Origin of the sequence: Serratia ficaria (assembly GCF_900187015.1) — a bacterium.
Classification (GTDB): domain Bacteria; phylum Pseudomonadota; class Gammaproteobacteria; order Enterobacterales; family Enterobacteriaceae; genus Serratia; species Serratia ficaria.
Genome location: NZ_LT906479.1, coordinates 1873622 through 1988964, shown reverse-complemented (window position 1 = coordinate 1988964; position 115343 = coordinate 1873622). Strand labels below are relative to the sequence as shown.

Sequence of the window (115343 nt, the reverse complement as noted above, 5' to 3'; positions counted from 1 at the left end):
TCGGTGGCGCAAATCGAGCGTTACTGCAAGCGCATCTTCCATCTCACGCCGCGCCAAATGATCCATAAGGTGCGGCTGGAGAAAGCCACCGAGCTGCTGGCCGGCGATCTGCCGATCACCGATATCGCCCTGCAGTGCGGCTACACCGATCACAGCGCCTTCAGCCGTCAGTTCAAAGCGCTGACCGGCTCCACGCCGCGCGACTTCCGCCTGACGCTTTCGACTTAATGATCTGATTTACCTGATGAATGCTCCCGCCTCTGGCGCTCCCGGCGCCAGGCTTTCCCACGCGCGTTTTACCCGGTTACTGTGCCAATTTCGTCATGGCAATCGGCGAAAACCGTCAAGCCCCGGCGCGCAATACCGGTCAATCTGTTAGTGAAGTTCACCAATAATTCACCATTCATTAACAACATTGGACGACAGGATAAACACTATGAGCCATAAAGCCATCAGCTGGAGCGGCGTGTTCCCGGCGGTCAGCACCCAGTTTCGCAGCGATTTCTCACTGGATCTCGACGCCACCCATACGGTGATCAAAAATCTGGTCCGCGACGGCGTGTCCGGCCTGGTGGTTTGCGGCACCGTCGGCGAAAACACCTCGATGACGGTGCAGGAAAAACTGGCGGTGATCGAAGTGGCGAAAGACGCCGCCGACGGCAAAGTGCCGGTGATCGCCGGCATCGCCGAGTTCACCACCGCTTTCGCGCAGAACATGGCGCGTGAAGCGCAAAAGGTCGGCGTCGACGGCATCATGGTGATGCCGGCGCTGGTTTACTCCGCCAAACCGCATGAAACCGCCGCGCACTTCCGCAGCGTCGCCGGGGCGACCGATTTGCCGATCATGGTCTACAACAACCCGCCGATTTACAAAAACGACGTCACGCCCGATATCCTGACCTCGCTGGTCGACTGCGACAACATCGTGTGTTTCAAGGACTCCTCCGGCGATACCCGCCGCTTTATCGACCTGCGCAACGAAGTTGGCGATCGCTTCGTGCTGTTCGCCGGCCTCGACGACGTGGTGCTGGAAAGCATCGCCGTCGGCGCTCAGGGCTGGATCTCCGGCATGTCCAACGCTTTCCCGCGCGAAGGGGAAACCCTGTTCCGCCTGGCGAAAGACAAGCGCTTCGAGGAAGCGCTGGCGCTGTACAGCTGGTTTATGCCGTTGCTGCACCTGGATGCGCGGCCGGATCTGGTGCAATGCATCAAGCTGTGCGAGCAGTTGGTGGGCCGCGGCAGCGCCGTCACCCGCCCACCGCGCCTGGCGCTGCAGGGCGACGCCCTGGCCGAGGTCACCGCGGCGGTTGAAAAAGCGCTGGCCACGCGCCCAGCGCTGCCGAACGTCGGCCTGTAATCCCACTCAGCGCCCGGCCTTGCCGGGCCTCGCCATTTCGCTATCGGGGGGACCCATGCCCAACGACCACCACGCCGCCATTCGCGGCCAACAGTTTATCGGCGGTCAGCGCTGCGCCAGCGGGGCGGCAGAGCTGATTAGCCTGCGCGCCGACAACGGCCAGCCGACCGGCTACCGCTTTCATCCGGCCACGCCGGCCGAAGCCGCCGCGGCAGCAGAGAGCGCCGCACGGGCCTTTGCCGGCTACGCCCAGCTCAGCGCCGATCGCCGCGCCGATTTCCTCGACGCCATCGCCGACCAACTGGACGCGCTGGGCGATGATTTCTTCACCTTCGCCACGCAGGAAACCGCCCTGCCTTTGGCGCGCCTGAACGGCGAACGTACCCGCACCAGCGGCCAGATGCGGCTGTTCGCCGGGCTGCTGCGGCGCGGTGACGTGCACGGCGCGCGCATCGACTGCGCCTTGCCGGATCGCACGCCGCTGCCGCGCCCGGATCTGCGGCAATATCGCACCGCGCTCGGCCCGGTCGCGGTGTTTGGCGCCAGCAACTTTCCGCTGGCGTTTTCCACCGCAGGCGGCGACACCGCCGCCGCGTTGGCCGCCGGCTGCCCGGTGGTGTTCAAGGCGCACAGCGGCCACATGATCACCGCAGAGCTGACCGCGCAGGCCATAGAGCGCGCCAGGGTGCAACAAGGCATTCCCGCCGGGACATTCAACATGATTTTCGGCGAACGCGCAGGCGCCGAGCTGGTGCAGCATCCGGCGATTCAGGCGGTGGGGTTTACCGGTTCGCTGCGCGGCGGGCGGGCGCTGTTCGATATGGCGATGCGTCGCCCGCAGCCAATCCCGGTATTTGCCGAGATGTCGAGCATCAACCCGGTGGTGATTTTGCCGCAGGCGTTGGCGCGGCGCGGCCGGCAGATAGCGCAGGAGCTGGTGGGATCCTTCACCCTGGGCTGCGGCCAGTTTTGCACCAAACCGGGGCTGATTATCGGCCAACGCGGCCCGGCATTCAGCCGGCTGATTGACGAACTCGTCGCCAGGGTCAACGCCGCCGCCCCGCAGCCGATGCTGAATGCCGGCACGCTGGAACATTATCACCACGGGCTGCGGGCGCTGGACGCCCATCAAAGCCTCCGCCACCTGGCCGGCCAACGCCAGGCCGCGCCTTATCTGGCGAACGCCCAGCTGTATCAGGCCGACGCCGCCCTGCTGCTGCAGGCCGATCCGCTGCTGAAGCAGGAAGTCTTCGGCCCCGTCGCCGTTCTGGTGGCGGTCGATAGCCCCGAACAGCTGCAAACGGCGCTGGAAGCCCTGCAGGGCCAGCTGACCGCCACGCTGCTGGCGGACGACGATGACCAGGCCGCCGCCGGGCTGGCCCAGCTGCTGACCCGCAAGGCCGGCCGCGTGCTGTTCAACGGCTATCCGACCGGCGTCGAGGTCTGCGACGCGATGGTGCATGGCGGCCCTTACCCGGCCACGACCGATGCGCGCGGCACCTCGGTGGGCTCCCTGGCCATTGAACGTTTCCTGCGGCCGGTATGCCTGCAAAATTATCCCGCCGCGCTGCTGCCGCCGCCGCTGCAGGACGCCAACCCGCTCAACCTGCTGCGGCAGGTTAACGGCGTGTACACCAGAGACCCGATAGATTCATCAGCCAAAAACTAGCCCGGCCGCATCTGCATGCCATCCAATAACAAAAGGGTCATACCATGACAACCCAAGGCAAATTCAAGAAGCAGCTTACGCTCACCGATTTGACGTTTATCGGCCTGGGCGCAATTTTCGGTTCCGGCTGGCTGTTCGCCGCCAGCCACGTCTCTTCCATCGCCGGCCCCGCCGGCATTTACTCCTGGCTGATAGGCGGCCTGGCGGTGCTGTTGCTCGGCATCGTTTACTGCGAGCTGGGCGCGGCGCTGCCGCGCGCCGGCGGCATCATTCGCTATCCGGTGTTTTCGCACGGCGAGTTGATGGGTTACCTGCTGGGCTTTATCACGCTGATCGCCTTCTCCAGCCTGATCGCCATCGAGGTGGTGGCGGCGCGCCAATACGCCGCCGCCTGGTTCCCTTTCCTCAGCCAACCCGGCTCCGGCGACCCGACGCCGATCGGCTGGCTGGTGCAGTTGGCGCTGCTGTGTTTTTTCTTCGCGCTGAATTACTACAGCGTGAAAACCTTCGCCAAATCCAACAACCTGATCAGCGTGCTGAAATTTCTGGTGCCGTTGCTGGTGATCGTGGTGCTGTTCAGCTTCTTCAAGCCGGAAAATCTGCACAGCCAGGGGTTTGCGCCCTTCGGCTCCGCCGGGGTTGAGGCCGCCATATCCGCCGGCGGCATTATCTTCGCCTACCTGGGCCTGACGCCGATCATCTCGGTCGCCAGCGAGGTGCAAAATCCGCAGCGTACCATTCCGATTGCGCTGATCCTGTCGGTGGTATTGTCCACCGTCATCTATGTGCTGCTGCAAATCGCCTTCCTCGGCAGCATCCCCAGCGACATGCTGAACGGCGGCTGGGCCCACATCAGCCAGCAGTTCTCCCTGCCGTTCCGCGACATCGCCATCACTCTGGGCATGGGCTGGCTGGCGTTTCTGGTGGTCAGCGATGCGATCGTTTCGCCGAGCGGCACCGGCAATATCTACATGAACGCCACGCCGCGCGTGATTTACGGCTGGGCGCGCGCCGGCACCTTCTTTAAAATTTTTACCCGCGTCGACGGCGAGTCCGGCATTCCGCGCCCGGCGCTGTGGCTGACCTTCGCCCTGTCGGTGTTCTGGACGCTGCCTTTCCCTTCCTGGGAGAAACTGATCGGCGTAGTGTCCGCCGCGCTGGTGCTGAGCTACGCCATTGCGCCGGTGACCGCCGCCGGCCTGCGGCGCAACGCTCCCGACCTGCCTCGCCCGTTCCGGGTGCGCGGGTTCTGCGTGCTTGGCCCGCTGTCGTTTATCATCTCGGCGCTGATCGTCTTCTGGTCGGGTTGGGACACCGTTTCCTGGCTGCTCGGGCTGCAAATCCTGATGTTTGCGGTCTATATATTGTTCAAAAATCAGGTGCCGACGCACGCCGTCGGCCTGAAGCAGCAGATTTGGTCCTCTCTGTGGCTGATCGCCTTCTATGCGCTGGTGATCGTCGTCTCCTATCTCAGCAGCTTCGGCGGCATCGGCGCCATCAGCCATCCCTGGGACACTCTCACCATCGCGGCGATTGCGCTGGTGATTTACTACTGGGGCGCCTATACCTGTTTACCTCAGGCGAATTTCGTCGGAGATGAAGAAGAGTGATTGAAAAGGAGGAAACGGAGATGACGCAAACCCATAACCTGTCGTTGGATCAGGCCTACCAGCTGGCGCTGCGCGCCCTGCTCAGCAATGGCTTCAGCCAGGCGCACGCCGAAGCGGTGGCGCAAAATGTCACCCGGGGCGAACGCGACGGCTGCGCCTCGCACGGCCTTTACCGCCTGCTGGGCTGCGTCCGTTCATTGCACGCCGGCAAAGTTTCCGCCGACGCGCAGCCCAGGCTTCTCGACAGTGCGCCGGCGATCCTGCGGGTGGACGCCGGCGGCGCCTTCTCGCTGCTGGCCTATCGCCACGCGCTGCCGGCCTTTATCGACAAGGTGCGCGCCAACGGCATCGCCGCGCTGGCGATTAACCGCTGCGTGCATTTTTCCGCCCTGTGGGCCGATATCGAACCCCTGACCGAGCAGGGCCTGGTGGCGCTGGCCTGCACGCCGAGCCATGCCTGGGTGACGCCGGCCGGAGGCAGCCGCCCGCTGTTCGGCACCAATCCCATCGCCTTCGGTTGGCCACGGCCCGGGCTGCCGCCGTTTTTATTCGATATGGCGACCAGCGCGGCGGCGCGCGGCGAAATTGAGCTGCACCGCCGCGCCGGCACTCCGCTGCCCGAGGGCTGGGGCATCGACAGCGCCGGCAATCCCAGCACCGACGCCGCCAGCGTGCTGGAGGGCGCGATGCTGACCTTTGGCGGGCATAAGGGATCGGCGCTGGCGGCAATGGTGGAACTGCTGGCCGGGCCGCTGATTGGCGATCTGACCAGCAAGGAGTCGCTGGCCTACGACGAACGGACCGGCTCTTCGCCCTACGGCGGTGAACTGATTATCGCCCTGGATCCCGAACGCTTTCTCGGCGCGGATAAGGCGAAGTATTTCGCCCGGGCGGAAGCGATGTTTGCCGATATGCGGGATCAAGGCGCGCGCATCCCCGGAGAACGGCGCTATCAGCGGCGACAACAGAGCGAGCGCCTGGGGGTAGAGATCCCGACGGGGCTGTACGACGAGATTGTGGCGCTGTGCCGTTAACGGAGGCAGGCCGCGGGAACGGCGGCCTGCCTTGCGCGAATTAACGGACCACCATCACCGATATATTGGCGTGGCGAACGATAGCGGCGGCGTTGGAGCCCAGCAGGTAGGTTTTCACGCTCGGGCGGCGCGAGCCAATGACGATCAGGTCGGCGTCGATCTCTTCGGCCAGTTCCAGCGCCTGATCGCGCGGCGAGCCAAAGCTGATGGTGTAATTCAGGCGATCCAGCGGAATGTCGATTTCGGACATGATTTTCTTCAGCTTATCGACCGCTTTCACTTCCGCCTGGTTCTCGAATTCCTTGATGCCAAACGAATAAGCGGTAACAAATGCCGAGGCATCCGGCAGCGCATGGAAGAAATGCACCCGGGCGCCGGACATTTTCGCCAGATACTCCACGTGCTGAAGCGCATGCTCGGTCAACAAATCCTCTTCAATGTCTATCGGCACTAAAATGGTCTTGTACATATCACGTCCTTTCTATGTAAACCGGGGAGCTTATAGGGTACTGCCGGGCATGCGCGGGGTGAACCGCTTTATCGCGCTTTTGTGATCGGCGGTAAATACTGGGACAGGCAATTGATATTTTAACAAAATATAAACATAGCGCGGTTAACGGATAGTCAATTAATTATTATTTTCTCGCGATTAAATAAGCTGCAAATAAACCGCCTTGGCGGTGGCCGCGGTTTTATTGGCGACCGAGAGCTTTCTAATGGCGTTGCCGATATGAAAATTAACCGTACGTTCCGCAAGGCTCATGATAATAGCGATCTCCTGCGCCGTTTTCCCTTCGCTGCACCAGCGTAAAACGTCTTTTTCTCGCGGCGTCAGCACGTCTTTAATCGCCTCGTCGCTTTCCGGGAGCAAGGCTTCGCGCAATGTTTGATGCGCCGCCTGCGCCAGCCCAAGAAACTGGTGCTGCCTCGGCATATCGGCGGCGCTCTCCAGCGGCGGAGCCTGGCTTCCCGCCAACGTCAGAATGCCCACCCGCCCATGGCAATCCTTCACTGACTGCGTCCAGCCGGCGGCCAGCCCCTGTTCGGCCATGCGTTGCCACAGCGCGAGGTTGCCCTGATAGAAGCCATGGTCCCAGGCGAACCTCAGGGTGGAACGCTGCGCCTGTTCAATGACCGGATCGCGCAAATAATCGCGACCATGACGATAATCCTCGATAAATTCCAGCGGATAATTGCTCTCCATCGCCATTTTGGGGTGGCGAAGCGGGTAACCGGAGAAAACAATATAACAAAAGCGCTCAAATCCCAGCGCGCGCGTCTGCACTTCAAGCTGCGCCAGGAAATTATCGGCCTGAGCGTTTAACGCCTGTCGGTGGTCAATAATCATCACTGCCTCTTCGATAACCTGAATATTCCGCAGCTAACTGTATAACAGCCAGGCATTTTATCGACAGCCGTTTTATATAACGAAATGGACGGTCATAAAACCCATCGCCACCGTCGCCGGCCTAGCACAGGCGGAGGGCCGGATGAAGCTGTCAGTTTTGCCACTTAGCCGGGATCGGTAAACCGATTATTCTGCCTGCGAACATCACCGTTTTTAACCAGAGAGTTAACATGCTTAAACGCAGTGACGACGGGTACTTGATCGCCTCAGGTCTGATGGCGCTCGGCACCTTTGCCATCGGCACCGACGCCTTTATTGTCGCCGGCATGCTCAGCCCCCTCGCCGCTACCCTGGCGGTCGCTCCCGCTCAGGCGGGGTGGCTGATTTCAATCTTCGCCCTGGCCTACGCGCTGTTCGCTCCACTGAGCGCCTGGCTGCTGGGCCATCTTAACCGCAGGCGCATTCTGCAGTTGGCGCTGGCGTTGTTTATCGTCGGCAATCTGACGTGCGCATTTGCCGCCGGCTATCTGCAGCTTTCGCTTGGCCGCATATTGGCCGCGCTGGGCGCGGCCTGTTACACCCCGCAAGCGGCGGCGGCCGCCGCCGAGCTGGCGCCCGAAAAACGCCGGGGCCGGGCCATTTCCATCGTCTATGGCGGCATGACGCTGGCTATCGCCCTCGGCGTCCCCTTCGGCACCTTCTTCACCCAGCTCATCGGCTGGCGGGAGGTGTTTGCGCTTATCACCCTGCTGGGCGCCGCGGCGCTGCTGGGGCTTTCGCTGGCGCTGCGCCCGCTGGCGGCGCCGGGCAGCTACGGCCTGAAAGCACGGCTTGCCCCGCTGCGGCAAAAAGCGGTGCTGACCACCTTGCTGATCGCTTTCTTCGCCGTCTGTTCCGAACACCTGGTATACAGCTATGTCAGCGTGCTGCTGCGGCATACCCGGCTTGGCTCGGAACGGATCCTGCCCTTCGCGTTGCTGGCGTTCGGCATCGGCGCGGTCATCGGCAATGCCGTTTCCGGCAAGCTGACCGATACGCTCGGCAGCAGGCTTACCCTGTTGCTTTCGATCACGGCCCAGACGCTTACACTGCTGTTGCTCGGTTTCTCCCTGGCCTCGCCCTGGCGGGTGTTGACCCTTTTTCTGGTTTGGGGCATTGCCGGTTGGATGTATCTTGTGCCCCTCCAGCATCACCTGCTGGCACTGTCAAAACGCGCCGGCCCGTTAACCGTCGCACTGAACGGCTCGGCGCTGTACGCCGGCATCGCCGCAGGCGGCATGCTGGGCAGCTTCGCGTTAGCCGGCCAGCCCGCTGACCGGTTGCCGCTGTTCGCGCTGCCGTTCGGTGCCATCGCCCTGCTGCTGACGCTCATCGGCTTCAAGAAAGAGGAAAATACGGGGGGGTAAATCGACCGCCGCGCCAACGTTCGGTAAACTTGGCGCATCAGAGCGATATTTCAGGGAAAGATAACATGGGACTGCTGGACAAGTATTTGCATGAATACCAATTCTCGGAGCGCCACGCTATCGAGATCCTAGCCCCGTCCTCCCGGGTGATCGCGGCCGTTGCGGCCTACGATCCGCAGCATGACCGTTTCTTTCGCGCCATGATAACCATACGGGAGCTGCCATCCCGGCTGATGGCGCGCCAGGCGCCCCCAGCGTCGTTTGGCCTGCATGACTTTTGCCTGCTGGAACAAAACGACGTGGCGCTGGTTTATGGCCTGATTGGCCGCTTCTGGCAGGCCGGCTACGGCCTGGTCAAGATAAACGATGGCGCGGCATTCCTCACCTTTCGGCAGCCGGGAGTGGCCAAGCTGGCATTGGGTTATGCCGTACACCCCGGGCGAAACGGCCGCTGTCGCCTGGTGACGGAGACCCGCATTTTCTGCCCCGATCGCGCCAGCCGCCGGCGATTTACCCCTTATTGGCTCGCCATCCGGTTGGTCAGCGGCCTGATCCGTCGCCGGATGTTGCACGCTATCAAAGCCGCCAGCGAGGCCGCTCCGGCTGCGTCCCGCCCATGATTCACCGCATCAATGTTCGTTTAGGAGCATTCTTAGTGAATGACAATCATTATCAGCCTATTTTTTAATCACTATAAGATATGTTAGAGAAGCCATTGACCCCGCTCCCCTGCGGGGCTTTTTTTGTCTATTCATCGCCCGCATCCGGGAAAGGCTGCATAAACAGAAAGGCGCAGGGCTGGCGCTGATGCAGGTTAATCTGGGGCACCAGGCGCTTGAAATGCTCGCTTTGGCAGTGCGCGTCCAGCGCGGCGCGATCGGGCCAGCTCTCGACAAAGATAAAGTGCCCGGGGTCCTGATGATCGATACACAGCTCATAGGAGATGCACAGCGGTTCCCGCCGGGTTTTCTCCACCAGCTCGCGATACAGCGGCATGACCTTGTCGATATGCTCCGGCTTGATAAAATCTTCTGCTATGACCTTCAACATAATCCTTCCCCTCGTGAGTTTTGCGTTTGTATGGCGTCACCCTAACCTAAAGAGGCGGACGCGCGCCCAGCTGATTGAGCTCTTATTGATGTTATAAATGGGACACTGGTCACCAAACGACAATTATCCGAGGTGGCCGATGGCTCCGCTCACGCAGATGATCGCCAAATACAGCCCGGAACCTGAATTCCTGCTGCTGCTTATCTTTCTGTTCTCGCTGGGGAAGTCGGTTATTTTTGTTTCATCCGTGCTGCCTCCGGCTTCCGTCACGCTGTTGTTGGCGATCCTGGCGGGCAAACATGCGCTGCCGCTCGGCGCTGTCTGGAGCGCCATCACGCTGGGGGCCGCTCTGGGTTCGATCCTGTCATTCCACTGCGGCGCGCTGCTGTGCCGCCGCGGGCCGATGACCTGGCTGCCGGCGCGGTTTGATGCTCCGCTGCGCAAGGCGCGGCTGGCGCTGCAGGAACAAGGCATGCCGCTGCTGTTCGCTTCGCGCTTTTTGGCGGTGATGCGTTACACGGTTCCGCTGATGGCCGGGATGCTTTCGCTGCCGCTGAAGCCGGTATACCTGACTTCGGCGTTTTCTGCCGCCGCCTGGGCGCTGGCGCTGATGTCGGTCGCTCACCTGTTTCCGCCCATTTTGACCTGAAAGATTCTTGGGTGAACCGCGACGCCAGCGCGTGGCCGCACAAAAAATCAGGGGGACGATTGGCCGCCAAAGCCGCCGATAACACCACAATTTGCGCCAGATCACCTTTCTGAACATCGGTCAAAAAACTCGGATTTATTGTTGAACGGCGAGCGGAAAAAACCGCCGAAGAAGCGAAGCGAGAGAAAACGTCGGGCGTAACGCCCTGATTTGGTTGGTGGGTGCTCCAGGATCCGCGCCTGCGCCCCATTGAGTCACCGCCAACGGAGCTGCCCGCTGAGCTCACGGCCCCGCAGGTTAGATTCATCGTCTCCGCATCGTCGGTGTCAAACGCTTACACTCATTACTTTTTTTCATGCGAAATTATCAACCCTCTGTTTTATCAACGAGATAAGCCGCATAAGGTCTGTTAATCCGGCGTTTTGAAGAGTAATCTTCCGCCCCCTGAACGTCCGATTTGCCTCCGCAGTGTAAAGAACAATCGACTTTTATCCCTCGCATAAATGTTGTAAACATGTTGCACAAAGGTGGCGTTATTGCACTACCTTACTGAAACCGGACCAACCGGATAAACGTATAAAAAAGAGCCACTTCAGAGCTCACTATTTCACCAATGACAGGTAAAACAGGACATCATCAGATGGTAGATCACTCTAAAATAGCGACGGATGCGACGCCCGCATCAGAAGATCATCTACGGCGAAACCTAACCAACCGACATATTCAACTGATCGCCATCGGCGGTGCCATCGGTACGGGTCTGTTTATGGGTTCAGGCAAAACCATCAGCCTGGCCGGTCCTTCCATCATCTTCGTGTACATGATCATCGGCTTTATGCTGTTCTTCGTGATGCGCGCCATGGGCGAGCTGCTGCTGTCCAACCTGGAATACAAATCCTTCAGCGACTTCGCGGCGGACCTGCTCGGCCCCTGGGCCGGCTTCTTCACCGGCTGGACCTATTGGTTTTGCTGGGTGGTGACCGGCATCGCCGACGTGGTGGCGATCACCGCCTACGCCCAATTCTGGTTCCCCGGGCTGTCGCAATGGATCGCCTCGCTGTTGTGCGTGCTGTTGTTGCTCGGTCTGAACCTGGCGACGGTGAAGATGTTCGGCGAGATGGAATTCTGGTTCGCGATGATCAAGATCGTCGCCATCGTCGGGCTGATCGTCGCCGGGCTGGTGATGATCGCCATGCAGTTCCAGTCCCCGTCGGGCAGCGTGGCCTCATTCTCGCACCTGTGGAATGACGGCGGCATGTTCCCGAAAGGCATCAGCGGCTTCTTCGCCGGCTTCCAGATTGCGGTGTTCGCCTTCGTCGGCATCGAGCTGGTGGGCACTACCGCGGCGGAAACCAAAGATCCGGAAAAAGTGCTGCCGCGCGCCATCAATTCCATCCCGCTGCGCATCATCATGTTTTACGTGTTCGCGCTGATCGTTATCATGTCGGTCACGCCCTGGAGCTCGGTCGTCGCTGACAAAAGCCCGTTCGTCGAGCTGTTCGTGCTGATCGGCCTGCCGGCCGCGGCCAGCGTCATCAACTTCGTGGTGCTGACCTCGGCCGCCTCTTCCGCCAACAGCGGGGTGTTCTCCACCAGCCGCATGCTGTTCGGCCTGGCGCAGGAAGGCGACGCGCCAAAATCGTTCGCCAACTTGTCAAAGCGCGCGGTGCCGGCCAACGGCCTGACCTTCTCCTGCATCTGCCTGTTGGGCGGCGTGGTGCTGATTTACCTGATCCCGAACGTCATGACGGTATTTACCCTGGTCACCACCGTATCGGCGATCCTGTTCATGTTCGTCTGGACCATCATCCTGTGTTCGTATCTGGTTTACCGTAAACAGCGCCCGGCGCTGCATCGGAAATCGATCTACAAGATGCCGGCCGGCAAGCTGATGTGCTGGGTGTGCATGGCGTTCTTCGCCTTCGTGCTGGTGCTGCTGACGCTGCGCGAAGATACCCGCCAGGCGCTGATCGTCACGCCGCTGTGGTTTGTGGTGCTCGGCCTGTCCTACCTGTTCCTGCGCAAGAAGAAAACCGCTTGATGTGGCAAGGGGACGGGCAACCCGTCCCCAGGCTTCTCCGGCGGCTCAGCGCGGCCGGATCCCATCGATAATCACCCGCTGCACATTCTCTACCGTTTGCCGGAAAAAGGCGTCGTCGTCCAGCGTCTTGCCGGTCACCGCTTCCACCTGCACCCAAAAATCCGCGTAGTGCTGGGTGGTGGCCCACAGCATGAAAATCAGATGGTGCGGCTCCACCGCCGCAATGTGGCCTGCGGCCACCCAGCGTTCGATCATCGCCGACTTTTCGTCCACCAGCGTCTTCAGCCCCCCTTCCAGCTCGCGCTTCAGCAGCGGCGCCCCCTGGATCATTTCCAGGCAAAACAACCGCGAAGCCTGCGGATGATGGCGCGAAACCTCCAGCTTCAGGCGAATGTAATCGCGGATCGCCTGCAGCGGCTCCTGATCGGCGCGCAGCGCCTTCAGCGGCGCCAGCCAGACGTCAAGAATGCCTTTCAGGACCGCAACGTACAGATCCTCTTTCGACGGGAAGTAGTACAGCAGATTGGTTTTGGAGACGTCGGCGCGCTCCGCCACCTGATCGAGGCTGGTGCCATGAATGCCGTACAGCGAGAAAAACTCCAGCGCCGCATCCATGATGGTGCTGCGTTTGGCGGCCACCGCGCGTGAACGGCGCGTAGACGGTTTGACGGTGGGTGACTTCACTGCGGCTCCCTGGGGTTAGCGAACTCGGCAGCCAGCATAGCAAAGCCTTCGGGTGAAACCCACGCTTTTGCCTACCTCCTTCAGGGGATAACCTGCACCTTTTACGAGCAAGGCCGCCTGTTTATCGTGCAGTTATTTTTGACCAAATGGTCTGTTTTGGACCATTCGCTCCGACCGGAAACCGCAAACCACAGACAACAAACTGATAAATAACCCGTTTTAAAAACTGGCACCGGGTTTGCAAAACCTCTTCAGCGCCGCGCAATTCGGAACCCGCAGGAAGCACTCAAGCAGCGCCTGAAACCGTCCCTTAGCAGACCGAGGTGTTTACATGAAAATTGGCGTATTTATCCCGATCGGCAACAACGGCTGGCTGATTTCCAGCGCCGCGCCGCAGTACCAACCGACGTTCGAATTGAACAAGACCATCGTGCAGCAGGCGGAACGCTATAACTTCGACTTCGCCCTGTCGATGATCAAGCTGCGCGGCTTCGGCGGCAAAACCGAATTCTGGGACCACAATCTGGAGTCGTTCACTCTGATGGCCGGGCTGGCGGCGGTCACCACCAGGATCAAGATCTACGCCACCGCCGCCACGCTGACCATGCCGCCGGCGATAGTCGCGCGCATGGCGTCCACTATCGACTCCATTTCCAACGGGCGCTTCGGTCTGAACGTGGTGACCGGCTGGCAAAAGCCGGAATACGAGCAGATGGGCATGTGGCCGGGCGATGATTACTTCAGCCGCCGTTACGACTATTTGGCGGAGTATGTCAGGGTGCTGCGCGACCTGTGGGGCAGCGGAAAATCCGACTTCAAGGGCGAGTTCTTCCAGATGGACGACTGCCGCGTCAGCCCGCAGCCGCAGGCGGACATCAAGGTGATCTGCGCCGGTCAAAGCGATGCCGGCATGGCGTTCTCGGCCAAATACGCCGACTACAACTTCTGCTTCGGCAAGGGCGTCAACACGCCGGCCGCCTTCGCGCCGACCGCCGCACGGCTGAAAACCGCCGCCGACGCCGCGGGCCGCAGCGTCGCCTGTTACGTGTTGTTCATGATCATCGCCGACGAAACCGACGAAGCCGCCCGCGCCAAATGGGAAAGCTACAAGGCGGGCGCCGATACCGAAGCGCTGGCCTGGCTGACCGAGCAAAGCGGCAAGGACACCCGCTCCGGCGCCGACGCCAACGTGCGCCAGATGGCCGATCCGACCTCGGCGGTGAACATCAATATGGGCACGCTGGTCGGCTCTTACGCCAGCGTGGCGCGCATGATGGATGAAATCGCCGCCGTGCCCGGCACCGAAGGCGTGTTGCTGACCTTCGATGACTTTATCAAAGGGGTGGCCGACTTTGGCGAACGCATCCAGCCGCTGATGAAAAGCCGCGCCGACGTCTGCCCGCAGACCGCCGAAAAACGCGAGGTGGCCTGATGGAACGCACGAATAGTCAGCCGGTGGTTCATCGCGGTTCGCCGGACGCCGGCCCGGCAGTCACCCTGCCCGCCCGTCCGGAGGCCATTGCGTTTTCGCCGCAGGAAACGGCGCTGATCGTGGTCGACATGCAAAATGCCTATGCCTCGCAGGGCGGCTATCTCGATCTGGCCGGCTTCGACGTTTCGGCCACCGCGCCGGTGATCGCCAATATCAAGCGCGCCATCGCCGCCGCGCGCGCCGCCGGCATCCGGGTGATCTTTTTCCAGAACGGCTGGGACAATCGGTACCTCGAGGCCGGCGGGCCGGGTTCGCCCAACTGGCATAAATCCAACGCGCTGAAAACCATGCGCCGGCGCCCGGAGCTGCTGGGCAAGCTGCTGGCCAAGGGGGAGTGGGACTACGCCCTGGTGGATGAACTGCAGCCGCAGCCGGGCGACATCGTGCTGCCGAAACCGCGTTACAGCGGCTTCTTCAACACCCAGCTCGACAGCCTGCTGCGCTCCTACGGCATTCACCACCTGGTGTTTACCGGCATCGCCACCAACGTCTGCGTCGAATCCACGCTGCGCGACGGCTTTTTCCTCGAATATTTCGGCGTCGTGCTGGCGGACGCCACGCATCAGGCCGGGCCGGCGTTCGCTCAGCAGGCGGCGCTGTACAACATCGAAACCTTCTTCGGCTGGGTATCGGACGTCGACAGCTTCTGCGAGGCGTTGAGCGCCCCGCTCCGCCAGTCGGCGTAACCGCGACCTTCAGCCTGCATCAGGAGCAACGCTATGCCAAAAACACCCATTACGCCGCCGGGCAGCGGCACGCCGCTGGCCCCCTTCGTTCCCGGCACGCTGGCCGACGGCGTGGTTTACGTCTCGGGCACGCTGGCGTTCGACCGGCACAATAACGTGCTGCACGTCGGCGACGCCGCGGCGCAAACCCGCCACGTGCTGGAGACCATCAAGCGCGTGATCGAAACCGCCGGCGGCACGATGGACGACGTCACCTTCAATTCGATATTCCTGACCGACTGGCAAAACTACGCCGCCGTCAATCAGGTCTATGCGGAGTATTTCCCCGGCGACAAACCGGCGCGCTACTGCATTCAGTGCGGGCTGGTCAAGCCGGACGCACTGATAGAAATCGCCACCATTGCCCATATCGGACGCTGAGGAACCCTCGATGTATTTTGAAATTACGGGAAAAGACACCCCGCTGGCGCCTACGCTGGTGCTCTCCGCCGGCCTCGGCGGCGCCGGCAGTTTCTGGCAGCCGCAGCTCGCCGCGCTGGGAGAGCATTTTCGCGTGGTGGCGTACGACCACCGCGGCACCGCCCGCAGCCCGGCGAGCCTGCCGGACGGCTACAGCATGGCCGATATGGCGGAGGAGGTGCTGCAGCTGCTGAATTCGCTCGATATTGAACGCTGCCATTTCGTTGGCCATGCGCTCGGCGGCATGATCGGTCTGCAGCTGGCGCTCAGCCACCCGCAACGGGTGGAAAAACTGGCGGTGGTCAACGGCTGGCCGGCGCTGGACAGCCAGACCCGGCGCTGCTTCAGCGTTCGGCAGGATTTGTTGCTCAACAGCGGCGTCGCGGCCTACGTGCGCGCCCAGCCGCTGTTTCTGTTCCCCGCCGACTGGCTTTCCCGCCATGACGCGCTGCTGGCGGAGGAGCTGGCGCATCAGGTGGCGCACTTTCAGGGCACGGAGAATCTGCTGCGGCGCCTGCAGGCGCTGATGAATGCCGACTTTCGCCCCCACCTGGCGGACATCGCCACGCCGACGCTGGCGCTGTGCTCGCGCGACGACCTGCTGGTGCCCCATCACTGCTCCCGCACGTTGGCGGACCTGCTGCCGAACGGCGAACTGGCGCAGATGAGCTATGGCGGCCATGCGATGAGCGTCACCGACCCGGAAAACTTTAACCGCATCCTGCTCGACTGGCTGTTGCAGCCGCGACGGATTTAGGCCACAGGAGACATCTTATTATGCCTGGCACCCCTTTGATCTCCGGCGCGCCGTCGCGGCCGCCGCAGGTGGAAAAACAGGAGTTTCGCGACGCCATGGCCCGCCTGGGCTCGGCGGTGAACATCATCACCACCGACGGCCCCGCCGGCCGCGCCGGATTTACCGCTTCGGCGGTTTGCAGCGTGACCGACTCGCCGCCGACGCTGCTGGTGTGTCTGAACCGCGCCGCGTCGGTGTACGCGGCGTTCAAGCAAAATCAGGCGCTGTGCGTCAATACGCTGGCGGCCGAACATGAGTCGCTGTCCAACCTGTTCGGCGGCAAAACGCCGATGGAGCTGCGCTTTTCCGCCGCTCGCTGGTCAACGCTGGCCACCGGCGCGCCGCTGCTGCATGGCGCGCTGGCCTCGTTCGACTGCCGGATCGAGCAAATCGTCAGCGTCGGCACCCATGACATTCTGTTCTGTCGGGTGGTTGCGCTGACGTGCAGCGAAGACGGCCACGGCCTGGCCTATTTCGATCGCCGCTACCACCCGCTCCCGCGGGCGGCCGCGCAGTAACGTTCGACGTTCCCCCACACTCTGGAGATGACGATGGCGAATACCTGGTTTCCCCAATGGCGCATCAAACAAGGCAGCCTGGACGGCGCGGTAGTCGCCCCCGATGAGCGGCTGCCGCTGGGTCAGACCCTGATCATGGGGTTGCAGCACGCGGTGGCGATGTTTGGCGCCACCGTGCTGATGCCGTTGCTGATGGGGTTCGACGCCAACCTGGCGATATTGATGTCCGGCATCGGTACCCTGCTGTTCTTTCTGGTGGTGGGCGGCCGGGTGCCGAGCTACCTCGGATCCAGCGCCGCCTTCGTCGGATTGGTGATCGCCCTGACCGGCTACGGCGGCCAGGGCGCCAACCCCAACATCGCGCTGGCGCTGGGCGGCATTATCGCCTGCGGCATGGCGTATCTGTTGATTGGCCTGGTGGTGATGAGGATCGGCACCCGCTGGATCGAGCGGCTGATGCCGCCGGTGGTCACCGGCGCGGTGGTGATGGCCATCGGGCTCAATCTGGCGCCGATTGCGGTGCGCAGCGTTTCCGCCACCGCATTCGACAGCTGGATGGCGGTGGTGACCATCCTGTGCATCGGCACGGTAGCGGTGTTTACCCGCGGCCTGATGCAGCGGCTGTTGCTGCTGGCCGGGTTGATCGCCGCCTACCTGATTTATGTGGCGGCGACCAACGGCCTCGGGCTGGGCAAACCGGTGGATTACCGCGCGTTGAGCCAGGCGGCCTGGTTCGGCCTGCCGCAGTTCACCGCGCCGGTGTTCAACCTGCACGCCATGCTCTTGATCGCCCCGGTGGCGATCATTCTGGTGGCGGAAAATCTCGGCCACGTCAAGGCGGTGGCCAGCATGACCGGCCAGAATCTCGATCGTTATATCGGCCGCGCCTTCGTCGGCGACGGGCTGGCGACCATGCTGTCCGGATCGGCGGGCGGAACCGGCGTCACCACCTATGCCGAGAATATCGGCGTAATGGCGGTCACCAAGGTGTACTCCACGCTGGTGTTCGTCGCCGCTGCGGCGGTGGCCATCGCCCTGGGCTTTTCGCCGAAGTTCGGCGCGTTGATCCACACCATCCCCGGGCCGGTGCTCGGCGGCGCGTCGGTGGTGGTGTTCGGCCTGATCGCCGTCGCCGGCGCGCGCATCTGGGTGCAAAACAAGGTGGATCTGGCGGACAACGGCAATCTGATTATGGTGGCGGTCACCCTGGTGCTGGGCGCCGGCGATTTCGCGCTGTCGCTCGGCAGCTTCACGATGGGCGGCATCGGCACCGCAACCTTCGGCGCCATCTTCCTCAATGCGCTGCTGCGCAACCGCAGGATTTTACCGCTGGCGGAGAAGCAAGCGCCCTGAAACCGGTGCGGCCCGGTACGCCGGGCCCTATTCCGCCACTGCGGCGGGCTTTCCCTTGCGGCGCAGGCGCAGCTCGCTCACCAGCACCCCGATCACGATCATCGCCCCGCCCAACAGCGCGACGCCCGGCAGACGTTCCCCGGCGATGCGCCCCACCACCCCGGCCCATACCGGTTCACCGGCATAAATCACCGTTGCGCGCGTCGGCGACATGCTGCGCTGCGCCCAGTTCATGGTCAGCTGGATCATCGCGCTGGCGAGCCCCAGACCGATGGCGCTGTATAACAGATAGTCCGAATACGGCGGCGTCGATTCACCGGTCGGCGCCATCATCAGGAACGAGGCCAGCGAAGCGGTCGCCAGCTGTACGATGGTTACCCGGCGGATATTCACCTTGCCGGCGTAGGCGCCGATCAGGACTATCTCCGCGGCCATGCCCAGGGTGCCGACCAGCGTCAGGATCTCGCCGATGCTCAGCGTCATGTCGGCGCTGCTCGGCGCCGCCAGCAGCATCAGCCCGGTGAAGGCCAGTAAAATGCCGATCCAGGACATGATGCCGGGGAACCGCCCCAACACCAGCCACTGCAGCAACGGGACAATCGGCACGTACAGGGCGGTGATAAACGCCGACTGGCTGCTGCTGATGGTTTGCAGCCCGACGGTTTGCAACCCGTAGCCGAACATGATCGACACGCCGATCAGCATGCCGGCCTTGAGTTCGTACCAGGTCAGGCCGCGCAGCGCCCGCAGGGAAAACAGCGTCAGCACCAGCGTGGCGGTGGCGAAACGCAGCCCGACGAAAAAGAATGGCCCGCTGACCTGCATCGCATGCTGCACCGCCAGGAAGGTTCCGCCCCAGATCATGGTGATGAAGATCAACACCGCCTCCTGCAATCTAATCTGCGGAATAACGGCGGAAATAAAGGATTTTTTTACTGCTGACACCGGCTTGCCCTTCCTGCTGGGTGCAATATAATGCACAGATCCTGCCAGTATGAGACAAAGCCTTGTTATGAGCAATACGCCGCACAACGCGAAAAACCCCCCGCCCAAGGTGCTGCAATATCTGAGCAGCAACCTGCGCGGTTACCGCCAGCAGGCGGGTCTCAGCCAGATGGCGCTGGCCGAACTTTCGGGCGTCAGCCGCCGCATGCTGGCGGGGATCGAGGCCGGCGATCGCAACGTCAGCCTGGCGGTGTTGGACAAGCTCGCCGCCGCGCTGGGCACCTCGTTCACCGACCTGATCCAGGCGCCGGAAGCGCGCGGCAGCCATCTGGTCGGCGAGCTGGCCTGGCAAGGCGCGCAGCCGGCCAGCCAGGCGCTGTTCGCCGCCAGCGTGCCGGCGCACCAACGGGTGGAGCTGTGGGAATGGACGCTGATGCCGGGTGAACATTACGACTCGGTGCCGGACGCCGAAGGCTGGAACGAGATCATCTATGTGCTCGCCGGCACCCTGACGCTGTTGCTGGAGCGGCAAACCCTGACCCTGGCGGCCGGTGAAACCCAGGTGTTCAACAGCGACCAAAAATACGCCTACGCCAACCGCGGCGAGCAGCCGCTGCGCTTCATCCGCAACGTCGCCTTTTGATTTTCACGTTCAGGCGTCTGCCGCAAGCTGCAGCCATGCCGCCAGCCGGGCCAGCGCGCTGCCCGGCGCGATGGCCTGCCGCGTCAGCAAATAGTAGCCGCTGCCGTCCGGCGTGAAGCCGAAGGGGGCGCTCAGCAGCCCGGCTGCCAAGTCGTCCCGCACCTGCTGCCACGGGCCTATCGCCACGCCGAGCCCCGCCGCCGCGGCCTGCAAACTGAAATAGAAATGGTCGAAGCGCTGCTCGGGATGGCCTTCCAGCGAGACTCCCTGTTGCTGCGCCCAGCGCCGCCAGGCGCCCGGCCGGGTCGCGGCATGCAACAGCAGGGCATCGTCCCGCAGCCGCTGCAGACCGCCAACCGCAGACACCACCCGCGGCAACGCCTGCGGCTGGCACACCGGCCCCACTTTTTCGTTGAACAGCGCCACGCTGTGCGTCTGATCGCCCCAGTCAAAATCATTGCGCCTGATCGCCGCCGTAATGCCGTCGTGAAACGAAAACGCCCCGCCGCCGGCCACCAGCTGCAGAGTGATATCCGGATGCGCCCGTTGAAAGGCCGACAGACGCGGGATCAGCCAGCGCATCAGCAGCGTCGGCTCGCAGGACAATACCAGCGGCGCGTCCTGCGCCTGTTGCCGCAGCTCTTGAGCCGTGTGCTGCAGGATGCCAAACGCCTGCTGCGCCGCCTGAAACAGCCGGCGCCCCGCCGCGGTGAGGTATACCCGCCGGTGGCGGCGCTCGAACAGCGCAATGCCCAGTTCCTGTTCCAACCCCCGCACCGCGCGGCTGACGGCGCCGTGCGTCAGGCTCAGACTATGCGCCGCCTGGGTGAAGCTTTCCAGCCGCGCGGCGGCTTCGAAGCAGCGCAGGCCGCCCAGCGACAGCGGCCTATCGATCTTGCGTGAGTTTTTCTCACCGATATCGTCAGTTTTCATCGTTTGTCACCCTCGGTGATACCCCTTATAAATCAGTCACTCTCTGCTGATTTATCGATAGGATAACTATGACCGAACTCATCGCCGTCGTCACCATCACTTTACTCGCTGTGATCAGCCCCGGCCCGGACTTCGCGATGGTGTCGCGCAACGGCCTGCTGCTTTCCCGCCGCGCCGGCATGCTGACCGCCTGCGGCATCGGCGCCGGCGTGCTGGTTCACGTCAGCTACACGCTGGTCGGCGTCGGCGTGCTGATCCAGCAATCGTTATGGCTGTTCAACCTGCTCAAGGGGATCGGCGCCGCCTATTTGATTTATCTCGGCATCAAACTGCTGCGTAACGCGGCCCGGCACGCCGACGCCGCAGAGGCCCCTGCAGCCGCGATCGGCGATTTCGCCGCGCTGAAAACCGGTTTCCTGACCAACGTGCTGAACCCCAAGACCACCATTTTCATCGTCAGCCTGTTTATGCAGGTGGTGGATCCGCATACCTCGCTCGGGGTGCAAATCGGCTATGGGCTGTTTATCGCCGCAGCCCACGTGCTGTGGTTCAGCGCCGTGGCGCTGCTGTTCTCCGCGCCGGGGATCAACGCCCGTTTCCTGCGGCTGCGCACCGGCATCGACCGCGCCTTCGGCGGGCTATTGATCGCCTTCGGCGCGCTGCTGGCGATAGCCGGCATAAAATGACGCGGCAGGCCAAGTTCGCCATTCGCTTCTATGCTTAGCAAGGCATCTCTGTTAATCATCCTAAGCGGGAGTACGGAACATGGCGAAGGTCCTGGTGCTTTATTACTCAATGTACGGACATATCGAAACCCTGGCGCAGGCGGTGGCCGAAGGCGCGCGCCGGGTGAGCGGCGTGGAGGTCAGCGTGAAGCGGGTGCCGGAAACCATGCCGGCGGAGGCGTTCGCCAAGGCCGGCGGCAAAAGCGATCAGCCCGCGCCGATCGCCACCCCGCAGGAGCTGGCCGACTACGACGGCATCATTTTCGGCACCCCGACGCGCTTCGGCAACATGTCCGGGCAGATGCGCACCTTCCTCGATCAAACCGGCGGGCTGTGGGCCTCGGGGGCGCTGTACGGCAAGGTGGGCAGCGTGTTCTCTTCCACCGGCACCGGCGGCGGCCAGGAGCACACCATCACCTCCACCTGGACCACGCTGGCGCATCACGGCTTTATCATCGTGCCGATCGGCTACGCCACGCCGGAGCTGTTTGACGTCTCTCATACCCGCGGCGGCACGCCCTACGGCGCCACCACCATCGCCGGCGCCGACGGTTCGCGCCAGCCGAGCGCCGAAGAGCTGACCATCGCCCGTTATCAGGGCGAACATGTGGCAAAAATCACCGCCAAGCTGAAAAGTTAAGCTATTCCTGCCAGTTAGCCGCCTAATGGGGCCGGGCATACGCCGGCCCCATCTTGTTGCCGACCCGCCGCAGGGTTAAAATGCCGCTCTCCCGCCCTTCACTGCCTGAAGGGCGGGATCCAATTCGTTCTGCCCGTCACTCAGCGGCGCTTGCCCCGAGGACGGGCGTTCTGTTGAGCGGTTAAAAAACGTGCCAACAGTGCCAGGCGATATCAATTTTTACGCCTTTTTTATATCGCCTGCCTTATTCTTTATACACTTAACATTACTGACTCATCATTGGCAGGCAATTCGGGCAACAGCATGGTTAAAACCAAACAGATTCTGGTCGTTATTCATCTTTGCAGTTTTTTGGTCCTTCTTTATAGCCTTTCAATGATCCCCCCGCTGGCAGTGGCGCTGTTGTATAAAGAAAAGAGCGTGTTTTCTTTTTTCTATACGCTGGCGATCGCCGGCACCTTCGGTGCGCTGGGATGGTTCAGTACCCGGCAAGCGAAAGTACAGTTGCGCACTCAGGACGGATTTCTGATTATCGTGCTGTTTTGGCTGCTGTTTTCCGTCATCAGCGCCCTGCCGCTGTGGATCGACGACACGTTGAATATCGGCCTCGCCGACGCGATGTTTGAAGGGGTGTCCGGCATCACCACCACCGGCGCTTCGGTACTGAACGATGTCTCGGGCGTGCCGAAGTCCTTCCTCTATTATCGCTCCCAGCTCAATTTTATCGGCGGCCTCGGCGTTATTGTGTTGGCGGTAGCGGTATTGCCGCTGCTGGGCATCGGCGGCGCAAAGCTCTACCAGTCGGAAATGCCCGGCCCATTCAAGGAAGAACGCCTGACGCCGCGGCTGGCCGACACCTCCAAAAACCTGTGGCTCATTTATCTTGGCCTGGGATTGGCCTGCACGCTCGCCTTCCGACTGGCCGGCATGCCCTGGTTTGACGCGCTCTGTCACGGGATCTCCACCGTTTCGCTGGGCGGCTTTTCCACTCGCAACGAAAGTCTGGGCTATTTCGACAGCGCGGCGGTGGAAATGGTCGGCGGTATTTTCTCCATCCTGGCGGCGGTTAATTTTACCCTGTATTTCGTCGCTGTCGGACGCCGCAGCCTGAAACCCTTGTATCGCAACCCAGAACTGCGCTTCTTCCTGCTGGTGCTGGCGATTATCGTCGCTATCGTCTGCATCGAGCTGTACCGCTCCGGCATGTACGGGGCGGAAGATGCCTTCGTGCACGGTTTTTTCCTCACCAGCTCGATGATGACCGACAACGGCCTGGCCATCGCCGACTACGCCAAAATACCCTCGCACACCATCATGCTGTTGTTGGCGGCCAGTTTTTTCGGCGGCTGCGTCGGTTCGACCTGCGGCGGCATCAAGGCACTGCGTTTTCTGATCATGTACAAGCAGAGCCGGCATGAAATCAACCAGCTGGTGCACCCCAACGCTATTTTCACCATTAAGGTCGGCAACGCGCCGATCCAGGATCGGGTGTTGCGCTCGGTATGGAGTTTCTTCTTTCTCTATGTCTTGTTCAGCTGCCTTTTCATCTGGCTGCTTAACCTGATGGGCTATGACATGGTCACCGCTTTCGCCACCGTCGCCGCCTGCATCAACAACATGGGGCTGGGGTATGGCGAAACCGCCGCCGGATTCGGCACGCTGAGCGATGCGGCCAAATGGCTGATGTGCGCCGCGATGCTGCTTGGCCGCCTGGAGATCTACCCCATGCTCATCCTCTGCTCGCGCGCTTTCTGGCGCTTTTGACCGACGGCGCGCCGCCATCGGTGCTTTTCTGCGCCGCTCCCGCCCTGCCAAGCTCGACACATTAATAATATGAATGTGTTGCATTGTTGTATTCACATCACTGCGGTAAGTTCAATTTACTGTAAATACATACAGTATTTTTAAACTTATTGAGGATATGAATATGCGCTTAAACAAGATGTTAGCCCTGGCCACCCTGCTGCTCGCCGCACAGGCTTCAGCCGAAACGCTCGAATCCATCGACAACTGCGCGGTGGGGTGCCCGACCGGCGGCAGCAGCAATATGTCCCTCGTGCGCCATGCCTACACGCTGAACAACAACAGCACCACCAAGTTCGCCAACTGGGTGGCCTATCACATCACCAAGGAGACCCCGGCCAGCGGCAAGACCCGCAACTGGAAAACCGATCCGGCGCTCAACCCGGCGGATACCCTGGCGCCGGCGGACTATACCGGCGCCAACGCGGCGCTGAAGGTTGACCGGGGTCATCAGGCGCCGCTGGCCTCGCTGGCCGGCGTGTCCGACTGGGAATCGCTGAATTACCTGTCCAACATTACGCCGCAGAAATCCGACCTGAACCAGGGCTCCTGGGCGCGGCTGGAGGATCAGGAACGCAGGCTGATCGAGCGGGCCGACGTCAGCTCGGTGTATACCGTCACCGGTCCGCTGTTCGAACGCGATATGGGCAAACTGCCGGGAACCCAGAAGGCGCATACCATTCCCAGCGCCTACTGGAAGGTGATTTTCATCAACAACAGCCCGGCGGTGAACCACTATGCGGCCTTCCTGTTCGATCAGGATACGCCGAAGAACGCCGACTTCTGCCAGTATCGCGTGACGGTGGATGAAATCGAGAAACGCAGCGGCCTGATCATTTGGGCCGGCCTGCCGGAAGACGTGCAGGCCTCGCTGAAAAGCAAGCCCGGCGTGCTGCCGGAACTGATGGGCTGTAAGAACTAGCAGAAAGAAAAACCCGCCGCGGCGGGTTTATTTTTGACTATGGCCTCATATCAATTGGCAAAAACGCTTTACGTTCAATTTTCGCATGGCGTTCATCTTATGCTGGCTGACGGTTTTTTCCGAGATGCCCAGCTTCCTGGCAACGCCGGTATTCGGCGAACCTTTCAGCAACAAAGCCAAAACCAACAGCTCTCTGGGCGACAAATGCTGACCATGATTGCTGGCCATCAACCGCTGCATTTCGTCGAGAAACGCCTTTGGGCTAATATTTTTCTTCACGCAGTTGAAGTTGATCAGCCTGGCGGCCTTGACATCGGATAACACCATCACCTTATGCCTATCATCAGCCATCGTTGACAATAAGCTCATCGCATTAAACAGGGATGAAAATGAGACGATCGTGAGGTCCGCGTTACAATACACGAGCGAGTTAAGGCTGCCGGCAGGCATATAAACCTCTATAATCTCCAGACCGCCAACGTTTCTCAGCGTTAACACCGTGCCGTAGAGAAAGTAATAATCATCAGAGAAAATAGCTACGCGCATAAACCTATTCCTTGGGTGCCCTAAAAATCCAAAAATTACCGATGAGGATGCCCGATGCCGACGCGGCCATCCCTTTAACTGACGTTAATAAACTCATCTCACCGATCGGTATAAGGAGAGCAGCAAATCAGAAAGCCGGCAAACGGACTTCTCATCCAGTTGCATGATATCGTTTTCATTGTACTCCGCGTTTTTCAGCAGAATATCGTAGGCGCCTTCGGCAGCCAGCACCGCATCATGCCAGACCACGCTGTGTTCGAACTGAGAGGCGTTAAGGTATTGTCCGCCCTGACGAAAGCTGATGATAAAATCGTGAATGATATCCCTGACAATCAGCGCCTCGCCTCTTCTGATCCCCTGCTTAAGATTTATTTTATCTAAAAATACGCTCAACGTGCTGCGCAATGAAAATATGCTTTTAAACAGTTCCCCAGCGATATCCTTTGGCGTTTTGACACTTGTTGATATTATAAAAGGGAGTTCACGATGCTGTAAAATATATTGATACAGCCCATTTATCGCCGTGGTCGGCTTGATATCCAAGCCGCGTAAAATAACGTCAACTTCATCTTTTAACGATTTCTCCACTTTGACGCCGATCTGGATTTGTTCCGTCATACAATTCATCCTCAACATAGAAATCCGGATTACACATAATATTATGCAGGTAATAATATTCGCCATCATTTATCATGTTAAGATTTTTCGTATCAGTCACAACTTATTTTGTATTATACAAGGCAAAATTATTGATTACTTGTATATAATATTCAGCGTCGCTGATGAATTAATCGCACCGCTGGTCGCGCCGCCCAGGTTATAAGGGTAGTAATACGCCGCCATGCCAATAGCAAAGCGATTATTCAAGGCGCCTCCTGCCGGTACGTTGAATAATGAGGTGGCGCTACCGCGATCGACATTTGACAGCGACATCATCACCGGCGAATTTGACGTATCCATCTTAACCAGCCGAATGCCGATGCCTTTGGCCGCGTCGGCGCTGTTGTCAATCAGCACCGTATGGTCAGATGACAGCAGATTATTGCTGGAGAGAAACATATCGATCGCCCGATCGGAAGTGCCGTTGGCTCGCATGTTCTGGCAGCTCAAATTCAGCGTGAAAGGCGTAAGGCCGCTGCGGCTGTTTTTCCCCACCTGCGCCAGCCCCACCGTCGGCAGTTTTACCGCCAACCCCGCGTTGTCAAACGAGCAGGTCGTCATCTTGGGGGCATACTTGATGTTCATCGGCTGCCCATACATATCGCGCTGATCGTAAGGCCAATGAAAACCGTTGAATAACCAGGTTAGAATTTTCCCCAGTTGCTTTAACGGCCAGGCTATTATTTCTAAAAAAGACAGGCCGCTCAGATCGGTAACGAACATCACATCATCAATAGGGTAGGTGTCCCCCGCGATCACCGCCGAGCCGGTTTTGCTCACCAGGGAAAAACGGATGGTCATCGGTACGTTCAACTCGGAGGCGGTATGCGATCCCCAGCCGCTCAATTCCTTGTTCGTGACATCGTTGGTGATTTCCGCCCGCACCCAGTACTTGCCGTCGCTGAATCCCAGAATGGTGGCTTTGGAACTGTCGGTGGAGAGTATACGCGTGTAGCCGAAGGTGCTGCTGCCGGTGGTGCAGCTGAACGTCCCGCTGTATTGCGTGTAAAAACTCCCCTGCCAGACCGGGTTTTGCTCGGTCAGCTTGTCGGAAAGATCGACAAATATCGGTGCCCCATATTGAATGCCGTTGCCGTAGCAGCTTGCATAGCCGTAGCCGCTGAACAATCCGCACAACAGCAGCAGAGAAAATATCCTGATCATGGCGTTTCGTTATCCTTTTACTTACTGGCACACATTAGAGGTGGCATTCATCGCCATCTGCGGGCGCGCTATCCTGCAACTGCCGCTATTCAACCGCACCAGCAGCGACGTCGGCGCCTGATCCGCCCGGAGATACAGCATGCTGGCCTGGCCGACAAAACCGATGGATTTGCCCGTTTGATCCGTCACCTCAGCGCCAAACGGCAGCGGTTCGCCATTAGGTTTAAAGGCGCGCAAGGTGTAGGACTGGCGCCGATCGGTTTCGAATTTCAGGTAATTAACCGCCCCGGCATAGGGGACGCTGTTGGCGATATTGCCGACGATCTCGGCGCCGGAACTGTTGCCGGTGTCCGACAGCGTGACCGAGTTTTGGCGGTACGGCGTGGCGTAGGGCACCAACGCCAGCCCTTCCGCGTTGGTGACGATGCTCTCATCGCCGTTTACCATCAGCCCCCCGGCCTTTGGTGCGTCAACCACCATCATGGTGCTGCCGATTTCGTTTGACGCCAGCAGATGCCAGGGGATCGCCACCAGGCTGCCGCGGCCGCTTAAGCCCGTCTGCCGGTAATCGGAAGATTCGCTGTAAGAAGCGCCCAGCGTTGAAACCCGGGTGCGGTATGCGGCATTGACGCTCGCCATAGTGTCGCCGCCGGTTTGATTGCTGCCTGCAATCGCATAGCTCAGGCGGTTCGACTCAAGCGCATTGCCGCTCAGGCTCACCGTGCTTTGCTGATAATGCGCGCGGGTGGCCGATAAGCTTGCGCTGAGATACGCGTTGCTATCGAACATCGACAGCGGCACGCTCAGCGACAGGTAAAAGCGCGTCTCTTCCTGATGATTGGCGTTTCTGACCCGGCTGGCGGAAATGTTGTAGTTAATGCGTTCAAACGCGTTCGAATAACCCAGTTGGTATTCCTGACTTTTATTATTGTCCGACCAGTAATCACGCTGGGTACCGGAGAAGTACAGGGTGCCCCACCCCTCGCCGAGACGCTGGTTAAGGTTCAGATTGAACGTATTGCGCGGGCGCGCGGCCCGCACGGCATCCCAGGTATTCATATCGAGCGGGTTCTGGCCGGCGTCATCCGCCTCGCGCCCTTCGCGCAGCCGTTCGTCGAGCTGGCGGTATCCTTCATGGGCATAGATGGCGTCGTTAAAGCTGTAGTAACCCTTGGTCGAATAGCGGTAGGCGGCCAGCGTAAAGTTGGTGTCGGTGGCGTCGAGAAACTTGCTGTAGGAAATACGGAAACTCTGGCCGTTTTCACGACGATCTTTTAACTGCGTGCTGGCCTGGGTCACATCGACCGACACGGCGCCGATCGGCAAGTTCCAGCCGCTGCCGAGCAGGTAAGAGCGATAGTCGTCGCTGTAAATGGTGCCGAGGTAGCCGGTCACCAGGTTGTTGAACCCGTATTGCAGGGTTCCCTGCACAAACGAAGGCGTATAGTCGGTGTTTGCCTGATGCACCTTGCCGGCTACCACGCTGTATTTATTGACGCCCTGTTTCAACATGTTGGGCACCGAGGAGAACGGCACGGTGAAAGACTGTTCACGGCCGTCGGCTTCCTTCACCACCACCAGCAGGTCACCGGCAGAACCGGTAGGCAAAATGCTGTCGAGGGTGAAAGCGCCCGGCGGCACGTTTTCCTGATAAATGACGTTGCCGTTCTGCAGGACTTTAACCAGCGCATTGCTCTGGGCAACGCCGCGCACTACCGGCGAGAAGCCTTGCTGGGAATTCGGCAGCATGTTGACATCCGAAGCCAGCGCCCCGCCGCGCACCCTGATCGAATCGAAGAGATCGCCGGGCGAATAGAAATCCCCCGCCGTCAGATTGGATTTGATGGCAGCAAACCCGCGCTGCAGATAACGCGTATTGTTCTGCCAATCGCTGCCTTGCCGCGAACTTTTTCTGAACGAACTGCTGTCGCGGAACTGCCAGCCGGCCAGGTTGGCGCCAGACTCCAGGCCGGCGTAAAAGTCGTCGGTCGACTCTTTATTGCCGTTTCGCGCTTTGACGTTGTAGTAGGTCGCATTGTAGGCCAATAAAAATGCCGGCACGCCCCGGTCCCAAAAGCGGGGGTCGACATAGCCGGCTTCGGCGCGGATCACCTGCGACTGCGGCACGGTTAATCGCAGGCTCAGCGTGGCGACCTCGAAATCGAAGCTTCCCCCCTGCACCAGTTGACGCATCGGCATATAGCCTGCGCCGGCCGCGTTGGGCAGTGCGGACATATCGATACCCAACGCCGCAGCGTCGCGGCGCTCGATACCGATATCGTCTCGATCTTCGCCAAACAACAGGGTGAACCGGCCTTTCCACGCGTTATTGACATAAATGTCCACCGTCTGTTTTCCCGCAGGCACATCATTATTGATATAAAAGCGCGACAGGTCTGACTCACGGGAAGTTCCGGCCAATAGCGAGGTGTCGAAATTCGTTGCCGATGCTTTATCAAGCAACAAGAATGAAGAAACAGTCAGTAACGAAAGCACTTTTATTTTTAGCTTCATTTTTGTTTTTCACGTTAATGCGAAGTAACGGCTTTGGATTTATAAGCCCCCAGATCGTCGATATACCTTAGTGTGTATGCCGTGTTCTTACTGACCGCGGTTTTACTGGCGGCGAAGGCGCTGGAGAAAGGCGCAACCATGACGGAATCGACCAGCAGATGCTTTTTCGTTCCCTGATCCACATTCGCCAGGGTGAAAAAATAAGGGCTTTTATTCACCACCCTAAATCCCTTATTTTCAACCTGCAGCACAATGGCGTCGGTAATGGCGTTTACGCCGCCTTTAAGCGAAGCGGGGCGATAAAACAGCTTGATGCGCGATTTGATCGCCAACTGCAGAGTATTGACCCCCTGTAAATTTTCCGGCGTAGGCGGGATATCCAACACATTTAAATAAAATACCGACTCCCTATCGGCGGGCAGCGCCGCCCCCACCTTCTGGATCCGCAGCTGCTGGCCATTATTGCCGGATACTTTCACCACCGGGGGAGAAAGCAGAAAGGGGACATTTGCCGTCTCGGGGGTTGAATTTATATCGCCATCGTCAATCCAGGCCTGCACCAGGGAGGGGTCGCTGCCATTATTCACCAGCTGAACGATAACATCGCGGTTTTTTTCCGGATAAATAACACGAGTTCCGTTGATGACAATGTTGGCATAAGCGCATGCACTGCCGAGAAATAGCCCAGCAAAAATTAAATACTGTCTCATAATCACCCCTAAGGCCAGGCCCTAAAACAGGCCTGGCGCGTTATTGCAATTACAGGTAGGAAATGGTGTACGTCACGTTGGAACTCAGTTCGCCAACCTTTGCAGCAGAGACATTGGTTTTGTAATAGTAGGCGTCCAGCGTCAACGTTTCAGAATCAGGGGCGGTTTGATCCCCTTTGATTTTGGTGAGGTAAGGCACGTTCAGCGGGATTGGCGTGGAGGAACCCGGCTCCGCCAGGGAGAAGCCGACGTTTTTCGCCACTGCCGCATCGCTTTCGTTGACCGAGCTGTTCAGCAGATATTTGCCGTCGGTGGAAATGTTGTTCGCCGAGGAGAAATAGATCTTCAGTGGGGTACCCGCCGTACCCGCCGCCGGCGTACAGCCGGAAAACGTCAGCGAGAACGATTTTTTATTCTTGGTGATCGGCCCGACCACCACGCCGGCGTCGGTGACTGAAATAGGGCTCAATGCGACGGTGAAATCTGCGCTTTTTCCGCCGTTGATGGTACAGGTGGTATCTGTGACGGCTCCGGTAAATGAAATAACGCCACCGGCAGAGTTATCCGCCGCCATTGCGCTTGCAGAACCTAAAGCCGCAGTTAATACCGCCAGAGTGATACCTTGCTTAATCATAATAAACTCCATTACTTTCTTCGCTAAGATTGCATATATATCTTTGTATATATCAATAAACCAGGCTGGATATGCGGAGGCGTAGACAATAACAAGGTATTGACAGCATCCTGCTATCTGAATGTTTATATATGATGATATATACTTTTATATATAATTGAGTGTGTATTAAAACAGATCAAACGGTGGAAAACTCCTAGTCGCCGTCTGATTCCCCATATTAATTCCAAACTTAAAAAAATTGCAACAGCGGAATGGAATAATTTTCATTAATGGCTATGCAATTTAGTTTCATCGCACACAGATGTTAATAACGCTGCATCAAGAGAATGAATCGGTGAAATAGCGCAATACCAATGGAGTGGTAGCCGCCCGGCCGCCGCGCTCAACTGACTGGCAGTCTAAAAATCACACCAATGATATATTTAATATGAAACCTTATATCTTCATATGGCGGTAATTTTGAAAATTATTTTTCACTGCGCGGGCATGGATATATCCATTGAATTAGATTTTAATTTATATTTTTTAATCGTAATATTTATATATTTTTGGATATACACTCAAATCCGTTGTGCCGTTGGCGAGGATGACCAATAAAAAACCCCGGGCTCAGAAAGCGCGGGGTTATCGGGGTGGCATCTTGTCAGGCGCCGTATCAGGGCTGTTTTTCTACCCGGGTGATCCCATGTTTTTTCATGACTTCATCCATGGTCAGCTTTTCGTCATAGGGCGTTTCGTCAACCTCTACCCCTTCCGGGCGAACATAGGGCTTGGTCGCACGTTTGAACATCCACCACCAAACGAAAACCAAAAATGCACCGGACTTCAGAAAGATCATGGTCCACAGTGCCACTTGATACCAGTTCATCTCTATCTCCATGAAAGCGTTAAGCGCAGACGATAAGATCGGCGTCCGTCCTGTCTCAGGCGATGATACTCTAAATATTCCGCTGAGAGCCCCTCTTCTCGCCCGCAAAATGCGAAAAAAGCGGCGGGCTCCCATCGCCCGGAACGCGTTTTACGAGGACGTCGCCTGCGGCGTTTCGGCCGGCTCTGGCTCCTCATGCAGCGATGGGGCGCCCATCACCGCCTTACGCAGCGGCCCGACGCACAAGGCGATGCCCACCCCGCACAGCGCCGCCACGCCGCCAAACGCCAGCACGCTCAACGCCGGCGTCAACATGCGCCCCAGCACGCCGAGCCCCAGGGCGCCGATCGAATCGCCGGTGACGTCCTGCGTCGTCCACACGCTGTTAACCCGCCCCAGCAGGCGATCCGGCGTGTGGCTTTGCACCAGCGTATATTGCAGCAGCGAAGCCATGGCGCTCAGATAGCCGTAACAGGCCAGCGCGATCAGGGCCAGCGGCAACCAGCCGACCACGCCCAGCGCGGCAATCGCCAGAAAAGCGCCGATCGCGCAACCCAACAGCAGCATGCCCGGGCGGGCGACATGCGTCACCCACCCGCTGGTGAAGGCGCCGATCATCGCGCCCAGCGGGACCGCCGAATACATCAGGCCGATGGCCGCCGGGCCGGCATGGTAGGCCGTTTCTGCCAGCGCCGGAAACAGCACGCGCACCGCGCTTATCACGCTGATCAGCGCGCCGACGATCACCACCGAACAGACGATTTTATGGCTGAAGACAAAGTGAATGCCGGTAGCCAGAGAACGCAGAGGATGCTCCGGCTCTTGCGGTTCCGGGCGCATGCCGGGCAGGCTGAACAACGGGATCAGGGTAATCAGGGTGCCGATCGCCGCAATCGCATAGTTCCATTCGACGCCGTAAGCCACGATCACCACGCCGCCCACCGCAGGCGAAACAATCGCGCCCAGACGCACCGTCAACATGCTCAGCGCCCCGGCGGTCGCCAGATTTTCACGGCCGACCAACGCCGGGATCGCCGCCATTAACGCCGTCATGCCCAGCGCGCCAAAGAAGCCGTCCCAGACCGCCAGAATATACAGCGCCGCCAACGAAGGGGCCGCCAGAAACGCGTTATAGCTGAGCGCGGCAAAGCCCAGGCCGCAGGTGGTGCGGGCGAACAGGATCAAACGGCGGCGATCCAGACGATCGGCCAATACGCCGCCCAACAGCAGGCCGACAAACATGCCGGCGCCGTCCAGCGCAACCGCAATCCCCACCTGCAGGGTGGAGCCGGTCATCGCCTGGATCTGCACCGGCACGCCCACCGCCAGCATGCCCAGCGCCAAAACCGACAGCAGGCGCGCGATAAAAATGGCGCGAAAATTCGCATTACGCTTCAGCAAGCCGAAGTTTACAAAGATTGAGGGTTTAGCCATGTTCATTCCAAACTGCATCAAAAATACGGGCGTGCGGCGACGCATTCCTGCGCCGCCGCACGCGGTTCACGGTCCCGGCGAGCTGCGCCGGGTTTCGGTCAGCGCCCCAACGCGTCGCACCCCGCCAGTATCCGCCGCAGCAAAGGCCCCAATACCGTCATGGTTTCCGGCGACATCATGGTGATGTGCGAGCAGTCCAAAACGTGGGTTTCCAACTGGCTGACATAAGGCGCCCAAACCGCCTGCGGGTCGGCATCCAGCGTCTGCGAGGCGGCAAACAGCGTGATCTTGCCGTCGTAGCGCGGCGTTTTGGCGGCGGACAGCAGGCCGACCGAATCGTCATAGTTGGCCTGGATCTGATCGAACATCGCGCGTTTCTCCGCTTCGTCGTCGCCGGCGGACGCCATAAACAGGGCGCGCTCTCGCTCGACCTCCTCAAGCGCTTCGGCGGAAATCGGCGCATGCCAGTCCTGCGTTTCCGGCGGATAGGTGTCGAGCAGCCCAAGGAAGGCCACCTCTTCGCCCTGCTCGCGCAGCTTGACCGCGATGGCTTGCGCCACGGTGCCGCCCAGCGAATAGCCCATCAGGTGATACGGCCCGCTCGGCTGCAGCCGCCGCAGGGTGGCCAGATGCTGCTCGCACAGCGCATCCATATCGCGGTTGGCGGCAATCGCCCCGTGCGGCCGCGGCGACTGCAGGCCGACGATGGGGATCTGCCCCGGCAAATAGCGCGGCAACAGGCTGAACTGCCAGGCGAATCCCGATGCCGGATGCACGCAAAACAGCGGGCGCCCTTCGCCGGCGCGCAGCGGCAGCGCTTCGTCGAAGCCCACGCCGTCGGCCGCCGCCTCCGACGCCAACGCCGCCGCCAACGCCGCCACGCTGGAGGCTACCATCACCTGCCCGACGGCCACCGGGCGCATCAGCTCGCGCTTAAGCTCGGCGGCCAGGCGCATCGCCAGCAGCGAATGCCCGCCAAGGGCGAAGAAATCGTCTTCGGCATCGACCCGCTCCACCCCCAGCAAGCGGCAGAACAGCGCGGCAATCTGCCGCTCCAGGCCGGCGGCCGGCGCCCGGCCCTGGCCGGTTTTGCCCGTCGGCGCCGGCAACGCCTTGCGATCCAGCTTGCCGTTGGCGCTAAGCGGGAAGGCGTCCATGGCGACCAGGGCCACCGGCACCATATGCGCCGGCAGGCGTGAAGCCAGCTGGGCGCGCAGCGCGTCGACATCCAACCGGGCGCCGCTCGTCGGGATCACATAGCCCACCAGCTGCCGCTCATCGGCGCCGGCCATGCGCCCCTTGCCCTCGCCCGGCAGGCGCGCATGCACCACCGCCTGCCCTACCTGCGGCAGCTCCAGCAATGCCGCTTCAATCTCCCCCAGCTCAATGCGCTGGCCGCGGATCTTCAGCTGATCGTCACTGCGCCCGAGGTATTCCACCGTGCCGTCCGGCAGCCAGCGCGCCACGTCTCCGGTGCGGTACATGCGCTGCCCCGCGTGAAGCGGGTTGGCGACGAAGCGGGCGGCGTTTAAATCCGGCCGCGCATGATAGCCCTGCGCCAGCTGCACGCCGCCGAGGTACAGTTCCCCCGCCACGCCCAGCGGCACCGGCCGCAACAGGTGATCGAGGATGATCAGCTGCGTGTTCCACACCGGTTTGCCGATCGGCACGCTGACGCCGCTGACCTGCGCCAGGCTGGCGCCAAACGCCGGCTGATAGCTGACATCCACCGCAGCCTCCGTTGGGCCATACAGGTTATGCAGCGGCGCGGCGGACAGCCGCTGCCAGGATTCGCAGAGTTCGCGCTGCAGGGCTTCGCCGCTGCAGAACACCTGACGCAGCGTCGGGCAAGCGCCGCGCCGTTGGTCGAGCGAAGCGACAAAAGCGGCCAGCATCGAAGGAACGAAGTGCAGCGTGGTCACGCCGCGGCTTTCAATCAGCCCGCGCAGAGTTTCCGGTTCACGATGCGCTTCCGGTGGCGCCATAAACAGCCGGGCGCCGACCATCAGCGGCCAGAAGAATTCCCACACCGAGACGTCGAAACTGCACGGCGTCTTTTGCAGCACAACGTCTGCCGGCGTGAGCGGATACTGCGCCTGCATCCAGCGCAGGCGGTTGACGATGGCGCCATGCGACACCACCACCCCTTTCGGCCGCCCGGTCGATCCTGAGGTATAGATCAGATAAGCGGGATGCTGCCGGGTAATGCGCACCGGCCGGAAGCTCGCCTCAGGCAACGGCTCGTCGGTCAGCAGCAGCGGCGCCAGATCATTGAAACGCTCGGCCTGCCGGCTTTCGGTTATCAGCAAACGCGGCTGGGCGTCTTGCAGCATATAGGCCAGGCGTTGATCGGGATATCCGGTATCCAGCGGCAGATAGGCGGCGCCGGCCTGCAGGATGGCCATCAACGCCAGGCTGAGTTCGGCCGAGCGAGGCAAGGCCACCGCCACGCGGTCTCCCGGGCGCACGCCCTGCAGCTGAAGCTGGGCGGCCAGCGCGTTAACCCGCTGCCGCACCTGCCGATAGGTCAACTCGCCGTGAATATCCGCCAGCGCGGTCGCCTGCGGCGTCGCCTCGGCCTGGCGCGCCAGCGCATCGCACAGCGTCTCGGCGGGCAGCGCCATCTGGGTGGCGTTCACCCGCTGCTGCAAGGCCATTTCCTCCGGCGTGCGCAGGTCCATCGCCGCCAGCGGCTGCGCCGGGTTTTCAACCAGCGCGGTCAGGATCGTCAGCAACCGCTGGGCCAGCGGCCGCGCATCGCCGACCGCCGCGCGGTATTCCAGCTGCAGACGCAGCCTTTCGCCGGGCAGCGCCAGCAGGGTCAACGGATAGTGGGTATAACCGTGGTTATCCATCGCCGGGCAGCGCAGCCCCTGGAATCGCCGCTGGTGCAGCCCCTCGTCTTCCGGGTAGTTCTCCACCACCAGCATGGTGTCGAACAGCGTGCCGCTGCCGGCCAGGCGCTGAATTTCGCCCAGCCCCAGCCCGTCGTGCTCGAGCATTGGGATCTGTTGCTGCTGTTGCGCCTGCAGTTGGGCCAGCAAGGGCCGCTCAGGCTGCAGGCGGAAACGAACCGGCAGCGTATTGCTGAACAGGCCGACATGCTGTTCGATGCCGCTGATTTCGCTGTAGCGGCCGGATACCGGGGTGCCGAACACCACATCGTCGCGGCCGGCCAGCGCCCCCAGCAAGGTGGCCCAAACGCCCTGCAGCAGGGTGCTGAGCGTAATGCCCTGCTCGCGCAGCAACGCTTTCAGCGCCTGTTCCAACCGCGCCGGGATCGACACCTCCAGCTCATGGACTTCCCCGGCGATGTCCGCATCCGGGTACAGCAGCGTCGGCACAACGCCGAGCAGCCTTTCCCGCCATGCATCGCGCTGCGCGTTGCGATCGCGCTGCGCCATCTCGCCGATCAACGCCGCATAGTCGACCTTAAGCGCCGGCAGCGTTTCGCCCCCGTACAGGTGCAGCAGGTCGTGCAGCAAGATGGCCGATGACCAGCCGTCGCCCACCAGATGATGCGCCGCGATCAGCAGCGTATGGCGCTGCTCGCCAAGGCGCAGCAACACCGCCGACAGCAACGGCTGCGGGCTGGCCGCCATCAGGTCCTGCGCCAACAGTTCCTTCTCCAGCCGCCCGAGCGCCTCTCGCTGCTGCGGTTCCGCCATGGCGGACAGATCGAGGGTCCGCCATGGCCAGGCCGCGGCGCCGGGCTGCGGCAACACCTGCAGCGGCTCGTCGTGCAGGTCGCTGTCAAAAATGGCGGCCAGCTGAGGATAGCGCACCAGCAATTGCGCCAGCGTATCGCGCAACCGCGCGGCGTCCAGCGGGCCTTCCAGATCGAAACGGCTGATGGCGTTGTAATTGTTGGCCTGGCTGCCCAGCTGGGCGTGGAACAACAGGCCCTGCTGCAACGGCAGCACCGGCAATACGGCATGCATCGCGCCGTATTTATCCCGGGCGCGCTTCAGGACGGCGTCCGGCAACCGCAGCGCCGCCGCCGGGCGCCGGGTCTGCGCCAGCGCTTGCAGCGCCAACGCCATGCGCGCCGGCGTGCGTTGCGAGAACACCTCTTTCGGCCGCAGCTGATAGCCTTCGCGGCGCAGCAGGGTGCCGAGCCCCATGGCGGAAATGCTGTCGCCGCCCAGGGTAAAGAAGTCGTCGTCCGCCCCCACCCGCGCCAGCCCCAGCAGGCCGGCCATCGCCCGGCAGATCAGGATTTCCTGCGGCGTCTGCGGCGCGCGGCTGGCCTGTTGAACCGGCCGCTCCGGCGCCGGCAGCGCCCGCCGGTCGATTTTCCCGTTCACCGTTAAAGGCAGCTCATCGAGCACCACCAATACGGCGGGCACCATATAATCCGGCAGGCTGAGCGCCAGCTGCTCCAGCAAATTCGATGACAGCGCCGGGTTGGCGCGCAGCGCGGCGTCCGGCACCGAGCAGTAGCCGATCAACCGGTGCGTCGCGCCGATCGCCTCGGCGATCGCCACCGCGGTACTGACCTGCGGCAGAGCGACCAACGCATTCTCCACCTCGCCCAGCTCTACGCGGAAGCCGCGCACTTTAATCTGGTGATCGGTCCGCCCGACGAAATCGAGCTGGCCGTCGCAGCGCCAGCGCATCAGGTCGCCGCTGCGGTACATCACGCCGCCCGGCCGGAAGGGGTTGGCCACAAAGCGCGCCGCCGTCAAATCCGGCCGCCGCAGGTAACCGCGCGCCAGCCCGGCGCCGGCGATATACAGCTCGCCCACCACGCCCACCGGCACCTGCCGCAGCTGCCCGTCGAGCAGATACACTTCGGTGTTGGCGACCGGCCGGCCAATCACCGGCTGTTCGGCCACCCGCGCGCTGGCGCCCAGGGTATCGATGGTGTATTCCGACGGACCATAATAGTTGTGCACGTTCAATTCAGGATGCTGCCGGAGCAAGTTCCACAGCCGCGGCGTGGCCGCCTCGCCGCCGATCATGATAAAGGCCGGGCGGTGCCTGCCGGCCTCCAGCAGGCCGCCGTCGATCATTTGCGTGAAGAACGACGGCGTAATGTCCATCGCATCGATCGGGATCCGATCCATGGTCTGCACCAGCGCATAGGCGTCGCGCCGCAGCTCTTCGTCGAAGATGTACAGCTCGCAGCCGATCATCATCCAGAACAGGGGTTCCCATGAGGAGTCGAAGGAGAAGGAGGCGGTGTGGCCGGCGCGCATGCGGCGCGTATTGTGCCGCTGGAACTCGGCCATCGCCGGGCCATAAAGATGGCTGGCATGGGCGTGCAGCAAATTCAACAGGCCCTGGTGGGTGCTCATCACCCCCTTCGGCCGCCCGGTGGAACCCGAGGTGTAGATCATGTAGGCCAGGTGCGCGCCGTGCAGCGGCATCCGCCGCTCGGCGTCGCTGACCGGCCACGCCGAATGCCGGGCGCAGGCGGCGAGGAAGTCGGCATCGTCCAGCAGCAGGATCTCCGGCAAAGGCGGCAGCTGCGCCTGGGTGGCGGCATGCGCCAGCAGCAGCCGGGGCCGGGCGTCGTCGCACATCAGCGTCAGACGGTCGCGCGGGTAGTCGAGATCGAGCGGCATGTAGGCCGCGCCGCTCGCCAGCACGCCAAGGATCGCCACCAGCGAATCCACCGAACGCGGAATGCCGATCGCCACCACGTCTTCGGCGCCGACGCCGCGCGCGATCAGCTCGCGCGCCAGCTGCGCCACCCGGCCCGCCAATGCCTGATAGCTCAGCTGCGCATCGCCGCAGGCCACGGCGATATCCTGCGGCTGCGCCATGACCCGCTGCCGGAAGATATCCAGAACCGAAACGGCCCCGGCGGGCATCGCCAGCGCCGGGCCCTTGGCCCACTGTTCCATCATGGCCAGTTCGGCATCCGCCGCCAGCGCCAACGCCCCCAACGGGGTTTCGGGCCGCGCGATCAGCTGCCGCAGCAGGAACAGGAGCCGTTCGCCGTGCAGGCGCAGGCTGGCGTCGTCATAGCGGGATGGGTTGGCCGCCAGCTCAATCGTCAGCTCGCCCTGCTGGAGATAAATTTCAAACTCCAGATCGTCCACCGGACCGGTCGCCAGCGCATGGGTGCTGCCCGTAACGCCGCCCAAATCCAGGGCGTAGTCAAACATTTTGAAGTTGAACACCGGGCCATACAGCTCGCGCTGCTGGCCGACCAGCCCCAGATCGCGGCGCAGTTGTTCCGCCTCATAGCGCTGGTGCTTGCGCGCCCGTTTGATTTCCGCCGCCAACGCCTGCGCCACGTCCGCCAGGCGCTGTTCATCCCCCAGTTGCAGCTGCAGCGGCAAGATATTGACCACCGGCCCCAGCGCGTTCAGGGCTGCGGACCCCATTCGGCGCATAAACGGACAACCGATGGAAAGGTGGCTCTCGCCGCTCATGCGATACAGATACACCGCCAGCGCCGCCATCAGCGTTTCCGGCACCGCAACCTGAGCGCCCTGGGCGATGGCCAACAGCCCTTCGACCCCGGCGGCGTCCAGGCTGGCGCGATAGCGCCGCACGCGCAGATCGCCGGCATCCGCCTCGCCGCCGCTCGCCAATGAAACTGCCGCCGGCAGCGCGGCGCAGTGTTGCTGCCAAAATGCCGCGTCGCGCCGTGCGGCTTCGCTCTGCCGATAGCGTTGATACTCCTCGACCACCGCGGCGAACGGCGTAAACGGAGAGTCGCCGATCGGTTTACCCAGCGTTAGCGCGCGGTAAATGTCGACGATGCGCCGGGTCAGCGCGGCGAAGCTGAAACCGTCGATAGTCAGATGATGGAAACGCTGGAACCAGAACCAGCAAGGCGTGGCGCCGCCGTCCGCTGCGGGCACCCGCGCCAGCAGCTGGCGATAAAGCGGCGCATCGCCGTCCGCGGGCAGCTCGGCGGCGAGATCGGCCTGCATCAACGCCAGCGCGGCGGCGCGGCCATCCTGGCGCCCGCTGAAATCCAGCAGCTCCAGCGGCTGCACCTGCGCGGGCGTGCAGCGCTGCGGAATGCGTTGCAAGGGGCCCTGCTCGCCCTGCAGGAAGGTGGCGTGCAGGGTATCGGCCTCCGCCAGGCCATGACGCACGGCGACATCGAGCCGCGCGGGATCGATGTCGCCCTGCAGCTCGATATAGTGAGCGACGGCGAAAATATTACGACGGTCGGCGATTTGTTCGGCCAACCAGATACCGGGTTGCGCGGCAACCAGCGGCAATTCATGATAGCCCGCCGCAAGGGCGGGAGTAACGAGAGCTTCTGACACGATGGCAATTCCTTTGTCCGTTGACGACGTCTGGTTTAGCGGCCGGCGTTTTGCAGCCTGAGCGGGCGCATATCTTGCCAGTGGGCCTCGATATAGCCGACACAGGCCGGGCGCGCTTCGGGGCCGAACACCGCCCGCCAACCGGCGGGCAAAGCGGCGAACGCCGGCCACAGGCTGTATTGCGCTTCGTCATTGACCAGAACGTAAAACGGATGGTTTTCATCGTCGAAGGGATTCGCTTGCATTTGACTCATTTTCCTTACCTTTAAAGTAACGTTGTTCTGCGGCGCCTTTCCGGCTGCCTTATGGGGTAATGCTTTCCTTTAGGAATTTAAGAGGATCTTCAGGCCGTCGATCAGGCCGCCGCGCCAGCAAACGGCGTCATGCCCGCCGGCCACGGCGCGGTAATGCACCCGATGGCCGGCAGCCGACAACGCCCGGTTCATTTGCCGATTCACGTGCGCGATCTCTTCTTCCCGATCGCCGGCCTCTTGAAACACGGTCAGCGGCGCCGCTGCCCCAACGCCCTGCGCCACCTGCTCCGTCAACCAGCCGACGCTGGCGGGTTGGCCGGCGCGGGCTTCAATGACGAATTCCAGATGCGGCCACCAAAAGGAGCCAGACTGCGTCAATACCCGGCCGAACCGCTGCGGCCAATGCAGACCGGCGTACAACGCCGCCAGGCCGCCGTAGCTCTGGCCCGCCACGACGGTGCGCTGCGGATCCGCGCTATAGCGCGTGCGCGCGCTGACCAGAGGCAACAATTCCGCCTGCACCGCCTGCCAGAAAAGCGGGTTGCACGGCAACTCTTCCGCGCGCTGCGTCATGTCGATGGCGTCAATCAGCAAATAGACCGCCGGCGGCAACGCGCCGGCCTGCGTTTGTGCGTCCAGCGCGCTAAATGCCGGAATGCCCTCAGCCCAGAACTGGCCGTCCAGCAACAGCACCAACGGCCGTTCATCGGCCTGGGCCTCGCCGCCGGTGGTGTAAAGCCAGATGCGCCGTTGGTTCGCCAGGCGATCGCTGTGCCAGTGAAAATGCTGCAGCCGGCGCGGATCGGCGCTGGCGCTTCCGGCGTCGAGCGCCAGCCAGGCGGATTGGTCCGGCGCGGCGGGCAGATGAATGGCGGAAAGCGGGAAACCGCGGCTGCTTCGATGGGGGGCGATCCGATTGAGCGGATCGTGGCGCATCAGCGGAAATAATGAGCACCACCAGCGGCGTTGCCGGCGATTTTGCTCTTCCGGCGTGCCGGAAAATACCGGCGGAAGCTGCTCGCGTTCGATGGGGATAAAACTGTAGCTGCCGCGCCAGTCGTGCTGAATAACCACCTGCCAGTACCACACGTCGGTACCGGGGCAGCGCGCCAGGCTTTGCGGGGAAAAGCTGTGGTGGTCGGTGACGCAATTGACGTCGGCATACACCCTTTCAATCCGTGAATGCCGCTCATCACCCTGCTCATCGCGCCAGATGAACGTCACGCAGACCTGATTAGCGGGTAACGCATCGATCAGCGGCGCGCCAGTCGTCGCCAGCCGTTGCCACCAGGCTTCACTGCCGATATCGGCGGCTTGCAGCCACTGCCGGGCGGTCGACGCTGCCTCTCCATTAGCGCTATCGATAACATATCCATTTGACTTTAAAGACATAAATTAAATCTTTTTTTGCTGCCATTCTCCATGATTGAATGCAAATACTATTGATAATCATTATTGTTTGCAATAACATGTAACACATTCTCAAAAAAAAACCTTATTTTGCCGACGCTTCCCACACGAAAACCGGCAGAAGAAATCGGTGCGCCTGTCGGTTCGCCGCCGTTACCGACGGCGGGCCGAGGCTCCGGGAGCAGGCAAGGCTCGCGGCATGCCCGCCACGGCGGGGCGCATTTACCCCATCAATAACAACCTATTGATAACAAGTTCTTATTTAGAGAATGATTTTTAAGGGATGATATATGTCTGATACATCAAAGAAAGGAACCGGTTTGCTGTTCGCCTCTACGCTGTTCATGGTGCCGAACCTGTACGCGACGGCGGCGGATAACGCCACGGAAAAAGACATTACCGTGGTCGCCGGCAGGCAGGAAAGCGTCGCCGCGCCGCTGAAGGGCATTGTGGCGAAGCAGAGCGCCGCCGGCACCAAAACGGAAACGCCGCTGGTGAAAACCCCTCAGGCGATTTCGGTGGTGACGCGCGATCAAATGGATGCCCAGGGCGCCACCTCCATTCAGGAAGCGTTGCGCTACACCAGCGGCGTGGTCGCCGAGTATCGCGGCTCCTCCAACCGTTTTGACGAAGTGCTGATCCGCGGTTTCCGTTACGCGCCCAAGTATCTGGATGGCCTCAGCTTCGGCGACAGCAGCAAAATGAACGCCTGGCTGTTGGAACGGGCGGAAGTGATACATGGCCCGGCCTCCGTGGTCTACGGCCAGGCCAAACCCGGCGGGCTGGTGATGATGACCAGCAAGCGCCCGACGGCGGAAAATATCCGCAAGGTGCAATTCAGCGCCGGCAATCAACGCTACGGCGAAGCGGCGTTCGACTTCGGCGGTGCGGTAAACGATGACGCCAACCTGCTGTTCCGCCTGAACGGCGTGGCCAGCACCAAAAACAGCTTCGTCAAAGACTACAAGGAGCAGGCATTCGCCATCGCGCCGGCGCTGACCTTTATCCCCAATGAAGACACCACCTTTACCCTGCTGACCAGCTATCAAAAAGAACCCAAGGCCGGATACCGCAATTTCCTGCCGGCTATCGGCACGCGCGTCGCCTCTTCCGCCGGCTATATTCCGCAGGATTTTAACGTCAGCGATCCCAACTTTAACCAGTCCTGGCGCGAGCAGGCGGCTATCGGCTACAGCCTGAGTCACTACATCAACGAGGTGTTTTCCTTCCAGCAAAACCTGCGCTTCGCCAGCACGGAAGAGCGTTACAAATATCTGGTGTTTATGAAGTCTACGACGCCGGATACGCTGCTGAGCCGGCGCCCGCAGCGCGAACAGGTGAAATCGAAAGATCTGGGCATCGATAACCAGCTGAAGGCGGAATTCGCCACCGGGGAGATCGACCACAGCATGGTCGCCGGCCTGGATTACCGCTGGCGCGACGTGGACAGCAAACTGTGGCGCGGCAGCACCAGCGGCTACGACATTGACTGGACGCACCCGGTCTACGGGCTGAACATCGACGCCGGCGCCCTGCCGCTCGCCACCAGCACCCGCAAAAAGCTCGATCAGCTGGGGCTGTACCTGCAAGATCAGCTGAGCTACGGCGGCTGGAATATGACGCTGTCCGGCCGTTATGACTGGAGCGAAACCCGCACCCAGGACCGCGTCGAATCCACCCTGTCGCAGCAAAACGACACGGCCTTCACCGGCCGCGCCGGGTTGCTGTACGCCTTCGATTCGGGCATTTCGCCTTATGTCAGCTACAGCACCTCGTTCGAACCCAATCTGGACACCGGCGCGCCGGGTTCCGACCCCTTCAAACCGACCAAGGGGGAGCAAACCGAAGTTGGGGTAAAATATCAGCCGAAAGGCACGGAGATGATGATGTCGCTGGCGCTGTTCGACCTGACGCAAAAAAACGTCACCAGCTTCAACAGCACCACCAAATATAACGAGCAAATCGGCAAGATCCGCTCAAAGGGCCTGGAGGCTGAAGTGCACGCGCAGGTCACGCCGGCTTTCAACCTGATCGCCAGCTACACCTATACCGATATCATCAATAAGGAAACCAACAGCGCCGACGAGTTGGACAAGACGCCGCCGGCCATTCCGACCCATGCGGCTTCGCTGTGGGGCAGCTACAGCTTCCGGGACAGTCTGTTGCAAGGCTTCACCACCGGCGTGGGCGTGCGCTATACCGGCACCTCTTACGCCAACAGCACCAATACCGCCAAAGTGCCCGCGTTCACCCTGTATGACTGGATGGCGCGCTATGAGCTTGGCGAAGTTTCCCCTGCGTTGAAAGGCGCCGCCGTGCAGGTGAACGTGAATAACCTCAGCAACAAGAAATACATCGCCTCTTGCTCCAACGATTGCTTCTACGGCAACGGCCGCACGGCCTTCGCCACGGTGAGCTACAGCTGGTAACGCCCTCTTTACCGCAGCCGCCTAAACCGGCTGCGGTAAAAAATGCCCAAACAAAAAACCCCGCGCTCATCAGAGCGCGGGGTCAGGGTCAGTATTATTCTTTTTTATTTGTTGATATTACTTTCCATATCAGTGATACGATCCATTTCGGGCTGGACCAGTCGCGCATATCGGGCAATCAATTGCTTCAGATGCATCTCCAGTTGAGCCTTGGCAGCGGCAGGTAAAGGTTCTCCAGCAGGGTTTTCTGACAATGCTCGCAGTTGCTCTTCAGCCGGTATGGATTGATTAAATGACTGCATGGTGGAAAATACCACTGATTTCAGTTCACTGACCGTCATGTATTTACCCTTCTGCTCGTCCAGCCCGCTCAGCCGGTCACTCAGTTGCTGTAGCTTCGTCATTCCCTGATGCCAGCCATTCAGGTTTTCTGTCGGTATGCTGGCGGCGTTCAACTGCCGCAGCCACTGCTGTGCCAGTGGTTTAGCCTGTTCAGGCCACAGCATCCGAGCCTGTTCTATCAGTTGATTACCGTAGTCAAGAGCCCAATCCGGCGGTAACTGACTCAGGCGAGCAAGCTGCCGCTGTGTCTCTGTGATAAGCGTTTCCGGTAAGGGAGATTGCTGACGCAGCGTATCCCGCTGTTCGGGTGAGAGTACTGCAGGTAAAGGCGCCAGGGAGGCAGCGAACCGAGTCTGCAACGGGTCAGGTCGGTGCGAGACATGCCAGCCCCACCCCGTTGCTGCACTTATCACCAGCATGGTACACATTCCGGCGGTGAAGGATTTCCAGTTTTTTGCCGGAACCGGTACCGCCGCCAACACGGCCACATTCGGCTGATGTGCCGGCTGTGCTGCATCCACCGATTGCACCGCGTTAGCCGATTCGTTGTTCTCTGCGACCGGAATACCAGCCAGAGCATTAACGGATGTTCCTGGATTATTGATTACCGTTACGGGCAGCGCGACACCGGGGCAAGTGACCGCGCCTGGAGCGGACGCGCAATCACTGTTTTCCAGCCGAACCGCACTGTTATGCATCAGGGTGCGCAGCGTATCGAACTGGCTAAGATGCTTGAGCTCCAGGCGCTGCAGCACCGCCCCCAGGCTGGCAAGTTGCTGTTCCGCTCGATAAAGCTGGCTGAGGTCACTGTAATTCAGGGGGAGCGTGCGCATCAGCTGCTGTATCCGCTGGCTCAGACCGCTGAGGATTTCCATCCGGGCATGTACCGGCTGCGGCCAGAGTACGCCCCACCGATGGCTCATCAACGCGTCCAGTATCGCCAGCCCTTCATTCAGGCCGAGCAACCCGGCCAGTTGCGTACGGGCCAATGTGTACCAGGCCGCCGTCTGCAACTCCACGCCGTTTTGTTCAAACAAGGAGAGACAGAGCTTTTCGGCATAACGCCAGTTCACATCCGGACGCGCCGGATGCGTCAGTTTGCTCAGCTCATCGCGCAGGGCGGCATAATCCGATAGCGTACGCGGGTCGCTGCCGGTTTTAATTTTACGGGAGGGAATGTCATTCATAACCAGATATCCATTTGGCCGCATACAGCATTGGAGAGTTATTATTTAGGCCGCTTCACTCTCTGCATACTCCTTGCTCTGCAGATACTGTAATGCAGCCGGATCGGCAATTTTGTAAACATCTAAAATAAGAAAGGTAAAATAATTGCCTTTCAATACCTTGCTGCTATCGCTCAGGGGATAACCAGTTCTCTTCCCGTGCTTCTGTCCAGGCAGCGCCTGGTAACCGCTTCCCAATAGGCATTGAAATTTTTGCTGTTGATACATTGCACCTGAACATCAGGTGGTGGAGCGACGGGATCTGGCCTGGAGTCGCCAAGGCCTTTATCTCTCCTGACCGAGCCCGTTTTAGCTTTACTCATCCCAATCTCTTTTTTCGTCGAATACGGCTTTGTTTTTTTGGCCAGGGCTGCCGTCGTTTTATTATCCGATTGCTTATCCTGACCATAATAATCAACGCGCCGGCTTTTGCTGCCGTGGCAATGATATTCACCGGTTTTACGGTTGGTATGGCAGCCATCCGCGTTGGTTCGTCCGGGGTGTGCCATGACAGGCGTGGCGATTATGATGCAGAGCAGCAGCGACAATTTAATGCCGGTTTGCAGTTTCATTTGGAATATCCCTATAAGTTAAACGGTGCTGACCTCGCCTGTTTTCTTAAGTTTACGCTGAATTATCAAGATACTGCTGTTGCTTCAGATGCCTCAACAGCACTCTCCCTTCCGGCATAAACTCGGTGCCGTAGCGCACCAACCCCACGCCTTTCAGCTCGGCGTCAATGGCATAGCGCAGCTCGCCGGGGACGTTCTGTTCCAGCAGGACAACGGTTATTTTTTTCAGGCGCGGCTCATATTTGAGCAGAACCGCCGACAGGGTGCCCATCAGTTCATGGGCCGTACCCGGCATTCCCTGAAGGATTTTGGTCATATCCGGCAGGCCGTAATCGGGTAAATGGGCCAGCGTGCCGGCGCGACAGTTGAGGATGCGCTGCATGTTGTCCAGTACCGACAGGATAACCTGATTTTCTTCACTGACCTGGCGGAGGCTCAGGCCACCGGAGAAATTACCACTCAGCGTTTCATACAGCGATGGCGTGTTGTGTCCCTGTGGCATCAGTCATCCTTCAGCGGTTGTAACCTCAGGTGGTTATTCCCGGCTTCCAGAATACGGGGCTTATCCGGATCGAGATCTTCACGTTTGAGAACCCGCTTCCAGCTGTTGTCGAGCATATCCGGATGGCGAAACAGCCCTGCCACCGCGACAAACCGTGCGTTTTCTTCCATTGGCATATCAAGATTCGCATCCCCGCCCGGTTTTACCACCACGTCGCGGGTCGCCAGCAGGTCGGCTTTCAGGATCGTTTCGCCGTCCTTGAGCAACTGCTGGTACAGCGTTTTGTCGAAGGTTTTGCGGTCTTTCAACTGGTAAACGCGAACCACAACCGGCTCAGACAGCGAATGGCTCTCTCGGGCATCGGTATTCAGCGCCTCGCGCGCGGTGAAATCCAGACGCAGGACTTTAATCTTCTTGTAAAAAACGGCGGTGAAGGCCGATTTTGTGCCGTCCGTGACGCTCTGCGCCACCCCGCAGCCGGTCAGGCTGAACGCCAGCAGTGCAGGTAGCCAGCACACGGGTTTAATCAAACTTGTACGTGACACGTCGGTTTCCTTGTTGTGGTGTGGCGGGCTGCAGGCCGTGGTAATCGCCCAGTTCCGTCGTAAAGGTCTGCGGGATATCGCCCGGCAGAGGTTCCTCTTCTGCCCCCAGTACGCCATTCATCCCCAACCAGAACGCCCCTTCGCCCAACGGTGGAGCGGCCAGCAACCGGGTTTGGGTCGTCAGCGTAATTTTGGCTTTAAAGCGCCAGCCCAGATAAACCCTCAGCATGACGAGAAAATCCTGATACAGCAGGCCATCCGGTTTCCAGCCCAGTGACTCCTGTTGATTGTCCGTCGCCAGAGCGATGAGGAGTTGGCTGCCGGCATCCATCGCTTCATCTCCCAGCGGCGCGTTGCCATCCAGCAGAAAATCTTCATCGTCGTAAAAGCCCAAAGGCCGGCTGACCGCCACGGGACGCAGGCAGTACGGGCTGACTTTCACCCGGGTATCCGGGGCCAACAGGCTGACCAGCGCCTGTATTCCCTCCTCGGTTTTACCCGGCTGACGCAGCACCCCCAGCAATGCCAGAAAGCGCGACACCGGCGTGGCGATATGCTCTGCCGCACCGGGGATACCCAGCCCCACCAACCCCAGCAGCGACTGCGAAATATTGTCGCTCCCGCCGGGCTCAAACGTGGCCGGGTAAGAGTATTTACGCCAGATGCGGTAAAACTGCGTCAGGATGCGATGGCTGAAGATATCGAGAAAGCCCTGCAGCGCCTCGTGTCCTTCCCGTCGCTGGGTAATGTCATCAAGGTACGCAGTGGGTAGCGGCGAGTCGACGCCGTATAACCCCATAAAGGTCGTGCGGATAACCGGTGGCCTGCCGCCGTCATCCTCGTCATATTCGATATCCTTCAGTTCGCTGGCCGGAAACCCCATCCCCGGATAGGGCGCAAACCGCACCGGGTCGTCGGCGGGATGACTGGTCGAGCCCATCAGCGGCCCGCCCGGATTACGCTTCTCCAGCAGTTGGCAGAAGCGATAAAAGTTAATCCGGTTAAGGTCAGCTTCCAGGCGCGGGGTCAGCCGGGAATACGGCGGTTGTGCTTCTCTTCCCATTCCAGGCGTTCTCCGGTCGGTTGCAGAATGATAATCAGGCGGTTAAACAGATAAATATCGGTGTAGAGCGCAAAGAAACGGCTCAACATCTCGCCGAACAGGCAGATGTCGCCACGTCCGGCAAAGCCGTGACCGTCGAGCGTCACTTCAATCTGCACGCCACGGACCAGATAGCCCTGCTCGAAGCGCTCCGTTTCACTGTGTTTCACCTCGAGGATGGCTTCCAGGCGACGGCGGTTCATCTCGCTGTCGGTCCATTCATATAGCGCCAGGGTACCGCGCAGCACGTCGGCGTTATCCATCATCGACAGGAACCCGCTGCCAAGGTGGCTCAGCACGCGCCAATGAAAACGATCCTGTGCCGGCGGGTAACAGGGCAGCGTCGGTGCGCACAGGTTACGTACGGCGATACTGGCCGAGGTGGTTTTCATCACCGTATCGAGCACGGTACTCTGCAACGCGCGCCGGGGAAGCAGGCCATTGGTGCCGGTGAGCGTCAGCGACAGGCTTTCCTCTGCCGGGACGGTGTGATTGTCAAAGGCTTCACCGCCGAGGATAAGCCAGGTATTGTGCAGCCCGGACGGGCCGCGACGCACGCGGGTGTGGTAGTAATATTCCGGCGCTTCATGACGCATCATTCCCCCCTTATGGCGGAAGCTCGAAAACGGCACGTAGGTATGCTGGCTCGATGACATCACCGAATCCACAGCGTATATCTCGGTATGGCCATCCTGCACGCGCATCGGGCGCAGCATGTATTCGGTTTGCAGAGAATTGAGCGCCAGCGGGTCAGACTCCAGCGGGAACAGGTTAATCACCGGCACGCAGTTCAGGCGCAGATGCTTTTCGGTAAAGCTGAAGTCATGTTCCCAGCGTTCTGCCAGCACCACGTCGATTTCGAACCAGGGAAGCTCAGCCGGAAAGGCCACGGTCTCCAGCCCACGCAAACCGGTGAACATGAATTTCTCGCGGAAGGTGAAATACTCCAGCAGCAGCTGATAGCCGCTAAAGCTGCTGCTTCCCTTCGGCCACAGCCCGTCATCATCACCAAACCCCAGCGCGGTGAAATACCCGTCCAGCGGCCTTCTGTCCACGTCACCCGGCATCCGCAGCCACAGACGCGCGGTATTCACGGTAAAGGCTTCATGCATGGCGCAGGCCAGCGGCGCGTCAGCGTTGAAGTAGAACGGGAGCTGGCCGAGATCGACACGGCTCCAGTCGGCAAGATGGCTGCAGTTGAAGCGCAGCGTGACAACCGAACGACCATCCGCATCGGTAGCCAGTCTGGCCCGCTCCAGTGACAGTGGCTGAAGGCTGATCTCTTGGGTGGTGGTGTAACGGCAGCGCGTCCCTTTTTCGCCGATCGGACGCGACAACACCTCGAAGCCTTTGGCGATACGCATCTGCTCTTTCATCTCACGCCAGTCCGGCGTGAATTCGACCACGGACATGGACGGAATGGTGCGCAGGTAATGCGGCCACAGCAGGCTGACCAGCCCTTCGGTCAGCTCCGGCAAATCGTCGTCGAGCTTTTCGCGAAGCCGCCCCATCAGGAAGGCAAAGCCTTCGAACAGGCGCTCCACGTACGGGTCGCGTGCGCCCGCTTTATCGAGATTCAGCATCGCCGCCTGCTCAGGATGAGCACGGGCAAACTCTTCGCCGGCTTCCAGCAGGTAGCGCATTTCGGCGTCGTAATAACGCAGGGTTAAGTCGTCCATAGGGTTATCGTCTTTTGGTTCGGTAAGTTAACCGCACAGCACTGCGGCGCGTGCCGGATCGAGAGAGATAAGCCCGGAAAGCAGTGATTCCATCTCAGGCTGCAGACGGGTTTTATCCGCCTCACTGCGCCCGGCCTTGCCACGCAGCAGTTTGAGTCTGCGGGCTTTGACCTCAAACATCAGCTTTGGCACCCATTGTTCAAGCGTCAGTTCTCGGGCACTGCCGTCGAGTTCACCCAGCAGGTGCAGCGCCATTTCGTTTTTACCGTACTGCTCGCTCACCCGGGCCATCAGTAAGCGCATCAGCCATCGATCGCGGGAAGAGGTGTAACCCGGCTGAACCTGCAACCAGCTGAGCGCGGCTTCAAAGCCTTCACTGTCTGCTTTCGCCAGGACCTCCGGCTCCAGCATCAGTACGTCATCACTGTTGCTCGCCGTTGCCGTCACCGGCTCATCCTTCCAGCCCGGCATATCGTCAAGCACGTTCTCTTTAATCCAGTTCAGGGTCACTTCATCGGCGAAAGGCGTGCCGTCATTGAAGGCCAGCGCTTCCAATCCCGGAAGGCGGGCCAGCAGTCCTTCCAGGTCACGGCAGAGGATGTCGGCACGCACGCTGTCGTTATCCAGCTTCACCAGCGCCAGCCAGGCATACCACTGCACATCCAGCCACAGATGGTTAACCCCCTGCGCCAACAAAGTGTCCGTATGCTCTAGCAGCTCAGACCAGCTTTTTTGCAGGTACAGACGTTTGAGATGCGCCCTGCTATCTGGCTTGGGCGCAACCAGCCGGGTGCGCCCGGAGGCGTCCAGCGGCGGCAACTCCGTCAGCGTGTCCCAGCGCACGCTTTTCAGCAGATGATGCCCGGCCAGCCAACCGCCGGGCCGATCACGCAGGTATTTCGCCAACATTTTGGCCTGATCGAGCAGATCGCGCCCAGACGTGACGGCGTCCATTACCGGCGTTGACGATACTGACACCGGAGCGGCGTTTTCTTCACGACTGGTTTGCGGCACCAGACTGTTGGCACCACCGCTCTGCACCAGCCGGTTATCCAGCGCCTGATACAGCCCTGCCAAATCCGGACGAGCGTCCTCAGCAAACGTTTGGAGTGTCTGCTCTGCCAGTAACAGCGCCGCCGTGATGCGTTGCATGGTGGACATATCCACTTCCGGGTACAAAGACAGGCTGTCTGTCACACGGTTACTGCCAAGCCACTCCAGGGCAGATTTACGGCTGCGCTCACGCTGAGGATGCAATCGGGTTCCGAACCGCACCAGCATTGCCGCCAGCAGCTCGATCCCCTGAGCCAGCCCGGACTCGCCATCCTGATGCAGACGCGCCCAAACGTAGAAGGTGATGACACGCAGATCCTTGCAGGTGCCGGTCAACAGCTTTTCCGCCAGTTGGCAAATCAGCCCGGTATCAATCCCCGAAAGCTTGTTGACCTCTTCGCGAATACGCTGGAAATCATCGTCATAGCCCGGGTCTTCCCCGGTCGGTTCATGGCCATTTATGGGTGCCAGCCAGTGCGCCCAATCAGCACTGCGGGCCCGGGCCTGAGCCAGTAAGGCATTTTCATCTGCCCCACAGACCCGAAGCAGATTTTGTAATGTGGCCATTATTCCATCCCATCCATGGCTAGGTTATCAGAGCGGGTCAGCGCCTGAGCCGTCGCCGCGGCATCCACGCTGAATATGTTTTCCGGCAGACTGAAACCGCGCAAATCCAGCAACGCCAGCGGCCCTTTGCCCAGTTGGGAGCGCAGCACCCACTGCAGCGTACGACCGTCCTGGGCGGTAAAGCTCATCATCCACTGGCTGCGGTCAAGCTGTTTCCGCTTGCCCTGCTCCAGCCAGCGGATAAAGCCCCAGGTTCCGCTGTAATCTCCGAACAGACGTGTACCGGCGTTGGTTGAGGTCCAGGTCAGCATGGCGCCGGGTTTGAAGGTATCCCCCGGCCAGCGGAAAGACTGCCAGTCGGCCATCTGGTTGAAGTAATGCAACTGTTGCCCGTCGATGGTCAGTTGCGTTTCCACTACCTGCGGTACCGGACGGGCCTGCAGCTCGAAGCTGATGCCCTGACTGCCGTCGGTAAACAGAATGTCGGATAGCTGGCTCAACTGATTTAACGCTTTCAGAAACGCCGGGTTAAACGTCAACCCCTGGCTGTTGGTACGGTTTGGCGCCCACCGGCTGCCTTCTTTATGCAACACGCCGCTGAGTTCGGCGGTCAGGAAGCGGTCGATGCGCCCGGTGTCCTGGCGGATAAACTCCGCCAGCATCGGCAGGGAAGCGTCGCTTTTGCTCGCCGCAAACGGGAAACGGCCCTCAAAGGCGGTATGCCAGTTCGCCACCACCGAGCGGCTCCAGCGGTCGTTGAGGCTGGCTGCCGACGGCTGAAGCACGGTTTCCCAGGCCTGGGTCAGCGGCTGCACAAACAGGGTGTTGCCAAAGCCGCTCCATTCCTCACCCAGACTGGCCGCCACCAGGCTGCCGTACTGCCGGGTATCGGTCAGATCCACGCTTTTGCCCTGAAACACCGTCTGCGCCAGGGTCTGCATCATCTCCTGCGGATCGTTAGCACTCGCCACCTGTTGCAGACGCAGGCGCACGCGGGTGATGCGGGTCAGGTAAGTCTGCAGGCTCAGCGTGCTGTCGGCCGACATTAGGTTGCTGGCCTGGTTTTTCCCCATCAGGGTCAGCAGCGGCCCGAAGGTGTCATCCAGCGGCCCCTGCGGTCCCGCCGCTTTTTGGTCGATAACCGGCCGATCGTTGTTGCCGATAAGATCTTTTGCCGACTTGATAATGGAATCCGACAACCCTTCGCGCAGCTCGCCGGTTTGTCCCTGCCAGGCCAACGTGTTCATCAGCGCAATCATCGGCGACTGGCGAACATCGCTCATCAGCGTCAGTTGGTCCGTCACATCAGCGATATTGCGCGCCGGATTCAGCCGCAGGCTGTTGAGGAAGCTCAGCCAACTGCCGGCAAAGTCGGTGAAGTAACGTTGCGTCAGACGCGCTTTCAGCGCTTCCGGCGACAGCTCTGAGGAGACGATTTTTCGGCTGTCGCTCAGTACCCAGTCAATCTCATCCCGGCGCGAGTTCGCCGCTTTCTCGATGGCCTGCTGAATCCCCCCTTCCCATGCCTGACGGGTGAACATACCCGGCACCACCTCATCGGTGGTGAACAGGCGGCGGGCATCGGTGCCGCCGGTCATGTCTTCCAGCGACACATCGGCAAAGTTACGCCGTACCGATTTGAGCATGTTTTCGTAGAGGGTTCCTTCCGCATTACGGCGGCCAATCTGCTGCAACAGCACCTGACGGCTCTGGCTGACCAGCGCCGCATCCGGGGTGATCTTCCACTGGGGCCGTTCCGACAACCCGGATATAGAGAACGCCCACAAGTCTGGCGAAAGGCTCTGCCACAATCCGGTAGAAATCCCCTGCCGGGTCGGTTGCACCTTTTGCATGGTTTGGGCGTAAAACGCCTCATCCACTTTGTCTGGGCGGGCCATCATTAACCAGGCTTTCAGCTGGTCATAGCCCGGCTTCGCCAGCTGTGCGCGCTGGTCGCTGTTGGGTGCCGAGTTTGTCAGAGCAGTCAGTTTCTGCATCAGGGCAGCATTGGCCGGGTCGCGGATCAGGCGATCATTCGCCACGCCATACCACGGGAGCATCGCGCTCAGCAGGTGCGGGTTATGATCGAGGCCAAAACGTTGATACCACGGTGAACCGCCCTGAACATGATGTTGCAAGCGGCCGGCATCGTTACGCAGGTCGTGCAGGGCCGTCAGTTGAGCGTCAGAAACGGAGGGATGCTCGACCAAGTGACGGGCTTTTGCCGCCACAGAAGAAATTTGCCCGTAGTTCAGCGCAAAAGAGAGCAACATCCCCATCCCCCAGACACCGGTAATGCCCATCAGTGTCCAGGCGAAAGTCCGCTCCCACGCCATACCGACACGGCGGCCACGCACCCGGGTACAGTCATCGACGATGCCCCGCCAGGTTACCGGCAGGGTCAGGGCATGCGAGTGAGAACGGCAAGCTTCTATTTCAATGGTCTCGATTGGCGGTTTTTCTTCGCCATTCGGGCTGAACATCAGCCCTCGCAGCGGGACTTGCTGCTGGGAACTGTAGAGCCAGGGAACCAAACGCGTTTCCCAGCGTTCGCTTTCCCCTTGTTCAAACTGTTGCGCCAGACGCAGCAGAAAATCGTATTGGCGCTGTTCAGCAATCTGCGACATGCCCTGTTCACGCAGCTGCGGCAATAGCCTGTTAAGTTGTTCGACCACATTTTCCGGCACTGCCTGCGGCGGGAACGTCACCCCAATCGACTGAGATTTACGCCCTTCCTGCGGCCAGGCGCTGCCACAAAGCTGCCACAGATAAACCGGGGCAGAATAGCGTAGCGCCTCGCCGATTTTCTCCAGCCCCCGCAGATCGCTATCGCTCATCTGTGGGGTAAGATTCTGGCCTGCAGCCAGCACCCGCACGACGCCGTCCAGCGGGCGTCCCCGACGCAGTTTGCGCAATGCGGCATATTTTTCTGTATCTACTTCAGCCGTCAGACGGCCGCCATAGATCAAAACTGTACGCTCACCTTCAAGCCACTGATTTTCTTTTAAGCCAGGCACAAGGGATGCCAGCACCGCGTCCTCACCGGTGATGAGCAACAGACGGACTTTGCGTCGCCAGAAGAGGTTATAACGACGGTACAGATAATCTTTTAATGGTGAATAGTCACCTGAAGTAGGTTGCCCCGAGGGGTCGTTCTTCTTTTTAGTAATATCAGCGTTTTCAGGTGTAACAGGTGTTTCATTTTTCTGAAATGGGATGATAAAAAAAACAACAGTGCATAACAGGCAGGCCAGAAAAATAAACCCCAGCAAAGAAAGCCAAGATGAGTTATCACCGACCTCTGGAGACCATTGCTTTATCTGAGAAAACAAAAGAAGGATAAGGAGTAAAATAATAAAAACCAATAACCCCATCCCCACTAAACGCAGGATTCCTTTCATGCCGGTTATTCCTTTCCGAACTGCCTGGCAGCCTTAATAAACTTTGGGCGTTGCAAATAAGCGATAAAATTACGCAATATAAAAACCATGCCGGGTAATACCACGACTAACGACAGTAATAAGGACACCGTACCTCCCCAGGAAAATAACCAAGATGGATAACCTTGTGCGATTGCGCCAAATATTCCCATGATAAGTAATAGAGCTAACATAATACTGCCTGCCGGGTAAGGGGCTGGCGGTCGTATAGCAGATTCGGTATGAGCGGCAGGCAGACGATTACCCAGCACGACTGCCCAAGCCTCTTTATCATTCTCACAGAGTAACCAATGACTTTCGGGGCCATAGCTGACCATTTCTACCGCCGCAGTCATCATCAACCCTCCGGCAAGATTACCGTAGTCACCGAAGACTTTATCAAAATCAATGAGCCCCCCAGTACCAATATCGTCATGCAAGGGCAACGCCAATTCAGTTAACACGCGTCCCAGCCCTTGTCGAGGGGCCGTCGTCAGCCCATAGTGCCAGACGACATATTTATTACCAGCTGGCTGCTGCGCCATATCGCGTAATTCTTTTAATTCTTGCATCAGTACACCACTGTTTAGCGGCATGGCGCGGAACAATCGAACCGTCGTTTGTCGCTCAGTCGCGGTCAGCGACGTTGCCGGAGCCAGCAATAACGCACTGGCAAACTCGGGTAATGCTTCCCCCGGTTGTCGATAATGCAAAGCTAGAATCAAAACAGGATGATGCGTCGTGGATAGGTGATGATTCCAGTCGCCGAACGGCAACGCATCTGACAAGGTGTGTATCGCGGGTATCCCGGGTAATTTGTTATCTGACCAGAGCCGGGTAACGGATTGTAATTCTCTTTCTTTTTCTGATGAAGAGGTCTGGATGATGATCGTCAACGTCCCCGCAATGCCGCACTGGAGCAGTGCATCTTTCATCTGGTCAATCAGTAACTGGCAAAGTTGTTCAAACCGTGAAATGCCGGGAGTGAAAGGTTCATCGGGTAATAAAATAAGAGGTGGTTTCTCATCACTACTGTCGGACGCTGCACCGGCAAGTCGGGTGAATAATTGAGGATCCGCCGTCAACGTCACATGCCGGACAACACAAAGATGCTGATGTGCTTCCCTCCTCCATGCCAGATGCATGTTCTGCCGCCACCCATTCCAATTCCAGACACCAAAAGATTGGGTTTCCCACCATAGCAGGTATAGCGTTATACCGATGGTAATGCCGGTGAGCGTATTCACGGTCAGCGTTAGCCAATACCCGCTGGCTAGCGACGGTGAGCCACCGGGCGGTGAGTGCAACACAATCAACATCAACGCAATAAATACGCCGATAAATATAATCAACAAACATACCCAAGGAGACCAGGGACGAGCTTCATTTTTAGCGGGAACATTCGGTAATGACCATCCCATTAACCGATCTCCATATCCGGCAGACTGGCAATAACCACTGCACCACATTCGGTTTTACAGCCATGTAGGACGATACCTCGCCCACCTTCCTCGTAGGCGTCAATATCACATTCAACGATTTTGTTATTGCTATGCTCCGGGCAAGTCACTGTATCGTTCAACAGCGCGGCATATTTCCCTTCAATCTCAAAACTGGATGAGGCGGATGAAACTTTACCGCCGTGCGAGGTGGCATCGCCCAGTACTACTGCGTATTTTCCCATATCAATATCCGTATTCTTTGGTTTTATTGCGGATCATCTCGCCCAGCATTGTTTCCCTGCTTATCAGGGCTGGCTCTTCCACTTTATTGGGGGTTCCGGTTGTCAGATACGGATCCAACCCCTGAGTCCAATCTGCCAGACGACGTAGTTCATCCATGAAGTTTTTATCCCAGGTGGCATCGCAATACCCCACCGGCAGATCATAAGCCACAACCCGCGACATAAATGCAGCATTCCCTGGTAAAGTACTGTGATCTGTAGGCTGTGAAACATAGGACCTCAAACGCAGATCTTTTTCCTCAAAGGTTTCCTTGCGGGTGATCGGAATACGATCATAATCGCCACGCGGACCTTGTTTAAATCCAATCACCACATCCTGATTTGGGTAGAGATTTATATAATTGTCATAGGTATTGTCGTTTTTATACCCATCCACATTAAATTCCCCCCATCCATCCTTTTGCTCTGCATCATGTTCAGAACCAACTCTTGTTTTGTCAAAGTCAATTAATTCTGTGGCTTTTATTGGTTCAAGCACCTGTTCAGCGTTAATAAAAACGCTCTGCCAGGCAGGTGGTTCAGGATAGGTTGTACTACTACTCTGATACTTATCACCTTTATCGTCCCAGAAAGGTTTTTCATCTGGCAGATTGGCAAACGGTGTCCTGGGGTTTGGTGCATCACCGCATGATATACTGCGAGCCAGCATGCGCTGAAATAAATGCCCCTGATGTTGATTTAGTAATTTATGCGGATTTCCCTGCTTATCATTTGGCAGTCCCTGCCAGCCTACTGAACGCAGCGGTAGCGATCCCATAACCCGGTCATGTGGACAAAAATAAATCCAGGTACGACCATGATTATCGCGCTCGGGAATAACCGTGCTTTGGCCTTCACTTGCTGCGGTATGTTGTATATCCGGCCGCCAGTTCTTTTTATCCTGACTCTGCCCGACGCATAGCCCCTCATATCCAAGGTCGGCGAGATGTGTCGCCCGCTGAGCAACTTTGTTAACAATCGCAGATAAAGTGCTTTCACGACCTGCAACCGAAATATTCTCCTCTGCGGGCAATAAATAAACACCATGTAATTGGGGATTATCCATTGCAAAAGGCGAGTTGAGGATAAATAGCGTATCAGGCGCTTGTTTAGCTAGAGCCGTTGCTGCCATAGCCACCATGGTTCCCTGGCTATGTGAGATAATACTCACGGTGTCACGGGGATATTTTTCTCGGATCAAGTCCAGCAGATCCGCCAGGCGTTTAGCCGCATGCGCGTAGTACTTTCTCGGTGGGGCATGGGTTAATAATCTGTCTTCATCTTCATTGACCCACTGTGTTTTAACCCCCGAAATACCCATAATATTTTCATCAAAGCCTTTTTCACTCCATAGAGCATGAAGATTATTGGTGCCGTTCTGAAAAGGCCCACCGCCCCAAAAAAATGGCCCCTGCTTCATAATATCTTCATGTGACAATCCTTGACGTTTTAACTGGTGATAATCCACGCCGTCTTGATTAGCCAATGGGATAACATATTTATCTTCTTCGCCCTTGAGTGAGGAATACCCCCAGTAGAAACGAATGACCGGAGATTTTTCTGATTGTTGATCTTTTTTAGGTTTTGGCAATACCCTGCGTATTAATTGATTTTTTTGTTCTATACGAAGCTGACCATTTTTATCAACGCTGACTACCCCATCATTACTGTAAATATTTTCTTTTAGTTCAAATGATGTTCCCATTAGCCCTAAACGTTTATTTAACCCAGAGCACAAACTAACTTCCGCATTTTGATACCATTCTCCTGTGGAATTAACGCCATGAACAAAAATAACGATCCCCGGCAAATGAGGTGGTAAATCACAGGCTCCTCTGACCTGAACATTTTTATGTGATGGAAAAGAACACCAGGAAGGGTTTCCATTATCATCAAACTGACAGTCCAATTCACGTACAGGCTCTGTTCTATTGGTCATTTTTCACCACCTCCGCTCTGCCATTTTTACTAATATAGGTTATCGTTTTTGCTTTAATTGCTTTATCACAACTATATTTATTAGCTATACTTTGCATTGGTAGGCTAGGGAATGTTATTTTATCTTTATATACCCTCTTTGTTATCACTGATGCAATGTCACTGTACTCATCTGCCATTGCATTTATTTCCTCATTAGTCTTAGGAGGGGTTATTTTCCTAGCGTAGTCGAAGAAATCAAAATCAGGACCATATTTGTCTGCATACGGAATATTTTTCCTTATTAACTCTTCTTTTATAAGGAGTTCAATCTTCTCATCCCAATCACCATACACATTAATCAACATGTCATTATCAAATCGGTACTTAGTAACTCTAAAAATATAGTCATATCTTCTTATGTTATTATAATCCGGCTCTGGCTCAGACTCATCACGTAGATAAACACCATCATTTGCCACCATCACCTTTAGTTTACTGAACCGCACCGGGGTGTTGTATTCTTTAGCAATAATTCTGTAAATAAACGTCTTCCCATAATCAGCCGAAAAGAAAATGAACACTGGGCAACCTGTAGAAGAGTTTCCACTGCCACAATATTGCGCAGTCACAGCCCCCGGGAATGCCAGATAGCCATTATCAGCGCCGTTAATTATTACCCCCTGATAGGCAGAAACATTATTACCCCGTCTATAAGAGAAGTCATTGAAGTCGATATCCCATCCCAGTAAAGTTTTCACTCCACGCTGAATGTCATTGTAGTAAACCTGCCCCCCTTTATCGCAGGCGATATAATTTTCCAGCGTAAGAAAACGATGTTCATCAATATGATAAATTACCTGCGTCGGTGCATCGGTTTCTACCTTGCGGGACTCCGTCAACCGCTGAGAGCCACTCATGCCCCCCAGTCCGACACCAAGGCTCCCCCCCACAGTGAGCCCGGCCATGGTCTGTAATAATTTGAATAACCCATACAGCACGATCCCAATGACGCCCAGAATAATATAGATTTTTCGGTTTGATTGATTCCCTTTCATCTTATCCCTCATCACCAGACTGATTACCATATCATCAATAACATCTGAAGAATTTAGTGATGATTAGATGAAAATGTTTTCCAATTCGGATGACCATTATCATCACACTCAACTCCAAGATCTCTTGTTGGTTCATTTTTCTTGCCACTTCTCACATCCAAGATTAAACAATCCATTATAAAAAACAAATCATCTTACTACCGGAACCCCCACAACCTGCATCGCAGTTAGAACTACAAATGAAACAAAAACACTTACACCAAAAATAAGAATGAACGTACTAAATTTATTAACCTTCCCTGACAGCATCCAAATAAACATGGAACCAACCACACCTATTACTAACGAGTACAATATAAAGACAACATAGGTTAATCCCAGCATAATGTTCTTCTTATCATTGTATTTATGATCCTTTTACAAGAGTGATAAACATGTCATCAACAACATCCGATGCATTGAGTGAGGTTGCGCCTGATGCATCAGTGATACCAGCCGTTACTGAACCATCTGGCATAGTGATCTTATAGGCCTTGCCGGGTAATGGTTCTTTTGTCAATGCATTTCTGATAACAAACTTCTCATCAAAACTCTCCGGCTCAAATGACTTCATCACCCCCTGCATACTGGCCGAACCGGCCTTCTTGATGCCCGTATTCTTGATGAGTAATTTGCCCGGCCCGCCAATTTCAACATTTCCGCCTTTGATTTTGATGTAGCCGCCTCCGCATATCAGTATCAGCTCGTCCTGTGCCGTAACGACTAGTCTCTTGCCACTCGAAATATGCGTGTCCTGTGTGGACCAAGTGGTGATATTTCCGCCCTGAGCCTGAATATCAATATCGTTATGCGAGCTAAACAATTTTGCACCTTCACGGCTGTACAGGCTGAGTTGCTTACCCGCAGCCAGCGTGAAATCTTTCTGCGCTCCGACATCCAGTTGTTTGCCTGCCGTCAGCGTCAGATTATCACTGGCTGATAACTGCATATCTTCACCACTTACCAACGCCATGCCCTTTGGCGCACTGCCCAAGATCACCTCTTCATGCAATTGTTCGATTTTTTGCTTCAGGAGTTTTTGCTGACGGCCAACATCGGCAGCCAGTGCCTGAGCCTGCTGTGCGCTGACAGCAAGAGATTCCATTTCCACTAATGCTGCTGAAAGCCGTGCGAGCGCAGGCTCCATATCAAGGACCTGGCCCTGCGCCTTTGCCTGGCCGTCTGCACTGATGAATATCCCTTTCTGCGCCCGGATGGCACCCCAGCTGTCGGTTCTGAGTTCAAACCCCTCGCCCCGTTTTTGCTTTTCACCGTCGACGAGATGGCCGAGGTTCAGCTGGCTCTTGCCGCCGTACTCGGTGCTGACCTTGATGTGCTCTTTCCCTCGTTCATCGTCGAGGCGGATTTTGTTGTTAGCCGGGGTGCGCAGCACGTTGCGCTTGTAGTTGCGGATGGTGACGTGGTCGCCGTGCGCGGAGTCGTGCAGCGCCCCGGAGATGTACGGCCTGTCCGGATTGCCGTCTTCAAAGCCAATCGCCACTTCGGTACCCGCCAGCAGCGGCAGGTGCAGACCATAGGTCTCGCCGGCATAGGGGCGAGACTGACGCACCCACAGGCTCTCGAATCCGGTTTCCCAGTTATCGCGGTCAAACAGCATGTTGACGCGATAGCGGCCGTCTTTATCGATATGGCCGTAGGTGTCGTTTTCCGTGGTGCTGGTCACCCGTGCCGGTAATGTGCCGGCCATCACCGGGCGTTCACCGGGTTTCGGGCGGAAGCCAAAATCGGTGCTGTCCGGGATACCGCTGAAATGCACCTCAAAATCTTTATCACGGCGGGCCGCGCTTTTCATCCCGGTGATGAGCGCGCCCTGGCTGAACGCCTCCGCCACTTCATAGCCGCCGGTGACTTTCAGCACCTGTCCGGGCGCCAGTGTCGGGCAACTGGTGATGGCGCTGAGTCGGGTCTGGCCGTTCAGGTAGCGCTCATGACGCACGCGGGCATAAAACGCGCCGGACTCCGGAGCCGGGTTACGGTCATAAGTGCTGCCCGGCGTCAGGTAGTTGTCGGCATAGTGGTAAGCCTCGCCGTAGGTGGTGCTGTCGCCGCGGGTCGCATCGATCTGGGTGTTCATGTCGTCGGTGGCCTGGCGGTAGTTGTAATCGCGGGTGCTGACCTGCTTTTGCACCACGTTGTGATGGCTCTCCATGCCCCAGACCGAGTCCATGCCTTGCGAGTGCTGGCCCGACGGCGGAACCGACGGCAGCGTCAGGCCTTTTTCATAACCCTGCCGACCGTCGTAAAACTCCACCACGTCGATATTCAGGCGCGTATCGGTGGTAAAACGGAACCAGATGCCGACTTCACCCAACAGGCGAGCAATAAAGTGCAGGTCATCCTCGCCGTACTGCATCACCTGCTCACGGCGCGGGTATTCTTTTGAGAGCGAAAACAGAAAGTCCTGGCCGCGCATGCTGTGGCGCTCGCGCAGGATTTTTTCCACAATCTGCGGCACCGACATGTCCTGATAAACCGCGTTCTGGTGCGAACGGTCAAGCAGCGCCAGGCGTGGCTGGAGCGTCAGGGCGTAATGGGTTTCATCCTTAGAGGTGTTGAGGCGTTCAAAACCGCTCACTATCCCTTGAAGAGTGCGCACGGCCCGCTGCATTTTAATGCCGTAACCCTGGTCCAGCGGGGCCTGCAACGTCAGGGAGGCCGCTTTCATCAGCATCATTTCCTTGCTGATGGCATGGTCGCTACTGGTGAACTCAATACGGTAGCTGAACGGCTTGCTCAGGGCCTCTTCGCCTTCAAACGCCAGCACATCGAGCTCTGCTTCACACCCTTTTATCGCCAGCAGGTGGTGGTTATGGCTGAATTTAATCGGGAGACTGGTGCTCATACGCTCTCTCCTTGCATATGGCCAAACTCCAGCCCGATGCCCTCTTCCTCACGCCAGCCAAGCCGTAACGACTGTGGTTTCTGTTTCGCGGCCATGTGGGTCAGCAGCTGCTGACTCAGCACCGGCAGAATTTGTTGATTCAGCAGACTGTCGACGTTGCGCGCGCCGGTATCCGGCAGCAGGCAGGCGGACGTGAGCGCGTCATACAGACTCTCATCAATATGCGTGGTCAAGCCGTAGTGACGGTGCAGGCGTTTGCTCACCTGCCCGAGTTTCATTTCAACAACGATGCGCATCGCGGGCTCGCTCAGCGGGCGGTAAATCACCGCCTGGAAGCGGGCCAGCAGCGCGGGCTGGAAGTGGTCGCGCAATATTGGGCGCAGCAGCGCGTGCAGGTCGCCTTCGGTGGCTTCCGGTTGTTGATCCAGCAGTTGCATGATGGGGTCGCTGCCGAGGTTGGAGGTCATCAGGATCACGGTGTTACGGAAGTCGATTTCGCGCCCTTCGCCGTCGCGCATAAAGCCCCGGTCAAACACCTGATAGAACAAATTCATTACGTCGCGGTGCGCTTTCTCCACCTCGTCGAGCAGCACCACGCTGTACGGCCGCTTACGCACCGCCTCGGTCAGGATACCGCCCTGGCCGTACCCGACGTAGCCCGGTGGCGAGCCTTTCAGCTGAGAAACCGTGTGCGGCTCCTGGTACTCCGACAGGTTGATGGTGATAAGCGACTTTTCGCCGCCGTACAGCACATCGGCCAGCGCCAGCGCGGTTTCGGTTTTACCGGTGCCGCTCGGGCCGACCAGCAGGAACACGCCCTGCGGGCCGTTTTCGGACGTGAGCCCGGTTTTGGCGGCGCGCAGGCGCTGGGCGATGGCGTTGAGCGCTGCATCCTGGCCCACAACGCGTTTGCCGATTTCCTCTTCCAGGTTCAGCAGTTCGGCCTGCTCGTCTTTCATCAATGATGAAAACGGCACTCCGGTCCAGTCGGCAATCACGTTAGCCAGGGTGCGAGTGTCCACATCCACCTGAATCAGGGCCTCGCCCTTTTGTTCATTTTCCAGCCGTTGCTGCAGCGCCACGATTTCTGCCTGCTGGCTGATGTCTTTCCGGCTGGCCATCAGCTGCTGTGCCAGCGATTTTTCGTCGATAAAACGGGATTCAAGCTGCGCCAGAGCATCGGTTTTTGCCTGCCGCTGTTGTTCAATCATGCTCAGACGGTCGCGCTGTGCAGTGCCCCCGACCGCGATATCGTCCAGCAGGGCCTGCTCTTCCAGCGCCAGCGCAGTCAGTTGCGCCTTCAGGCGCACTATCGCTTCCGGCACGGTATCAAGACTCATGCGCACACGGGCGCTTGCGGTATCGAGCAGGTCAACCGCTTTGTCCGGCAACTGACGGCCGGTCAGATAGCGGCGAGAAAGCGTGACTGCGGCACGCACCGCGTCGTCGGTGATGTGCACGTTATGGTGTTCGGCATAGCGGGATTTCAGGCCGCGCAGCATCAGACATGCCGTGTCATCATCAGGTTCGTCCACCTTGACCATCTGGAAGCGGCGCTCCAGGGCGGCATCGCGCTCGAAGTACTGCTTGTATTCGGACCAGGTCGTCGCGGCAATGGTGCGCAGTTCACCCCGCGCCAGCGCCGGTTTCAGCAGGTTGGCCGCATCCGCGCCGCCCGCCTGATTGCCGGCGCCGATAAGGGTATGCGCCTCGTCGATAAACAGCAGAATGGGCTTCGGTGATTGCTGCACCGCCTCAATCACGTTTTTCAGACGCTGTTCAAATTCGCCCTTTACGCCCGCCCCCGCCTGCAGCAGACCGAGGTCGAGGGCACGCAGAACAACAGGTTTGAGCGACTCAGGCACATTGCCTTCGGCGATGCGCAGCGCCAGGCCTTCGACCAGTGCGGTTTTCCCCACGCCCGGTTCACCGACCAGGATCGGGTTGTTTTTACGACGGCGGGAGAGAATATCCACCATCAGGCGGATTTCGGTGTCACGGCCGAACACCGGGTCAATCTTGCCCTCCTTCGCCTTCGCGGTGACATCAAGGGTGAATTTATCCAGCGCATTCTGCAGGACCGGATTCAGTTCACCTTCTTTCGGTTCTGCGCCGACCGGGCGGCCGACAAACTCCACTTCACTGCCGTGACGTTGCGCCAGGACCTCGGCCTGCTGGGCATCCGGGCGTTCGTCGGACTGCGCATCCAGCAACGGACGCAGGCGCTCCAGCTGGCTCTGGCCCAGTGTCAGCAGCGGCCACAGACCATCACAGCGTGCCAGTTTCGGTTTATCCAGCAGTGCCATCAGCAGATGGGCACTGCGAATGTGTTCTTCACCTGCCAGTGACGCCCGCATCCAGGCGTCCTGCATCAGGGTCTGGATGTTGTCAGATAACTGGGGCCGGTGGCGCGCAGAGCGCGGTTGTTTATCCAGCCAGCCGAGTAAATCCTGCCACAGGGTATCCATATCCCATTCATAGCGACGCGCCAGCACCGTGAGGTCACCTTCGCCCTGCTCCAGCAATTTCAGCAGCCAGTGCTCCGGCAGAATTTCCGCATGCGCACGGGTCTGGCAGAGTGAAGCCGCCCCTTCCATCGCACGGGCGCAGTAGGGGTTGAGACGACGCAGGAGAATTGCCGTTTTTTCCATGTTCTTGAACTCGCTGTTTGGGGACCTTCAGGCACGCTACCGCCCATCGCTGTTTCCTTGTCATAAGGAGCCTAAAGCGCATCAGGTCAGGCGGGCAGATTGTGTTTTCCTTTGCGGACAGGTATTCCCCGTCCGCTTAAGAACGAGGATTACGCGAAATATGACGCGTAATCAGGCGGTGGCGCGCTCATTCCATGAATCGGAATGAATGATGTTGCCGTCTTTGTAGGTCCAGGTGATTTTTTCGTAACGCAGTTCAAGCTGTTCGAGGTGATTGTGTTTCTCGTAAGCCGGGTCTTTCACGTCATGCATGACCGGGTTCACCTTCACCACCTTCACGTTTTCCAGCCTGGTGTTGAAGTACTCAACTTCCTGACCGGCGTCGTTGATTTTGTACCACTTGAATTCGGCGGATTTCAGGGTCTGACCGGTGGTCACTGCCTTGTACAGATAGGGGCTGGAGGAGTCGATTTCCTTGGTAAACAGGAACGGGGTATGGATACGGGTGCCGGTCAGCTTGCCGGTGTTGTTATCGGTCGGGATATACAGGTTGTGTTGCTGCGCCACCACTTCAATGCTGCCTTCGCGGTCTTTAACATCTACAGACCCTTTAATGTCCGCGCCGCCGTCGTCTTTCAGCCAAAGATAAACTGGAATTGCCATGTTAATTACTCTCCATTAATTGTCGGTAACGCCATCATCCTGTGATGACGTCGGGGTGTTGCCCGGTATCCGGCAGGCATCTGCCTGCGGTACCAGACTGATGTCGACACGTCGGTTAAGCGCACGGCCTTCCGGGGTGTCGTTGGTTGCGACAGGGCGGCTTTCGCCATGGCCCTGCACCGCAAAACAACTTTCCGGCACATCGCCGGTATCGCGCATCCAGTCACGTACCGCTGCGGCACGTTTCCGGGAAAGTGCCTGATTGAGTGCTGGATTCCCGGTGTTATCCGTGTGGCCTGCTACCACAATCAGCCAGCCCGGCTTGGCTTTGATGCCCACCAGGGAGTTAATGAGCATTTTGGTGGAGCCCGCCTTCAGCACGTATTTGCCGGAATCGAACAGCGACATGCTGTCGAGCCGCACAATTTTCGGGGCCGGCTTCGGTTGCGGTTTGGACGGCGGTGGCGGCGGAACATACGAGCGGATCGCATCCAGCACCGGCATACGCAGACGCTCGCCCTGATACAGGCCGAGGCTCATCCGGGCCGGTACGCCATTACGCGCCTGGCCATCCAACTGCGCGGCGTCCTCTCGCAGCACCGCGACGGCGTCGGCTTTCGGACCGTAATCATCCATCGGGATACGGTCATAGCGGGCAATATCGAAGCTCACGCGGTGCAGCAGCTGGCGATTGTTCCAGCCACTGCCGAGCAGTGCCGCAATGGCCGCCAGAGTGAAGATCCCGAGTGCACAGCGCCAGGCACGCCCCCGCGAGGTTAATCCCCGCCCTTCCGGCAGCAGCGGCAGGATGAAATCCGGGAACGGCGATATCACCGTACTGTCCGTCCCCACCGGCTGCCAGCCAGTCACCTGCTGCATGGCGGTGTGACGGGACAACCACGCCGTCCAGGCCGATGACGCCAGGCTCCCGGCAAGGATAGGCCCCATTCCCCACAGCACCGCTGCAGGTGCGATGGCCGGAACATCGGGGTTCTCATCCAAAAAGACGGCTTCGACGTGCTGATGGAACCAGCTCATCAGGCTGTTCATCAGCACCTGTTGCTGCATCGCTGGCGTTCCGCCGGTGGTGACCCATGCGGCGATAGAGCTCGGTGCTGAAGACTCACGCCAGACCCTCATCCCTTCTCCCGGGATCGCCGCCTGCCAGAGCAGGTCATTCGTCATCGCGCTCCCGACCTGACCATTCAGTACCAGCGGCACGGAATGCCCGGTATCCTTGCGCAACTGGCTGATCTGCCAGCGCAGGGCCAGCAGGCGACTGGTCAGTGCTTCGCAGTCGGCGAGCTTCTGCGGGCAGACGCTGACCATCACCGACAGCTGGCGCCCCCAGTCAGGGCGCTGCCACAGTACCTGACGGGCTGCCTGCTCCAGATCCTGAAAACCCTCCACGCGGATCCAGCACCCCTGCGTAACAGTGAGCACCGGTGACTGATGCCGCCAGGCCAGCGGCAGATCGCCGCAGACCAGCACCACCGGCTGACGGTACGTGGCTTCCGGGAGGTCATCCAGATGCAGGGCGACGTCGTGCTGAACACGACGGCTGGCGATGTACCAGGACGCCGCAATCAGCCCCAGAACAACCAGAAAAACAAGAACGGACACCCGCCGGGATGCAGGCAGAAAAACCAGGCAGACCACTGCACTCAGCAGGACGGCCCACAGCGCAAGCCCGCGCTGTTGTGCGGGACTCATTTCACGGCTCCCGGCAACAGGGTCAGCAGCATTTGATCGAGCCAGTTGCTCAGCCCCCACCATAGGGCGGCGACCGCCACCACGCTCAGGCCAATACGCACGGGCCATGACGCCAGCCATCCCCCCATTCCCCGCCCGGCACTGCTTCCCGCCAGTACAGGATGGGTTTGCGGATAGCTGAAGGTCGGGACATGTTCACTGAGTGCGCTGACGAGTTTCTGGCGCTCCGGGTCGTTCACTGAGCGGAAACTGCCGAGGAACCCCAGCATCATGACCCGCTGAAAGCAGGTCACGACAGCCTGGTCAGGAGCCGGTTCACGCAGCACATCGCGCATCCGATCGCACAGGGTGTCACCGGCATCCATGGTGCCGAGGAAATGCCCCTGCAGGGGAATGTCATACCACTGCACGCAGGCGTCATCCTCCACGCCGCGGCCTTTGACCGCCTCATCGAGCAGCGCACACTGCGCAGTGAGAATATGCTGACAGCTGGCCTCATCGAGCTCGCTCGCTTTCAGCTCACGCTGCACACGCTCGACATCAGCAATGCAGCGTTCCCACAGCATCCGGCCTTCCCCGTCCTGGAATGTCGGGCCGTGGCGCAGGCTAATCGCCTGTAGCCAGGTGTCTTGCAGCAGGGCATCGATATCAATGGACGCGGCGGTCCCGCGTTGACGTTCGCTCATGTTCTCAGCACCGCAAAGAGTTCAAGCTCCGGCTCACCAAGCATACCCGGGACATAAAACATGCAGTTGCCGCTGTCGAGCATGTCAGTTGCCAGGGGATGGGAAATATCGAGGCTGAAATACTGGTTCTCCAGACGTAGTGGAATGGCCGCCGGCACATGGCGCAGCGGTGTCAACGGAACCCCGACGCGTGAGGAGTTCACGATGCCCCTGACATGATCCGGGCTTCCCACCTTGCACTGGCGCGGGAACTGCTCCTGCAGCTGCGCCACCGGCATCGGGGAGCGCACCGACAGGTAGTAGTCGGCACCTTCACGCAGACGGGGATCGTGCAGACGTGCCTGCCAAAAGTGCAGCCGCTTATCGTGCTCAAGCTCAATTGACACCACCCGAGACGGCAGGCTCGCCTCCAGCAAGTCGCTCAGTAAATCAAACAGCGGTGGGAAAACGGCATTCAGTCGCTCGTGCTGATAGGCCGGTATCACACTCACCTGATGTTCCAGGGAGAAGGTCAGCAGACTGCCGGCCAGGCGGGACAGTTCGGTATGAAGGCGTTCTGCCGGGCTCTGCAGATTGCGCTGGAACTGGCCCAGTACCGGCTCGGCACTGTTCAGGGCATTGAGCAGCCAGAAGAGAGACACGTCGGCCACCGCAAAATCCGCCATCCGCTCATTGCTTTCGCGGCGCATAGCCATCAAACGGGTCAGACGGGCGCGCAGCTGTGTCATCAGCTGTTCGAGTTGGGTCGCCAGCCAGCGGCTGCTCTGTACGGTCAGCAGCGGCGGGAGAAATCCGTCATCAAGCCGCCAGACGCCCTGCAAGTCCTGCTGCAGACGGGCCACCGGGCAGGTCAGATAATCGCTGTTGTTTTGATGGGCAAAGCGCAGCGTCAGTTCCGGCTGCATCACCGCAATCTGGCGGAGGTCTTCACCAAACTGGTTACGCACGTCTCGCCAACGCTGACGGAAACGCACCGGACGATCGGCCACCTCATCAGGTTTCAGGCAGTTGCCGCCATTCGCCCGCAGCAGGGGCAGCGCCAGTAACACCACCACGTCACGCGATTCGCTGTCCAGTGACAGAACCGGGGGCAGCGCATCGGCATTATCTGTATCGATAAGCGTCCCGTCCGGGAAACGGACATGCAGCTTACGGGCCTGCAGACGGCCGAGCTTCAGTGCGTCCGGTTCAAAGACAGACTCAATCATCCCCCAGGGATGATTGAGTCCCATTCGGGCAATGCATTCCGCGGACCAGGCCGCATACGCGGCCTGTTGCTGGAAATGCTGGGGAGAGATCATGATGCCCCTGCCCCATAACGGTTGTTCCGTTTTCATCGGCTTCCTGCCTTATTAGGCTTTTGCTTTCGGCATCTGGGAAACCAGCGACAGGTTCACGTCCATACCTTCCACCTGGAAATGCGGTACCGCATACAGCTTCACGCGGAAGAAACCCGGGTTGTCCTCGATATCTTCCACGATGACTTGCGCATCGCGCAGCGGGTGAGACGCCTGCAGGTCGTCGCCCGGATCGGTCATTTCCGTCACCAGACCGCGAACCCAGGCGTTAAGCTCCAGCTCCAGGAGACGACGGTCCTTGGTGGTACCGATGTTTTCACGCTGAATAAGCTTCAGGTAATGCGCAATACGAGACAGCAGGAAGATGTACGGCAGACGCGCGTTGATGCGGCTGTTGGCCGTCGCATCGACGGTGTCGTACAGTGCCGGTTTCTGGGTGGAGTTTGCCGAGAAGAAGCAGCTGTAGTCGCGATTTTTGTAGTAGGACAGCGGAATGAAGCCGAGGTTGGCGAATTCAAACTCGCGGGTTTCCGGGATCATCACCTCACTCGGGATCTTCACCTGATTGCCGGTGCCCAGATCGTACAGATGGATAGGCAGGTCCTGAACGGCGCCACCGGCCTGCGGGCCACGGATTTGCACGCACCAGCCGTTGTTGATGAAGCTGCGCACCATGTTGGCGGCAAACGCAAAGGAAGCGTTGGTCCACAGATATTTGTCGTGATCCGGGCCTTTCACTTCTTCGACGTAGTTGAAGCTGCGCACCGGCACGGTGTCCGGACCGTACGGCAGGCGGCCCAGTACGCGCGGCATCACCAGACCGATATAGCGGGAGTCGTCCGTCTCGCGGAAGGATTTCCATTTGATGTATTCGGCGCGGTCAAAGTAGTTACCGATATCTTTGATGGCCGCCACGTCCTCCATATTGTCTTTGAGGAAGAACTTAGGTCCAGCCGAACCGATAAACGGCATATGCGCCGCAGCGGAGACTTTGGAGATATTGCGCAGTAACGCCACGTCCTGCGCTGACGCATCAAATTCATAGGCGGAAATCAGTGCGCCAATAGGTTCGCCACCCGGGGTATCGTACTCATCGATATAGGTGTGTTTATACAGTCCACTCTGAATAATCTCCGGCGCGTCTTCGAAGTCCTGACGAAGATCGTCTTTCGACAGGTCAAGCAGCTCGATTTTAACGTTCTGACGGAAATCGGTTTTATCGACCAGTGACTTGGCGCCGCGCCACAGTGACTCAACGGACTGGAATGCCTCATGGTGCATTACCGCGTCCAGTTGGCGGCTAATTTGGTAATCCAACTCTGCGATATGGTGGTCAATCAGGGTCTTATCCAGTTTCTCGACTTTTGAGCCCGCTTTAGTCAGGCATTCCAGAAACACTTGCATACCGGCTGTCAGGCGCTCGTCGGCGGTCGCATCCGACATCGCCTGCGCATCCTGCCAGATATCCAGCGCACTCAGCTCGGAAACCGGGTTTAAGTTGATCTTTTCAAACAGGGAGGCGTATACCCCCCCGGCTTCCGGACGCTCCAGTACCACGTTCCCAGCGCCGGCGGTATTCTCATTTTTTACAGACATCAGCATTTCCTTCATTAATCCGTTAAATATCGCGGCCGTTATGGTTGTTTCGGCGCCAGAGCAGACAGCTCACTGCGCAGTTCAGCGCTAAGCGCAGGGTCGAGCAGGATTTTTTCCAACTCTTTGCGGAAGGTCGCGTTGTCCAGCAGGTTAGCCTTCAAGTCGCGCAGCAGATTGCGCATGGCGAGCATGGCCTTCAACTGAGGTATCTGGGCGGCTACCTGCTCGGGTTCGAAATCTTTCATTTCGTGGAAGGAAAGGCTGACGTTTTCTTCGCTGCCGTCACCGGCCAGGGTGTTCTCTACGGAAAGACACACTGAAGGGGAAAACTCAGCCAGCACTTTGTCGAAGTTGTTTTTATTTATGCCGACCGTCTCACGCTCCGACACCGGACGTTGTTCGGCACCGTGGCTGTAATCCCCTACCACCATCAACTTGAGGGGCAATTCGACTTTTTTCTGCGCACCGCCCGTATGCAGGCTTAACTGAATATTAACGCGGGCCTTGGGGATCTCGGACTGATAGGAGTTAGACATGGCTGTCCCTGTTCTATAGAGAATAGAAATGGTCAATGCCACTGAGAAATAATAAGAAAAGCTAACCCTGAAAAAACAACCCTCCGGCTTGCGTTATCCAACGCAAATCAAAATCCGGAAGAAAAAGCGGGTATATTCCATTCACCAGCAAGCATGACACGTGTTTTAAGCATTTGTCTGAAACTGAAAAATTTCGGACAAAAACCTATAGGCGGAGTGTAGAAACGTTATCGAGGTGATTAAAATTCATTAATTGTAACCAATTATTACGGTTGGTTGTTTTGCCAAAAAAAGATCACCCTGATGATTTATAAGAACTTTCTTACGAAAACTCATTCAGGCCCTATGGAGCAAGGTATTCAAAAAACGACCGTGCCAGATCGGACCTTCAGGTGGCGCGAAATATAATCAATGGCGAGAAATATCTGATTTTGGCGTTTTTACGAAAAATACAACGTTGATGTCGCCATTTTTCATCTCGGATATAATGAATTGAAAAAACATTCATCAAGCTAATATTTTTTACCGATTCTATTAAGTGAAACGTTTATCGCTCCCCCAAGGCAAACTTGTATTTGCGATGAAGCTATTTACACCGCAACTTAGAGATGCAACGGCCAGTCCGTTGGAAAAGATTTCCCTGACCTGCAATTTAAGGGGGTGAACCGTCGGAGATTAACGAGGGCAATATTCTGGCAACTTTCCAGCGAATGCATCAGAGCAAGGGAGGATCTTGGAGCGTTGAGTAATTAACGCTTTCAATAAATTGCCGGGGTTTGACGTCGGACCGTTACGGTAAAGGGTACGCCCATTTAGTAGGCAGGGAGCAGCAGGAGGTAAAGCACAGCAAATGAAATCAATGACTCATGGCATGCTGCAAAGTTCATAAAGCAAAAAACCCCGCGCTCATCAGAGCGCGGGGTCAGAATGTATGGCGGAGGAGCAGAGATTCGAACTCTGGAACGGTTTCCCGTCGACGGTTTTCAAGACCGTTGCCTTCAGCCACTCGGCCACCCCTCCGCAACGAGCCGAACTATAAACAGAGCGGATCCGCTTGTAAAGCCCAGGGCCGTTCAACCGCGTGAAAAACCAGCAACCGGCATTCGGCCGCTGAAGAAACGCCCGGCCGGCGCTCACTGTTGCAGCAATGATAACTAAGGGTAAAGATTGGTAAACAAACTTTAATCAAATGCTTGCGCTGCCTATCATCGTGATTAATTTTGTGATGACCTGATAAGAGAGATCATTATGGACCGCATTGTCGTCTCATCCTCCGCGCGCGACTCGCTGCTCAGCACGCATAAAGTCCTGCGCAATACCTATTTCCTGCTGTCTTTGACGCTGGCCTTTTCCGCCCTGACCGCCACCGCCAGCACCATGCTGGGCCTGCCGGCCCCGGGCCTGCTGCTGATGCTGGTCGGCTTCTATGGGCTGATGTTCCTGACCCATAAGCTGGCCAACAGCCCGGCGGGGATTCTGGCCGCCTTCGCGCTCACCGGTTTCATGGGGTATGCGCTGGGGCCGATCCTCAGCTCGTTCCTGAATGCCGGCGCCGGCGACCTGATCATGCTGGCGCTGGGCGGCACCGCGGCGGTGTTCTTCTGCTGCTCGGCCTACGTGCTGACCACCCGCAAGGACATGTCGTTCCTCTCCGGCATGATGATGGCGGGCTTCGTGGTGCTGCTGGTGGCGGTTATCGCCAACCTGTTCCTGCAGATCCCGGCCCTGCACCTGGCGATCAGCGCGCTGTTCATCCTGTTCTCCGCCGGCGCTATCCTGTGGGAAACCAGCAACATCATTCACGGCGGCGAGACCAACTATATTCGCGCCACCGTCAGCCTGTACGTTTCGCTCTACAACATGTTCATCAGCCTGTTGAGCATCCTGGGCTTCGCCCGCAGCAACTGATTCGCATCAACGCAGCGTCCAAAGCCCCGCCTACGCGGGGCTTTATTTTTGGCTGCGCCAAAAGTTTGCTAAACTGGCCGCCGTTCCGAATTATCCATTACCGAGGCAGTATGTTGGAGTTTGAAGGTCAGGTTATCGAGACCGACGCGCAGGGCTACCTGAAAAACAGCGCGGACTGGCACGAAGGATTGGCGCCGCTGCTGGCCGCCGAAGAGGAGATCGCGCTCACCGAGGCGCACTGGGAGGTAGTGCGTTTTGTCCGCGACTTCTACCAGGAATTCAATACCTCGCCGGCGATCCGCATGTTGGTCAAGGCGATGGCGCAAAAATACGGCGAAGAAAAAGGCAATAGCCGCTACCTCTACCGTTTATTCCCGAAAGGCCCAGCCAAGCAGGCGACCAAAATCGCCGGCCTGCCGAAACCGGTAAAGTGCATCTGATCCGCTAATAGCGAATGTCGAACCTCGGGTAGTCCGCAACCCCCCGCGGCTCCACCAGCACGCGGTCGACGCGCGCGCTGCGCGGGCCGCCCTGCTTCAGCCACTCCATCAGCCTGTCCACCTGCGCCGGCTCACCGCAGGCCACCACCTCGACGCTGCCGTCATCGAGGTTGCGCGCGTAGCCGGTTAACCCCAGCGCCGTGGCCTGATGCTGGGTGGAATAGCGGAAGCCCACCCCCTGCACCACGCCATACACATACGCAGCAATGCAAACCTGTGTCATAATCAGCTCCTTATCGATTTCGTTATGGCATTTCCGTGCGCCTGCACGGCGGTGTCACCCTTTTTTATCTAGCTGGCAGCATTGTTAATTATGACCGTACGCTTAATTCTCGCCAAAGGACGTGAAAAGTCCTTGCTCCGTCGCCATCCGTGGGTATTCTCCGGCGCCGTTCAACGCGTTGAGGGCAAAGCCCTTTCCGGTGAAACCATCGATATCCATGACAGCCAGGGCAAATGGCTGGCGCGCGGCGCCTACTCCCCCGAGTCGCAGATCCGCGCACGCGTCTGGACCTTCCAGCAGGATGAAGAGGTTAACATCGACTTCTTTATTCGCCGTTTACAGCAGGCGCAAAGCTGGCGCGACTGGGTGGCGCAGCGCGACGGCCTGGACGGTTACCGCCTGATCGCCGGCGAATCCGACGGCATGCCGGGCGTCACCATCGATCGTTTCCAGAACTTCCTGGTGCTGCAGTTGCTGTCCGCCGGCGCCGAGTATCAACGCGCCGCCCTGCTTTCCGCCCTGCAGCATTGCTACCCGGAGTGCTCTATTTATGACCGCTCCGACGTTGCGGTGCGCAAAAAAGAAGGTTTGCCGCTGACGCAGGGCCAGGTGTTGGGCGATCTGCCGCCTGCGCTGTTGCCGATTACCGAACACGGCATGAAGCTGCTGGTGGATATTCAGCAAGGACATAAAACCGGTTTTTACCTCGATCAGCGCGACAGCCGCCTGGCGGCGCGCAATTATTCCGCCGGCCGACGGGTGCTGAACTGTTTCTCCTACACCGGCGCCTTCGCCGTCGCGGCCCTGATGGGCGACTGTGAGCAGGTGATCAGCGTAGATACCTCGCAGGCGGCGCTGGATATCGCCAAACAGAACGTCGAGCTGAACCGGCTGGATTTGAGCAAGGCGGAGTTTGTGCGTGATGACGTGTTCCAGCTGCTGCGCCGCTACCGCACCCAGGGCGAAAAATTCGATCTGATCATCATGGATCCGCCGAAGTTCGTCGAAAACAAAAACCAGCTGGCCAGCGCCTGCCGCGGTTACAAAGATATCAACATGTTGGCGCTGCAGCTGCTGAACCCGGGCGGCATTTTGCTCAGCTTCTCCTGCTCCGGGCTGATGCCGACCGATCTGTTCCAGAAAATTTTGGCCGACGCCGCTGTGGATGCCGGGCGTGATGTACAATTTATAGAGCAGTTCCGACAGGCTGCCGATCACCCGGTTATCGCGACTTATCCTGAAGGGCTGTATTTGAAAGGCTTTGCGTGTCGGGTGATGTAACTTGAAATACGCTGTTTTGCCCTCATATAGAGAGCAAGGCACTGTTTCTCAGGAGGTCATCATGATTGCCAGCAAATTCGGTATCGGACAACAGGTTCGGCATAAACTGCTGGGGTATTTGGGGGTGGTGATTGATATCGACCCTGAATACTCTTTGGAACAACCAAAAGCTGACGAGATAGCGGCAAACGACGATCTGCGCTTTGCCCCTTGGTATCACGTGGTGATGGAGGACGAGGAAGGCCAACCGGTACATACCTATCTGGCGGAAGCGCAGCTGGATGGCGAGGCCCAGGAGGCTCATCCCGAACAACCCTCGCTGGATGAACTGGCGGAGTCCATCCGCCACCAGCTGCAGGCGCCGCGGCTGCGCAACTGAGCGCGCCAGACCTGAGAAACCCCATGAGGGCCCGGCATCGCGCCGGGCCCTTTTCATTTAACGCTCCAGCCCCAGGCGCGGGATCTCGATTTTCGGGCAGCGATCCATCACCACCTTCAGCCCGGCTTGCGCAGCCAGCGCTGCCGCCTGCTCGTTAATCACGCCTATCTGCAGCCACAGCGCCCTGGCACCGATGGCTATCGCCTCTTGCGCGACGGCATAGGCCGCCTCTGAATTGCGAAAAACGTCCACCATATCCACCGGATGGGGAATGTCCGCCAGCCTGGCGTAAGCCGGCTGCCCCAACAGGCTCTGCCCCGCCAGCTTGGGGCTGACCGGCGTAACCTGATAGCCCTGGGCCAATAAATAGGCCATGACGCCATAGCTGGGCCGCGCCGGATTATCGCTGGCGCCGACCAGGGCGATGGTTTTCACCTGTTGCAACAGCTCTGCGATCTCATGGTCCTGCATACTCAGCTCCCGGCCATCAACGAAATTGTCTGTTCTGAGTGTAACCGATAGCGCCAAATTCAGCTAAACGCCGCGCGGCTGAAACTCCAGGCCAATTCCATGGTCTGAGGCTGTCACGGTGGGAGACAACGTCGGCATGTCCAAATGCATTTAAATGTGTAAAAATGTAAACTCACTGGCCATATTGAAAAATTTTGACACAACCTGTGGCGTGTCCAACACTATAGCTATGTCACTTTATAAGGAGATAATGATGAAATTTGGTCTGGTGGTTGCGGCGCTACTCAGCATCAGCATGCCGGCCGCGGCTACGACCCTGAAACTCTCCCCGGACATCGACCTGCTGGCGGTCGACGGCAAGAAAATGACAGGTTCGTTGTTAAAAGGCGCCGACAGCCTCGAGCTGGACGGCGGGCAACATCAGCTGCTGTTTAAGGTCACCAAATCCGTGCGTTCCGGCCAACAGGATCAGATCGCCTACACGTCCCTGCCGCTGATCGCCACCTTCAACACGCAAAACGTCAGCGCCGTGGCGATTGAGCTGCCGCGGATAGAAAACGATCGTGACGCGCAGCGCTTCGACAAAACGCTGAATTACCAGGTGATTGATCCGAAAGGCAACGATCTGCCCATGCGGCACGACGTGTTGCACCCCGACAGCGTGACCTTCAATACCGACCTGGAGAAGGTGATGTCGGACTACAATCGCCAACATCGCCCGGCCTCGGTGCCAGCCTTCGCTCAGGCGCACTCCGCCGCCGCGCTTTCTCCGCAGTCGGCCGCGACGCTGAATTCACCGACCGTCACGCTGAAAGGCGAAAACGTCTCCGAGCAAATGCTGCAGTATTGGTTCCAACAGGCGGACAAGGAAACGCAGAAGCGCTTTCTGCGCTGGGCCAACAAGCAGCCCGTTCGCTAAACAATTCGCGCCTTGCCGGGGTAAAGGCGCGTTTTCTTCGCATTTTCAGGCGCAAACGCTAGGCAGTGAAAAACAGTTTCAGTAATCTGTCGCACATCACCCGATTAGCGAAGGACACCGAGATGGAATTGACCACCCGCACTATCGCCGCGCGCAAACACATTGCGCTGGTGGCGCACGATCACCGCAAACAGGCCCTGTTGGAGTGGGTTGAAAGCCATAAGGCCATACTGGCGGAGCATCAGCTGTACGCCACCGGCACCACCGGCAACCTGATCCAGCGGGCCAGCGGCCTCCCGGTGCAGAGCATGCTCAGCGGCCCGATGGGTGGCGACCAGCAGGTTGGCGCGCTGATCTCCGAAGGTAAAATCGACATGTTGATCTTCTTCTGGGATCCGCTGAACGCCGTGCCGCACGATCCGGACGTGAAGGCGCTGCTGCGGTTGGCGACGGTGTGGAATATCCCGGTCGCCACCAACCGCTCCACCGCGGATTTCCTGATCGACTCGCCGCTGTTCAAAAGCGCGGTGGAAATCGCCATACCCGACTATCAGCGCTATTTGCAGGAACGCCTGCAGTAATGCCGCGGGTCTGGCTGCCCGCCAGGCCCGGTTTAGGGTTTTTTCTGCAGCGGCACGCCAAGATCCTGCAGCTGTTCGACAAACACCGAGGGGCGTTCGCGATCCTGCAGCAGCCAGACCTGGTGTTTGGCGCGGGTCAGCGCCACGTACAGCAAGCGCCGCTCTTCGGCGTCCGGGAAATCTTCCGGCTGCGGCAGTAAAACATCCTCCAGCACCGACTCGCGCGCCACCGCCGGAAAACCGTCGCCGCCCTCGTGCAAACCGGCAATAATCACATATTCCGCCTGCTGCCCCTTGCTGGCGTGAATGGTCATGAACTCGATATTCAGCTTCGGCCAGCGGGTCGCCGCTTTGGCCAGCGCCTGCGGTTTCAGGTGATGATAGCGCGCCAGCACCAGGATGCTTTCTTCCGGCTTGGCATAGCCGCTCAGCTTGTCCAGCAGCGCTTCCAGCTGTTCGTGCGGCAAAATCGCCACCGATTTTTTGTTGCCCTTGCTCAGGCTGTTCAGCGGTTTTTTCAACTGGTGCGGGTTCTGCAGCACAAAGCGGTTGGCCACTTCGCCGATGCGCTCGTTGAAGCGGTAGGTGGTGTCCAGCGCGCACTGCGCCCCTTCGCCGAAGTTGGCGGCGAACGCCGTGGTCAGCGCCAGCTCGGCGCCGCTAAAGCGATAGATCGCCTGCCAGTCATCCCCCACCGCGAACAGGCAGGTCTGCTTGTTCTGCTTGCGCAGCGCCGCCAGCAGCTGGGCGCGCTGCGGCGAGATATCCTGAAACTCATCCACCAGGATGTGTTTCCACGGGCTGACAAAGCGGCCTTTTTCCAGAATATTGACCGCCTGATGGATCAAGCCGGAGAAGTCCACCGCCCCTTCGTCTTTCAAGGCGCTTTTCCAGGCCTTCAACAGCGGCGCCATCAGCCGGATGCGTTTTGAGAACAGGTCGCGGATTTCGTCGTCCGCCTGTTCGATCATTTCCGCCTGGCTGCCGCCGTGCATGCGCATCAACCCCAGCCAGCGTTCGAGCCGCCCGGCCAGCCGCTCCGCCAGCCGCTTATCCTGCCAGAAATCCCCTTCCGGCACTTCCCACTCGAGTTCTTCGGTCAGCCATTGACGCCACCCTTTGGCCTGCGCCTTTTTCTCCGCGCATTGCTGCTGCCAGTTGGCGATCAACAGCGCTTTCCGCGCTTTGCCGTCGGTTTCCAGCTTGCTGATAGCCGGCACTTTTCGATTGCCCTGCTGAATGATCTGCAGCGCCAGAGCATGGAAGGTTTTCGCCTGGATGCCGACGTCGCCCAGCCGTTCCTTGATGCGCTCATTCATTTCGCCGGCCGCCTGGCGGCCGAACGCCAACAGCAAAATTTGCCCGGGTTCGGCTTCCTGACGGCGCAGCAGCCAGCCGGCGCGCGCCACCAGCACCGAGGTTTTACCGCTGCCGGCGCCGGCCAGCACCAGCACCGAGTCTTCGCCGTTCGCCACCGCGCGGCTCTGCGAATCATTCAGCGGCGAACTTTCGACCGTCTGGAAAAAGTCGTGATGGGTTTCCAGCATGCGTTCGGTCCACTGCCGGTTGCGCTGTTCGATGCTGTGCAGGCCATGCTGCAGCCACTGCAGGCAGCGTTGATAATCGTCACGGCAGTTGTCGAACTCATCCAGCCGCACCACCGGCATCGGCAACGCGTCGAAGGACTGGCGGATCTGCTGCTGCAGCTTGCCCAGCTCGGATTTTTTAAACCATTTATCCTGCTGTTCGATGCGTTGGATCTGCTCGACCTGCTGCTGCAGCACCCCGGCGCTGACCTCGCTCATCTCCGCGCTCCACTGCTGCCAGGCCTGCTGCAAGTAGTGATAAAAACGCTGGGTCTCCTGCCACTCGGTGCCGTGCAGCCGCACCACTTTCTCGTCGGGCAGTTCAAACTCCAGTTCGCCCCAGACGATGCCGCGCTTGCACCTGACCTGTATCAGCTGGTTGAACGGGATAAGGTATTCATGCTTCTCGCCGCTGACCTCAACGCCGGCGTGCAGCAGCCGCACGCGGTTGTAAGGGTGCTGAGCCAGGTGTTTCCCCAGCGATGTCGCTTTAAGTTCCATATCGTCGCGCCATGACTATGTTGAGATTAAATAACGGATATCTGCCAGTTTACCTGCGATAAGCAGTGGCACTCTAGCGCTAAAAAAAGGGTAGAATAGATTTTGCGTTTTGATAGCGAACGCAACCGCGTCGCGGTTTGACCATCATTAGAGCAGAATGACGACTATGCGTACTGTACTGAATATTCTTAATTTCGTGTTGGGCGGTTTTTTCACCACCCTGGGCTGGCTGATCGCCACGGTGTTCAGCGTCCTGCTGATCTTCACCCTGCCGTTAACCCGCTCCTGCTGGGAAATCACCAAATTGTCGTTTTTGCCTTTCGGCAATGAGGCGATCCACGTCAATGAACTTTACCCGGAAAAAAGCAATGCGCTGCTTTCCGCCGGCGGCTCGCTGCTGAATATCGTTTGGCTGGTGCTGTTCGGCTGGTGGCTGTGCCTGTCACACATCGCGGCCGGCATCGTGCAGTGCGTTTCGATCATCGGCATTCCGGTCGGCATCGCCAATTTCAAAATCGCCGCCATCGCCCTGTGGCCGGTGGGCCGCCGCGTGGTTTCGGTTGAAATGGCTCAGCAGGCCCGTACCGAAAATGCCCGTCGCCAGTATCAACAGCGTTAATTTTTTCTCCGTTTGAGGAGTTTTTCGTGCTCTCTTTTGCACCCGCGCTACGCCGTTACGCCTACAACAGCAATGTGCTTTACCATCTGCGCATCTTCATTGCGCTGACCGGCGCAGCCGCCGTTCCCTGGTGGCTGGGCATTCCCAAGCTGACCATTCCTCTGACGCTGGGCGTGGTCGCCGCGGCCTTGACCGATCTGGACGACAGGCTGACCGGCAGGTTGCGCAACCTGCTGATCACCCTGGTGTGTTTTTTTATCGCCGCCGCCTCGATTGAGCTGCTGTTTCCTTACCCTTGGCTGTTCGCGCTCGGTCTGATGCTCTCCACCTGCGGCTTTATTCTCTTGGGCGCCCTGGGGCAGCGTTACGCCACCATCGCCTTCGGCGCGCTGCTGATCGCGGTTTACACCATGCTCGGCACCTCGATGTATGGCGCCTGGTATCAACAGCCGATGCTGCTGGTCATCGGCGCGCTGTGGTACAACCTGCTGACGCTGACCGGCCATGTGATCTTCCCCATCCGCCCGCTGCAGGAAAATCTGGCCCGCTGCTATGAGCAGCTGGCTAACTATCTGGACGCCAAAGCCAACCTGTTCGACCCCGATGCCGAACACGACGCAGACCTGCCGTGGATGGATGTCGCCATGGCCAACAGCGCGCTGGTGACGCTGCTCAACCAGACCAAGGCCTCTTTGCTGACGCGCTTGAAAGGCGATCGCGGCCAGCGCGGCACCCGCCGTACGCTGCATTATTATTTTGTCGCGCAGGATATCCACGAGCGGGCCAGCTCTTCTCACGTTCAGTATCAGGCGCTGAGCCGGCAGTTCCGCCACAGCGATATTCTGTTTCGCTTCCAGCGCCTGCTGAGCATGCAGGCGCGTGCCTGCCGGCAACTGGCGCAGTCGATCCTGCTGAGGCAAAAATATCAGCACAATCCGCGATTTGAGCCGGTGTTTAACCGCATCGAAGAAGCGCTGGCGCGCAGCGCCGCCACGCGGGAAAATGCCGAACTGACCAAAGCGCTCGCGCACCTGCTGAAAAATTTACGCGCCATCGACGCCCAACTGGCCAATATCGAATCCGAACAGGCGCTCGCCAATGGGCAAACGGAAGAGAATAGCCTGGCAGACGATCGCCTGACCGGCTGGAGCGACATCAGGCTGCGCATCAGCCGCCACCTGACGCCGCAGTCCGCCCTGTTCCGCCACGCAATCCGCATGTCGGTGGTGCTGTGCGTCGGTTACGCGTTTATTCAGCTTACCGGCATGCAGCACGGTTACTGGATCCTGCTCACCAGCCTGTTTGTGTGCCAACCCAATTACAATGCGACTCGGCGCCGGCTGGCGCTGCGCATCATTGGCACGCTGGCCGGCATATTGATCGGCCTGCCGATCCTTTACTTCGTTCCGTCGCTCGAAGGCCAGATGGTGCTGATCGTCATCACCGGCGTGCTGTTCTTCGCATTCCGCACCGTGCAATACGCCCACGCCACCATGTTTATTACCCTGCTGGTGTTGCTGTGCTTTAACCTGCTGGGCGAGGGTTTTGAAGTGGCGGCGCCGCGCGTTTACGACACCTTGCTGGGCTGCGCCATCGCCTGGGCGGCGGTCAGTTTCATCTGGCCGGACTGGAAGTTCCGCCAATTGCCGGCGGTGGTGGACAAGACGCTGAACGCCAACTGCCGCTACCTGGACGCCATTCTGGTGCAGTACCATCAGGGCAAAGATAACGGCCTGCCCTATCGCATCGCGCGACGGGATGCGCACAACAGCGATGCCGAACTGGCGTCGGTCATCTCCAACATGTCCGCCGATCCCAAGACCGATCGGGCGCTGCAGGAGGCGGCTTTCCGGCTGCTGTGCCTGAATCATACCCTGCTGAGCTACATCTCCGCGCTCGGCGCGCACCGTGAACGCCTGAGCAACCCCGCGACGCTGGATTTACTGAATGATGCCGTGTGCTACGTTGACGGCGCCCTGCATCAGGAAGAGCAGGACGGCTCGCGCATTGCGCAGGCATTGGAAAACCTCGCTGAGCGCATCCGGCACACCGTCCCGGAGCCGGAAAGCAAAGATCAATTGGTCTTGCAACAGATTGGGCTGGTGCTTGAACTGCTGCCGGAGCTGACTGCGCTGCACGCGCGTATCAATAAGGCCAATTAATCATTCAGGGCCGCCCGTTGGCGCTGAATGACCGGCTCATGGCCATGGCTGCGCATCGCCATCGTATGCTCGAACCACTGGATCAGCTCGCCGCGCAGTTCGGCGGGCAAAGCGGCATGGTGATAGCCGGCGATCGCGCCCGCCAACGACAGCAGCATCCGCACCCCAAGAGGGTTTTGCTGTTGCAACAGCCGCAGGTAGCTGCGCCTGGCGCCGTACAGCCGCAGGTCGTAGACGTTGCGAATGCCGGCCCGCCACAGCAGCCGCTCCATATTGATATCGATATTGGGCAACGTCCTCAGCCGCCCGTGGCTGCCGGTTTTGCTCTGCTGTTCCCTGCGCGCCTCCCTGACCGCCTGCCACGCCAGACCAATCAGCTCGTTGCGTTCGCGCCAGAGCGCCTCATCGACCCAATAATAACGCATGGTGATCGGCACGCCGCGCTTGGAGTAAATCATATTGACCATGCCGCGGGCGCGAAACGTCGGCTCCAGACCATGAGTCGCCCGCAGATACAGTTCGCCTTCCGCTATCACCGCGAACATGACGCCCTCGGCCAGCAGCCCATAACCGCCGAACTGCGAGCGGATGGTGATGCAGCCCAATACCGAGAAGCAGGCTTTCGCCTGTGCAATCCTTGCCGTCGATATCCCTTTCATGACGAGACTCCCTTGTAGGTTATATGCGTAATATTTCTCACATCAATGAAATAAAGGTAACGTGAACAACTAATTAGAAAAATACGCACTAACGGTAGCCATGCCAATCACAAAAAACGGCAGTATAAAAAATAATCGCGGTTATGCGAGGCGCTACTAAAATTTGGGTTGATCTTATCTCCCACCGGGTATACTGTATATACATACAGTGACACTACGGGCGGGATACTTTATGCGTACTCAATCACTTTACCAACCCCATTTCAGCCGCAACGCTATCGCGGCGCCCCATGCTGCCAAGACCACCGACGCCGGCAACGAAAATGGCCTTATCAGTGAACTTGTTTACAATGAGCATCAGCCCGCGGTCGCACAGTTGTTACTGCCGCTGCTGCAACAGCTTGGCAAACAGTCGCGCTGGCTGCTGTGGCTTACGCCGCAGCAAAAACTCAGCAAACTGTGGCTGCAGCAATCCGGCCTGCCGGTCGAGAAAATGGTGCAGCTGAGCCAAATCAGCCCGCTGGCGACGGTGGAGGCGATGGAAAAAGCGCTGCTGACGGGGAATTACAGCGTGGTTCTCGGCTGGTTGCCCGAGCTTACAGAGGAAGATCGTCTAAAATTAAGGCGTGCGGCAGAATTGGGTAATGCATACGGCTTCATCATGCGTCCGCAACGTGACATTAACCCGACTCACGGACACTGTTCCACCCTAAAAATTCACTCTTCTTTGTATCATTAAGTAAATTTAGGAATTTTCCCATCATTTTTATCCCCCGCGAAGGGAACCTTTGCCGGATCATGCAGAAAGCGAGTCCGGCTGCGGTTCCGCGAGAGAAAACGCTCAGAAATTCGCCCTGTTTTTTGCCGATTAGTGTTAGCAAATATGTACGATTCCGCGTTTTTTTTTAGAGCTTTATCACATCACACTTGTAACTTTCGCGCCACGTTGTAGACTTTACATCGCCAAGGTTGCTCTATAACGCCAGGAAAACTGGCCGAGTAACAAACGAGGGCTCAAACCTTGGCGAAGGAATTTAACCAAGGGCTTAAAACAGCTTTAAAGCTCATTGCCTATTTGGATGATAACGAGGCGCAAAATGAAAAAGACAGCTATCGCATTAGCAGTGGCACTGGCTGGTTTCGCTACCGTAGCGCAAGCCGCCCCAAAAGATAACACCTGGTACACCGGTGCTAAACTGGGCTGGTCCCAGTACCATGACACTGGTTTCTACGGCAACGGTTACCAGAATGGTATCGGCAATGGTCCGACCCATAAAGATCAACTGGGTGCTGGCGCGTTCCTGGGTTACCAGGCGAACCAATACCTGGGCTTCGAGCTGGGCTATGACTGGCTTGGCCGTATGCCTTACAAAGGCAGCGTGAACAACGGTGCTTTCAAAGCACAAGGCGTTCAGCTGGCAGCTAAACTGAGCTACCCAATTGCTGACGATCTGGACATCTACACTCGTCTGGGTGGTATGGTATGGCGTGCAGACTCCAAAGCTAACTACGGCAACGGCACTCGTCTGAGCGACCACGACACCGGCGTTTCTCCGCTGGCTGCTGTTGGTGTTGAATACGCACTGACCAAAAACTGGGCTACTCGCCTGGACTACCAATTCGTAAGCAACATCGGTGATGCAGGTACTGTCGGCGCACGTCCAGACAACACCATGCTGAGCCTGGGTGTTTCTTACCGTTTCGGTCAGGATGATGTTGTTGCTCCAGCACCAGCTCCGGCTCCGGCTCCAGTTGTTGAAACCAAGCGTTTCACTCTGAAGTCTGACGTGCTGTTCAACTTCAACAAATCCACTCTGAAAGCAGAAGGCCAACAGGCTCTGGACCAGCTGTACAGCCAGCTGAGCTCCATGGATCCTAAAGACGGTTCTGTAGTGGTTCTGGGTTACACCGACGCCGTTGGTTCTGACCAGTACAACCAGAAACTGTCCGAAAAACGCGCACAAAGCGTTGTTGACTACCTGGTTTCTAAAGGCATCCCGTCAGACAAAATCTCTGCACGTGGTATGGGCGAAGCTGATTCCGTCACTGGCAACACCTGTGGCTACAAATCTGGCCGCGCTACCAAAGCTCAGATCGCTTGCCTGGCACCAGATCGTCGCGTAGAGATCGAAGTTAAAGGTATCAAAGACGTTGTAACTCAGCCACAGGCTTAAGTTACCACTGCTTAGTAAAAAACCCCGCAATGCGGGGTTTTTTTTCGCCCTTTTCTCGCCGGGCCGGCAAAAGTAGCACCGTGCAATATGCAGTAAGAGGTTATTCCTGATCCTTGCCGAGGATAGCCTTGAGGTCTTCTTTCAACAGCGACATTTGGCTGGCGTACTTCTCTTTACGCTCGGCATCTTCTATCAGCTGCACTATGGTTTCCGACAGCGTAACGCCGCGGCGACGGGCCAGGGCAGCCAGACGTTGCCAAACCAGAAACTCCAGATCGATAGATTTTTTTCGCGTGTGTTGATGTTCTGCGTTAAAATGACGCTTGCGTCTGGCGCGGATAGTTTGCTTCATCCGGTTATCCAGTTCCGGATTCATATGAGCGGCAATCCATGCGAGGACTTTTACCGGTTCATTTTCCAGCTTCAGCAGCTCGTTGACAGCTTCCTGAGCAACGCTGTTTTCAATGTAGCGGGTAATGAGTTCCCCTTCCCGGTGCTTTTTCACCAGGTATTTCCATTTCCAACCGCTCTCCAGATTTTCCAGTTGCTGATATTTCATCTTGAGCTCTTCAGTGACCGCGTAACTTTATTAAGCATAACAGCTTTGCGCCAAATTTCCCCGGCAATTAAACCGTCTTTTAGACTGTTTTTTGCACAGTCGCGGTGCGATGTCAAACTCCCTGACGCCAACTGCCACTCTGCATGTATCAAGCTGGCGTTATTCTTGTATAATCGCCCTTTCCCTTTTTGACGATTGCATCTAACACTTTGACCAATAACCGACTTGAATGGCAATCTCTGTTGCCGGACGTAACGCCTTATCAGGCGATATTTGATACCGCCGCTCAGTTGGCACCCGTGCCCTTTGCCGCCATTCAGCCCCGGCTGGAAAACGCGCTGACGCTCTTTTGCCACCCGCAGTCGCCCCCGCGCTTCATGCTGTTGAAAGCGCAAGAGACGCGCGAGTATCTGGCGCTGCTCGCAGACGCCGTGCAGCAGTTGCAGCCGCAGAACACCGCCTTCAAAGGCAGTCATTATGTGATTCAGGGCAGCAAAGTCAGCGTGGAGGCCGCCAGCCGTGGCGACGAACCTTTCGCCGCCGGCGGCGCCTGCGTGTTCCAGGAATGGATCGAGCCGGAGCAGCTGTTTGGCTGCGTGCGCATTCACAATGGCGAAATCACCCTGCAACCGGGCCTGGTGCATCAGGCCAACGGCGGCGTGCTGCTCCTGTCGGCGCGCGCTCTGTTGGCTCAGCCGCTGCTGTGGCTGCGGTTGAAACAGATGATCACCCAACGCCAGTTCCACTGGGTTTCTCCGGATGAAACGCGCCCGCTGCCGGTCACCCTTCCGCCGATGCCGCTGGAGCTGCGCCTGATTGTGGTGGGCGACCGTCACGGCCTGGCCGATTTCCACGACATTGAACCCGAACTCTGTGAACAGGCCGTCTACGGGGAATACGAAGACGATCTGCAGCTCACCGAAGCCGAAGATATGGCGCAGTGGTGCGGCTACGTCAACAGCGTCATCGAACAGCAGCAACTGCCTGCGTTGGCCGCCGATGCATGGCTGCCACTGATGATTCAGGCGGTGCGTTACAGCGGCGATCAGGGCATTCTGCCGCTCTCGCCGCTGTGGATTGGTCAGCAGCTGGCCGAAGCCGCGCTGTATGCCGAAGAAGACCATATCACGGCCAAAGCCTTCGAAGCCGCGCTGAATGCGCGTGAATGGCGAGAAAGCTACCTCGCCGAACGCATGCAGGATGAAATTGAGCTGGGCCAAATCCTGATCGAGACCGAAGGCGAAGTGGTTGGCCAGATTAACGGGCTTTCCGTTCTGGATTACCCCGGCCACCCGCGCAGCTTCGGCGAACCATCACGCATCAGCTGCGTCGTGCACCTCGGCGACGGCGAATTCACCGACGTTGAGCGCAAAGCCGAACTGGGCGGTAATTTGCACGCCAAAGGCATGATGATTATGCAGGCGTTCCTGATCTCCGAACTGGAGCTGGACCAACAGCTGCCCTTCTCCGCCTCGATTGTCTTCGAACAGTCCTACGGTGAAGTGGACGGCGACAGCGCCTCGCTGGCGGAGCTGTGCGCATTGATCAGCGCATTGTCGCAGCAGCCTATCACCCAACAGATTGCCGTCACCGGCTCCGTCGACCAATTCGGCAACGTGCAGCCCATCGGCGGCGTTAACGAAAAGGTCGAAGGCTTCTTCGAGGTTTGCCTGCGCCGCGGCCTGACCGGCAAACAGGGCGTTATACTGCCCGCCACCAACGTGCGCCATCTGTGCCTGCGTCAAGACGTGGTCGAGGCCGTGCGCGAAGGGCAATTCCATCTGTGGGCGGTAAACAGCGCCGCAGAGGCCTTGCCATTACTGACCGGTTACCCCTACTCTGACGAACGGCAGCCGAATCTGTTGGCTGCCATTCAGGAACGAATTGCGCAGGTGAATCCACAGGAACGCCGTCGCTGGCCGTGGCCGCTCCGTTGGCTCAACTGGTTCAACCACGGCTGATCGGACTTGTTCAGCGTACACGTGTTAGCTAATCTGCGTCCTTCATTAAAATAAGGCTTACTGAGAACATGGTAGATAAACGCGACTCCTATACGAAAGAAGACCTCGAAGCATCCGGCCGTGGCGAGCTGTTCGGCGCCGGCGGCCCGCCGTTGCCGGCAGGTAACATGTTGATGATGGACCGCGTGGTCAAGATGACCGAAGACGGTGGTACCCACAACAAAGGCTATGTGGAAGCGGAGCTGGATATCAATCCGGACCTATGGTTCTTCGGTTGCCACTTTATCGGCGACCCTGTGATGCCGGGCTGTCTGGGCCTGGACGCAATGTGGCAGCTGGTGGGTTTCTACCTCGGCTGGCTGGGCGGCGAAGGCAAAGGCCGCGCGCTGGGCGTGGGTGAAGTGAAATTCACCGGCCAGGTGCTGCCGACCGCGAAAAAGGTCACCTATCGCATCAACTTCAAGCGCGTCATTACCCGTAAACTGATCATGGGCGTGGCCGATGGCGAAGTGCTGGTCGACGGTCAGGTCATTTATACCGCCAGCGATCTGAAAGTGGGCCTGTTCAAGGACACTGCCGCATTCTAAGCGGCTATGGCGGCCTGCTACGGCCGCCGTTTTATTCTCCCATCGTTATTTTTTGCTTCGGGGCGATGCTCATGCCCATAACGGCCAACCAGTAACTACAATTATTGTAGTAACATTGAGGTGCAGCATGCAAAAAACCCGTTTTGACCAGGCACCCTGCCCGGTCGCTCGTTCACTGGATCGGGTCGGCGAATGGTGGAGCATTCTGATACTGCGCGACGCCTTCCACGGCCTGTCGAAATTTGATGAATTCCAGCAAAGCCTGGGGCTGTCGCCCACCATACTGACACGCCGCCTGAAAGACCTGGTGGCCGGCGGTATCTTGCACAAGCAGCGCTATCAAACGCGCCCGGTGCGCTATCAATATCTGCTTACCGAACGCGGCTACGACTTTTTCCCGGTGTTGGCGGCGCTGTTTCATTGGGGCAATACCCATCTGACGGATGACGGCATCAGCGCGCAGCTGGTCGACCGCCGCAGCGGCCGGCCGATCCAGGTGCAGCTGATCGACAGCCAGACCCGACAACCCATCGAACAACGCCACATCACATTGGCGCCAGGGCCGGCGGCCAGCGAAGGCATGCGCCGGCGCGCCGCCCTGATGCAGCAGAATCACTCTGCCACTTTCCCTGAATCATCCAAGGAGTCACTATGAACAGTCGTCGTATCGTCATTACAGGCATGGGCGTCGTTTCGCCGTTGGGGTGCGGCGTTGAAGCCGTCTGGCAACGCCTGCTGAACGGTCAGTCAGGCATCCGCCCTCTGCCGGAAGCGATCGTCGCCGACCTGCAGGTCAAAGTCGGCGGCCAGGTGCCCTCGCAGGAACAGGATGCCGAAGCCGGCTTTAACCCCGACCTGTCCGTCGCCCCCAAAGACCAGAAAAAAATGGATCGCTTTATCCTGTTCGCCATGGCGGCGGCCGATGAGGCGATCCGCCAGGCCGGCTGGGTCGCCGATACCGAAGAGAAGCAGGAGCGCACCGCGACCGTGATAGCCTCCGGCATCGGCGGTTTTCCAGCCATCGCTCACGCGGTGCGCACCACCGACAGCCGCGGCGCCAAGCGTCTGTCGCCGTTCACCATTCCTTCATTCCTGGTTAACCTGGCCGCCGGCCACGTATCTATCAAGCATGGGTTCAAAGGGCCGATCGGCGCGCCGGTCACCGCCTGCGCGGCCGGCGTTCAGGCCATTGGCGATGCGGTGCGCATGATCCGTAACGATGAGGCCGATATCGCCCTGTGCGGCGGCACCGAGGCCGCTATCGATACCGTCAGCCTGGGGGGCTTTGCCGCCGCGCGCGCCATGTCTACCGCATCGGCGGACGAGGCGGCGCAGGCCTCGCGGCCTTTCGACAGCGCACGCGACGGTTTCGTGATGGGCGAAGGCGCCGGCATGCTGGTCATCGAAACCCTCGAACACGCACTGGCGCGCGGAGCGGCGCCGCTGGCGGAAATTGTCGGCTACGGCACCAGCGCCGATGCCTACCACATGACCTCCGGCGCCGAAGACGGCGACGGCGCCTACCGCGCCATGAAGATTGCGCTGAAGCAGGCGGGCGTTACGCCGGGCGAAGTCCAGCATCTGAACGCACACGCCACCTCGACGCCGGTGGGCGATCTGGGGGAAATTAACGCCATCAGGCACCTGTTCGGCGCAGACGGCGGCGTAGCGGTGACCTCGACCAAATCGGCGACCGGCCATTTGCTGGGGGCGGCCGGCGGGCTGGAAACCATCTTCACCGCGCTGGCGCTGCGCGACCAAATCGCCCCCGCCACGTTGAATCTGGATAACCCCGATCCGGCGGCGGAAGGATTGCATCTGGTGGCGAAGCAGGCGGAACCGATGAGCATCACCTACGCCTTGTCCAACGGCTTCGGCTTTGGCGGCGTGAACGCGAGTATTTTACTGAAACGCTGGCAGGGGTAATCGGCAGCTGAAACAAAAACCTCCGCGCGCGGCGGAGGTTGTTCCTTTTTTTGACAGGGAGCCGCTTAAGCGGTCACAGCCCTGTCCTCCATGGCTTCTCGCCAACCTCCCAGCCATTGAGACCGGGCGTCCACCGATGATTGGTAGGGACAATGTTCCCTGGAACGCCCTAAAATGCCTGCCTGATACCCTCTCGAATGCGCCCTTTCCAGACGATCGCGTTTCTGTCTCTTCATGCCTCGTTTCCCTCATTTTTGGTCTGGTGGAAAGAAAACAATGGCTGCTTTTTGCGCAGCCACGATTAAGCAATAGCGCTAAATGACGCGAAGATCAATGCGCAAAATTCACGCCAATGTCATATTTGTGAGCTACGCCCGCGGAAAAAGCTAAGTGGCTGATATGCAGGGAAAGAGGTTAATTCGTTGATATAAATAAAAAATCCCTGCCGACAAGAAAAAGTGATATTTCTCACCGACAGGGATTAGATCATTTTAGTCCAAATTATGTCTAAAAGCCGCCGACCTGCGAAGCGATCGTCTGAGCCTCCTGCTGCCACCCCTGCGCCAGGGTGCGCACCAGCGCATCGTAGCCGTCTTCACCCTGCTTCAGCTCCAGGTTAAACGGCCGCTTAATCAGCCGCCCCTGATGATTCAGCACCCATTCGCCGCGAATGACGGCCTTGCCGTCGAAACGGCCGTGGAAGCCGCTGACGGTGACGTTAAGCACATCCTGATCGCTGTTCATCGGCTGCGAAGACACCACCCAACCCGGCAGCGCGCCGCTCAGGTTGGTGACCAGCGTCTGCTGCAGCTGTTGATCCAGCGGGCTGGCCCACAGGTTGTTCTGGGCGATGACGTACTGCACGTCGTTGGTCTGATAAACCACGCCGTTTTGCGCCAGATAATCGGCGACGCCAACGTGCTCCAGCCACAGCTGGCGCGTAGAGGCGGCACCGCCGCTCACCTGCGCCGACGCCCCCAGCGCCGGCAGCTGATAGTAGGTTTTCTGTGGCGTACTGCTGCAGGCGCTGAGCAACAGCGCCAGGGCTACCGGGATCCATTTCATCATTTATTGGCCTTCTTCGGCTGAGGGTCATTGCTGCCGGCGGCTTCAAACACCAGCGCGTTGCTCTTGTCATTCAGAGTGCGCAGCACCGGCTGCAGTTCGCGCAACACCTGATCCAGTCGTTGCATGTCGCCCACCATCTTGTTGTAGGCAGGTGAACCCGGCTGGAACCCTTTCATGCTGCGGTTCAACTCCTGCAGCGTTTTCTGCATGTCCTGCGGCAGCGCCTTCATCTCTTTGCTGGCGATGATGTCATTCAGCGACTTCATGGTCTGCTGCGTCGACTTCATGGTCTTCTGACTTTCCGCCAGCGTTTTGGTCGCTTCGTTGATCATCGGATTGATCGGCATCGCGTTGATCTTGTCCAGCGTCTGCATCAGCTTCTGCTGGATCTGCGCCAGGCCGCCGCTGGTGGTCGGCATCAGCGGATAACCGAACAGCTCACGCGGACCTTTCCAGGCCTTCTCCTGCGGATAGAAGTCCAGATCGATATACAGCGAACCGGTCAGCAGGTTGGCGGACTTCAGGGAAGCGCGCATGCCGCGCGACTCGGCGTCTTTCAGATGGCCTTCGATGTCGAAGTTGCCGCCCAGCTGTTTCTGGAAGCGATCCGGTTCGATGCGGATCAGCACCGGAATGCGGTAATCGCTGTCCAGCCGCTGCGCCATGCCCTCTTTGGAGAACGGCACCTGCGCCACCGTACCGAGACGAATGCCGCGGAATTCTACCGGCGCGCCCGGCTGCAGGCCGCGAACCGAGTCGGAGAAGAACATCAGGTAATCTTTATGCACGGTGTACAGCGAGTCCTGGATGCTGCGCTGGTTGTCGAACAGCTGATATTCCGCCTTCTCTTTCGCCAGTTCGCCGCGATCCCAACCGTCCGGCACGTCAAAGCTGACGCCGCCGCTGAACAGGGTCGCCAGCGAGCCCATTTCCACGCGCATCCCCTGCGCCGACATGTCGAACGCCACGCCGCTGTCTTTCCAGAAACGCACGTTGCTGGTCACCAGCTGATCGTAAGGCGCCGAGATAAACAGCTGATAGCGCATGGCGCGCTGCTTGGGATCGAAATAGCTGGTTTCCACCGAGCCGACGCGATAGCCGCGGAACAGCACCGGATCGCCGGCGTTCAACTGGCCCGATTTTTCGCTGTCCAGCACGATGCGCAGGCCTTTGGCGTCCGGCGAGGCCAGCGGCGGCGCATCCAGCAGTTGATAATCGTCCTTGCCGTCCTTGCCCTTGGTGCCCGGCTGCAGCTCGATATAGGCGCCGGATAACAGCGTCCCCAGGCCGGAAACGCCTTCGCGGCCAATCTGCGGCTTCACCACCCAGAAGGCGGTGTCCTGCCGCAGCAGCTTCTCCATGCCGGCGTTGAGCCGCGCCTGCACCATCACCTTGCTCAGGTCGTCGCTCAGCGTCACGGTCTCCACCACGCCAACGTCGACGCTGCGGCTTTTGATTTTGGTTTTGCCCGCTTCCAGCCCTTCGGCGGTGGTGGTGACCAGCGTCACTACCGGTCCCTGATGGCTGAAATGGTAAAACAGGATCCAGGCGCCGATCAGGGCGGTGACGATGGGAATGATCCACACCGGCGACCAGCGCTTGATCTTCTCTACGTCCGCGACGCTATGATTATTTTCCGTCACCTTGCGGCTCCTTTTTTGTTGTTTCATTTACGCGATCCCAGGTCAGCCGGGGATCGAACGTCATGGCGGCGAACATGGTGAGGATCACCACCAGGGCGAACAGCACCGCTCCGGTTGCAGGATAGATGCTCATCAATTGTCCCATACGTACCAACGCCGACAGTACGGCGATGACAAACACGTCGATCATTGACCAGCGGCCAACAAACTCGACGACTTCATAAATCAGGTGCATGCGTTCGCTGTCGGCGCGGTTTTTCCCCTTGCCGTTGGCGTCCCAGCACAGCCAACCGATCGCCAGCATCTTCAGCGATGGCACCATGATGCTGGCGATGAAAATCACCATCGCCACCGGATAGGATCCTTCGCCCCACAGCAGGATCACCCCGGCCATGATGGTCGAATTCATCTTGTTGCCCAGCGCCTCGGTGACCATGATCGGCATCAGGTTGGCCGGAATATACAGCATAATCGAGGTCACCAGCAGCGCCAGCGTCCACTGCAGGCTGTTGCGGCGGCGCACGTGGCCGTTGGTGTGGCAGCGCGGGCAATGGGTCAGATCGGCCGGCAGGATCGCGGTGCAGCAGCGGCAGGAACGCACGCCCTGGCGCATGCCGGTGCGGCCGACCGTCAGCGGCCGATCCAGCTTCGGCGCCGGTTCGATATCCTGCCACAGCCAGCGGCGGTCCACGCACTGGAAGGCGCGCACCTGCAGCAGGCAGAACAGGCAGTAAGGCACAAAGCTGCTGCCGATGCCGATATCGCCGTAGGCCATCAGCTTGACGAAGCTGACCAGTACCCCGGCGAGGAAGATTTCCACCATGCACCAGGTTTTAAACTGGAACAGCATTTTGGCCATCCACTCTTTCAACGCCAGCGGCATGCGCACTCTGGCGCACAGCAGAATGATCGCCAGCATGCAAAACGCCGGGATCAGCTGCACGAACACCATGAACAACGTGGCCATGCTGGCGTAATCTTCCGCCACCATCACCTGAGGAATTTGAATCAGTCTGATTTCGTTGCCAAGACCGGCAACGCGCATATTGATAAACGGGAAAATATTGGCCAGCAGCAGCATGAACAGCGCGCTGAGGGCGTAGCCGATCGGCCGCTTGCGCGGTTCCTCCCAGCGGGTGCTGAGGGTGGTTTTACAGCGCGGGCACACCGCTTTGGTGCCGAACGCCAGGGGCGGCAAGGCCACCAGCATGTCGCACTGCGGGCACAGCATCAGGTTATCCTGCTGCGGGGCGCCGGGCACCTTGGGGCTATGCTGCTTGTGATTTTCGTGGGAACACACCATATTCCTCCTTAATAACGTTGCTCACCGAGACGGCGATACCGCCCGCAGCAGCGCGCGGGCGGTAGGCGCAACGGTTAGCCGTTTTTCATCGCTTCCAGCTCTTCCCAACGGGCGAACGCCTGCTCCAGCGCCTGTTCGGCGTTGGCCAGCGCCGTCAGCACGCCCTGCGTTTCGCTGTGCGGACGCGTGAAGAAGTTAGCATCGCTCATTTGCGCCTGCAGCGCTTCAATTTCCGCTTCCAGCTGCTCAAGACGCTGCGGCAGCTGTTCCAGTTCGCGCAGCAGGTTATAGCTCAGCTTGGCGGCCGGCTTCTTCGGCTGCTCGGTTTTTTTCTCTGCGGCCGGTTTGCCCTGGCTCGGCGCCGCCTGGCGGATCGGTTTGGCGGTGGCGCGCTGATGGTGCGCGTCGTAGTAGCCGCCGACGAAGGTGCTGATGGCGCCGTTGCCTTCGAAGATCCAGCACTCGGTTACCGAGTTGTCGACAAACTGACGATCGTGGCTGACCAGCAGCACGGTGCCCTGGTAGCCGTCGATCAGCTCTTCCAGCAGCTCCAGCGTTTCGACGTCGAGATCGTTGGTTGGTTCATCGAGGATCAGCAGATTGCTGGGTTTCAGAAACAGCTTAGCCAACAGCAGGCGGTTACGCTCGCCGCCCGACAGCGCCTTCACCGGCGTCATCGCGCGTTTCGGGTGGAACAGGAAGTCCTGCAGGTAGCCCAGCACGTGGCGCGCCCGGCCGTTGACCATCACTTCCTGTTTGCCTTCCGCCAAGTTGTCCATCACCGTGCGCTCGGGGTCGAGATCGGCGCGGTGCTGGTCGAAGTAGGCCACTTCCAGCTTGGTGCCGCAGTGCACGCGGCCGCTGTCGGCTTTCAGTTGACCGAGCATCAGTTTCAGCAGCGTGGTTTTGCCGCAGCCGTTCGGCCCCACCAACGCAATCTTGTCGCCGCGCTGCACCTGAGCGGAGAAACCGCGCACCAGCACCTTTTCGCCGACCTGATAGTTGACGTCTTCCAGCTCAAACACGATTTTGCCGGAGCGGACCGCCTCTTCCACCTGCATCTTGGCGGTGCCCATCACTTCACGACGCTCCGAACGTTCGTTGCGCAGCGCCTTCAGCGCGCGCACGCGGCCTTCGTTACGGGTGCGGCGCGCCTTGATGCCCTGGCGGATCCACACTTCTTCCTGCGCCAGCTTGCGGTCGAACTCGGCGTTCTGCAGCTCTTCCACCCGCAGCGCCTCTTCCTTGCTCAGCAAATACAGATCGTAGTTGCCCGGCCAGGAGACCAACTTGCCGCGGTCCAGATCGACGATGCGCGTCGCCATGTTGCGAATAAACGAACGGTCGTGGGAGATGAACACGATGCTGCCATCGAACTCTTTCAGGAAGCCTTCCAGCCAGTCGATGGTTTCAATATCCAGGTGGTTGGTCGGTTCGTCGAGCAGCAGCACGCGCGGCGAGCTGACCAGCGCGCGGCCCAGCGCCGCCTTGCGCAACCAGCCGCCGGAGAGCGAGGAAAGCTCGGCGTCGCCGTTCAGCCCCAGCTGCAGCAGCACTTCGCTGATGCGGCTGTCGAGTTGCCACAACCCTTGATGATCGAGGATCTCCATAATCTGCGCCATGCGCGTCAGGTTTTTCTCGCTCGGGTCGGTTTCCACCAGGTGAGAGATCGCATGGTAGGCCTTCAGGTGCTCCGCCTGCTCCGCGACGCCTTCGGCCACGAAGTCGAACACGCTGCCGCCGATATTGCGCGGCGGATCCTGTTGCAGACGCGCCACGATCAAATCCTGCTCGTAAATCACCCGGCCGTCATCCAGCGGGATCTCTTTGCCGAGGATCTTCAGCAGGGTGGATTTACCGGCGCCGTTGCGCCCCACCAGACAAACGCGTTCGTTGTCTTCGATATGAATTTCGGTGTTGTCTAAAAGCGGCGCATCGCTGAAGGACAGCCAGGCGCCGGACATGCTGATTAACGACATAGTAATTATTTTCCTTCGCCGGCGTGGGTGACCAGCCAGCAGTTATGAATCTGACGGTTACGGGCAAAGTCCTGCGACAGCGTCTGGGCGGTGATCTCTTTCGCCTCCAGACCCAGCTCGCTCAGACCGGCCAGATCCATCTGGAAACCGCGCTTGTTGTTCGAGAACATGATGGTCCCGTTGCGGCGCAGCAACCGTTTCAAATCTTTCATCAGCGCCAGATGATCGCGCTGCACGTCAAAGCTGTTTTCCATTCGCTTGGAGTTGGAGAAGGTCGGCGGATCGATAAAGATCACGTCGAACTGCTCATCGGCATTGCTCAGCCACGACAGGCAATCGGCCTGGATCAGGCGGTGCTGACGGCCGGTCAGGCCGTTGGCGCGCAGGTTTTTCTCCGCCCACTCCAGATAGGTGCGCGACATATCCACCGTAGTGGTGCTGCGCGCGCCGCCCAGCCCGGCGTGCACGCTGGCGGTGCCGGTATAGGCGAACAGGTTGAGGAAGTCCTTGCCCTTGCTCATCTCACCCAACATGCGGCGCGCGATGCGGTGATCGAGGAACAGCCCGGTGTCGAGATAGTCGGTCAGGTTGACCCACAGCTTGGCGTTGAACTCTTCCACCAGCAGGAATTCGCCCTTCTGCGCCAGCTTCTCGTACTGGTTTTTACCCTTCTGCCGCTCGCGGGTCTTCAGGATCAGCTGATTGGACGGCAATTCCAGCACCGCCAGCGTAGCGTTGATCACGTCGAACAAACGCTGACGCGCCTTCTGCGCATCGACGGTTTTCGGCGGCGCGTATTCCTGCACCACCACCTTGCTGCCGTAGCGATCGACCGCCACGTTGTATTCTGGCAGATCGGCGTCATACAAGCGGTAGCATTCAATGCCCTGCTGCTTCGCCCATTTGTCGAGCTTCTTCAGGTTTTTGCGCAGGCGGTTGGCGAAATCTTCCGCCACCTGCACGCCGCCGGCGCCGGCCGGGTTCGCCGCCAGCTGGTAGTTTTTCTGCACGCAATCCAGCGGGCCGTTTTTAGCCTTGAACTGCCGCTCGGCGCGCAGCTGCAGGCAGCTCAGCAGCTCCGGTGAAGCGCTGAACAGCGACAGCTGCCAGCCGCCGAAGGCGCTCTTCATGATGCGGCCCAGCATGTTATGCAGCGCAATCAGCGCCGGTTCGCTTTCCAGGCGCTCGCCGTACGGCGGGTTGCTGACCACGGTGCCGGTCGGGCCTTCCGGCAGCGGATTGGTCAATTTGCTGACGTCATTGACGTTGAAGGTGATCAGTTCGGCAATGCCGGCGCGGCGGGCGTTGCCGCGCGCCATTTCGATCACCCGGCGATCGATGTCGGAGCCGAAGAAGCGCGAAGGGGTTTCCTGCAGGCCGCGACGAGCGCGCACCTGCGCTTCGGTGGTCAATTCGCGCCACAGGTCGGCGTTGTGGCCGTTCCAGGCGCTGAAGCCCCAGTGCTGACGGTGCAGACCCGGCGCGCGATCGGCGGCGATCATCGCCGCTTCGATCAACAAGGTGCCGGAACCGCACATCGGATCGAGCATCGGCGTGCCCGGCTGCCAGCCGGAACGCTGCACGATGGCCGCCGCCAGGTTTTCCTTCAGCGGCGCCTGGCCGGTCAGATCGCGGTAACCGCGCTGATGCAGGCCTTCGCCGCTCAGATCCAGCGCCACGCTGGCCATATCGCGCTGCAGGAACACGTTGACGCGAATGTCGGGCTGTTGCTTGGCGACCGTCGGGCGCCGATCGATTTTGCGGGTGAAGCTGTCGACGATGGCGTCTTTCACCTTCAGCGCGCCGTATTGGCTGTTGCGGATCTCTTCATTGACGCCGCTGAAATGCACGGCGAAGGTTTTATCCACCCCGAAGATGCTGGTCCAGTCAATCGCCTGCACGCCGAGGTACAGATCCAGATCGCTGTGCACGCGGAATTCGTTCAGCGGCAGCAGAATGCGCGAGGCCAGGCGGCTCCACAGCAGGCTTTGGTACAGAAGACGATCGTCACCCTGAAAATGTACCCCACCCTGCACCACTTTGCAGTCGTGGGCGCCCAGCGCTTCCAGCTCGCTTTTTAACAGTTCTTCCAGTCCACGCGCCGTGCTGGCAAACAGAGAGTTCATATCGTACTTATCACCAAAAAGAAAATTGTTGCGCATTATAGCTAATCCAGACCGCTTGTCATAAAGTTGCTCCCTTCTATTTAATAATCGCACGGAGATAAGGGTGATCACGCTTTCCAGACTCTACGTTCATCCGGTTAAATCGCTGCGGGGTTTGCAGCTTTCCCATGCCCAGGTCTCCAGCAGCGGCCTGGCCTTCGATCGCACCTTTATGATCACCGAACCGGATGGCACCTTTATTACCGCGCGCCAATATCCGCAGATGGTGCTGTTCACTCCGGCGCTGCTGGCGGACGGCCTGTTTCTCACCGCCCCGGACGGCGAAAGCGCCGCTATCCGCTTTAGCGATTTCGCCGCCGAAGCGCAGCCTACCGAAGTGTGGGGCAACCATTTCACCGCGCTGATTGCGCCGGCGGAGATTAACCGCTGGCTAAGCGGCTATTTCCAGCGCGACGTGCAGCTGCGCTGGCTGGGGCCGGAACTCACCCGCCGGGTAAAAAAACATCCGGCCATTCCGCTGTCGTTCGCCGATGGCTATCCTTATCTGCTGATTAACCAGGCTTCGTTCAACGATCTGCAGCGGCGCTGCCCCGGCAGCATCAAGCTGGAGCAGTTCCGCCCCAATCTGGTGGTCACCGGCGCCGGCGCCTGGGCCGAAGACGGCTGGCAGGTGATCCGCGTCGGCGATGTGATGTTCGATCTGGTGAAACCCTGCAGCCGCTGCGTGCTGACCACCGTCAGCACCGAGCGAGGCCGCAAACACCCGAGCGGTGAGCCGCTGAGCACGCTGCAGAAATTCCGCACCGCCGATAACGGCGACATCGACTTCGGCCAAAACATGATTGCGCGCAACAGCGGCATTATTCGCGTTGGCGATGCGGTGGAAGTGCTGTCGACCAAGCCGCCGCGCCCGTATGGCGCCGGCACGGTGGTGGAGAGCGTAGCGGCGCCGCAGGACAGCGCGCAGGGCGTGACCATCGAATATGAAGGGAAGGTGTTTACCGGCAATAACCAGCAAATATTGCTCGAGCAGCTGGAGCAGCAGGGAATTCGCGTGCCCTATTCCTGCCGGGCCGGCATCTGCGGCAGCTGCCGTATTACCCTGGTCAGCGGCGAAGTCGCGCCGCTGAAGAAAAGCGCGGTGGCCGAAGACGGCACCATTCTTTGCTGCAGCTGTATTCCGAAAAGCGATTTGACGCTGGCGTAACCGGGCTTATACCGCCCGGTCGTAGGCCGCCGGGGTGGAAGATTCGTCCTGCGCACAAGGCTTCAGCCGATCGTGCATCACCTTAATCGCGTCGCCCAGCACCATGGTGCGGCCGGCGACCGACAGTTGGTTCTGCGCCAGCAGGCACAGGCTGGCGTTATCGCCGGCCTCCACCACCAGCAGGCGGGCTTCAACGCCGCTTTCCATCACCTTCACCGCCGCCAGCTCGCCGTTCTTCGGCTGCAGCGGATAATGCTGCTGCGAGAAGTGCCAGCTTTTCGGCATCAGCGGTTTCAGGAAACGGTAGGCGACCAAGGCATTCAACACCAGCTCGGCGCGCTGTTCATGGCTGAGCTTGACCTGTTTGCACTGTTCTTCATAGGTGAAATACAGCGCGGCGTCGTCGACGCAAAAAGCGCATTCGTCAAAGGCGTCCGGGGTTAACATTTTGGCCGGAAAACGCGAGCGAAAGATCATACCATTAGCTAAATCCAGCATTAGCCGATCGTGTTCGGCGTCAAAATACCAACGCCAATTATCGTCAGGTTTTATCTTCATCTCTTATCCTTCTCGCTGCCTATGCCAACGCCGTATTTACCCCAAAAGGTGATTTTATCACCGATAAAGTCGCTTAAACATCGGATAATTCCGCGAACGATATTTATGCTAACGAACAAAATATAGACGAGCCGGGGGAAGAAATAAACCCCCGACATAAAATGAAAGAAAAAATATTAGATATGGGTAACGATATCTTTAATCAGGCGCGGGCCGTGGAAGATAAATCCGGAATAAATTTGCACCAGGCTGGCGCCGGCCGCCATTTTTTCACGCGCCGCCGTCAGCGAATCCACCCCGCCCACGCCAATAATCGGCAGGTGCCCTTGCAGCTCGGTCGACAGGCGACGGATCACTTCGGTGCTGCGCGACTGCAGCGGACGCCCGCTGAGGCCACCCGTTTGCTCGCAGTAATTTAATCCCTGGATCAGTTTACGATCCAATGTGGTATTGGTGGCGATCACCCCGTCGATATTATGACGCACCAGGCTATCGGCAATTTGGATCAATTCTTCTTCAGAAAGATCCGGCGCGATCTTTACCGCCACCGGCACATATTTGTGATGGCGCGCATGTAATTCCTGCTGCTTATTTTTAATCGCCGCTAAAAGATCGTCCAGCGCTTCGCCATACTGCAAGGATCGTAACCCCGGCGTATTTGGTGACGAAATGTTAATCGCGATATAACCGGCATACGGATAAACTTTATCCATGCAGATCAGATAATCGTCTTTCCCCTGTTCAACCGGGGTGTCCTTATTCTTGCCGATATTGATCCCAAGAATGCCGCCGAAATGGGATTTCTTAACGTTTTCAACCAGATTATCCACGCCGTGGTTATTAAAGCCCATGCGGTTGATCAGCCCCTCGGCCTCCACCACCCGGAACAGGCGCGGCTTGTCGTTGCCCGGCTGCGGGCGCGGGGTCACGGTGCCCACCTCGACATGGCCGAAACCCATGGCGCCGAACGCGTCGATGCACTCGCCGTCTTTATCCAGACCGGCGGCCAATCCCAACGGGTTTTTAAACGACAGCCCCATGCAGCTGACCGGCTTGGTCGGCACCGACTGGCGGACAAGAAACTCTAACGGGGTGCCGGTTACACGGCGAAGCTGACGAAAGGTCAATTCATGCGCGCGCTCGGGATCGAGCTGGAACAACGCTTTCCTGATGATGGGGTAGTACATGGACTCTCCTGATTTCCCGGTTGCAAACCGGGGGCGTATTATCCGGCATCCCCCGACCAATTGGAATTGATTAAAGGCAAAAAAAGGCCTTTTTACGCAATCGTTTTCTTGGCGCCGAGGGAAAACGCCGCAAATCCGCTTTTACGCATAACAAAATCAAAAAATGAGATTTAAGAAACCCGCCCCTTTGCTGTTAGCTTTAAAACACTTCCCGTTCATTTTCTAATTAAACCTAACATTTAGTTATAAGGAGTGGCAATGCGCGTTATATCACTGGCCGGCAGCCCACGCATCCCATCACGCTCGGCGGGCCTGCTTACCCTGAGCCAGAACTGGCTGCGGCAGCAAGGCGTAGAGGTGATCGCCTATACCCTGCACGATTTCGATGCCGAAGACCTGCTGTACGCCAATTTTAACAGCCCGGCGATCAAAGCCTTCACCGAGCAGCTGGCGCAGGCGGACGGCCTGCTGATTTCCACCCCGGTATATAAGGCTTCATTTTCCGGCGCCTTGAAGACCCTGCTGGATCTGCTGCCGGAACGCGCGCTGGACCACAAGGTGGTGCTGCCCCTGGCCACCGGCGGTTCCGTCGGGCACATGCTGGCGGTGGACTACGCCCTGAAGCCGGTGCTGGCGGCGCTGAAGGCGCAGGAAGTGCTGCACGGCGTCTTCGCCGACGACAGCCAGGTGCAGCTCAACGGCGAAGACGTCACCCTGTCGGACGGCGTCGCCGGGCGGCTGGAGGAGGCGCTGGAGAGTTTCTACCTGGCGCTCGGCCGCCGCAAGCCGCCCTCTCTGAGGGTAACCCTGCCCCTGTCGACCCGACAGACCGCCTGAAGCACTCCGGAAAAGGACCTCAATATGAAGCGATCTGTTCTGCGGCGCTGGTTTGGCGCCGCCACCCTGATGGGCCTGCTGTCGCTGGCCTGGGCCAATGCCGCCAGCGCGCAGGATCCGGCCCGGTTCCGTATCGGCTACCAAAAAGGATCGGTCAGCCTGGTGCTGGCGAAAAGCCACCAGCTGCTGGAGAAGCGTTTTCCCGCCACCAAAATCAGCTGGGTCGAATTCCCGGCCGGTCCGCAGATGCTGGAAGCGCTGAACGTCGGCAGCATCGATCTGGGCAGCACCGGCGATATTCCGCCGATCTTCGCCCAGGCCGCCGGCGCCGATCTGCTGTATGTCGGCGTTGAACCGCCCAAACCCAAGGCGGAGGTGATCCTGGTGCCGGAAAACAGCCCGATAAAAAGCGTCGCCGAGCTGAAAGGCCATAAGGTCGCCTTCCAGAAAGGCTCCAGCTCGCACAACCTGCTGCTGCGCTCGCTGCAAAAAGCCGGGCTGAAATTCACCGACATCCAAGCGGTCTACCTGACCCCGGCCGACGCGCGCGCCGCGTTTCAGCAGGGCAACGTCGATGCCTGGGCGATCTGGGATCCTTACTATTCCGCCGCGCTGCTGCAGGGCGGCGTGCGGGTGCTCGGCGACGGCACCGACCTGAATCAAACCGGTTCCTTCTATCTGGCGGTGCGCCCTTATGCCGAAGCCAACGGCGCCTTTATCCGGCAGGTGCTGGAGGTGCTGAGCCAGGCCGATGCGCTTACCCGCAGCGACCGCGCGCAGAGCGTTACGTTGCTGGCCAACGCCATGGGGCTGCCGGAAAAGGTGATCGCCAGCTATCTGGATCATCGACCGCCGACCGCCATCAAGCCGCTGGATGCGCACACCATCGCCGCCCAGCAGCAAACCGCCGACCTGTTTTACGCCAATCGCCTGGTGCCGATAAAGGTAGACATTTCGCAACGCATCTGGCGCCCGAGCGCACAATAATTTTGGAGAACTGACGATGAGCCTTAACGTTTTCTGGTTTTTGCCCACCCACGGCGACGGCCACTACCTTGGCAGTTCGGAAGGGGCGCGCAGCGTCGATCACGGTTATCTGCAACAGATTGCCCAGGCGGCGGACCGCCTGGGATTCGGCGGCGTGCTGATCCCCACCGGCCGTTCCTGCGAAGACTCCTGGCTGGTGGCCGCGTCGCTTATCCCGGTCACCCAGCGGCTGAAATTCCTGGTGGCGCTGCGGCCCGGCATCATCTCGCCAACCCTGGCGGCGCGTCAGGCCGCCACGCTGGACCGCCTGTCCAACGGCCGCGCGCTGTTTAACCTGGTCACCGGCGGCGATCCGGAAGAACTGGCGGCGGAAGGGCTGCACCTCAATCATGAGGAGCGCTATGAGGCCTCGGCGGAGTTCACGCAGGTCTGGCGTCGGGTGCTGGAAGGGGAAACCGTCGATTTCCACGGCAAGCATATCCAGGTGAAAGGCGCCAAATTGCTGTTCCCGCCGGTGCAACAGCCGCGGCCGCCGCTCTATTTCGGCGGATCCTCCGCCGCGGCGCAGGATCTGGCCGCCGAACAGGTAGAGATGTACCTCACCTGGGGCGAGCCGCCGGCGCAGGTAAAGGAAAAGATCGCCGAGGTGCGCGCCAAGGCGGCGGCCAAAGGCCGCCAGGTGCGCTTCGGCATCCGCCTGCACGTGATCGTGCGGGAAACCACCGAAGAAGCCTGGCGCGCCGCCGACCGGCTGATCGCCAACCTGGACGATGAAACCATCGCCAACGCCCAGCAGGCCTTTGCGCGCTTCGATTCCGTCGGGCAACGGCGCATGGCCGAGCTGCACGGCGGCAAAAAAGACAACCTGGAGATCAGCCCCAACCTGTGGGCCGGCGTCGGCCTGGTGCGCGGCGGCGCCGGCACCGCGCTGGTGGGCGACGGCCCGACGGTGGCGGCGCGGATGCAAGAATATGCCGACCTGGGCATCGACACCTTTATTCTCTCCGGTTATCCGCATCTGGAAGAGGCCTACCGCGTCGGCGAACTGCTGTTCCCGCATCTCGACCTGGCGGACAACGCGCCGGCGCAGGTGCGCCCGCTGCGTCCCCAGGGCGAGGTGGTGGCCAATATTTACGTTCCGCAAAAAGTGTCACAGAGCTGAGGAGCAACGATATGGCAAACGGCACGCAACGTATTCTGAACCGGCTGGCGCCCTGGGCGCTGCCGGTGGCGCTGGTGGTCATCTGGCAAATTTCCGTGGAGGCGGGCTGGTTGTCCAACCGCATTTTGCCGGCCCCCAGCGCGGTGGTGACCGCCTTCTGGACGCTGACCAAAAGCGGCGAGCTGTGGCAACACCTGACCATCAGCAACTGGCGCGCGCTGATCGGTTTCAGCATCGGCGGCAGCATCGGGCTGATCCTCGGTTTTATTACCGGGCTGTCGCGCTGGGGCGAACGCCTGCTCGACAGTTCGGTGCAGATGATCCGCAACGTGCCGCATCTGGCGCTGATCCCGCTGGTGATCCTGTGGTTCGGCATCGATGAATCCGCCAAGATCTTTCTGGTGGCGCTCGGCACGCTGTTCCCGATCTACCTCAATACCTATCACGGCATCAAGAATATCGATCGCGGCCTGCTGGAAATGGCGCGCAGCTATGGCCTGAGCGGTTTCCGGCTGTTTACCCAGGTGGTGCTGCCGGGCGCGTTGCCGTCGATCATGGTCGGGGTGCGCTTCGCGCTCGGCTTTATGTGGCTGACGCTGATCGTCGCCGAAACCATTTCCGCCAACTCGGGCATCGGCTACCTGGCGATGAACGCCCGTGAATTCCTGCAGACCGATATCGTGGTGGTGGCTATCGTGCTGTACGCCCTGCTCGGCAAGCTGGCGGACGTCGGCGCGCAGCTGCTGGAGCGCGTCTGGCTGCGCTGGCATCCGGCTTATCAACTGAAACAGGGAGAAGCGTTATGACCCTTCCCGCTCGTATTTCGCAAGGCACGCCGGTAACGCTGGAGTCCATCGCCAAGCGTTACGGCAACCGCACCGTGCTGGACGATATCCAGCTGCGCATCACCTCCGGGCAGTTCGTTGCGGTGGTCGGCCGCAGCGGCTGCGGCAAAAGCACCCTGCTGCGCCTGATGGCCGGCCTGGAAAACGCCAGCGGCGGCGCGTTGCTGACCGGCAACGCCCCGCTCAGCAGCGCCAGAGAAGATACTCGCCTGATGTTTCAGGATGCGCGTCTGCTGCCGTGGAAAAAGGTCATCGACAACGTCGGCCTCGGCCTGCGCGGTCATTGGCGCGATAACGCCCTGCAGGCGCTGGACGCCGTCGGCCTGGCGGATCGGGCCAACGAGTGGCCGGCGGCGCTGTCCGGCGGCCAAAAACAGCGGGTGGCGCTGGCCCGCGCGCTGATCCACCGCCCCCGCCTGCTGCTGCTGGACGAACCGCTGGGCGCGCTGGATGCGTTGACTCGCATCGAGATGCAGGGGCTGATTGAAAATCTGTGGCAACAGCACGGCTTTACCGTGTTGCTGGTCACCCACGACGTGAGCGAAGCCATCGCGTTGGCGGACCGGGTGATCCTGATTGAGGAAGGCCGCATCGGCCTGGATCTGGCGATCGATTTGCCGCGGCCACGCCGCAAAGGTTCGGCCAGGCTGGCCGAGCTGGAGGCCGAGGTGCTGGAGCGGGTATTGTCGCCGCCGACCTCGGTAGCCGCGTCGCAGCGGGCGATGAATTAAAAAAAGGGACGGCGGATGCCGTCCCTTTTTCTCGTCGAGAGCGTGATTTACGCGTCGAGCGCCTTGCTGATCTTCTCGTACAGATCGCCGGACAGGTTTTCCAACCCCTTCAGCTGTTCCAGCGCTTTGCGCATCAGCGCCTGACGGCCGGCGTCGTAGCGTTTCAGGCGGATCAACGGTTCGATCAGGCGCGCGGCGATTTGCGGGTTGCGCTGGTTGAGATCGCTGAGGATTTCCGCCAGGAACTGGTAACCGCTGCCGTCGGCGGCATGGAACGCCGCCGGATTGCCGGAGGCGAAGCCGCCAATCAGCGAGCGGGTGCGGTTCGGGTTGCTCAGGCTGAACGAACGGTGTTGCAACAGTGCGCGCACCTTGCTCAGCACGTCCGCCGCCGGGCTGCTGCCCTGCAGCACGAACCATTTGTCCATCACCAGGCCATCCTGATGCCAGCGCTCATCGAACGCCGCCAGCAGCGCGTCGCGGCAAGGCAGCTGAGCCGCCACCGCCGCGGCCAACGCCGCCAGCGAGTCGGTCATGTTATCCGCCTGACGATACTGTTCGCTCACCAACTTGTCGGCCAAGGCCACGTCTTCACCGAAGGCCAGGTAGCCCAGGCAAACGTTGCGCAGGGCGCGCTTGGCGATCTCGCCGTGCTCCACGCGGTAACCGTCGGTCCGGTTGGCGTAATACACCGCCAGCCACTCGTCGGCCATTTCCTTCGCCAGGCAGCGAACGATCGCTTCGTGCACCGCGGCGATCGCTTCCGGATCGATGGTGGCGAACAGTTCGGCAACCTCGCTTTCCGACGGCAGCGTCAGGATCTGCGCCGCCAGCGCCGGATCCAGCTGTTCATCCAGCAGCACGGCGCGGAACGCGTCGGCCACGTGCAGCGGCAGCGACAGCGGCTGTTTCTGCTGATGTTTGGCCACGTTCAGCTTGATGTAGGTCGCCAGCAGGCTCTGCGCCGCATCCCAACGGGCGAATTCGTTGCGCGCATGCTGCATCAGGAAGGTCAGCTGCTGATCGCTGTACGGATAGTCCAGCTTCACCGGAGCCGAGAACTCGCGCAGCAGCGACGGCACCGGCTTGTGCTCCACGCCGTCGAACACGAAGGTTTGCTCTGCTTCGGTCACGTTCAGCACGTTACCGATCGGCGCACCGTCTTTTTGCAACGCAATGACGTTGCCTTCGCTGTCGTACAGTTCGATATCCAAGGGAATATGCAGCGGCAGTTTTTCCGGCTGATCGGCGGTCGGCGCGGTTTTTTGGCTGACGAACAGGCGATACTGCTGATTTTCGGCGTCGTAGTCATCGCGCACCGTCAGCAGCGGCGTGCCGGACTGGCTGTACCAGCGGCGGAACAGCGACAGATCGACATTGGACGCGTCCTCCATCGCCTGAACGAAATCATCGCAGGTAGCCGCGCTGCCGTCGTGGCGTTCGAAATACAGCTGTATCCCTTTCTGGAAATTCGCTTCGCCCAGCAGGGTGTGCAGCATGCGGATCACTTCGGATCCTTTCTCATACACCGTCAGGGTGTAGAAGTTGTTCATTTCGATCACTTTATCCGGGCGGATGGCGTGCGCCATCGGGCTGGCGTCTTCGGCGAACTGCGCGCCGCGCATCACGCGCACGTTATCGATGCGGTTGACCGAACGCGAACCCAGATCGGAGCTGAACTCCTGATCGCGGAATACCGTCAGCCCCTCTTTCAGGCTGAGCTGGAACCAGTCGCGGCAGGTCACGCGGTTGCCGGTCCAGTTGTGGAAATATTCGTGGCCGATCACCGCTTCGATATTCAGATAATCCTTGTCGGTGGCGGTTTCCGCCTTCGCCAGCACGTACTTGGAGTTGAAGATGTTTAGCCCTTTGTTCTCCATCGCGCCCATGTTGAAGAAATCGACCGCCACGATCATATAAATGTCGAGATCGTATTCCAGCCCAAAGCGGGTTTCATCCCACTTCATCGAGTTCTTCAGCGACGTCATCGCCCAATCGGCGCGATCCAGATTGCCGCGGTCAACGAACAGCTCCAGCGCCACTTCGCGGCCGGAACGGGTGGTGAAGCTGTCGCGCAGCACGTCGAAGTCACCGGCCACCAGCGCAAACAGATAGCAAGGTTTCGGGAACGGATCCTGCCACTGCACCCAATGGCGGCCATGGTCCAGTTCGCCCTGGCCCACCCGGTTGCCGTTCGACAGCAGGAACGGATAGCGCGCTTTATCGGCCGTAATGCGGGTGGTAAAGCGCGCCAGCACGTCCGGACGATCCTGATAATAGGTAATGTGGCGGAAGCCTTCGGCCTCGCATTGGGTGCACAGCGCTTCACCGGACAGGTACAGGCCTTCCAGCGCGGTATTTTTCGCCGGATGAATGTCATTAACGATGGTGAGAGTAAATTGTGCTGGCAACTCATCAATCAACAGCTGGTTATCCTGCAGACGGTAGGCGCTCCACGCCTGGCCATCAACCTGAATGCTCACCAGCGTCAGGTCTTCACCGTTCAGCACCAGCGGCGCACCGGCGGCGCCCTGGCGTTTGATTTTGCTGACGGCGGTAACCCGGGTGGTCTCTGCGTCCAGATCGAAATCCAAATCGATATCGGTGGTGGTGTAATCTGGCGCGCGATAATCGTGGCGATACTTCGCCTGTGGCTGTTGTGTCATAAAAACCCTTCGACGTCTCAGTGAGTTACAGGTGCCAGGCCGTCATCATCCGCCAATGCCCTGATGCGCATCGCTTCGCGGTTTGGCCGATGGACCCGATTGTAAATAAACTGTATCACAGCTGCGTAAAAAACCCAGAGATGGCAGGCCGCCGAAGCGGAGAAATCAGAGGCGGATCGTAAACCGGCGCGCCCCGTCAGTCCTGTCGACCGCCCCGGACTTGAAAATCAGCATTTAATGCTAAATCCGGCGCGGCGCCGCCACGGGGTATAGTTAAGGCGGCGCGGACGGCGCGATGTTATAATTGAACGATCAGGCTTAGGGATGTTCGGCGATATGAAAGTTAAATACTTTATCTATTTTTTCACCTTCTGCTTGATGTCGTCGTTCGCCATCTTTATTGCCGATGAGCTGTTGGAAGCCCACGCCGATTATCGCGAAAATCAGCTCGCCCTGTATAAAATCAACCGCGCCAAAGAGATTTCCGAAGCCTTTCAGGCCTCGCTGCAGGCGCACCGTCTGAAGCGCCTGAGCCTGATCAATCCGCAGATTACCCGGGCGCAGTGCCAGGCCGCCGATCGACTGGCGCGCGACAAAATAGCCCTGATCCGCCCCCACCTGGAAACCTGGGTTTCACAGCAGCTGGGCGTGCGGCAAAAAATCGCCGCGCTGTCGATGATCGGCCTGATGGAACAGCTGCTGGACAACGACAATCTTCAGCTTTCGCAGGTTAACGACGCCAACGCCAACCTGTTCAATATCAACAGCGCTTACTATATTTCGCAAACCAGCAAAAGCTATTATCGCTATACCTATGATACCCGCATGCTGGATACCGACTCATTTATGTTCCTCGAGGCGATTCGGCTGAACAACCGGCTCAACATGTCCCTGACCGAGCTCACCGATCAAATCATCGACGTCAATCGCAACCCGCAAGACCGCAAAGACGCTTATTTGAAGTCGATCCAACTGACCGGCGTGTTGAATGCGCTGAGCACCCGACTGATCTTTATGAAAATCAGCTATGACGATGCGCAAACCACCCGCCTCGTCAATATGCTGCTCGAGCTGGTCTCAAAAGATCGGCTCGCGCAGATCACCGGCGGGCTGTATACGGCGATCGATACCCATACCGACTACCCTATCGATTTTATTGAGCGCTATGTCGATGAGCTGAGCGCGCTTTCGCAACGGCTGTACCAACGCAGTTACGAAATGGAAATCGCCGCCGCGCAGCACCAAATCTACGACAGCCAAACGGCCATCGACGGCATGATTTCTCTCGGCTGCCTGATCACGCTGCTTATTTTGCTGCCGTCGCTGGTGTTCTGTTCAAATATCAACCGCTGGCTGACCAAGACCCACAATAATATTGCCCGGCTGGCGCGCGGCAATATGAACATCGATCGCAACGAGGTGTTCTATAGCCAGGAGCTGATCGCCATCAGCGACGCCATTCAGCAGCTGCGGCAGTACCAGTTGGACAAGGTGTCGCTGGAGAGCGAGAAACAGCTGCTGATTAAAGAGCTCGAGGCATCGTCATTCCTCGACCCGCTCACCAACATCTATAATCGGCGCAAGTTTTTCCTCGAGTGCGAGCTATTGGCCAGCGGCAGCTACCCGCTGGCCTTCTGCCTGATCGACATCGATAACTTCAAAAGCCTCAATGACAGCTACGGCCACGACGTCGGCGATCAGGTGCTGGTGGCGTTCGGCCGCCTGCTGCAGCAGGCGTTTCGCGCCAGCGACATTTTTTGCCGTTACGGCGGCGAGGAGTTCGCGGTGATCCTGGGCAACTGCACGCTGGAGAATGCGCGCAATATTATGGAACAGCTCAGGCAGCGCACGCATCGCCTCAGCCTGACGCTGGCCAACGGGCAACAGGTGCGTTTCACCACCAGCTGCGGCATTGCCCAGGTCAACGCGTTTTCGACGCTGCAAGGCGCTATCAAACGGGCGGACGAAGCGCTCTATTTTTGCAAGAGAAACGGCAAGAACCGGGTGAGCGTGCATACCCTGAGCGGTTTTATCTGAATTGTTGTTTAAAATAATTAACATTATAATTTTTATGACTAATTAGGCTAAGTCATTCACCTTACAGGCTTATCTGGCTTTTCTGTCGCCATCCCGCAAGCAAGCCGCCATAAAGGCACGTTTAATCCTCGACCCGCTCCGGTGATTTGTGGTGTGATGCAGCTTCAATAACAGGATAATCCGGGTATACTCCCCCGACTTTTTTATGATTATCCGGATTTGGACACGCGCCTGACGAGGATGCTGTAACGCGCTATGACTCAATACGCCTCCCCGATTTTGACATCACTGCTTGATACTGACGCTTATAAGCTTCATATGCAGCAAGCAGTGTTCCATCGCTATCCCGCAATCAGCGTTGCGGCGGAATTCCGCTGCCGCAGCGACGAGTTGCTGGGAGAATATGCCGACGAGATCCGTGCGCAGGTCGCGCTGATGAGCCAGTTGGCGCTGACCGACGCCGAGTTCGCCTACCTCTCGGGGCTGCCCTTCTTCCGCCAGGACTATTTGAACTGGCTACGGGATTTTCGCTACGACCCGCAACAGGTGACCATCGATAACCGCGACGGCAAGCTGCAGATCCGCATCGCCGGGCCGTGGCGCGAGGTGATCATGTGGGAGGTGCCGCTGCTGGCGGTGATCAGCGAAGTGGTGCACCGCCACCGTTCGCCGGAGGTCACCCCGGAGCTGGCCGTCGCCCATCTGCGCAGCAAGCTGACGCAATTCAAAACGCTGGCCGGCGATCTGGATCTCTCGCGTTTCAAGCTGATGGACTTCGGCACGCGCCGCCGTTTCTCGCAGGGCGTGCAGCAGGCGATCGTCAGCACCCTGAAAGCGGAATTCCCGTATCTGGTCGGCACCAGCAATTACGATCTGGCGCATCAGTTGGCTCTGGCGCCGGTCGGCACCCAGGCGCACGAGTGGTTCCAGGCCCATCAACAGATCAGCCCGGTGTTGGCCAACAGCCAGCGCGCCGCGCTGCAGGCCTGGCTGGATGAATACCCGGAGCAGCTCGGCATCGCGCTGACCGACTGCATCACCATGGACGCCTTCCTGCGCGATTTCGGCCTGCAGTTCGCCCAGCGCTACCAGGGGCTGCGTCACGATTCGGGCGATCCGTTCGAGTGGGGCGAGAAAGCCATCGCCCACTATCAGAAGCTCGGCATCGACCCGATGAGCAAAACCCTGGTGTTCTCGGATAACCTGGATCTGGACAAGGCGCTGGCGCTGTACCGCCGCTTCTATCGGCGCATCAATTTGGGGTTCGGCATCGGCACGCGCCTGACCTGCGATATCCCGGGCGTCAAGCCCCTGAATATCGTGATCAAACTGGTCGAGTGCAAAGGCAAGCCGGTGGCCAAGCTGTCCGACAGCCCGGGTAAAACCATCTGTCAGGATCAGGCCTTCGTGAAAGCCCTGCGCAAAGCCTTTGACCTGCCGCTGGTGAAAAAAGCCAGCTGAGGTTCCCTTATATAAAGAAAGCCGGCCGGATCACCGCGCCGGCTTTTTCTTTACCTGCGCCTGTCTGCGCCCTTTTTACCCGACGCCGAGAAATGTTGCGCCAATCCGGCGATTTCTGCTTGTGCTCTGCACCGCGGCAAGTAACATAGCAATCATCCCCATATTCTTGGGTTGTAAGCTATTTCTAAACCAAATATTAAAGAGAGAAATCTATGAGCGTAGTGCCTGTAGTCGACGTACTGCAAGGTCGTGCTGCGGTTGACAGTGAAGTCACCGTGCGCGGCTGGGTACGTACCCGGAGAGATTCTAAAGCTGGCATCTCCTTCCTGGCCGTCTATGACGGTTCCTGCTTTGATCCGTTACAGGCCGTCGTTAATAATTCTCTGCCGAATTATCAGGATGAAGTGCTGCACCTGACCACCGGCTGCTCGGTGGAAGTGACAGGTAAAGTCGTCGCGTCTCCGGGCGAAGGCCAGAGTTTCGAACTGCAGGCCACCGCCATCAAGGTGGTCGGCTGGGTTGACGATCCGGACACCTACCCGATGGCGGCCAAGCGCCACAGCATCGAGTACCTGCGTGAAGTGGCGCACCTGCGTCCGCGCACCAACCTGATCGGCGCCGTGGCGCGCGTGCGCCATACTCTGGCTCAGGCCATTCACCGTTTCTATCACGAGAACGGCTTCTTCTGGGTCTCTACCCCGCTGATCACCGCCTCCGATACCGAAGGCGCCGGCGAGATGTTCCGCGTTTCGACGCTGGATCTGGAAAACCTGCCGCGCACCGATAAAGGCGCCGTCGACTTCAGCGAAGACTTCTTCGGCAAAGAGGCCTTCCTGACCGTGTCCGGTCAGTTGAACGGCGAAGCCTATGCCTGCGCCCTGTCAAAAATCTATACCTTCGGCCCCACCTTCCGCGCCGAAAACTCCAACACCAGCCGCCACCTGGCGGAGTTCTGGATGATCGAGCCGGAAATCGCCTTCGCCAACCTGGCCGACATCGCCGAACTGGCGGAGAAGATGCTGAAATACGTGTTCCAGGCGGTCCTGGATGAGCGTATGGACGACATGCAGTTCTTTGCCGAGCGCGTAGACAAAGACGCTATCGATCGTCTGAAACGTTTCGTGTCATCGGATTTCGCCCAGGTGGACTACACCGAGGCGGTAGAGATCCTGATCGCCTCCGGCCAGACCTTCGAAAACCCGGTTTCCTGGGGCATCGATCTGTCGTCCGAACATGAGCGCTATCTGGCGGAACAACACTTCAAGGCGCCGGTGGTGGTGAAGAACTACCCGAAAGACATCAAAGCCTTCTACATGCGCATGAACGAAGACGGCAAAACCGTGGCGGCGATGGACGTGCTGGCGCCGGGTATCGGCGAGATCATCGGCGGAGCTCAGCGCGAAGAGCGTCTGGACGTGCTGGATCAACGCATGGAAGCCATGGGGCTGAATAAGGAAGATTACTGGTGGTATCGCGACCTGCGTCGCTACGGCACCGTTCCTCATGCCGGTTTCGGCCTGGGCTTTGAACGTTTAATCGCCTATGTGACCGGTGTGCAAAACGTGCGCGACGTCATCCCGTTCCCGCGTACGCCACGTAATGCAAGCTTCTAATTAATCAGTTTAAACTTTTTTTAACCGATTTTGTTACAAAACAAAGGCCAGCTCTGCTGGCCTTTCGCATTTTTTAATATTGACGTCCGTCACAAAGTTCCCTGAATATTACATATTGTTACAAATACTTTCTTTTTGAAACCGCATTAGTATATTCGTAGCATTTTCGTTCTAGATTAACCCGCCGCTGAATGGAACACTGCGTTCAGACACAGGACGACACCAATCTATCAACAATAGTTCAAAAGAATTATTGGCGGCAGTGGCAAAGGTGTCCGAATAACACCAATGAGGGTAATAATGATGAAGCGCAACATTCTTGCAGTGGTAATCCCGGCTCTGTTAGCTGCTGGTGCAGCAAACGCAGCTGAAATCTACAACAAAGACGGCAACAAGCTGGATCTGTACGGCAAAGTTGACGGTCTGCACTACTTCTCCGACGACACAGAAAATGATGGCGATCAGACCTATGTTCGTTTCGGCTTCAAAGGTGAAACCCAAATTACTGACCAACTGACCGGTTACGGCCAGTGGGAATACAACGTTCAGGCTAACCACGC

95 protein-coding genes, 1 tRNA gene and 1 pseudogene (2 of these 97 running past the window's edge) are annotated in these 115343 nt (G+C 58.9%); 45 read left to right on the top strand and 52 right to left on the bottom strand.

Annotated features, from left to right (window positions below):
• From CKW09_RS09335 to CKW09_RS09315, 5 genes are all read left to right on the top strand, one after another.
• Window positions 1-228, top strand: partial view of an AraC family transcriptional regulator gene (locus CKW09_RS09335; protein ID WP_061798257.1) — the final stretch only. It extends 618 nt beyond the left edge of the window; 228 of the gene's 846 nt are visible here — the last part of the coding sequence; its start codon lies beyond the left edge, outside the window; its stop codon occupies window positions 226-228.
• 208 nt (window positions 229-436) lie between these two features.
• On the top strand, window positions 437-1357 hold the full coding sequence (locus CKW09_RS09330; protein ID WP_061798256.1) for a dihydrodipicolinate synthase family protein: 921 nt from the start codon (window positions 437-439) through the stop codon (window positions 1355-1357).
• A gap of 55 nt (window positions 1358-1412) precedes the next feature.
• Window positions 1413-3026, top strand: a complete 1614-nt coding sequence (locus CKW09_RS09325; protein WP_095096922.1) for an aldehyde dehydrogenase (NADP(+)) — start codon at window positions 1413-1415, stop codon at window positions 3024-3026.
• Between the two features lie 44 nt (window positions 3027-3070).
• Window positions 3071-4636, top strand: coding sequence for an APC family permease (locus CKW09_RS09320; protein WP_061798254.1), 1566 nt, complete (start codon window positions 3071-3073; stop codon window positions 4634-4636).
• A 20-nt stretch (window positions 4637-4656) separates the two neighbouring features.
• Entirely contained in the window at window positions 4657-5670 is a 1014-nt protein-coding gene (locus tag CKW09_RS09315) for an Ldh family oxidoreductase (protein WP_061798375.1), read from the top strand.
• A gap of 40 nt (window positions 5671-5710) precedes the next feature.
• Here the strand turns inward: CKW09_RS09315 and CKW09_RS09310 are convergent, their stop codons facing one another.
• Complete coding sequence (locus CKW09_RS09310) at window positions 5711-6139, bottom strand: universal stress protein (protein ID WP_061798252.1); 429 nt, start codon at window positions 6137-6139, stop codon at window positions 5711-5713.
• A 180-nt stretch (window positions 6140-6319) separates the two neighbouring features.
• The gene (locus tag CKW09_RS09305) at window positions 6320-7018 is read right to left on the bottom strand and encodes an autoinducer binding domain-containing protein (RefSeq protein ID WP_061798250.1); all 699 of its coding nucleotides are present in this window, start codon (window positions 7016-7018) and stop codon (window positions 6320-6322) included.
• A 230-nt stretch (window positions 7019-7248) separates the two neighbouring features.
• Between CKW09_RS09305 and CKW09_RS09300 the strand changes: the two genes are divergently transcribed.
• Window positions 7249-8424, top strand: coding sequence for an MFS transporter (locus CKW09_RS09300; RefSeq protein WP_095096919.1), 1176 nt, complete (start codon window positions 7249-7251; stop codon window positions 8422-8424).
• Between the two features lie 65 nt (window positions 8425-8489).
• Window positions 8490-9044, top strand: a complete 555-nt coding sequence (locus tag CKW09_RS09295; protein WP_095096917.1) for a hypothetical protein — start codon at window positions 8490-8492, stop codon at window positions 9042-9044.
• A gap of 127 nt (window positions 9045-9171) precedes the next feature.
• Here the strand turns inward: CKW09_RS09295 and CKW09_RS09290 are convergent, their stop codons facing one another.
• Window positions 9172-9474 carry a putative quinol monooxygenase gene (locus CKW09_RS09290; protein ID WP_061798247.1) on the bottom strand — a complete coding sequence of 101 codons (303 nt, stop codon included), beginning with the start codon at window positions 9472-9474 and terminating at the stop codon, window positions 9172-9174.
• A gap of 139 nt (window positions 9475-9613) precedes the next feature.
• Between CKW09_RS09290 and CKW09_RS09285 the strand changes: the two genes are divergently transcribed.
• Both CKW09_RS09285 and cycA read left to right on the top strand, forming a co-directional pair.
• Window positions 9614-10123: a DedA family protein gene (locus CKW09_RS09285; RefSeq protein ID WP_061798246.1), complete on the top strand. Its 510-nt coding sequence runs from the start codon at window positions 9614-9616 to the stop codon at window positions 10121-10123.
• 640 nt (window positions 10124-10763) lie between these two features.
• Window positions 10764-12164, top strand: a complete 1401-nt coding sequence (cycA, locus tag CKW09_RS09280; protein ID WP_061798245.1) for a D-serine/D-alanine/glycine transporter — start codon at window positions 10764-10766, stop codon at window positions 12162-12164.
• Window positions 12165-12209: 45 nt separating this feature from the next.
• On the opposite strand, the gene rutR is transcribed toward cycA, so the two are convergent.
• Window positions 12210-12848: an HTH-type transcriptional regulator RutR gene (gene rutR / locus CKW09_RS09275; RefSeq protein ID WP_061798243.1), complete on the bottom strand. Its 639-nt coding sequence runs from the start codon at window positions 12846-12848 to the stop codon at window positions 12210-12212.
• Between the two features lie 331 nt (window positions 12849-13179).
• Here rutR and rutA point away from each other — a divergent pair, with 331 nt between their 5' ends.
• The 6 genes and pseudogenes from rutA (at window position 13180) to rutG (ending at window position 18152) form a co-directional block, all read left to right on the top strand.
• A complete protein-coding gene (gene rutA, locus CKW09_RS09270; protein WP_061798240.1) occupies window positions 13180-14280 on the top strand; it encodes a pyrimidine utilization protein A in 1101 nt (366 codons plus the stop codon).
• Window positions 14280-15064 (top strand): annotated as a pseudogene (rutB, locus tag CKW09_RS09265) (pyrimidine utilization protein B); the annotation flags it as partial. The gene rutA and the pseudogene rutB, both read left to right, overlap by 1 nt.
• Window positions 15060-15446, top strand: a complete 387-nt coding sequence (rutC, locus tag CKW09_RS09260; protein ID WP_061798236.1) for a pyrimidine utilization protein C — start codon at window positions 15060-15062, stop codon at window positions 15444-15446. The pseudogene rutB and the gene rutC, both read left to right, overlap by 5 nt.
• Before the next feature lie 10 nt (window positions 15447-15456).
• Window positions 15457-16242 carry a pyrimidine utilization protein D gene (gene rutD / locus CKW09_RS09255; protein ID WP_061798234.1) on the top strand — a complete coding sequence of 262 codons (786 nt, stop codon included), beginning with the start codon at window positions 15457-15459 and terminating at the stop codon, window positions 16240-16242.
• Between the two features lie 20 nt (window positions 16243-16262).
• On the top strand, window positions 16263-16799 hold the full coding sequence (gene rutF / locus CKW09_RS09250; RefSeq protein ID WP_095096914.1) for an NADH-dependent FMN reductase RutF: 537 nt from the start codon (window positions 16263-16265) through the stop codon (window positions 16797-16799).
• 33 nt (window positions 16800-16832) lie between these two features.
• Window positions 16833-18152, top strand: a complete 1320-nt coding sequence (gene rutG, locus CKW09_RS09245) for a pyrimidine utilization transport protein G (protein ID WP_061798230.1) — start codon at window positions 16833-16835, stop codon at window positions 18150-18152.
• A gap of 27 nt (window positions 18153-18179) precedes the next feature.
• Here rutG and CKW09_RS09240 read toward each other — a convergent pair whose 3' ends face one another.
• On the bottom strand, window positions 18180-19097 hold the full coding sequence (locus CKW09_RS09240) for a DMT family transporter (protein ID WP_095096911.1): 918 nt from the start codon (window positions 19095-19097) through the stop codon (window positions 18180-18182).
• A gap of 67 nt (window positions 19098-19164) precedes the next feature.
• On the opposite strand from CKW09_RS09240, the gene CKW09_RS09235 reads away from it, so the two are divergent.
• Entirely contained in the window at window positions 19165-19740 is a 576-nt protein-coding gene (locus tag CKW09_RS09235; protein WP_095096908.1) for a helix-turn-helix domain-containing protein, read from the top strand.
• Between the two features lie 9 nt (window positions 19741-19749).
• Here the strand turns inward: CKW09_RS09235 and CKW09_RS09230 are convergent, their stop codons facing one another.
• The gene (locus tag CKW09_RS09230) at window positions 19750-20673 is read right to left on the bottom strand and encodes a LysR family transcriptional regulator (RefSeq protein WP_095096905.1); all 924 of its coding nucleotides are present in this window, start codon (window positions 20671-20673) and stop codon (window positions 19750-19752) included.
• A gap of 68 nt (window positions 20674-20741) precedes the next feature.
• On the opposite strand from CKW09_RS09230, the gene CKW09_RS09225 reads away from it, so the two are divergent.
• The 4 genes from CKW09_RS09225 (at window position 20742) to CKW09_RS09210 (ending at window position 24763) form a co-directional block, all read left to right on the top strand.
• The gene (locus CKW09_RS09225) at window positions 20742-21359 is read left to right on the top strand and encodes a LysE family translocator (RefSeq protein WP_095096902.1); all 618 of its coding nucleotides are present in this window, start codon (window positions 20742-20744) and stop codon (window positions 21357-21359) included.
• Between the two features lie 79 nt (window positions 21360-21438).
• The gene (gene wrbA / locus CKW09_RS09220) at window positions 21439-22038 is read left to right on the top strand and encodes an NAD(P)H:quinone oxidoreductase (RefSeq protein WP_061798222.1); all 600 of its coding nucleotides are present in this window, start codon (window positions 21439-21441) and stop codon (window positions 22036-22038) included.
• A gap of 303 nt (window positions 22039-22341) precedes the next feature.
• On the top strand, window positions 22342-23802 hold the full coding sequence (locus CKW09_RS09215; RefSeq protein WP_095096899.1) for a TrkH family potassium uptake protein: 1461 nt from the start codon (window positions 22342-22344) through the stop codon (window positions 23800-23802).
• A 163-nt stretch (window positions 23803-23965) separates the two neighbouring features.
• The gene (locus CKW09_RS09210; RefSeq protein ID WP_061798374.1) at window positions 23966-24763 is read left to right on the top strand and encodes a DNA/RNA non-specific endonuclease; all 798 of its coding nucleotides are present in this window, start codon (window positions 23966-23968) and stop codon (window positions 24761-24763) included.
• 45 nt (window positions 24764-24808) lie between these two features.
• Here the strand turns inward: CKW09_RS09210 and CKW09_RS09205 are convergent, their stop codons facing one another.
• The 11 genes from CKW09_RS09205 to fes all read right to left on the bottom strand — a co-directional run bounded on the left by CKW09_RS09205 (window position 24809) and on the right by fes (window position 42180).
• Window positions 24809-25309: a helix-turn-helix domain-containing protein gene (locus tag CKW09_RS09205; RefSeq protein ID WP_061798218.1), complete on the bottom strand. Its 501-nt coding sequence runs from the start codon at window positions 25307-25309 to the stop codon at window positions 24809-24811.
• A 93-nt stretch (window positions 25310-25402) separates the two neighbouring features.
• Window positions 25403-25927, bottom strand: coding sequence for a hypothetical protein (locus tag CKW09_RS09200; protein ID WP_061798216.1), 525 nt, complete (start codon window positions 25925-25927; stop codon window positions 25403-25405).
• Window positions 25928-26062: 135 nt separating this feature from the next.
• Entirely contained in the window at window positions 26063-27133 is a 1071-nt protein-coding gene (locus tag CKW09_RS09195; protein ID WP_095096895.1) for a fimbrial protein, read from the bottom strand.
• A 21-nt stretch (window positions 27134-27154) separates the two neighbouring features.
• Entirely contained in the window at window positions 27155-29647 is a 2493-nt protein-coding gene (locus CKW09_RS09190) for a fimbria/pilus outer membrane usher protein (RefSeq protein WP_095096892.1), read from the bottom strand.
• 14 nt (window positions 29648-29661) lie between these two features.
• Entirely contained in the window at window positions 29662-30357 is a 696-nt protein-coding gene (locus tag CKW09_RS09185; RefSeq protein WP_061798210.1) for a fimbrial biogenesis chaperone, read from the bottom strand.
• Window positions 30358-30406: 49 nt separating this feature from the next.
• Window positions 30407-31003, bottom strand: a complete 597-nt coding sequence (locus tag CKW09_RS09180) for a fimbrial protein (protein ID WP_370671121.1) — start codon at window positions 31001-31003, stop codon at window positions 30407-30409.
• Between the two features lie 646 nt (window positions 31004-31649).
• Window positions 31650-31862, bottom strand: a complete 213-nt coding sequence (locus CKW09_RS09175) for a hypothetical protein (protein WP_061798371.1) — start codon at window positions 31860-31862, stop codon at window positions 31650-31652.
• A 150-nt stretch (window positions 31863-32012) separates the two neighbouring features.
• Complete coding sequence (gene entS, locus CKW09_RS09170; protein WP_061798370.1) at window positions 32013-33296, bottom strand: enterobactin transporter EntS; 1284 nt, start codon at window positions 33294-33296, stop codon at window positions 32013-32015.
• A gap of 98 nt (window positions 33297-33394) precedes the next feature.
• Window positions 33395-40534: a non-ribosomal peptide synthetase gene (locus CKW09_RS09165; protein ID WP_095096889.1), complete on the bottom strand. Its 7140-nt coding sequence runs from the start codon at window positions 40532-40534 to the stop codon at window positions 33395-33397.
• Between the two features lie 35 nt (window positions 40535-40569).
• A complete protein-coding gene (locus CKW09_RS09160) occupies window positions 40570-40788 on the bottom strand; it encodes an MbtH family protein (protein WP_269458458.1) in 219 nt (72 codons plus the stop codon).
• Between the two features lie 69 nt (window positions 40789-40857).
• A complete protein-coding gene (gene fes / locus CKW09_RS09155) occupies window positions 40858-42180 on the bottom strand; it encodes an enterochelin esterase (RefSeq protein WP_095096886.1) in 1323 nt (440 codons plus the stop codon).
• 308 nt (window positions 42181-42488) lie between these two features.
• Between fes and CKW09_RS09150 the strand changes: the two genes are divergently transcribed.
• Window positions 42489-44627, top strand: coding sequence for a TonB-dependent siderophore receptor (locus CKW09_RS09150; RefSeq protein ID WP_061798206.1), 2139 nt, complete (start codon window positions 42489-42491; stop codon window positions 44625-44627).
• A gap of 104 nt (window positions 44628-44731) precedes the next feature.
• Here the strand turns inward: CKW09_RS09150 and CKW09_RS09145 are convergent, their stop codons facing one another.
• The 21 genes from CKW09_RS09145 to CKW09_RS09045 form a co-directional block, all read right to left on the bottom strand.
• Window positions 44732-46156 (bottom strand): VasL domain-containing protein, encoded by a 1425-nt coding sequence (locus CKW09_RS09145; RefSeq protein ID WP_095096883.1) that lies wholly within the window; start codon window positions 46154-46156, stop codon window positions 44732-44734.
• A 173-nt stretch (window positions 46157-46329) separates the two neighbouring features.
• Window positions 46330-46767 (bottom strand): DUF1283 domain-containing protein, encoded by a 438-nt coding sequence (locus CKW09_RS24860; RefSeq protein ID WP_095096880.1) that lies wholly within the window; start codon window positions 46765-46767, stop codon window positions 46330-46332.
• Between the two features lie 52 nt (window positions 46768-46819).
• Window positions 46820-47269: a type VI secretion system baseplate subunit TssE gene (tssE, locus tag CKW09_RS09135; protein WP_061798202.1), complete on the bottom strand. Its 450-nt coding sequence runs from the start codon at window positions 47267-47269 to the stop codon at window positions 46820-46822.
• On the bottom strand, window positions 47269-47814 hold the full coding sequence (gene tssJ / locus CKW09_RS09130) for a type VI secretion system lipoprotein TssJ (RefSeq protein WP_095096877.1): 546 nt from the start codon (window positions 47812-47814) through the stop codon (window positions 47269-47271). Before tssJ ends, tssE begins: the two co-directional genes overlap by 1 nt.
• Complete coding sequence (gene tssG / locus CKW09_RS09125; protein ID WP_095096874.1) at window positions 47792-48877, bottom strand: type VI secretion system baseplate subunit TssG; 1086 nt, start codon at window positions 48875-48877, stop codon at window positions 47792-47794. Before tssG ends, tssJ begins: the two co-directional genes overlap by 23 nt.
• Window positions 48841-50595 (bottom strand): type VI secretion system baseplate subunit TssF, encoded by a 1755-nt coding sequence (gene tssF, locus CKW09_RS09120; RefSeq protein ID WP_095096871.1) that lies wholly within the window; start codon window positions 50593-50595, stop codon window positions 48841-48843. The genes tssG and tssF overlap by 37 nt, the downstream gene beginning before the upstream one ends.
• A gap of 27 nt (window positions 50596-50622) precedes the next feature.
• A complete protein-coding gene (tssA, locus tag CKW09_RS09115; RefSeq protein WP_095096868.1) occupies window positions 50623-52215 on the bottom strand; it encodes a type VI secretion system protein TssA in 1593 nt (530 codons plus the stop codon).
• Complete coding sequence (locus tag CKW09_RS09110; RefSeq protein WP_095096865.1) at window positions 52215-55616, bottom strand: ImcF-related family protein; 3402 nt, start codon at window positions 55614-55616, stop codon at window positions 52215-52217. Before CKW09_RS09110 ends, tssA begins: the two co-directional genes overlap by 1 nt.
• 5 nt (window positions 55617-55621) lie before the next feature.
• A complete protein-coding gene (locus CKW09_RS09105; RefSeq protein WP_095096862.1) occupies window positions 55622-57055 on the bottom strand; it encodes a hypothetical protein in 1434 nt (477 codons plus the stop codon).
• A complete protein-coding gene (locus tag CKW09_RS09100) occupies window positions 57055-57318 on the bottom strand; it encodes a PAAR domain-containing protein (protein WP_095096859.1) in 264 nt (87 codons plus the stop codon). The genes CKW09_RS09105 and CKW09_RS09100 overlap by 1 nt, the downstream gene beginning before the upstream one ends.
• Window position 57319: 1 nt before the next feature.
• Window positions 57320-59296, bottom strand: a complete 1977-nt coding sequence (locus CKW09_RS09095) for a T6SS effector phospholipase Tle3 domain-containing protein (RefSeq protein ID WP_095096856.1) — start codon at window positions 59294-59296, stop codon at window positions 57320-57322.
• Window positions 59286-60332 (bottom strand): T6SS immunity protein Tli3 family protein, encoded by a 1047-nt coding sequence (locus CKW09_RS09090; RefSeq protein ID WP_095100093.1) that lies wholly within the window; start codon window positions 60330-60332, stop codon window positions 59286-59288. Before CKW09_RS09090 ends, CKW09_RS09095 begins: the two co-directional genes overlap by 11 nt.
• 406 nt (window positions 60333-60738) lie before the next feature.
• Window positions 60739-63234: a type VI secretion system Vgr family protein gene (locus CKW09_RS09085; RefSeq protein WP_095096853.1), complete on the bottom strand. Its 2496-nt coding sequence runs from the start codon at window positions 63232-63234 to the stop codon at window positions 60739-60741.
• Entirely contained in the window at window positions 63231-65885 is a 2655-nt protein-coding gene (tssH, locus tag CKW09_RS09080) for a type VI secretion system ATPase TssH (protein ID WP_095096850.1), read from the bottom strand. The genes CKW09_RS09085 and tssH overlap by 4 nt, the downstream gene beginning before the upstream one ends.
• A gap of 171 nt (window positions 65886-66056) precedes the next feature.
• Window positions 66057-66548, bottom strand: coding sequence for a type VI secretion system effector Hcp (hcp, locus tag CKW09_RS09075; RefSeq protein WP_061797982.1), 492 nt, complete (start codon window positions 66546-66548; stop codon window positions 66057-66059).
• A gap of 15 nt (window positions 66549-66563) precedes the next feature.
• The gene (locus CKW09_RS09070; protein ID WP_095096847.1) at window positions 66564-68261 is read right to left on the bottom strand and encodes an OmpA family protein; all 1698 of its coding nucleotides are present in this window, start codon (window positions 68259-68261) and stop codon (window positions 66564-66566) included.
• On the bottom strand, window positions 68258-68947 hold the full coding sequence (gene tssL, locus CKW09_RS09065; protein WP_061797984.1) for a type VI secretion system protein TssL, short form: 690 nt from the start codon (window positions 68945-68947) through the stop codon (window positions 68258-68260). The genes CKW09_RS09070 and tssL overlap by 4 nt, the downstream gene beginning before the upstream one ends.
• A complete protein-coding gene (gene tssK / locus CKW09_RS09060) occupies window positions 68944-70284 on the bottom strand; it encodes a type VI secretion system baseplate subunit TssK (RefSeq protein ID WP_061797985.1) in 1341 nt (446 codons plus the stop codon). The genes tssL and tssK overlap by 4 nt, the downstream gene beginning before the upstream one ends.
• Window positions 70285-70299: 15 nt before the next feature.
• On the bottom strand, window positions 70300-71847 hold the full coding sequence (tssC, locus tag CKW09_RS09055) for a type VI secretion system contractile sheath large subunit (protein ID WP_095096844.1): 1548 nt from the start codon (window positions 71845-71847) through the stop codon (window positions 70300-70302).
• 32 nt (window positions 71848-71879) lie between these two features.
• The gene (tssB, locus tag CKW09_RS09050; RefSeq protein ID WP_095096841.1) at window positions 71880-72377 is read right to left on the bottom strand and encodes a type VI secretion system contractile sheath small subunit; all 498 of its coding nucleotides are present in this window, start codon (window positions 72375-72377) and stop codon (window positions 71880-71882) included.
• A 932-nt stretch (window positions 72378-73309) separates the two neighbouring features.
• A tRNA-Ser gene (locus tag CKW09_RS09045) sits at window positions 73310-73397 on the bottom strand.
• A 228-nt stretch (window positions 73398-73625) separates the two neighbouring features.
• Between CKW09_RS09045 and yccA the strand changes: the two genes are divergently transcribed.
• The gene (gene yccA / locus CKW09_RS09040) at window positions 73626-74285 is read left to right on the top strand and encodes an FtsH protease modulator YccA (RefSeq protein WP_061797988.1); all 660 of its coding nucleotides are present in this window, start codon (window positions 73626-73628) and stop codon (window positions 74283-74285) included.
• Window positions 74286-74395: 110 nt separating this feature from the next.
• Window positions 74396-74725 (top strand): sulfurtransferase TusE, encoded by a 330-nt coding sequence (tusE, locus tag CKW09_RS09035; RefSeq protein ID WP_061797989.1) that lies wholly within the window; start codon window positions 74396-74398, stop codon window positions 74723-74725.
• Between the two features lie 4 nt (window positions 74726-74729).
• Here tusE and yccX read toward each other — a convergent pair whose 3' ends face one another.
• The gene (gene yccX, locus CKW09_RS09030) at window positions 74730-75008 is read right to left on the bottom strand and encodes an acylphosphatase (RefSeq protein ID WP_061797990.1); all 279 of its coding nucleotides are present in this window, start codon (window positions 75006-75008) and stop codon (window positions 74730-74732) included.
• 90 nt (window positions 75009-75098) lie between these two features.
• Here yccX and rlmI point away from each other — a divergent pair, with 90 nt between their 5' ends.
• Together rlmI and hspQ are read left to right on the top strand one after the other, a co-directional pair.
• Window positions 75099-76289 carry a 23S rRNA (cytosine(1962)-C(5))-methyltransferase RlmI gene (rlmI, locus tag CKW09_RS09025; protein ID WP_061797991.1) on the top strand — a complete coding sequence of 397 codons (1191 nt, stop codon included), beginning with the start codon at window positions 75099-75101 and terminating at the stop codon, window positions 76287-76289.
• A 61-nt stretch (window positions 76290-76350) separates the two neighbouring features.
• Complete coding sequence (gene hspQ / locus CKW09_RS09020) at window positions 76351-76668, top strand: heat shock protein HspQ (protein ID WP_061797992.1); 318 nt, start codon at window positions 76351-76353, stop codon at window positions 76666-76668.
• A 57-nt stretch (window positions 76669-76725) separates the two neighbouring features.
• On the opposite strand, the gene CKW09_RS09015 is transcribed toward hspQ, so the two are convergent.
• On the bottom strand, window positions 76726-77139 hold the full coding sequence (locus tag CKW09_RS09015; protein WP_095096838.1) for a CoA-binding protein: 414 nt from the start codon (window positions 77137-77139) through the stop codon (window positions 76726-76728).
• A gap of 253 nt (window positions 77140-77392) precedes the next feature.
• Here CKW09_RS09015 and CKW09_RS09010 point away from each other — a divergent pair, with 253 nt between their 5' ends.
• Both CKW09_RS09010 and CKW09_RS09005 read left to right on the top strand, forming a co-directional pair.
• On the top strand, window positions 77393-78058 hold the full coding sequence (locus tag CKW09_RS09010) for a DUF2057 family protein (RefSeq protein ID WP_061797995.1): 666 nt from the start codon (window positions 77393-77395) through the stop codon (window positions 78056-78058).
• 122 nt (window positions 78059-78180) lie between these two features.
• Window positions 78181-78639, top strand: a complete 459-nt coding sequence (locus CKW09_RS09005) for a methylglyoxal synthase (RefSeq protein ID WP_061798181.1) — start codon at window positions 78181-78183, stop codon at window positions 78637-78639.
• Between the two features lie 32 nt (window positions 78640-78671).
• Here the strand turns inward: CKW09_RS09005 and helD are convergent, their stop codons facing one another.
• A complete protein-coding gene (gene helD / locus CKW09_RS09000) occupies window positions 78672-80726 on the bottom strand; it encodes a DNA helicase IV (protein WP_095096835.1) in 2055 nt (684 codons plus the stop codon).
• Window positions 80727-80892: 166 nt separating this feature from the next.
• On the opposite strand from helD, the gene CKW09_RS08995 reads away from it, so the two are divergent.
• Both CKW09_RS08995 and yccS read left to right on the top strand, forming a co-directional pair.
• Window positions 80893-81345, top strand: a complete 453-nt coding sequence (locus CKW09_RS08995) for a YccF domain-containing protein (protein WP_061797997.1) — start codon at window positions 80893-80895, stop codon at window positions 81343-81345.
• A gap of 26 nt (window positions 81346-81371) precedes the next feature.
• Window positions 81372-83507 (top strand): YccS family putative transporter, encoded by a 2136-nt coding sequence (gene yccS, locus CKW09_RS08990; protein WP_095096832.1) that lies wholly within the window; start codon window positions 81372-81374, stop codon window positions 83505-83507.
• On the opposite strand, the gene CKW09_RS08985 is transcribed toward yccS, so the two are convergent.
• A complete protein-coding gene (locus CKW09_RS08985) occupies window positions 83504-84166 on the bottom strand; it encodes a TfoX/Sxy family DNA transformation protein (RefSeq protein WP_061797999.1) in 663 nt (220 codons plus the stop codon). The two genes, yccS and CKW09_RS08985, sit on opposite strands and share 4 nt — an antisense overlap.
• Window positions 84167-84398: 232 nt before the next feature.
• On the opposite strand from CKW09_RS08985, the gene sulA reads away from it, so the two are divergent.
• Window positions 84399-84905 (top strand): SOS-induced cell division inhibitor SulA, encoded by a 507-nt coding sequence (gene sulA / locus CKW09_RS08980; protein WP_061798001.1) that lies wholly within the window; start codon window positions 84399-84401, stop codon window positions 84903-84905.
• A gap of 358 nt (window positions 84906-85263) precedes the next feature.
• Window positions 85264-86340: a porin OmpA gene (gene ompA / locus CKW09_RS08975; protein WP_061798002.1), complete on the top strand. Its 1077-nt coding sequence runs from the start codon at window positions 85264-85266 to the stop codon at window positions 86338-86340.
• A 100-nt stretch (window positions 86341-86440) separates the two neighbouring features.
• Here ompA and matP read toward each other — a convergent pair whose 3' ends face one another.
• Window positions 86441-86899 carry a macrodomain Ter protein MatP gene (gene matP / locus CKW09_RS08970; RefSeq protein ID WP_061798003.1) on the bottom strand — a complete coding sequence of 153 codons (459 nt, stop codon included), beginning with the start codon at window positions 86897-86899 and terminating at the stop codon, window positions 86441-86443.
• Between the two features lie 209 nt (window positions 86900-87108).
• Between matP and CKW09_RS08965 the strand changes: the two genes are divergently transcribed.
• From CKW09_RS08965 to fabF, 4 genes are all read left to right on the top strand, one after another.
• Entirely contained in the window at window positions 87109-88860 is a 1752-nt protein-coding gene (locus CKW09_RS08965; protein ID WP_174524361.1) for an AAA family ATPase, read from the top strand.
• Window positions 88861-88928: 68 nt separating this feature from the next.
• A complete protein-coding gene (fabA, locus tag CKW09_RS08960; protein WP_061798005.1) occupies window positions 88929-89447 on the top strand; it encodes a bifunctional 3-hydroxydecanoyl-ACP dehydratase/trans-2-decenoyl-ACP isomerase in 519 nt (172 codons plus the stop codon).
• A 127-nt stretch (window positions 89448-89574) separates the two neighbouring features.
• Window positions 89575-90102: a winged helix-turn-helix transcriptional regulator gene (locus CKW09_RS08955; RefSeq protein WP_061798007.1), complete on the top strand. Its 528-nt coding sequence runs from the start codon at window positions 89575-89577 to the stop codon at window positions 90100-90102.
• Entirely contained in the window at window positions 90099-91373 is a 1275-nt protein-coding gene (gene fabF / locus CKW09_RS08950; protein WP_095096829.1) for a beta-ketoacyl-ACP synthase II, read from the top strand. Before CKW09_RS08955 ends, fabF begins: the two co-directional genes overlap by 4 nt.
• Window positions 91374-91438: 65 nt before the next feature.
• Here the strand turns inward: fabF and rmf are convergent, their stop codons facing one another.
• From rmf to rlmKL, 6 genes are all read right to left on the bottom strand, one after another.
• The gene (gene rmf, locus CKW09_RS08945; protein ID WP_004928150.1) at window positions 91439-91609 is read right to left on the bottom strand and encodes a ribosome modulation factor; all 171 of its coding nucleotides are present in this window, start codon (window positions 91607-91609) and stop codon (window positions 91439-91441) included.
• Between the two features lie 271 nt (window positions 91610-91880).
• Window positions 91881-92441 carry a membrane integrity-associated transporter subunit PqiC gene (gene pqiC / locus CKW09_RS08940; RefSeq protein ID WP_095096826.1) on the bottom strand — a complete coding sequence of 187 codons (561 nt, stop codon included), beginning with the start codon at window positions 92439-92441 and terminating at the stop codon, window positions 91881-91883.
• Window positions 92438-94084 (bottom strand): intermembrane transport protein PqiB, encoded by a 1647-nt coding sequence (gene pqiB / locus CKW09_RS08935; protein ID WP_095096823.1) that lies wholly within the window; start codon window positions 94082-94084, stop codon window positions 92438-92440. Before pqiB ends, pqiC begins: the two co-directional genes overlap by 4 nt.
• Window positions 94071-95387 carry a membrane integrity-associated transporter subunit PqiA gene (gene pqiA / locus CKW09_RS08930; RefSeq protein WP_161990683.1) on the bottom strand — a complete coding sequence of 439 codons (1317 nt, stop codon included), beginning with the start codon at window positions 95385-95387 and terminating at the stop codon, window positions 94071-94073. Before pqiA ends, pqiB begins: the two co-directional genes overlap by 14 nt.
• A 74-nt stretch (window positions 95388-95461) precedes the next feature.
• Window positions 95462-97366, bottom strand: a complete 1905-nt coding sequence (locus tag CKW09_RS08925) for an ABC transporter ATP-binding protein (RefSeq protein WP_095096820.1) — start codon at window positions 97364-97366, stop codon at window positions 95462-95464.
• A 5-nt stretch (window positions 97367-97371) separates the two neighbouring features.
• Window positions 97372-99492 (bottom strand): bifunctional 23S rRNA (guanine(2069)-N(7))-methyltransferase RlmK/23S rRNA (guanine(2445)-N(2))-methyltransferase RlmL, encoded by a 2121-nt coding sequence (rlmKL, locus tag CKW09_RS08920; protein WP_095100090.1) that lies wholly within the window; start codon window positions 99490-99492, stop codon window positions 97372-97374.
• A gap of 103 nt (window positions 99493-99595) precedes the next feature.
• On the opposite strand from rlmKL, the gene CKW09_RS08915 reads away from it, so the two are divergent.
• Window positions 99596-100699 carry a YcbX family protein gene (locus CKW09_RS08915; RefSeq protein WP_095096817.1) on the top strand — a complete coding sequence of 368 codons (1104 nt, stop codon included), beginning with the start codon at window positions 99596-99598 and terminating at the stop codon, window positions 100697-100699.
• A 6-nt stretch (window positions 100700-100705) separates the two neighbouring features.
• Here CKW09_RS08915 and CKW09_RS08910 read toward each other — a convergent pair whose 3' ends face one another.
• Together CKW09_RS08910 and pyrD are read right to left on the bottom strand one after the other, a co-directional pair.
• Window positions 100706-101257: a cell division protein ZapC gene (locus tag CKW09_RS08910; protein ID WP_061798018.1), complete on the bottom strand. Its 552-nt coding sequence runs from the start codon at window positions 101255-101257 to the stop codon at window positions 100706-100708.
• 176 nt (window positions 101258-101433) lie between these two features.
• Entirely contained in the window at window positions 101434-102444 is a 1011-nt protein-coding gene (gene pyrD / locus CKW09_RS08905) for a quinone-dependent dihydroorotate dehydrogenase (RefSeq protein WP_095096814.1), read from the bottom strand.
• 258 nt (window positions 102445-102702) lie between these two features.
• On the opposite strand from pyrD, the gene ssuE reads away from it, so the two are divergent.
• The 5 genes from ssuE to ssuB all read left to right on the top strand — a co-directional run bounded on the left by ssuE (window position 102703) and on the right by ssuB (window position 107006).
• Complete coding sequence (gene ssuE, locus CKW09_RS08900; protein ID WP_061798020.1) at window positions 102703-103281, top strand: NADPH-dependent FMN reductase; 579 nt, start codon at window positions 102703-102705, stop codon at window positions 103279-103281.
• A 69-nt stretch (window positions 103282-103350) separates the two neighbouring features.
• Window positions 103351-104268 (top strand): sulfonate ABC transporter substrate-binding protein, encoded by a 918-nt coding sequence (locus tag CKW09_RS08895; RefSeq protein ID WP_231922156.1) that lies wholly within the window; start codon window positions 103351-103353, stop codon window positions 104266-104268.
• A 16-nt stretch (window positions 104269-104284) separates the two neighbouring features.
• The gene (gene ssuD / locus CKW09_RS08890; protein WP_061798022.1) at window positions 104285-105430 is read left to right on the top strand and encodes an FMNH2-dependent alkanesulfonate monooxygenase; all 1146 of its coding nucleotides are present in this window, start codon (window positions 104285-104287) and stop codon (window positions 105428-105430) included.
• Between the two features lie 11 nt (window positions 105431-105441).
• Complete coding sequence (gene ssuC / locus CKW09_RS08885; RefSeq protein ID WP_095096808.1) at window positions 105442-106236, top strand: aliphatic sulfonate ABC transporter permease SsuC; 795 nt, start codon at window positions 105442-105444, stop codon at window positions 106234-106236.
• Window positions 106233-107006 carry an aliphatic sulfonates ABC transporter ATP-binding protein gene (ssuB, locus tag CKW09_RS08880; protein ID WP_061798025.1) on the top strand — a complete coding sequence of 258 codons (774 nt, stop codon included), beginning with the start codon at window positions 106233-106235 and terminating at the stop codon, window positions 107004-107006. Before ssuC ends, ssuB begins: the two co-directional genes overlap by 4 nt.
• Window positions 107007-107053: 47 nt before the next feature.
• On the opposite strand, the gene pepN is transcribed toward ssuB, so the two are convergent.
• Window positions 107054-109672 carry an aminopeptidase N gene (gene pepN / locus CKW09_RS08875; protein ID WP_061798026.1) on the bottom strand — a complete coding sequence of 873 codons (2619 nt, stop codon included), beginning with the start codon at window positions 109670-109672 and terminating at the stop codon, window positions 107054-107056.
• A 336-nt stretch (window positions 109673-110008) separates the two neighbouring features.
• On the opposite strand from pepN, the gene CKW09_RS08870 reads away from it, so the two are divergent.
• From CKW09_RS08870 to ompC, 4 genes are all read left to right on the top strand, one after another.
• A complete protein-coding gene (locus CKW09_RS08870; protein WP_095100087.1) occupies window positions 110009-111709 on the top strand; it encodes a GGDEF domain-containing protein in 1701 nt (566 codons plus the stop codon).
• A gap of 255 nt (window positions 111710-111964) precedes the next feature.
• A complete protein-coding gene (gene pncB / locus CKW09_RS08865; protein ID WP_061798027.1) occupies window positions 111965-113170 on the top strand; it encodes a nicotinate phosphoribosyltransferase in 1206 nt (401 codons plus the stop codon).
• A gap of 212 nt (window positions 113171-113382) precedes the next feature.
• On the top strand, window positions 113383-114783 hold the full coding sequence (gene asnS, locus CKW09_RS08860; RefSeq protein ID WP_061798028.1) for an asparagine--tRNA ligase: 1401 nt from the start codon (window positions 113383-113385) through the stop codon (window positions 114781-114783).
• A 300-nt stretch (window positions 114784-115083) separates the two neighbouring features.
• Window positions 115084-115343 carry the beginning of a porin OmpC gene (gene ompC / locus CKW09_RS08855; protein ID WP_061798029.1) on the top strand. Its footprint extends 850 nt past the window's final position, so only the first 260 of its 1110 coding nucleotides appear in the window; its start codon is at window positions 115084-115086; its stop codon lies beyond the right edge, outside the window.

Bases quoted from the DNA above. Each gene is read 5' to 3' on its own strand.
- CKW09_RS09325 (WP_095096922.1), top strand. From the start codon at position 1,413: ATGCCCAACGACCACCACGCCGCCATTCGCGGCCAACAGTTTATCGGC.
- hspQ (WP_061797992.1), top strand. From the start codon at position 76,351: ATGATTGCCAGCAAATTCGGTATCGGACAACAGGTTCGGCATAAACTG.
- CKW09_RS08955 (WP_061798007.1), top strand. From the start codon at position 89,575: ATGCAAAAAACCCGTTTTGACCAGGCACCCTGCCCGGTCGCTCGTTCA.
- entS (WP_061798370.1), bottom strand. From the start codon at position 33,296: ATGGCTAAACCCTCAATCTTTGTAAACTTCGGCTTGCTGAAGCGTAAT.
- fabA (WP_061798005.1), top strand. From the start codon at position 88,929: ATGGTAGATAAACGCGACTCCTATACGAAAGAAGACCTCGAAGCATCC.
- CKW09_RS09180 (WP_370671121.1), bottom strand. From the start codon at position 31,003: ATGGAGTTTATTATGATTAAGCAAGGTATCACTCTGGCGGTATTAACT.
- tssK (WP_061797985.1), bottom strand. From the start codon at position 70,284: ATGAAAACGGAACAACCGTTATGGGGCAGGGGCATCATGATCTCTCCC.
- CKW09_RS09085 (WP_095096853.1), bottom strand. From the start codon at position 63,234: ATGAGCACCAGTCTCCCGATTAAATTCAGCCATAACCACCACCTGCTG.
- tssA (WP_095096868.1), bottom strand. From the start codon at position 52,215: ATGGCCACATTACAAAATCTGCTTCGGGTCTGTGGGGCAGATGAAAAT.
- CKW09_RS09195 (WP_095096895.1), bottom strand. From the start codon at position 27,133: ATGATCAGGATATTTTCTCTGCTGCTGTTGTGCGGATTGTTCAGCGGC.
- CKW09_RS09230 (WP_095096905.1), bottom strand. From the start codon at position 20,673: ATGAAAACTGACGATATCGGTGAGAAAAACTCACGCAAGATCGATAGG.
- tssB (WP_095096841.1), bottom strand. From the start codon at position 72,377: ATGTCTAACTCCTATCAGTCCGAGATCCCCAAGGCCCGCGTTAATATT.
- rmf (WP_004928150.1), bottom strand. From the start codon at position 91,609: ATGAAGAGACAGAAACGCGATCGTCTGGAAAGGGCGCATTCGAGAGGG.
- CKW09_RS08895 (WP_231922156.1), top strand. From the start codon at position 103,351: ATGGGCCTGCTGTCGCTGGCCTGGGCCAATGCCGCCAGCGCGCAGGAT.
- CKW09_RS09185 (WP_061798210.1), bottom strand. From the start codon at position 30,357: ATGAGACAGTATTTAATTTTTGCTGGGCTATTTCTCGGCAGTGCATGC.
- ssuD (WP_061798022.1), top strand. From the start codon at position 104,285: ATGAGCCTTAACGTTTTCTGGTTTTTGCCCACCCACGGCGACGGCCAC.
- CKW09_RS09200 (WP_061798216.1), bottom strand. From the start codon at position 25,927: ATGACGGAACAAATCCAGATCGGCGTCAAAGTGGAGAAATCGTTAAAA.
- CKW09_RS09300 (WP_095096919.1), top strand. From the start codon at position 7,249: ATGCTTAAACGCAGTGACGACGGGTACTTGATCGCCTCAGGTCTGATG.
- ssuC (WP_095096808.1), top strand. From the start codon at position 105,442: ATGGCAAACGGCACGCAACGTATTCTGAACCGGCTGGCGCCCTGGGCG.
- CKW09_RS09160 (WP_269458458.1), bottom strand. From the start codon at position 40,788: ATGAGTCAAATGCAAGCGAATCCCTTCGACGATGAAAACCATCCGTTT.
- CKW09_RS09105 (WP_095096862.1), bottom strand. From the start codon at position 57,055: ATGGGATGGTCATTACCGAATGTTCCCGCTAAAAATGAAGCTCGTCCC.
- yccX (WP_061797990.1), bottom strand. From the start codon at position 75,008: ATGACACAGGTTTGCATTGCTGCGTATGTGTATGGCGTGGTGCAGGGG.
- CKW09_RS09295 (WP_095096917.1), top strand. From the start codon at position 8,490: ATGGGACTGCTGGACAAGTATTTGCATGAATACCAATTCTCGGAGCGC.
- CKW09_RS24860 (WP_095096880.1), bottom strand. From the start codon at position 46,767: ATGAAACTGCAAACCGGCATTAAATTGTCGCTGCTGCTCTGCATCATA.
- rutG (WP_061798230.1), top strand. From the start codon at position 16,833: ATGGCGAATACCTGGTTTCCCCAATGGCGCATCAAACAAGGCAGCCTG.
- CKW09_RS09305 (WP_061798250.1), bottom strand. From the start codon at position 7,018: ATGATTATTGACCACCGACAGGCGTTAAACGCTCAGGCCGATAATTTC.
- pqiA (WP_161990683.1), bottom strand. From the start codon at position 95,387: ATGGTGTGTTCCCACGAAAATCACAAGCAGCATAGCCCCAAGGTGCCC.
- CKW09_RS09005 (WP_061798181.1), top strand. From the start codon at position 78,181: ATGGAATTGACCACCCGCACTATCGCCGCGCGCAAACACATTGCGCTG.
- rlmKL (WP_095100090.1), bottom strand. From the start codon at position 99,492: ATGAACTCTCTGTTTGCCAGCACGGCGCGTGGACTGGAAGAACTGTTA.
- CKW09_RS09215 (WP_095096899.1), top strand. From the start codon at position 22,342: ATGGTTAAAACCAAACAGATTCTGGTCGTTATTCATCTTTGCAGTTTT.
- fes (WP_095096886.1), bottom strand. From the start codon at position 42,180: ATGTCTTTAAAGTCAAATGGATATGTTATCGATAGCGCTAATGGAGAG.
- rlmI (WP_061797991.1), top strand. From the start codon at position 75,099: ATGACCGTACGCTTAATTCTCGCCAAAGGACGTGAAAAGTCCTTGCTC.
- CKW09_RS09290 (WP_061798247.1), bottom strand. From the start codon at position 9,474: ATGTTGAAGGTCATAGCAGAAGATTTTATCAAGCCGGAGCATATCGAC.
- CKW09_RS08910 (WP_061798018.1), bottom strand. From the start codon at position 101,257: ATGAAGATAAAACCTGACGATAATTGGCGTTGGTATTTTGACGCCGAA.
- fabF (WP_095096829.1), top strand. From the start codon at position 90,099: ATGAACAGTCGTCGTATCGTCATTACAGGCATGGGCGTCGTTTCGCCG.
- pncB (WP_061798027.1), top strand. From the start codon at position 111,965: ATGACTCAATACGCCTCCCCGATTTTGACATCACTGCTTGATACTGAC.
- CKW09_RS08995 (WP_061797997.1), top strand. From the start codon at position 80,893: ATGCGTACTGTACTGAATATTCTTAATTTCGTGTTGGGCGGTTTTTTC.
- asnS (WP_061798028.1), top strand. From the start codon at position 113,383: ATGAGCGTAGTGCCTGTAGTCGACGTACTGCAAGGTCGTGCTGCGGTT.
- rutD (WP_061798234.1), top strand. From the start codon at position 15,457: ATGTATTTTGAAATTACGGGAAAAGACACCCCGCTGGCGCCTACGCTG.
- tssH (WP_095096850.1), bottom strand. From the start codon at position 65,885: ATGGAAAAAACGGCAATTCTCCTGCGTCGTCTCAACCCCTACTGCGCC.
- CKW09_RS09205 (WP_061798218.1), bottom strand. From the start codon at position 25,309: ATGCGCGTAGCTATTTTCTCTGATGATTATTACTTTCTCTACGGCACG.
- pepN (WP_061798026.1), bottom strand. From the start codon at position 109,672: ATGACACAACAGCCACAGGCGAAGTATCGCCACGATTATCGCGCGCCA.
- CKW09_RS09150 (WP_061798206.1), top strand. From the start codon at position 42,489: ATGTCTGATACATCAAAGAAAGGAACCGGTTTGCTGTTCGCCTCTACG.
- ompA (WP_061798002.1), top strand. From the start codon at position 85,264: ATGAAAAAGACAGCTATCGCATTAGCAGTGGCACTGGCTGGTTTCGCT.
- CKW09_RS08870 (WP_095100087.1), top strand. From the start codon at position 110,009: ATGAAAGTTAAATACTTTATCTATTTTTTCACCTTCTGCTTGATGTCG.
- CKW09_RS09090 (WP_095100093.1), bottom strand. From the start codon at position 60,332: ATGAAAGGGAATCAATCAAACCGAAAAATCTATATTATTCTGGGCGTC.
- yccA (WP_061797988.1), top strand. From the start codon at position 73,626: ATGGACCGCATTGTCGTCTCATCCTCCGCGCGCGACTCGCTGCTCAGC.
- rutF (WP_095096914.1), top strand. From the start codon at position 16,263: ATGCCTGGCACCCCTTTGATCTCCGGCGCGCCGTCGCGGCCGCCGCAG.
- rutA (WP_061798240.1), top strand. From the start codon at position 13,180: ATGAAAATTGGCGTATTTATCCCGATCGGCAACAACGGCTGGCTGATT.
- CKW09_RS09330 (WP_061798256.1), top strand. From the start codon at position 437: ATGAGCCATAAAGCCATCAGCTGGAGCGGCGTGTTCCCGGCGGTCAGC.
- CKW09_RS09235 (WP_095096908.1), top strand. From the start codon at position 19,165: ATGAGCAATACGCCGCACAACGCGAAAAACCCCCCGCCCAAGGTGCTG.
- CKW09_RS09015 (WP_095096838.1), bottom strand. From the start codon at position 77,139: ATGCAGGACCATGAGATCGCAGAGCTGTTGCAACAGGTGAAAACCATC.
- CKW09_RS09145 (WP_095096883.1), bottom strand. From the start codon at position 46,156: ATGAATGACATTCCCTCCCGTAAAATTAAAACCGGCAGCGACCCGCGT.
- CKW09_RS09225 (WP_095096902.1), top strand. From the start codon at position 20,742: ATGACCGAACTCATCGCCGTCGTCACCATCACTTTACTCGCTGTGATC.
- CKW09_RS09210 (WP_061798374.1), top strand. From the start codon at position 23,966: ATGCGCTTAAACAAGATGTTAGCCCTGGCCACCCTGCTGCTCGCCGCA.
- ssuE (WP_061798020.1), top strand. From the start codon at position 102,703: ATGCGCGTTATATCACTGGCCGGCAGCCCACGCATCCCATCACGCTCG.
- CKW09_RS09175 (WP_061798371.1), bottom strand. From the start codon at position 31,862: ATGAACTGGTATCAAGTGGCACTGTGGACCATGATCTTTCTGAAGTCC.
- CKW09_RS09310 (WP_061798252.1), bottom strand. From the start codon at position 6,139: ATGTACAAGACCATTTTAGTGCCGATAGACATTGAAGAGGATTTGTTG.
- CKW09_RS09100 (WP_095096859.1), bottom strand. From the start codon at position 57,318: ATGGGAAAATACGCAGTAGTACTGGGCGATGCCACCTCGCACGGCGGT.
- pqiC (WP_095096826.1), bottom strand. From the start codon at position 92,441: ATGATGAAATGGATCCCGGTAGCCCTGGCGCTGTTGCTCAGCGCCTGC.
- CKW09_RS09095 (WP_095096856.1), bottom strand. From the start codon at position 59,296: ATGACCAATAGAACAGAGCCTGTACGTGAATTGGACTGTCAGTTTGAT.
- CKW09_RS08925 (WP_095096820.1), bottom strand. From the start codon at position 97,366: ATGTCGTTAATCAGCATGTCCGGCGCCTGGCTGTCCTTCAGCGATGCG.
- tssL (WP_061797984.1), bottom strand. From the start codon at position 68,947: ATGAGCGAACGTCAACGCGGGACCGCCGCGTCCATTGATATCGATGCC.
- sulA (WP_061798001.1), top strand. From the start codon at position 84,399: ATGCGTACTCAATCACTTTACCAACCCCATTTCAGCCGCAACGCTATC.
- ssuB (WP_061798025.1), top strand. From the start codon at position 106,233: ATGACCCTTCCCGCTCGTATTTCGCAAGGCACGCCGGTAACGCTGGAG.
- tusE (WP_061797989.1), top strand. From the start codon at position 74,396: ATGTTGGAGTTTGAAGGTCAGGTTATCGAGACCGACGCGCAGGGCTAC.
- matP (WP_061798003.1), bottom strand. From the start codon at position 86,899: ATGAAATATCAGCAACTGGAAAATCTGGAGAGCGGTTGGAAATGGAAA.
- CKW09_RS09285 (WP_061798246.1), top strand. From the start codon at position 9,614: ATGGCTCCGCTCACGCAGATGATCGCCAAATACAGCCCGGAACCTGAA.
- CKW09_RS09320 (WP_061798254.1), top strand. From the start codon at position 3,071: ATGACAACCCAAGGCAAATTCAAGAAGCAGCTTACGCTCACCGATTTG.
- tssC (WP_095096844.1), bottom strand. From the start codon at position 71,847: ATGCTGATGTCTGTAAAAAATGAGAATACCGCCGGCGCTGGGAACGTG.
- pyrD (WP_095096814.1), bottom strand. From the start codon at position 102,444: ATGTACTACCCCATCATCAGGAAAGCGTTGTTCCAGCTCGATCCCGAG.
- tssF (WP_095096871.1), bottom strand. From the start codon at position 50,595: ATGGACGACTTAACCCTGCGTTATTACGACGCCGAAATGCGCTACCTG.
- CKW09_RS09110 (WP_095096865.1), bottom strand. From the start codon at position 55,616: ATGAAAGGAATCCTGCGTTTAGTGGGGATGGGGTTATTGGTTTTTATT.
- tssE (WP_061798202.1), bottom strand. From the start codon at position 47,269: ATGCCACAGGGACACAACACGCCATCGCTGTATGAAACGCTGAGTGGT.
- CKW09_RS09010 (WP_061797995.1), top strand. From the start codon at position 77,393: ATGAAATTTGGTCTGGTGGTTGCGGCGCTACTCAGCATCAGCATGCCG.
- CKW09_RS09070 (WP_095096847.1), bottom strand. From the start codon at position 68,261: ATGAGTCCCGCACAACAGCGCGGGCTTGCGCTGTGGGCCGTCCTGCTG.
- CKW09_RS09315 (WP_061798375.1), top strand. From the start codon at position 4,657: ATGACGCAAACCCATAACCTGTCGTTGGATCAGGCCTACCAGCTGGCG.
- cycA (WP_061798245.1), top strand. From the start codon at position 10,764: ATGGTAGATCACTCTAAAATAGCGACGGATGCGACGCCCGCATCAGAA.
- wrbA (WP_061798222.1), top strand. From the start codon at position 21,439: ATGGCGAAGGTCCTGGTGCTTTATTACTCAATGTACGGACATATCGAA.
- CKW09_RS08985 (WP_061797999.1), bottom strand. From the start codon at position 84,166: ATGAAAGGGATATCGACGGCAAGGATTGCACAGGCGAAAGCCTGCTTC.
- hcp (WP_061797982.1), bottom strand. From the start codon at position 66,548: ATGGCAATTCCAGTTTATCTTTGGCTGAAAGACGACGGCGGCGCGGAC.
- tssG (WP_095096874.1), bottom strand. From the start codon at position 48,877: ATGGGAAGAGAAGCACAACCGCCGTATTCCCGGCTGACCCCGCGCCTG.
- rutC (WP_061798236.1), top strand. From the start codon at position 15,060: ATGCCAAAAACACCCATTACGCCGCCGGGCAGCGGCACGCCGCTGGCC.
- CKW09_RS09190 (WP_095096892.1), bottom strand. From the start codon at position 29,647: ATGAAGCTAAAAATAAAAGTGCTTTCGTTACTGACTGTTTCTTCATTC.
- helD (WP_095096835.1), bottom strand. From the start codon at position 80,726: ATGGAACTTAAAGCGACATCGCTGGGGAAACACCTGGCTCAGCACCCT.